The following is a 115,053-nucleotide window of genomic DNA, read 5'->3' as shown; positions in this document are numbered from 1 at the left end:
GAACCCCGACCCGGGGCTGCACCTGGAGCTGATCGCCCGCGGCGCCCTGCTCGGCTACGACGGCGCCGCCCGGCACGCCCGCGTGCCGGACTCGGTGCTCGTCGACTGCCTCGCCCGGGTCGTGGCGGACGGCGGCGCGCAAGGGGTGCTGCTCGGCGGCGACGTCGCCCGGCGCAGCCGGTACCTGGCGTACGGCGGGATGCCCGGGCTGCGCTACCTCTTCGTCCGCTTCCTGCCGCGGGTGCGGGCAGCGGTCGGTGCTGCCGCGGTGCGGCGGATGCTGGTCGGGAACCCGGCGCGCTGGCTGGCGTGGAGCCCGCGGGACACCGGTGCGGATGACGCCACAGACACCACGGATGACGCCGCGGCCGGCTGAACGGTCCTCTCGGGCCGGAAGGCCAACGGTCTTGGGCCAGAAGGGGAACGGTCGTTATTTGTTATCCTCTCATGACATGCAGACAGGTATCGACCGTTCCTCGCCGCTGCCCTTCTACCACCAGCTCAAGCAGATCCTGCTGGCGGAGATCCAGGGCCACGAGCTGGAGCCGGGTACCCGACTGCCGGGCGACCACGAGCTGTGCCAGCGCTACGAGGTCTCCCGCACGGTGGTCCGCCAGGCGCTCTCCGAGCTGGAGTCCGAGGGTGTCATCGAGCGCATCAAGGGCCGCGGGACCTTCGTCTCCCCGCCCAGGACGGCCGAGGGCCTGGTGCAGTCGCTCACCGGGCTCTACGAGGACGTGGCCCTGCGCGGCTCGACGCTGCGCAGCGACGTCCGCCGGCTGGAACTCGTCCCCGCGGACACCCAGGTGGCGGCCGAGCTGCACCTCGACCCCGGTCAGCCGGTGATCCTCATCGAGCGGCTGCGGTTCGTGGACGAGGAGCCGTGGGTGCTCACCGTCACCCATGTCCCGGAGCGCCTGGCGCCTGGCCTGCTGGACGAGGACCTGACCCACCGGTCCCTGTACGCCCTGCTGGAGGGGGAGTACGGGGTGCGGTTGGCGCGCGGGCACCGCTCCGTCGAGGCGACCACCGCGGGCCCCGCGCTCGCCCGCCACCTCGGCATCGCCGAGGGCGCGGCCGTCCTCGCGCTGCGCAGCACGAGCTTCGGTCCCGACGGCAGTCCCGTGGAGAGCTTCGTCGCCTACCACCGCGGCGACCGCAGCCGCTTCGAGGTCGACCTGGTGCGGCGTCCCCGGGCGGCGGCCCACCCGCTGATGATCGTCACGGGATGACGTCCGCTTTCCCGTCCGGTCCTCCTGTCCGGCGAGCGCGGACGCCCGGCGGACACCGGGGAATATAATTGCACGAGACGTATCGTCTCGTTAGGGTGCATCACATGATCCGTAGGAACCCCGCCGAGCGTGCCCACATCGCCATGTTCTCCATCGCGACCCCGGGGCATGTGAACCCGAGCCTCGAAGTGATCAGGGAGCTCGTCACCCGCGGGAACCGCGTCACCTACGCGATCCCCCCGGCCTTCGCCGACCAGGTCGCCGAGACCGGCGCCGAGCCGAAGCTCTGGAACTCCACGCTGCCCACCGAGGACGACCCGGAGGCCTGGGGCACCGAGCTGATCGACCACGTCGAGCCGTTCCTCACCGACGCGGTGCAGGCGCTGCCGCAGCTCATCGAGGCCTACCAGGGCGACCGCCCCGACCTGGTGCTGTACGACATCACCGCCTACCCCGCCCGCATCCTCGCGCACCGCTGGGGCGTCCCGATCATGCAGCTCTCCCCCTGCATGGTCGCCTGGGAGGGGTACGACGAGGAGGTCGGCAAGCCGCTGTTCGAGCCGCTCAAGCAGACCACGCGCGGCCGGTCCTTCTTCGACACCTTCGCCGGCTGGATCGCCGACAACGGCATGGACCTCGACGTCGAGAGCTTCATGGGCCGCCCGGACCGCTGCCTCGTCCTCATCCCCGAGGTCATGCAACCCAACGCCGACCGGGTCGACCGATCCGTGTACACCTTCGTCGGCGCCTGCCGCCCCCGCCCCGGCAAGCCGGACGAATGGCAGCGTCCACCGGGTGACGACAAGGTGCTGCTGGTGTCGCTCGGTTCGACGTTCACCAAACAGCCCGGCTTCTACCGGGAGTGCATCAAGGCCTTCGGCGACCTGCCCGGGTGGCACACGGTCATGTCCATCGGCCGGCACGTGGACCCGGCCGAACTCGGCGACATCCCGGACCGGGTGAAGGTCCACCCGTGGGTGCCGCAGCAGGCCATCCTCCAGCAGGCGGACGCGTTCATCACCCATGCGGGCGCCGGCGGCAGCCAGGAGGGACTCGGCACCGCCACCCCGATGGTGGCCGTGCCGCAGGCCGTCGACCAGTTCGACAACGCCCGGATGCTCGAGAACCTCGGCGTCGCGCGCCACATCCCGCTGGCCGACGCGACGGCCGAACGGCTGCGGGAAGCGGTGGTGTCCCTGGCCGGCGACCCCGTGGTCGCCCGGCGGCTGTGTGCCATCCAGGCCCAGATGGCGGCGGAGGGCGGCACCCGGCGCGCCGCCGACCTGATCGAGGCCCAGCTGCGCCCGGAGTGAGCCGGCCGCAGCTGGGCCGGGCGCCAGCGCGCCGACGGGAATTCGGGGGCGGGCGCCGTCCGGACCGTCCTAGGGTGCAGCCATGACGACGCACTACGCGGCGCTGCTGCGCGGCATCAACGTGGGCGGCAAGCGGGTACCGATGGCCGAGCTGCGCACCCTGATGGAAGGCCTCGGACTCGACGCTGTACGCACCCATCTACAGAGCGGCAACGCCGTCTTCACCAGCGACGAGGACGACGAGGAGAAGCTGGCCGCGCATCTGGAGCAGGCGCTGGAGAAGCACTTCGGCTTTCCCGTCGCCTGCCTGGTGCGCGACGGCGCCTACCTGAAGGCGGTCGCGGACGCCTGCCCGTTCCCCGCGGCCACGCTCACCGGCAAGCAGCTGCACGCCACCTACTTCTCCACACCCGTGGACCAGGCCCGCTTCGCCCACCTCGACCAGCCGGCGTTCCTGCCCGAGGAGTTCCGCCTCGGTGACCGGGTGCTCTACCTGTACGTACCGGACGGCCTCGGACGCTCCCGGCTCGCCGAGGCCCTCAGCAGACCGGCCGTGACCCGCGGCCTGGTCGCCACCAGCCGCAACTGGAACACGGTCACCAAACTCGTGGAGCTGACCCATGAGTGACAGCGGGACGCGCCCACCCGACACCCGCCCCGGGCGACCGGCGCAGGCCGAGCACGCCGAGCACGCCGAGCACGCCAGGGAGGCCGAGCACGCCGAGGAGGCCGATGCCGCAGCCGTGCAAGCCGTCATCGACGGCGAACTGCGCCTGCTCGACCCGGCGGTGCGCCGCTCGCCGGAGCTGGCCGGGCGGCTGTTCCACCCGGACTTCGTCGAGCACGGCGCCTCGGGGCGGATCTATGACCTCGCCTCGATCCTGACCCTGATGGCCGAGCCGCCCCCGCCGGGCGCCCGCCCCTCCGTCGCGTCCCGGATCCGCGGCGTCCGGCTCGCCCCGGACCTGGTGCACCTCACCTACGACAGCGACAACAACGGCCGGTGCGCCCATCGCAGCTCACTCTGGCGCCGTACCGCCGAGGGCTGGCAGCTCTACTTCCACCAGGGCACGCTCTTCATGCCGGAAAGCCCTACGCCCCCAGCGCCGTGACCGCCGGCGCGCACGCCGCGTCGTAGCGCCGGAGCAGCACCTGTGCCACCTCCGGCGCCGGGCCGAGCACCTCGGCCAGCACCTCGGCGCCGGCTTCGGCGGCGCCCCGCGCGATGCGGTCGGGCAGGAAACCGGGGGCGAGCACATAGCGGGCGACGGCGATCCGCCGAGCCCCTTCGGCGCGCAGCCGGCGCACGGCCGTCGCCGTGTCGGGGACGTCGGTGCGCCGTCCCGTGCCCGCCGCGAAGGCGGGCCGTACCGCGTACCACCCGTCGCGTTGCCACTGCCGGGCGAGGGCGCCGGTCACCTCGATGGCCTCCGGGTCCGTCGACCCGGCCGCCGCCAGCACCACCCCCGTCGAGGCACGCTGTCCGGGCCTGACCCCGGCCTCCCCGAGCCGCCGCTCCAAGGCGGTGACCAGCAGCGGGGACGGCCCCAGCACCGCTGCCTGGCGGACGTCGAGCCGCGCCGGGGCACGGCGGAGCACCGTAGGGATGTCCGACTTTGCGTGATAGGCCCGGTTCAGCAGCAGCGGCTGGGCCACGACCTCGCGCACCCCCTGCGCCGCGAGCGACTCCAGCGCGCACGTCACCGACGGCAGGTTGAACTCCAGGAACCCGGTCGCCACCGTCAGCCCCGGGCGCATCGCCCGCACCCGTGCGACCAGGGCATGCACGGTGGCGGCATGCCGCGGATCACGGCTGCCGTGGGCGATGACGAGCAGGGCGGGGGCGGAGTCAGGACGGTGCATGGGGGAGGAACGTTCCAAGGGGTTCGACGGGGCGGCAAGAGGTTCGACGGGACGGCAACGGGCTAGGCGGGGCGGACGGTGGGCGGGACGGCAACGGGCTAGGCGGGGCGGACGGTGGGCGGGGCGGCTCCCCGGCCGAGGCCGACGGCCGGGGCGACCGGGGAGCCGTCAGCGGCGGATCAGCCCCTGACGAGCAGCCCCCGGCTGCGCAGCACCCACCGCTCCAGCGGGCTGAAGATCAGCAGGTCGATGGCGATACCGACGATCAGGATGAGCAGGATCGCCAGGAAGACCTGCGACATGCTGCTGTTGGTCCGGCCGGCCTCCAGCAGCTGGCCGAGGCCCATACCGAGATCGGGCGACTGGGCGATGATCTCGGCGGCCATCAGCGAGCGCCAGGAGAACGCCCAGCCCTGCTTCAGACCGGCCAGGTATCCGGGCAACGCGGCGGGCATCACGATGTGCCGGGTACCGCGCAGCCCCGTGGCGCCCAGGGTACGACCCGCCCGCAGGAACAGCGGGGGCACCTGGTCGACGCCGGAGACCAGGCCGTTGGCGATCGAGGGGACCGCGCCCAGCAGGATCACCGCGTACATCATCGAGTCGTTCAGGCCCAGCCAGATCACCGCAGGTGGCACCCACGCCACCGACGGCAGCGACTGCAACCCCGACAGGACGGGCCCGATCGCGGCCCGGACGAACTTCACCCGGGCCACCAGCAGCCCCAGCGGGGTGCCGATCACCAGTGCCAGCAGGAAGCCCAGCAGGCCCCGCGAGACACTGGTCCAGATGTAGCCGAGCAGGGTGCCCTGGAGCCAGGCTTCGTGCACCTCGTCCCACACCGAGGACGGGGCCGGCAGCTTGTAGCTGTCCGTGACCTTCGCCCACACCAGCAGTTGCCACACCACCACCACCAGCACGACGGCGACGACCGGCGGCAGCACCTTCTGGGTGAGGGTGTGGCGCAACGGCAGCCGCCTGGTCTGCTGGGTCTCCAGCGCGTCGAGCCCGGCCTCCAGGCCCGCCAGGTCACCCGCGTCGGCTGCGGCGGGCCTGACGGTCGACGTCTGGGGCGTCTCGCTGCCGGTCTCCGTGTCAATGCTGGCCATGACGGCGGATCTCCCCACGCAGTTGTTCGGTGATCTCGATCGACAGCTCCGCCACGTCGGCATCCTCGATGCGGCGCGGTTGCTCGATGTCCACGACCCACTCGCGGGCCACCCGCCCGGGACGCGACGACAGCAGCACCACACGCTGGGCGAGCCGCACCGCCTCCCGGACGTTGTGCGTGACGAACAGCACCGACAGCCGGGTCTCGCGCCAGATCCGGGTCAGCTCGTCGTGCAGCACGTCCCGGGTGATCGCATCCAGCGCCGCGAACGGCTCGTCCATCAGCAGCAGCCTGCTGTCCTGGGCCAGCGCCCGCGCCATCGCCACCCGCTGGCGCATCCCGCCGGACAGCTCGTGCACCCGCTTGCGGTAGGCGCCCGTGAGCCGGACGAGCTCCAGCAGCTCCTCGGCCTGGGTGCGGCGCTGCGCCTTCGGCACGCCGCGCAGCTTCAGCGCCAGCTCGATGTTCTTGCCGGCGGTCAGCCACGGGAACAGGGCGTGTTCCTGGAACATCAGCGCCGGCCGGCCGTCGGTGCTGATCGTGCCGGAGGTCGGCTGGTCCAGGCCGGCGACCAGGTTGAGCAGGGTCGACTTGCCACACCCCGAGGCCCCCAGCAGGGTGACGAACTCGCCGGGGGCCACATCGAGAGTGATGTCGTCCAGGACGAGGTGGCGGCCGGCGGGTGAGGCGAAGGACTTGGAGACGTTGGTTATTCGTGCGGCGTGATCCCTCGCATCGACACCAACGGCGGCCTTGGCGACTGTGGTTGCCACGGTCGAGCTCCTCCCTGGAGCGGTGGGATCCTTCCCGGCCGCCGGGCCGGGAAGGGATGGTGTGGTGCTGGTACTGCGTTTTCCCGGGGGATGACCCCCGGACCCCCAGCCGGACTGCGTTTCCCCGGGGGATGACCCCCGGACCCCCAGCCGGACAAGCAGGCCGGCTGGGTGACCGCGCGGACATCGCGCGGCGAGCCTGAGTAACTGCGCCCTACTGTGCGCCGAGCCCCGCGGCGTCCACCGCGGGCCTGCCCTGAGCCTTGAGGATCTTGTTCAGCTGAGTGAGGTCGTAGATGCCCTTGAGCCGGGGCGCTTCGAGCAGACCGGCCTTGACGGCGTTGTCGGCCTCGGTGCTCAGCGTCCCGGCCAGCGGGTCGTCGGTGAACCGGATCGACTGCCAGGCCGGGTCGAGCACGTCGCCCGGCAGCTCCTTGCCGGACAGCGCCTTCAGCTTGGCGTTGGCGGCCTTCTTGGCCGCGTCGGGATGGTCGTTGATGAAGGCGTTGGACTTGACGGAGCCGCGCAGCACGGCGGCCACCACGTCCGGGTGCTGCTTGAGGAACGACTGCGAGACGACGACATTGGTGATCACGAACTTCTTGTCCGGCCACAGCGTCGACTCGTCGAGCAGCACCTTCGCACCCTCGGCCACCAGCTTGGACGCGGTCGGCTCCGGTACCCAGGCGCCGTCGACGGAGCCGGAGCGGTAGGCGTCCGGGGTGATCTTGTTGTCGGTGCGCACCACGGACACGTCGCCCTTGCCGCTCTGCGCGTCGACCTTCCAGCCCTGCTTGCCGATCCAGTCGAGGAACGCCACGTCCTGGGTGTTGCCGAGCTGCGGCGTGGCGATCTTCTTGCCCTTGACGTCCTTGAGGGACTTGATCTTCTCGGGGTTGACCACCAGCTTCACCCCGCCGGACGCGGAACCGGCGACGATGCGCAGGTCCTTGCCATGCGAGGCGGTGTAGCCGTTGATGGCGGGGGAGGGGCCGAGCCAGCCGATGTCGATGGCGCCCGAGTTCAGCGCCTCGATCTCCGAGGGACCGGCGTTGAACTGCGCGTAGCCGGCCTTGGTGCCGCCCAGCTCCTTCTGGAAGATGCCTTCCTGGTCGCCCACCAGGGCCGTGGCGTGGGTGAGGTTCGGGAAGTAGCCGATCCGGACGGTGTCGACGGACAGCTTCTTGCCGTGCGCCTTGGGCGCGTCGTCCTTGTCGGCTGCGGAGCCGTACCCGCAGCCGGTGGCGGCGACGGCGAGGACGATCAGCCCGGCGAGCGCGGCGGAGGTGCGACGCGCCGGGGTCGACGCTCTGCCGGTGATGCGGGCACGCGAGCGGCGGGACAGGGAGGCAGGCAGCACGGGAGGGGGTCCTCTCGTTGGCCCGGTCCGTTACGTCCCGCGCACGGCGGAATGGTCGCGGGACGCGACCGGGAGCTCATAGGGTTTTCGTCGCCTCTGGCGACACGGCAACACATCGTGGGGGGAGCGAAGAGCGCTCGAACGCGGCGCGTTTGTCGCGGTCAGCCCGCACATCGCGCCACCCCGCCCTGCCCGCTGCCGAGGGCGCCGCTACCGATGCGGCCGCCCTCTTTGGCGAACGTGGCGAATACGTCGATCGTGTTCATGGTCAGAAGTCCCACCCGGCGTCGTCGGCCGCCGGCTCGGCCACCACGGTGTGCTCGGCGGCGAAGGCGTTGCCGGCCATGCCGGCGGTGAGGGTGGTGCCGTCCGCCGGGTCGATCAGCAGGAACGAGCCGGTGCGGCGGGAGTCCTCGTAGGCGTCCAGCGCCAGCGGCTCGGCGGTGCGGATCCTGACCCGGCCGATGTCGTTGGCGACCAGCTGCCCGGGGTTCGGGTGCTGGGAGAGGTCGTCGAGGGTCAGCCGGGACGGGATCTCCTTGACGATCGCCTTCACGGTGCGGGTGGTGTGCTTCAGCAGCACCCGGTGGCCCACCTTCAGCGGCTGGTCGGCGACATGGCAGACGGTCGCCTCCACGTCCTGGGACGGGGTGGGGGCGTCACCGCTCGGCACGATCAGGTCGCCGCGCGAGATGTCCAGGTCGTCCTCGAGCAGCAGCGTCACCGACTGCGGTGTCCAGGCCACGTCGACCGGCGTGCCGAGCAGCTCGATGCCGGAGACCGTCGACGTGCGCCCGGACGGCAGCACCGTCACCTGCTCGCCGACGCGGAACGTGCCGGCCGCGATCTGGCCCGCGTAGCCCCGGTAGTCCGGGTGCTCCGGGGTCTGCGGCCGGATCACGTACTGCACCGGCAGCCGGGCGTGGCAGTGCGCCAGGTCATGGCTGACGGGCACCGTCTCCAGGTGCTCGAGCACCGTGGGCCCGCCGTACCAGTCCATGGTCGCGGAGGCCTCCACGACGTTGTCGCCGACCAGTGCGGAGATCGGGATCGCGGTGACCTCCGGCACGCCCAGCTCCCTGGCGTAGCCGGTGAACTCCTCGGCGATCCTCGCGAAGACCCGCTCGTCGTAGCCGACCAGGTCCATCTTGTTGACCGCGAGCACCACGTGCGGGACGCGCAGCAGCGCGGCGATGGCGGCGTGCCGGCGGGTCTGCTCGACGACTCCGTTGCGGGCGTCGACGAGGATCACGGTGAGCTCGGCGGTGGAGGCACCGGTGACCATGTTGCGGGTGTACTGCACATGGCCGGGGGTGTCGGCGAGGATGAAGCGCCGCTGCGGCGTGGCGAAGTAGCGGTAGGCCACGTCGATGGTGATGCCCTGCTCGCGCTCGGCGCGCAGCCCGTCGGTCAGCAGCGCCAGGTCGGGCGCCGCCTGTCCGCGGTCGTGCGAGGCGCGCTCGACGGCCTCCAACTGGTCGACGAGGACCGACTTGGAGTCGTGCAGCAGCCGTCCGACCAGGGTCGACTTGCCGTCGTCGACGGACCCCGCGGTGGCGAACCGCAGCAGGGTGGTGGCTTCCAGACCGGCGAGGTCGGTGGTGGTCATGGCTTAGAAATATCCCTCGCGCTTGCGGTCTTCCATGGCGGCCTCGGAGAGCTTGTCGTCGGCGCGGGTCGCGCCGCGCTCGGTCAAGCGGGAGGCGGCGATCTCGGTGATCACCGCTTCAAGGGTGTCAGCGGTGGAGTCGACCGCGCCGGTGCAGGACATGTCGCCGACGGTGCGGTAGCGCACCTGGCGCTTCTCGATGCGCTCGCCGTCCTTCGGGCCGCCCCAGTCGCCCGCGGTGAGCCACATGCCGTTGCGCTGGAACACCTCGCGCTCGTGGGCGAAGTAGATGGCCGGCAGCTCGATCTGCTCCCGGGCGATGTACTGCCAGACGTCCAGCTCTGTCCAGTTGGACAGCGGGAAGACGCGGACGTGCTCGCCGGGCGCGTGCCGGCCGTTGTAGAGCTGCCACAGTTCGGGGCGCTGGCGGCGCGGGTCCCACTGGGAGAACTCGTCACGCAGCGAGAACACCCGCTCCTTGGCGCGCGCCTTCTCCTCGTCGCGCCGCCCGCCGCCGAAGACCGCGTCGAAGCGGTGCTGCTGGATGGCCTCGGTGAGCGGCACGGTCTGCAACGGGTTGCGGGTGCCGTCCGGGCGCTCGCGCAGCTTGCCGGCGTCTATGTACTCCTGCACCGAGGCCACGTACAGCCGCAGGTTGTGCTGCTCGACGGTGCGGTCGCGGAAGTCGAGCACCTCGGGGAAGTTGTGCCCGGTGTCGACGTGCATCAGGGAGAACGGCACCGCGGCCGGCGCGAACGCCTTCAGGGCCAGGTGCAGCATCAGGATGGAGTCCTTGCCGCCGGAGAAGAGGATCACCGGCCGCTCGAACTCGCCCGCGACCTCGCGGAAGATGTGCACCGCCTCGGACTCCAGCGCGTCCAGATGGCTCAGTGCGTACGGGCTGTCCGTGCTCATGTCGATGACGCTGGTCACTTGGCACCCCTCTCGCTTCGTCCGGGGCGCTGCGTGACAGCGCCTGTTCTCTGGCCCACGCGTGATGGTGCGGCGTCGGTCGCGGCCGGCCGGGCGGCCACGGATGTGTCGCTCACAGCAGTCCCTTCCCTATGAGCAGGTCATGGAGCGCGGCCGCGGACTCCTGCACGGACTGGTGCTGCGACTCGATGCGCAGATCCGGCGACTCCGGCTCCTCGTAGGGGTCGTCGACACCGGTCAGACCGGAGATCTCGCCCGCCGCCTGCTTGGCGTAGAGGCCCTTGACGTCACGTACGGAGCACACGTCCACCGGGGTGGCGACGTGCACTTCCACGTACGGTGTGTCCTCGTCCGCGTGCCGCTTGCGCACGGCGGCGCGGCTGTCCGCGTACGGTGCGATCACCGGCACCAGCGTCAGGACGCCGTGCCGGGCGAGCAACTGGGCGACGAAGCCGATGCGTTGCACGTTGGTGTCGCGGTCCGCGCGGCTGAAGCCGAGGCCCGCGGAGAGGAACTCGCGGATCTCGTCGCCGTCCAGCACCTCCACGCGGTGGCCCGCTTCGCGCAGTCGCCCGGCGAACTCGTGGGCGATGGTGGTCTTGCCCGCGCTCGGCAGGCCAGTGAGCCAAACGGTGGCTCCCGTCACGTGCTTCCCCCTGCGATCAGAAATGGTCTGGCTCATCCGTGCAACCCGCATTCGGTCTTGGCGCGGCCTCCCCAACGGCCGGCCCTGGCGTCTTCCCCCTCGAGGAGTCGCCGTGTGCACGGGGCGCAACCGATGGAACCGTAACCGTCCATCAGCAGCGGGTTGGTGAGCATACCGTGCTCCTCGATGTAGGCATCCACGTCGCTCTGCGTCCAGCGGGCGATCGGGGAGATCTTGACCTTCTGGCGGGCGTCGTCCCAGCCCACGACCGGTGTGCCCGCGCGGGTCGGGGACTCGTCGCGGCGCAGTCCGGTCACCCAGGCGTCATAGCCCTTCAGGCCTTCGACGAGCGGCTCCACCTTGCGCAGCCGGCAGCACAGGTCGGGGTTGCGTTCGTACAGCCGGGGGCCGTACTCGGCGTCCTGCTGTGCCACGGTCTGGCGCGGGGTGAGCGTGACGACGTTGACATCAAGGACGACGTCCACCGCGTCGCGGGTTCCGATCGTCTCGGGGAAGTGGTAGCCGGTGTCGAGGAAGAGGACGTCCACGCCGGGCAGCGCGCGCGAGGCGAGGTGGGCGACCACCGCGTCCTCCATCGAGGACGTCACGCACAGGCGCTTGCCGAACGTTTCTGCGGCCCAGGAGAGGATCTCGGCGGCTGAGGCCTCTTCGAGGTCCCGTCCGGCCTGTTCGGCCAGCTCCTTGAGATCCGCCGCGCTCCGCTCCTGGGTGGAGACCGTGCTCATGATCCGTTCCCTCCGCTTCTGCCGCGGTTGTCGCGCTGAAGACCTCGGGCCAACAGCCCGAGGAACTTCAGTTGGAAGGCGCGGTTGCAGCTGCCGCATTCCCAGGCGCCGCCGTGTTCCTGATCACTGGGACGCAGATCCTCGTCTCCGCAGTAGGGGCAGTAGAACGGCGCGGCACGCTCGGTCATGCCGGGCCGCCCCTCATTGAAGCGGGGTCCGCCTGCGTGGCGCTGAAGTCCGGGTTGACCGGGGTGCGCAGCCGGGGCTCGCTCGCCGAGGTCACGACAGTGCCTCCTCGCTGGCGCGTGCCACCCAGGTGGCGAACCGCTCGCCCGTCTCGCGCTCGGCCTGGAAGCGGCGCAGTACCCGCTCGATGTAGTCGGCCAGTTCGGTGGCGGTGACCTTCAGGCCGCGCACCTTGCGGCCGAAGGACGCGTCCAGGCCGAGGGCACCGCCGAGGTGCACCTGGTAGCCCTCCACCTGGTTGCCGTCCTCGTCGAGCATCAACTGGCCCTTCAGGCCGATGTCGGCGGTCTGGATGCGGGCGCAGGCGTTCGGGCAGCCGTTCAGGTTGATGCTCAGCGGCTCGTCGAAGTCCGGCAGCCGCTGTTCGAGTTCGTCGATGAGCTGCGCGCCGCGCGCCTTGGTCTCGACGATCGCGAGCTTGCAGAACTCGATGCCGGTGCAGGCCATGGTGCCGCGCCGGAACGACGAGGGGGTGACGGTCAGGTCGAGCGCCTCGAGGCCCTCGACGAGCGAGTCGACCCGGTCCTCGGTGATGTCGAGCACCAGCATCTTCTGCTCGACGGTGGTGCGCACCCGGCCGGAGCCGTGTTCCCGGGCCAGCTCGGCGATCTTCGTCAGCAGGGTGCCGTCGACCCGGCCGACGCGCGGTGCGAAGCCGACGTAGTAGCGGCCGTCCTTCTGCCGGTGCACGCCCACGTGGTCGCGCCAGCCCGCCTTGGGCTGCTCCGGCGCCGGGCCGTCGATCATCGGCCGCTTGAGGTACTCGTCCTCCAGGACCTTCCGGAACTTCTCGGCGCCCCAGTCGGAGACCAGGAACTTCAACCGGGCCCGGTTGCGCAGGCGACGGTAGCCGTAGTCACGGAAGACCGACACGACGGCCTCGTGGACGTCGGCGACCTCCTCCACGGGGACCCAGGCGCCGAGACGCTGGCCGAACTTGGGGTTGGTGGAGAGACCGCCGCCGACCCAGACGTCGAAGCCGGGGCCGTGCTCGGGGTGCTCGACGCCGACGAAGGCGACGTCGTTGATCTCGTGGGCGACGTCCAGCAGCGGGGAGCCGGAGACCGCGGTCTTGAACTTGCGGGGCAGGTTCGAGAAGGCGGGGTTGCCGATGATCCGGCGGTTCATCTCCTCGACGGCCGGGGTGCCGTCGACGATCTCGTCCTCGGCGATGCCCGCGACGGGCGAGCCGAGGATGACCCGGGGGCTGTCGCCGCACGCCTCGGTGGTGGACAGGCCGACGGACTCCAGGCGCCGCCAGATCTCCGGCACGTTCTCGATCTGCACCCAGTGCAGCTGGATGTTCTGCCGGTCGGTGATGTCGGCGGTGCCGCGGGCGAACTCGGCGGAGATCTCGCCGATGGTGCGCAGCTGCTCGGTGGTGAGCTGACCGCCGTCGATGCGTACGCGCATCATGAAGTAGCGGTCGTCCAGCTCCTCGGGCTCCAGGATCGCGGTCTTGCCGCCCTCGATGCCGGGCCGGCGTTGGGTGTACAGGCCGTACCAGCGCATCCGGCCGCGCAGGTCGGCGCCGTCGATGGAGTCGAAGCCCGCCTTGGCGTAGATCGTCTCAATGCGTGTCCGCACATTGAGAGCGTCGTCGTCCTTCTTGGTCTGTTCGTTGCCGTTCAGCGGGGTGAAGTGGCCCATGGCCCACTGGCCCTCACCACGGTGTCGGCTCACCTTGCGGCGGGGCGCGGCGGCGGAAGGCTTGTTCTCGGTGGCAGCCATGGTGATGTACGTCCTTCGGGCCGGGCAGGCGGCTCTGACCTGCGCATATGGGCACGGTGCGGGAGGGGTGCCTCCCCACTGGGAGAGCCCTTGGGGAGGGCGCGGCGCTGCGCAGAGGTGTGAATGGGGATGGAGCAGGCCCACTCAGGGGCCGGGCGGAGCGGTGCAAGCAGCAGAAAGCGGCGGTGCTGTGACTGTCAGCCCGCCGGACAGATGGCGCTGGAAACGCGCCTGAGGTCGACGTGCCGTCGACTCACCAAGACAACCCCAGCTCCAGACATGAAGGAAGCGTGGCATGGAGATCTCGGGCCAGTCCACCAGTGTCCGTGATTCGGACATTCTCATCTCGAATCGTAATACGACGATCGGAGGTCCGGTGTCCGGCCGCCGGAGCCCGGTGCGGCGTACGGTCGGTGCTCGCGCATGGCCGTCCGGCCGCCCGGGACCGTGCCCGCCGGCGTATGAGATGGGTCTCATGCCGCCGAAGCAGGCCTCATGTCGCCCGTGTGTCGCGGCGTGCTCGTCTTGCTGGGAAGCATCTCACGGAGTTCGTTGTGTCCCTTTACCTGTGATCTCCGTTCCGGCCTCGCCGGATGGTCGGTGCCGTCGAGTGGGGCAGCAGGTCGCTCGGGCGGTCCGGCAGCAGCAGTCGTACGTCCGTTTCCTCCCTGAACCGGTAGGGACGGTGCTCGAGCAGGCTGCTGAGATAGCGGCGTATCCGGGACATCTCGGCGCGGACCGTGACGGTGCGCGCGGGGTCCCCGAACACGTCCACGGCCAGCTCGGCCGCGGTACGCCCGGACCGGTGCGCCGCCAGCAGGTACAGCAACTCGGCATGGCGCGGGCTCAACCGGTGCGTCCACTCACCGACGCTGCCGGAGACGGTCAGCGACCAGCACCGCGTGCTGCGCAGGTCCAGCACCACCCGGCCCGCACCGAGCGGCTCGGGCTCCGGCTCCGACTCCACCCTGAGCAGCCAGCCGCCCGGCAACGGCTCGGCGACACAGCCACCCAGCGCCGGCAGCCAGTGCCGCCCCGCGCCGAACGACTTCGGCAGCGGCAGCCGGTCCACCGGCGCCATGCCCGTCACCCCGGCCGTCCAGCCCTGGGTGTCGACCGCGAGCGCCCGGCCGCCGACCCGCGCGAGCAGCGGCGCCGACACCGCGCGCAGCCGATCCAACGCGGTGCTGTGCTGCTCCCGCAGCCGTGCCTCGGCGAGCTTCGCCACCGAGCCGACCAGCGCCAGCATCGCCGGATGGAGGCTGTCCAGCGGACCGCTGATGTCCACCACGCCCAGCAGCCGGCCGTCCCGCGGGTCGGTGATCGGGGCGCCGGCGCAGCTCAACGGGTGCAGGCTGCGCAGATAGTGCTCGGCCGAGAAGACCTGCACCGGGCGCCGCACCACCAGCGGGGTGCCGATGCCGTTCGTGCCGACCACGGCCTCACGCCAGTCGGCACCGACCTCCAACCCCATGCCGTCGGCCTTCTTCAGCACCGTGGCGCTGCCCTCGCGCCACAGCACCCGGCCCTCCGCGTCGGAGACGACCATGATGTGCCGGGCCGCGTCGGCCACCGACAGCAGTCCCTCGCGCAGCACCGGCAGCACCTCGGTCAGGGGGGAGCAGCGCCGGCGGCACTCGATGTCCGAAAGGCTCAGCAGATCCGGCTGCGGGCCACGGTCGGGGTCCACACCCCAGCGGATCGTGCGGTGCCAGGACTCGCCGATCACCGGGCGCGGCGCGAGCCGGGAGCGGTGCCCGGAGAGCGTGGCGGCCCGCACCTCCTGGAGGAGCCGGGCGGCTTGGTCGACGTCCGCACCTGCGACCCTGGCCGGGTCGATCTGCGCTGCCTGCTCCGGCGGTTCCGCCCCGAACGGTGCGGCGCTTTGCACGGCTCGCACGCCCTTTCCACTTTCCGTACCGAGAGCGCTGCGCGCTCGCTCCACCATGTTCCTCTGCTGAGAGAGGGCGTGCGCCGCGCGCACGAGTTGTCATGTGTTTGCAACCCTCTGCAACTCTGGCGAACAACCATGCGCTGAAACAAGCTGACGTCACGTCGCCCCGTGCGGCCATCAGTTCCCGAAGGGGCCTGATCGTGGGGGTGGTGCCGTGTCGGCGCAGCACCACCCCCGTGATGAGGCCCGGTACGGCCGATGCCGCCCGCGCAGCCGCAGGGCCTCGGCCCCTCAGGAGGCCGCGGGGCTCGCCCGCCGGACCACCGAGGCGAGATCGAGGGTGGCCGGCAGCGTGCCGAAGGCCGCCCCGTGGTCCCGGCCCAGCCGTGAGGCGCAGAACGCGTCCGCCACCTCCGCCGGCGCGTACTGCACCAGCAGCGCCCCCTGGAGCACCAGGGCCATCCGCTCCACCAGCCGGCGCGCCCGCGCCTCGATGCCCTCCAGGTCACCCAGCTCCGTCAGCAGGTCCTTGACCGCGCCGTCCAGACGGTGATCGGCGCCGCGGGCCCGGCCGACCTCCTCGAGGAAGGCGTTCAACGCCGCCGGCTCGCGCCCGAGCGCGCGCAGCACGTCCAGCGCCTGCACATTGCCCGAGCCCTCCCAGATGGAGTTCAGCGGCGACTCGCGCAGCAGCCGCGGCAGGCCCGACTCCTCCACGTAGCCGTTGCCGCCCAGGCACTCCAGCGCCTCCGCCACGTGCGGCGTGCAGCGCTTGGTCACCCAGTACTTGGCGGCCGGCACCGCAAGCCGCAGCAGGGCACGCTCCCGCTCGTCGCCGGCGGCCGCGGCGTCGTACGAGGCGGCCAGCCGCAGCGCCAGCGTCGTCGCCGCCTCCGACTCCAGGGCCAGGTCCGCCAGCACGTTGACCATCAACGGCTTGTCGATCAGCCGGCCGCCGAACGCCTCCCGGTACGTGCAGTGGTGCACGGCCTGCACCAGCGCCTGCCGCATCAGCGCCGCTGAGCCGAGCACGCAGTCGAGACGGGTGGCCGCGACCATCTCGATGATGGTGCGCACCCCGCGCCCCTCCGCGCCGACCCGGCGCGCCCACGTGCCGTCGAACTCAACCTCGGACGAGGCGTTCGAACGGTTGCCCAGCTTGTCCTTGAGCCGCTGGATCGCGAAGACGTTCCGGCTGCCGTCCTCCAGCACCCGCGGCACCAGGAAGCACGTCAGACCGCCCGCCCCGGCGGAAGAGTCCGCCTGGCCCAGTACCAGGAAACCGTCCGACATCGGCGCCGAGCAGAACCACTTGTGCCCCGTCAGCGCGTACTCGCCCTCGGCGGACAGCCGGGTCGCCCGGGTGCTGTTGGCCCGCACGTCGCTGCCGCCCTGCTTCTCCGTCATGCCCATCCCGAAGAGCACGCCGGCCTTCTGCGCCGCCGGCCGCAACTCGGCGTCGTAGACCTGCGAGGTCAGCAACGGCTCCCAGAACGCGGCCAACTCCGGGTCGGCCCGCAGCGCGGGCACCGCGGCGTGCGTCATCGACAGCGGGCAGCCGTGCCCCGCCTCGACCTGCGACCACACCAGGAACGCGGCCGACCTTCGGACATGCCCGCCGGGCCGCGACCAGGCGGCGGTCAGACCGGCCGAGACACCCTTGCCGAGCAGCCGGTGCCAGGAGGGGTGGAACTCGACCTCGTCGATGCGGTTGCCGTAGCGGTCGTGGGTGCGCAGCGTCGGCGGGTTCTCGTTCGCCAGCCGCCCCCACTCCTGTGCCTGTGCCGAGCCGGCCACCAGACCGAGCTGGGACAGCTCTTCGTGCGCCTGCTCGGCGAGCGGGGGCTCCAGATGCCGCGCCACGGCCTGCGCCAGGGCCCGGTCGGAGGAGAAGACGTCGTATCCGACCAGCGGCGGAGCCTGGTTGGTCACTGTGTGGGTAGGTGCTGCCATGCGGATACGGTAAGGAGGTGCACCAGGCAAAAGAAACACCCGCACGGCCGGCCGGCCGTCTTCGCCGGATCCGTGCGACGTATCGAAGCCGGAACGTGTCGGTACGCAGGACCGCCTGGCTGCTCCTGAAGGACGCGGTCCACTCCTGCATGGAGTACCGCATCCTCGGTCTGGCCGCCGAGGCCGCCTTCTTCACCCTCCTGTCGGTGCCCCCGCTGCTGTTGAGCATGATCGGACTCCTCGGCTACGTCGACGCCTGGACCGGTGCCGACACCATCGCGAGCCTGGAGAACAACATCCTGGAGGCGTCCCGCACGGTGCTGTCCGACCAGGGCGTCCGGGAGATCGCCCGGCCCCTGCTCGAAGACGTGGTGAAGGGCGGCCGGCCGGACGTCATCTCCCTCGGCTTCGTCTTCGCCCTGTGGTCCGGCTCCCGCGCGGTGAACGTCTTCGTGGACACCATCACCGTCATGTACGGCCTCGACGGCACCCGCGGCATCGTGAAGACCCGGATGCTGTCCTTCCTGCTCTTCGTCGTCGCGCTGCTGATCGGCTCCGTGGCGCTGCCGCTGATGGTGGCGGGCCCCGACGCGGTGGTGCAGCTGGTGCCCAGCTCGGAGACGATCGTGCGGGTCCTGTACTGGCCCGTGGTGATCCTGCTGTCCGTCGTCTTCCTGACCACGCTGTACCACGTGTCGGTCCCGGTGCGTTCCCCCTGGCCGGAGGACATACCGGGGGCACTGGTCGCGCTCGCCATGTGGGTGCTGGGCAGCTTCCTGCTGCGCATCTACCTGACGAACACCGTCGAGGGCCCCACCATCTACGGATCGCTCGCCGCGCCCGTCGCCGTCCTGCTGTGGATCGGCGTGTCGGCCTTCGCGGTCCTGGTCGGCGCCGCGGTGAACGCTGCGCTGGATCGGGTGTGGCCGTCGGTCGCGATGAGCCGGGCGCGGCGCGCCCTCGGGCGCGCCGCGGACGACGGTGCCGGTTCCGGGGCGGTCGACGGTGCCCCCGGTGGGGGTGAGGGTGCCCCTGGCGGGGCGGGGCGGTTGCGGCGGCATGCGCGGCGGGGGGTCGCCCTGCCCCCTGGGCCGGGGGCGCCCGGCGCCCACTAAGGGGCGCGGGGCTGTGACATGGTGCGGCTCCGCTGCGTGGGCGCGACCAGCCACGACGCGACCTTGCAGGTCGCCACCGGCCCGAAGGGGCTGTTTTCTGTCGTGTCCGGGCCACCGGCCGGTGGCCGGTTGCTCGCGCAGTTCCCCGCGCCCCTTTTGGTGCGCGCCGTAGGCCGCAAGGGTCGCCTCCTAGACTTCCCCGAACGTGAACGAGAACGTCGCTGGGCGCGCCGGCAGTTCGTGTTGCGGGAGGACCCCGGGGCCGCAGGACTCGGAGCCGATGCCCTGGTGGGCGTGGTCCAGGTTGACCCAGACGGTGTCGCCGGGGACCAGGTCGGTGCGGTGTCGGGCGGCGTCGAGCTGCTCGGACGTCCACCGGCGTGCGGTGAAGGAGCACGCCGGCTCGGCCTCGATGCGCAGCGCGTCACCTCCCGCCCCGTCCGGGGTCAGCGTCACCCATCGCACGTCCGTCCGGGCGCCGTTCTCCTGCGGGTGCACGTAGGGCGTCTGGAGGGCGTCGACGGTCGACGTGTGGCGGCCGAGGCGTGCGGCGGCTCGGGTGTCGCGGTACGCCTCGCCGGGCCCGCCGCCGAACCACGTCACCCGTCCGTATGCGGCGGGGATCCCGAAGCGCACCCCGAGCCGGGGCAGCGGCACCGTCCAGTCGCCCTCGGGGGTGACCGAGACGGTGAGGGTGAGCCGGCCGTCGCCCGCGGTCCACCGGTAGACCGTGGCGAGGCCGACCTGCGCGGCCGCCGGTGCCACCCGGGTGCGCACCACGAGGGCGCCGTTCCCGTCCCGGCCCGCCTCGAGGTGCACCGCGTCCAGCCGGTGCTGCATGCGGTGCAGGCCCAGCCGGCGCCAGCGCGGGCCGACGCGGTCGGTGGCCGGTCCGCCGGGTGCCTCGTCGTTGTCGGTGGGCGCCCGCCACACGTCCAGCCGGAACGCGTCGACCGGCACGGACCCGATGCGGCGCGGCGCCCCGGTGCGGGCGTCGAACACGGCCGGGCCGAGGGTGAGGACGTCGCCGTCGCGCACCGGCGCGTCCCCGCACGCCGCGGGCACGGCCACCCGGTCGGTGACCGGCACCTGCCCCCACGCCACCGGGTGCCCCCGCTCGGCCCAGGCGGTGTCACGGGCGAGTTCGGCCCGGACCGTCCACAGGCGCTCGCCCCCGGTGGCCGGCGCGGTGGCGGGCGTCGGAGGCAGCGCGCACACGGCGCTCTCGCCCGGCGCGAGCGCCGGCACGTCCAGCGCGCCGGTCGCCACGCTCTCGCCGTCGACCTCGTACGACCAGGTGAAGGCGAGGTCGGACAGGTCGGCGAAGTCATGGCCGTTGGTGACGCGGACACCGCGGCCGGCGCCGTCAGCGGCGATCCGGACCGGCTCGATGACCTTCTTGTACTCGACCAGGCCGGGGGACGGGGTGCGGTCGGGGAAGACCAGGCCGTCGCAGACGAAGGCGCCGTCGTGCAGTTCCTCGCCGAAGTCGCCGCCGTAGGCGTAGCCGAACCGCGGGTGCGCCAGGCCGTGGTCGATCCACTCCCAGACGAAGCCGCCCTGGCAGCGCTCGTGGGTCTCGAAGAGGCGCTGGTACTCGCTCAGACCGCCCGGCCCGTTGCCCATCGCGTGCGCGTACTCGCACAGCACGAACGGCAACGTGCCGCGCCGTTCGGGCCCGCCGTCGGCGCGCCGGCCGATGGTGTCGACCTCCGCGTGGCCCGCGTACATCCGCGAGTAGACGTCGGTGTCCTTGCTGGACGGGTCGCCCTCGTAGTGCAGCAGCCGGCTGGGGTCACGGTCGCGGATCCACTCGGCCATGGCGGTCAGACCGGCGCCGGTGCCGCACTCGTTGCCCAACGACCACATGATCACGCTCGGGTGGTTCTTGTCGCGTTCCACCATGCGGGCGGCGCGGTCCAGCAGGGCGGGTGTCCAACGGGCGTCGTCGACCGGGTTGCGCCGCCAGCCGTCCCGCCCGAAGCCGTGCGTCTCCAGATCGCACTCGTCGATCACCCACAGGCCCAGCTCGTCGCAGAGCGCCAGGAAGGCCGGGTGGGGCGGGTAGTGGGAGGTGCGCACGGCGTTGATGTTGTGCCGCTTCATCAGCAGCACGTCGTGGCGCATGGTGTCCGCGTCCACCGCACGGCCGGTCTCGGGGTGGAACTCGTGGCGGTTGACGCCGCGCAGCAGGATCCGGCGGCCGTTGACCTTGATCACGCCGTCCTCGACGACGACGGTGCGAAAGCCGATCCGCAACGGGATCCGTTCGCCCGCGGTGGCCAGGGTCCCGTCGTACAGGTGCGGGGTCTCCGCCGTCCAGGGCCGCACCGGCACGCTCACCCGCTCGCCGGTGGCGGCGTCGATGCCCAGGCCGGGGACGGTGACCCGGCCCGGCGTCGACGCGTCGACGCACAGGGTGCCCGTGCCGGTCGCGTGGTCGTACGACGCGTGGACGAAGAAGTCGGCGTCGGTGCCGTCCGGCCGGTGCAGCAGGGTCACGTCGCGGAAGATGCCGGGCAGCCACCACTGGTCCTGGTCCTCCAGGTAGGACCCCGACGACCACTGGTGGACCCGGACGGCGAGCACGTTGCCGGCCGGCTTCAGCAGGTGGTCGACCGCGAACTCGTGCGGCAGCCGCGAGCCCTTGAACTCGCCCAGCTCGGTGCCGTTGAGCCAGACCCGGGCACAGGACTCCACACCGTCGAACCTGAGCACCGCGTGGCCATCCGGCCAGTCGTCCGGCAGGTCGAAGGTGTGCAGGTGGTCCCCGGTGGGGTTGGCGGTGGGCACCCGCGGCGGGTCCACCGGGAAGGGGTATCCGGTGTTGGTGTACGCGGGCGAGCCGAAGGCACCGTCGCCTTGCAGCACCCAGTGGCCGGGCACCGTGACGGCGGCCCAGCCGGAGCTGTCATGGCCGGGTGCGGCGAACGCGGTGTCGGCGAGGACGGTGGCGTCGGCCGTGCCGGCCAGCCGCAGCCGCCAGGTGCCATTCAGCGAGAGCCGGGCGGCGTCGGAGCCGGCGTACCAGGCACGCGGCGGCAGGCAGCCGCGGCCCGGTGAGACGTCCTCGTGGTACGGGTGCGCCGCGGTGGCGCGGTGCGGGTCGTCGTCGTGGTGGGTCGGCGTGGGGTGGGCGGAGGCGGAGGCGGCGAGGGTGTCGTGCGGATGAGCCATCGGTCTCCCCATTCGGCGCGGTACTGCGTTTTCCCGGCGACGACGCCCGGACCTCCGGCCGGAAGAGCAGACCAGCCGGGGTGGCCGGCGCGGACATCGCGCGGGAAAGCTGCGTAATGCCTCCACCCCACCCGAGGCGGCGCCGCGGATCAAGACCCTCTTGCGGGGCGCGGTGCCTGTGGCGGTGTCCGCCGGGGGTGCGTCAGCGCAGGCGGGCCGCGCGGAGTTGGAGGTAGCGCTTCTCGGGGACGCTCAGGGTGTGGCCGGCCGCCAGGTGGTAGGCGTCCCGGGCCCCGGACAGGTCGCCGGCCCGCTCCAGGAGATGGGCGCGCACGGCGTGCAGCCGGTGGTGGACCGTCAGCCGTGGATCGCCCTCCAGCTCGCGCAGCACGGCGAGCCCCGCCGCAGGGCCGTGCACCATGGCGACGGCCACGGCGCGGTTGAGCTCGGCGACCGGATCCGGCCGGATGCGCAGCAGCACGTCGTACAGGGCGAGGATCTGCGGCCAGTCCGTGTCCTGCGTCCGGTCCGCCTCGTCGTGCACGGCGGCGATCGCCGCCTGGAGCTGGTACGGACCGGGCCGGGCACGGGTCAGTGCCGACGACACCAGCGCGACGCCCTCCTCGATCATCCCGTGGTCCCAGCGGCGGCGGTCCTGGTCGGCGAGCGGCACCAGGTTGCCCTCGTCGTCGGTGCGCGCCGCCCGGCGGGCGTGCACCAGCAGCATCAGGGCGAGCAGTCCGGTCACCTCGCCGTCGTCCGGCAGCAGCGCGTGCACCGTGCGGGTGAGCCGGATCGCCTCGGTGCCGAGTTCGACGCGCTGCAACGCGGCGCCGGACGTCGCCGTGTAGCCCTCGTTGAACACCAGGTACAACACCTGGAGGACGGCCGCGAGACGTGCGCCGCGCTCCGCCCCGGCGGGCTGCACGAAGCGGCCTCCCGCCGCCTTGACCGTCCGCTTCGCCCGGCTGATCCGCTGGCCCATCGTCGTTTCGGGAACGAGCAGCGCGCGGGCGATCTCCGCGGTGCTCAGGCCGCCCACGGCACGCAGTGTCAGGGCGATCTGCGAGGCGGCCGACAGCTGCGGGTGGCAGCACAGGAACAGCAGCGTGAGCGTGTCGTCCTGGGAAGGCGCCCGTGTGGTGCCGGGCGGTTCCAGGGCCACGGTGCGTTGCTCCCGGCGCCGCCTGGCCTCCTCCGCACGCAGCGCGTCGGTGAGCCGCCGGGAGGCCACCCTGATCAGCCAGCCGCGCGGGTTGTCCGGCGTGCCGCGCTCGGGCCACTGCCGGGCGGCCTCCAGCAGGGCCTCCTGAACGGCGTCCTCGGCCAGGTCGAAGTGCCCGTAGCGGCGCACCAGCGCGCCGAGGACCTGCGGCGCGTTGCCGCGCAGCAGGTCCTCGACGCGTTCCGGTGCCGTCACACCTCGCAACCGGCCTGGGACGGGTCGTCCAGCGGCCGGACGGTCAGCGGCGGATTGGCCGCAGAGCCCTCCGGCGTGGGGCACCGGTGGGCGCGCGCGGCGATCTCGTACGCACGCTCCGGACGGTCGACGTCCACGATCCAGTAGCCGGCCAGCACCTCCTTGGTCTCCCCGTACGGACCGTCCGAGACCACGGGGGAACCGTCCGCCGCCGCCGTGACGGACCTCGCCTGTCGCGGATCGGCCAGGCCCTGCCCGTCCACGAACTCACCGCTCTCGGCGAGGTCGTCGTTGAGCGTGCTCATGTGCTCGAACATGGCCTTGAGGTCGCCCTCGGACCAGGTGGGGTGGCCGTCGGACGGCTTGCCGCTCATGGCGTCGTACGCCGCCTGGTTGCCGTTCAGCATGATCATGAACTTCATGGCCCTCACTCCTTCTGCCGTTCGCCTTGCGCCTGGGACGTCGGAGTCAGGTCGTCGTTCTCGACACCGCCTGGGGGCGATTTTCAGACAGCTTTCAGATCGGAGAGTTCTGATCGGATCGGACGGGTTCCAAGGGGTCGGGGCGTGCTCCGACCTCGCCGGGACTTCGATGCTGCCACCCCGGCCCACCCCCGGCCAGCGGGCGCCGCCGTCGGGTCGCGTCGCGCCCCGGCGGAGCCGTGACCGGTGCGCACGGCGTCCGGCGTGGCTCAGGCCCCCAGCACCCGGTCCACGAACGGGTTGCGGAAGGTGTGGGACGGGTCGAGCGCCTCGGCGAGCGCCGCGAAGTCGGCGATCCGCGGGTAGCGGGCACGCAGCACGTCGGGGGCCGTCGTGAAGACCTTGCCCCAGTGCGGACGGGCCTCGAACGGGGCAAGACGGTCCTCCAGCAGCCGTACCACGGGCAGCACGGCGGCGGTGTCCTTCACCCAGGTGAAGTGCAGCGCCACCGTGTCGCGCCGGTAGGCGGGGCTGAGCCACTGGGCGTCCGCCGCAACGGTGCGCACCTCGCAGATCTGGAGTACCGGTGCCAGCGTCTCCCGGATCGTGTCGAGCACCTGGAGGGCCGCGCCCGCGTGCTCACGCGGCAGCAGGTACTCCGACTGCAACTCGGCGCCGCTGCTCGGCATGAACTGGGCACGGAAGTGCGGCAGCCGCTCGTGCCAGGGACCTTCCTCGCCCAGCTGCGGGGTGCAGTTGCCGGCGGGCATGCCGGGCACCGGGTGCAGGGGCTCGGTGGCGGGCGCGGCCCAGGGGAAGTCCGGCGCCGCCTCCCGGTCGGTGCGCTGCTTGACCCACACCTGGTTGAAGCGCGGGGCACGCCAGTCCGTGAACAGGCTCACGCTGTACGCCGCCCCGGTCACCGCCGCGAAGTCGAGATCGGCGAGCGGCAGCCCGGTGTACACGTGCTGGCGCATCGGGTACGCCGGCTCCAGGTCCAACGTCAGCGCGAGCACGACGCCCAGGGCCCCCAGCGAGACCACCGCGCCGTCGAACCGCTCCTCGCCGCGCCGCAGCGTGCGCATCGCGCCGTCGTGCGTGACCAGCTCCACCTCGCGCACGGCCGACGCCAGCGAACCGTTCGCCCTGCCCGAGCCGTGGGTGCCGGTCGCCACCGAGCCGGCCACGGAGATGTGCGGCAGGGAGGCCATGTTGTGCAGCGCCAAGCCGTGCGCATGGACCTCCTGGGCCAGCTGTGCGTACCGCACCCCGCCCGTCACCCGCACCGTGCGCGCCGCCGTGTCCACGTCGATCCCGGCCGGCAGGGCGGCCAGCGACAGCAGCACCCCTTCGGTGTCGGCGATCTCGTTGAAGGAGTGCCCGCTGCCCAACACCCGCACGCGTCTGCTCGCGGCCACCAGCTCCCGCAGTGCGCCGAGCGAACCGGGTGCGGTCACCTTCTGCGCTGCGAAAGTGACGTTGCCCGCCCAGTTCGTCACGGCCGGAATACCGTCGCTCATCGAAGCCCCTCACTCGCTGCTCTGGCCAGCACCCCGCCGTGCGGGGCCCGCGCGCCATTCTCCGTCACCACGGGCGGGGGAGGGCAGGCGGCCCCGGGCACCCCCGGACGCCCCTTCCCGCAGGCCGCCCCGAACGGACGGACACGCCGAGCGTGGGCTCCCGGTGGGTCGCTCACCGTGGGGGCATACCGTGAGAGCCGTGAGCGGACGACAGCAAGGACCGCTCACGCCGCAGGAAGGTAGCGAGGAGAAGCGATGAGCGTCACGGGCACAGGACCTCAGACACAGGCACCACACGGCACGCCGGAACGGCGCACTGCGGTGGTCGAAGGGCTGATGGACCGGTTCCCCGAGGTGCCGCGGGAAGCCGTCATCAAGGAGGACCTGCTGCGCGGCGGCGTCGCCTTCGACGACTCCGCACTCAGCGACAACGAGAGCGGCGAGGTCAAACCCAAGTCGTACTTCATCTTCTCCTTCGACCACGGCACCCTCCCCGAGCTGGGCGAGGCCGCCCTGCGCCGCCCGCCCGAGGAGATCGTCCTCACCGGCGGCCCCTACGAGCTGCGCCGCACGGTGGTGTCGGTGCGGGTGAACCCGACCTCCCCGTACCGGGTGGCCGCCGGGGACGACGGCATGCTGGGGCTCTACCTGGACGGCCGGCGGATCGCCGACGTCGGTGTGCCCCCGATGCCGGACTACTACCGGCACACCTTGGCGAACGGAAAGTCCGTCATGGAGGTCGCCCCCACCATCCAGTGGGGCTACCTCATCTACCTGACCGTCTTCCGGGTCTGCCAGTACTTCGGCGCCAAGGAGGAGTGCCAGTACTGCGACATCAACCACAACTGGCGCCAGCACAAGGCCGCAGGCCGCCCCTACACCGGGGTGAAGCCGGTGGAGGAGGTGCTGGAGGCCCTGGAGATCATCGACCGGTACGACACCGCGGGGGCCTCCACCGCGTACACGCTCACCGGCGGCGCCATCACCTCCCACATCGGAGGCAAGGACGAGGCCGAGTTCTACGGGCAGTACGCGCAGGCAATCGAGGAGCGCTTCCCGGGCCGTTGGATCGGCAAGGTCGTCGCCCAGGCGCTGCCCAAGGCCGACGTGCAGCGCTTCAAGGACTACGGGGTGCAGATCTACCACCCCAACTTCGAGGTGTGGGACCGCCGCCTGTTCGAGCTGTACTGCCCCGGCAAGGAGCGCTACATCGGCCGCGACGAGTGGCACCGCCGCATCCTCGACTCCGCCGAGGTCTTCGGGCCGCGCAACGTCATCCCCAACTTCGTGGCCGGAGTCGAGATGGCCGAGCCGTTCGGCTTCACCAGTGTCGACGAGGCGATCGACTCCACCACCGAGGGCCTGCGGTTCTTCATGTCACGGGGCATCACCCCACGCTTCACCACCTGGTGCCCCGAGCCCACCACCCCGCTCGGCAAGGCCAACCCGCAGGGTGCGCCGCTCGAGTACCACATCAGGCTGCTGAAGGCGTACCGCGCCACGATGGACGAGTACGGCCTGTCCTCCCCGCCCGGCTACGGCCCGCCCGGCGCGGGCAACGCGGTGTTCTCCGTGAGCTCGTTCATGGACAGCCTGCCGCCGGCCGAAGCGACGGCCACCAGCACCGGATGACCCCGGCCGGCGGGCCGCCCGTGACCTGGCGTGTCACGGGCGGCACACGGGGCGCCGGAAAAAACAATCGCGCGATCGGAATCGGCCGGGCTACAGTGCGGGCATTGCGCACGGTGGCCGGGCCGACCGGCACCGCGCACGGTCCACGGCCTGCCCGGACGCCGGTGCAGGCAGAGGTACGAGGCTCGCGCTCGACGCGTGCCGGAGAAGGGAGGTGTGACCGATGGCCGTCTTTGTGGCGGGCGCTGCCCGCTCCTTCGCCTTCATCTCGTCCACTCCCGTGGTCTCCGGCTGAAGCCTGACCTCTGAAATCCGCGGATCCCTCTTCGACATCCGCGTCATCGGATTTCTCTTCCAGGCATCTCCTACGGCGCTCCACCCATACCCGTACGCCGTCGCCTTGCGCGCCGGTGCGCGTGCGCCGCCGGGACCACCCTTCGAAGGGTCATCCTGTCTTGAACGAGCCGAACAACTCCTTCGCGGCCCTCGTCCCCTACGGCTGGGACACCACCTGGGCCGCGGCGTTCGCCCCGTACGCCGCGCGCGGCCTGGTGCCCGGTCGGGTCACCCGGGTCGACCGCGGCCGGTGCGATGTCATCACCGCCGACGGCACCGTCCACGCCGACACCGCCTTCGTCACCCCGAAGGACCCCCTGAGGGTGGTGTGCACCGGCGACTGGGCCGCCCTTGACGCGGACGGTGACCCCCGCTTCGTGCGGGAGTACCTGCCGCGCCGCACGGCGTTCCTGCGCTCCACCTCATCCAAGCGGTCCGAGGCGCAGATCCTCGCGGCCAACGTCGACCACGCCCTGATCACCGTGTCCCTCGCGGCCGAACTCGACCTGGACCGCGTCGAGCGGTTCATCGCGCTGGCCTGGGAGTCCGGGGCCCAGCCCGTCGTGGTCCTCACCAAAGCCGACCTGGTGCCGGATCCGGTGACCCGGGCGCACCTGGTGGAGGACGTCGAAGGGACGACGCCCGGCGTGCAGGTCCTGGCGGTCAGCGCGGCCACCGGTGAGGCGATCGACGTGCTGGCCGCCGGCGTCGCGGGCGGCACGAGCGTGTTGCTCGGGCAGTCCGGGGCGGGCAAGTCGACGCTCGCCAACGTGCTGGTCGGCGAGGACGTGATGCAGGTCCACGCGGTGCGGGACGTCGACGGCAAGGGCCGGCACACCACCACCACCCGCAACCTCCTGGTGCTGCCCGGCGGCGGCGTCCTCATCGACACGCCCGGCGTGCGCGGGGTCGGACTCTGGGACGCCGGTACGGGCGTCGGCCAGGTCTTCTCCGAGATCGAGGACCTCGCCGGGGACTGCCGTTTCCACGACTGCGCCCACCTGGCGGAGCCCGGCTGCGCGGTGCAGGCCGCCGTCGCCGACGGCACGCTGCCGCAGCGCCGTCTCGACAGCTATCGCAAGCTGGTCCGGGAGAACGAGCGGATCGTCGCCAAGACGGACGCCCGGGCCCGCGCCGAACTCCGCCGGCAGTGGAAGCAGCGCGGCGCGGAGGGCAAGGCGGCGATGCGGGCCAAACGGGGGTACGTCGACTGACCTGCCGGCTTCGCCGGCCCCACCGGGAGCACGTCGCGGGCGCATGGCCCATGCGGCGTGCTCCCGGCGCCGCCGGCCCGCCACCGCCGCACGTCCTGGTGACGTCCTGGCGACCTCGTCACCAGGCCAGCGCGCCCAACCAGGCCGCCGTGATCAGCAGGCACGCGAACAGTTCCGCGAGCACGCTCCAGCCGCCGGACCGCATCGCCGCCCTGGTCGCGGTCACCGCCTCGCCGCGGCCACCCAGCCGCACGCGCTCGGCCAGGTAGATCCCGCCGACGAACCCGGGGACGGCGCCGATCACCGGCAGCACGCAGAAGCCGATGAGCGCCCCCGCCCCGGCGCGCAGCGCGAGCCGGTGGGTGAGGCCGTCTCCCGCGCCCCGGCGCCGGGACGGCAACTGCCAGCGCACGGCCTGGGCGGCCAGCAGGATGCCGGTGGTTCCGGCCAGCACGATTCCGGCGAGCCGGCTGCGGTCCTGAAGCGCCCACCACAGAACGGCCGCCCACACCAGCCACGGGCCCGGCACGCCGGGCACCAGCACGCCTGCGAGGCCGAGCAGCATCACCAGGCCGACCAGCAGGAGCTCGGGCACTCCCATCTGCCCAGGGTGCCCAACACGGCGCCGAACCGCAGAGCAGGCGAGGCCGAGCGGTCGCCCCGCCCGACGCGTTCGGGCTCACGTCGGGATGCCTCGGGCCGTATATGGCGGAAAACAGTCGTGACCGCCCTTGCCTGACCTTGTTGGCCCCATCCGGGGAGTCCCCTCGCGTGGACGTGCCACGGTGCACTCGACGACAATGCAGGAGCATCAGCGCTCGGGTCGCGGGCGTCACCCGTACGGTGGAATTTGCGGACGCCTGCGGTGCTGCCGTGACCCTGATCCGGATCCGGACCTACCGGGCGCGATGGGCGGTAGGCCCAGGTCACACCGACGGCCGCCGGGCGGCTCTCCCGTGGGGGGTGGGGTCGCCCGGCGGTCTTATCCCCCGAGTGGCCCAGCGAGACGCGGATTTTCGTGTCGGCGCCGTTTTCCGGCCGTCAGGGCGGTGGACAATAACTGCATGAGCCAGCAGGGGGAGAGGTATTCGCGCCACGAGGACGACTGGTGGAGGCAGTTGTACGACGGTGCCGCCGAGGACACGGGACCCGCCCGTACCGACGACACCATCGACGACCGGTTCGCTTCCGCCCGCACCACGCTGGCGGACACCCCGCTCGTCCCACCTCGCACTCCGGAGCCGCCCCGCGCCCCCAGACCGGCGCGCACAGCGCCCGAGCCGCCCCGCGTCCCAGAACCGCCCGACCCCGACCGGAGCGCTGGATTCGCGTACCCGGAAGCCCCCGACGCCTCGGACGCCTTCGATCCTTCCGACGCTCCGCCGGAGCCACGGGGCCCGTTCGAGCCACCGAAGACGTCCCGCACGCCGCACGTCCCGCACCCTCCCCAGGCTCCCGACCAGCGGTCCGTATTCACCTATCCGGGGGCCTCGGAGCCGGCCGACGCTCCGTACGAGCCGACCGATGCCCCGCGCGGAACGACCGACGCCCCGCCCGGATCGGGCGAAACCCCTTCCAAGTCGGCCGACGAATTCGAGCCACCGCGTACGCCGGGGGCACGGACCCCAAAGCCACGCACCCCTTCGTCCTGGTTCACCCCCGCGCCACCCCGCGCAAAGAAACCCCCCGAAGCCCCCGCCCCACCCGCCGTCCCTGAAGCCCCTGACCTGCCCACGCCACCGGAAACTCCGGGGCCGCCGCGGGTGCCCGGGGTGCCGGATCTGGCTGGGCCTCCCGAGGTGCCGGGGGTGCCGGATGTTCGTGGTCCGTCGTTTGTGTCCGGTCCGTTCGATGATGCGGCGGATCCTGACGTGGCCGCTGGGCGCGATGTGCCGGGGTCCCGGGGCGTTTCCGTGCCGTCTGGTGTGCCCGGCCCGCCCTCCGTCCCCGAAGCCCCTGACCTGCCTGGGCCTCCCGAGGTGCCGGGGGTGCCGGATGTTCGTGGTCCGTCGTTTGTGTCCGGTCCGTTCGATGATGCGGCGAGTCGTGACGTGGCCGCCGGGCGCGATGTGCCGGGGTCCCGGGACGTTTCCGCGCCGTCTGGTGTGCCCGGCCCGCCCTCCGTCCCCGAAGCCCCTGACCTGCCTGGGCCTCCTGAGGTGCCCGGGGTGCCGGGTGTTCGTGGTCCGTCGTTTGTGTCCGGTCCGTTCGATGATGCGGCGAGTCGTGACGTGGCCGCCGGGCGCGATGTGCCGGAGTTCCCGGACGCTTCCGCGTCGCGGCGTGCGCCGGAGCCGCCCGCAACCCCCGGCACCGCATCCGTGCCCGCGCCCGCCACGGAGCCCGATCTCGACCTGTCCGTGCCGGACCCCGCCGACACGCTCTGGGAGCCGTTGCCCCCGGCCTGGGAGAGCCCCACTGAGCGGCCTGCTCCCGGCGCATCTTCTGACGCGCCCGCGCCCGACGCCTCCGCCGACTCCGCCGACTCCGACACGGCCGCACCGCGCGCCGCATCCGACGCGCCCGCACGGCCGGCGTCGTCCGATGCGTGGCAGCCGTCCGACACCTGGCAGCCGTCCGACTGGCAACCCTCTTCCTGGCAGCCGTCCTCCCCCTGGGAACCAGGGGAGTGGCACCCGACGGGCAACGCTCCCGGGGCGTGGACGTCCCCGGAGCCCGGGGCCGGGCCGGCCTCCGCTGCCGGCTCTGCGCCCGCACCGGCACCCGTACCCGCCCCTGAACCCGCGGACTCCCCGGACCAGCGGCGCGGACCGGTAGAAGACGCGCCTGGCCAGGGCTACGAGCCGGCTTCCGACTTCGAGACGCCGCCTGACTCCGAGCCGCCCTCCGAACCCGGGACGACGCCTGACTCCGGGACCACGTCCGGTTTCGGTGCGGTCTTCGACTCTGGTTTCGGTACGGCGGCCGGCGCGGGCTCGGACGTGGACTTCGCATCCGACCTCGGCACGGCATCCGGCCCTGGCCCCGACCTGCCCCCCGACTCCGCCCCCGGCTCCGACTTCGGCACCCCGTCCGGCCCCGAGGCGACCCGCGATCCCGACTCCGGCACTCTGCCGGACGCCTGGACGGCCGGTGGGCCGACGGGAACGGCGCCCGGCCCCGCGGCGGCGTTCCCGTCGCCCGCGGCAGAGCACGGCGCCGGCTCGGTCGGGCCCGCCTCCGGTACCGGCCCTGACGCCCCCGCGTCCGGCTTCCCATCGGCTCCCGACCGGGCCGGCCCGCCGCCCGCGTCCGACATGACCCGCAACTTCCGGACGGGGCACCGTCCGACCGGCACGACGCCGCCCGCCTGGGCACCCTCCGGCTTCGGGGCGACGCCCCCGGCATCGGCGCCGCCGCCCGGCAACGCCCTGGGCCCGGGTGTCGTCCACCACGTCGGCGACCGCCCGCCCACCTACGAGGCCGAACCGGTCGCGCTGCCGGAGGCCGACCCCGACGGCGTCGGCGAGGTCGTCGCGGACACCGTGCTGGACGGCGCGCGCTATGGCGCCTGCACGTTGCGTGCCGTCTCCGTGCGCGGCGACTCGGCCAGGTACCGCGGTGAGCCGCGCCGCGACGCCCTGCTCACGGCCCGTTTCGGCACCGGCGAGCAGGCCCTGGTGCTGGTCGCGATGGCCACCGGCGCACGGGCCGTGGCAGGTGCGCACCGGGCGGCCAGCGAGGCGTGTGCGGAGCTGGGCAGGGTGGTCGGCCGCCATCACGCCGGCCTGTCGGAGGACATCCGCGCCGGGCTCCGCGGTCCACTCAAGGCCGGTCTGCACCGGTTGACCGACCGCGCCCTGGGCCGGCTGCGTGCACGGGCCCGTGAGATGGGCGTCCCGCCGGAGGAGTACACGGCGACGTTGCGCTGCCTGCTGCTGCCCGCAGATCCCGACTGCCGGCTGCGGATCTTCTTCGGGTCCGGTCCCGGCGGCCTGTTCCGGATCCGTGGCGGTGCGTGGCAGGACCTCGAGCCGTCCTCGCCGGAGGCGGTGGCCGACGCCTCCGGCCGCGGTGGAACGCCGGCCGAGGACCCCGCGGGGGACCGGCTGACGATGGAACTGGGGATTCCCACGCCCCCGAGCCCTTGGGACCGTCGTCCGGACCCGCGGGTCACCGGGGGAGAGCCGGCAGCGGCGCCGCCCCCTGCCGCCTTCCGTTTCCACGCCGCCTCCGCAGCGAGCGGCGACGTCCTGCTGCTGTGCAGCCAGGGTCTCGCGGAACCGCTGCACGGTGAGCCGGCCCTGGCAGCCCATCTGGCGGGACGCTGGGGACGCGGCGAGCCGCCCGGCCTCGCCGAGTTCCTCGCCGACGCCCAGGTCCGCGTGAAGGGCTACGCGGACGACCGTACGGCCGCCGCCGTCTGGGAGGCCTGAGCACCCACGGGCGGCCGGGGGAGCCCGAGTCGTCACCGCCGGGGCGCGGAGGCCCCTCCGACCGGGGGGCCTCCGCGCGGCCACCGCCGCCCAGCCGCCGCCGGAGGCCACAAGGACCCTCCGGCGCGGTGCTCCTGATCCCGACCCGCGGCGGTGCGACAGGATTAGGAACCCGCGTCGTGCCTACATGGACGTCATCCGGTGCCACTCACCAGGGACGCACCAAGGGCTCGCCGAGGAGTTCGAGGAAGCCATGGCCAAGCAGAACGTCGCGGAGCAGTTTGTCGACACCCTCGTACGCGCCGGGGTCAAGCGGCTGTACGGGGTGGTCGGGGACAGTCTCAACCCCGTCGTGGACGCCGTGCGGCGGCATCCCGGCATGGACTGGATCCATGTGCGGCACGAGGAGACGGCCGCGTTCGCGGCCGGTGCCGAGGCCCAGATCACCGGGGACCTGTGCGCCTGCGCCGGGTCCTGCGGTCCGGGCAACCTGCACCTGATCAACGGCCTGTACGACGCGCACCGCTCCTCCGCCCCGGTGCTCGCCCTCGCCTCCCAGATCCCGTCCAGCGAGATCGGGTTGAGCTACTTCCAGGAGACCCATCCGGACCAGCTGTTCCGTGAGTGCAGCCACTACTGCGAACTGATCTCCAACGCCCGGCAGATGCCCCGGCTGCTCCAGACCGCCATCCAGCACGCCGTCGGCCGCTCCGGCGTCAGCGTGGTGGCGATGCCCGGCGACATCGCGGACGACCCCGCCCCCGAGCGCACCACCGAAAGCGCCCTCGTCACCACGCGCCCCACCGCGCGCCCCGGCGATGCGGAGATCGACCGGCTGGCCGCCATGATCGACGAGGCGGACCGGGTCACCCTCTTCTGCGGCCGGGGCACCGCGGGGGCGCACGCCGAGGTCATGCAGTTCGCGGAGAAGATCAAGGCACCCGTGGGTCACGCCCTGCGCGGCAAGGAGTTCATCCAGTACGACAACCCGTTCGACGTGGGCATGAGCGGTCTGCTCGGCTATGGCGCCGCTTACGAGGCCACCCACGAGTGCGATCTGCTGATCCTGCTGGGCACCGACTTCCCGTACAACCCGTTCCTGCCCGATGACGTGCGGATCGTCCAGGTGGACGTGCGCGCCGAGCACCTGGGCCGGCGCAGCAAGCTCGACCTGGCCGTCTGGGGCGATGTGCGCGAGACGCTGCGTTGCCTGATCCCGAAGGTGTCGCCCAAGACCGACCGCAGGTTCCTGGACCGGATGCTGAAGAAGCACGCGGACGCGCTGGAAGGCGTGGTGAAGGCCTATACCCGCAAGGTCGACACGCACATCCCGATCCACCCCGAGTACGTCGCCTCCGTGCTCGACGACCTCGCCACGGACGATGCCGTGTTCACCGTGGACACCGGAATGTGCAACGTCTGGGCGGCCCGCTATCTGACGCCGAACGGCCGGCGACGCATCATCGGCTCCTTCTCGCACGGTTCCATGGCCAACGCGCTGCCGCAGGCCATCGGGGTCCAGTTCATCGACCGTGGCCGGCAGGTGGTGGCCATGTCGGGCGACGGCGGATTCGCCATGCTGATGGGTGACTTCCTCACGTTGGTGCAGTACGACCTGCCGGTGAAGGTCGTCCTGTTCAACAACTCCTCCCTCAGCATGGTCGAGCTGGAGATGATGGTCGCCGGCCTGCCCGCGTACGGCACGGCCCTGCGCAACCCCGACTTCGCCGCGGTGGCCCGGGCGTGCGGGGCCCACGGGGTGCGGGTGGAGAAGCCCAAGCAGCTCGCGGGCGCGCTGCGGGACGCCTTCGCGCACAAGGGCCCCGCGCTCGTCGACGTCGTGACCGATCCGAACGCGCTCTCCATCCCGCCCCGGATCAGCGCCGACATGGTGACCGGGTTCGCGCTCTCCGCGTCGAAGATGGTGCTGGACGGCGGCGTGGGCCGGATGGTGCAGATGGCGCGTTCCAACCTGCGCAACGTGCCGCGACCATGAGGCGGGCCCGGCCGCTTCGACGGGCGGGTCGGTACCGGCGTCCCTTCGACGATATGACCGGCGGGTGCGACGGCAGGGCGCGACCGCGGGGTGCGACCACGCCCGCCGGGCGTTTCTTTCACCTGCCGTGCATCGGACTGTGACGGTCGCAAACTGACCCGCGCCGAGCCGTGACCTCGCAGGTCACGGCCGTGTGCGGGTCCCCGGCTCGGTTTCGAAGGCGGGCGGTGGTGGTCCCGGCTTATGACGTAGTCATGACCCTTTATGACCTCGTCATGACCTCGTCATGACGTCGCGGGTGTGCCATGAAAGGACATGAGTGCCGCAGAGCGGGCGGGGCATGCATCTCGTGTACCTGTTCGAGGGGGAATCCACGGGGAAGGAACGGTTGCATCGTGTGGACAGCGGGGGACATGACAAGGCAATCACGCGATACCGAGCGCACCCGATTCATGCGCAGGGTCTGCCGGGCGGATCTCCGCGCGGTTCCGGAGACCCGCCATGCGCTGCGCACACTGCTGGAGCACTGGGGGAAGCCGGGCCGTTCCGACACGGCCGAGCTGCTCACCACCGAGCTCGTCACCAACGCACTGGTGCACACGGACGGGGATGCCGTACTCACCGCTGTGGTGCGCCAGGACACCTTGTACGTGGAGGTCAGGGACTTCGCCGGGCGCATCCCCAGGCCGCGCACGCCGAGCCCTGACGAGGGCACCAACGGCCGGGGCCTGATGCTCGTGCAGTGCCTCGCGGACGCCTGGGGGGTACGCACCCAGGGCACCGGGCCCGGCGAGGAGGCCGGCAAGGTGGTGTGGTTCGAGCTGGAGGCGGGCGGCGAGTGAGCCTGCCCACGAGCCTTGGGACTGGGGCGCCGGTCGGGGGACCGCAGGGGGCGCGGGCGTGGTACGGGCGCTGGAACGCGCCGACGGCGTCGCCGCTCCGGAAGACGGCGACACCGTCGTCACGGAAGATGCGGCAACGCCGTCATTCGGCGATGCGTCGACCGGCACGAGGCCGAGCCGACCGGGCCGGCGGTCGGAGCGAGTCGAGCCGGCGGCTCACCCTCAGCCGAACTGCTGCTCCAGGTCCTTGAGCTTGCGCTCCAGCGAGTCCAGCCGGGGCAGCGTCTGGGTGTCGTCCTCGGCGGTGAGGTCGACGGTGACCGGCTCGCCGAACCTGACGGCCTCCAGGGAGGGCCGGCTGCGCAGCGGCGACAGGTCGGCGTGCGGGCGGGCGGAGTCGGCGGAGCTGTCGGTTGCCGGGGAAGGGAGCGACGTCGTGCCGGCCCCGGCGGGGAGCGCCGCGTTGCCTTCCGCCGCGGTGAGCGCCGGGGTGGAGCCGGAGGACGCGGGCGAGCCGGTGGTCACGGCCGGCACGTCGACCTGCCGCCCGCCGCGCGAGGGCCACCTGGAGCCGCTCAGCGCCTTCAGGTGGGCCCGCTCGTGCCGCTGCTGCGTACGGCGCAGCCGGCGGTTGTGCTCCTTCTGCCGGCGGTCCTCGCGCACCTCTTCGACGGCCTCGTCGAGCGTGCGGACGCCCTCCAGCAGCATCAGGGACCAGGCCGCGTAGGTCTCACGCGGTGCGCGCGCCCAGCGGACCATGCGGATCTGCGGCAGCGGGCGGGGCACCAGGCCCTGTTCGCGCAGGGCGGCGCGGCGCGTCTGCTTCAGCGCACGGTCGAACAGGATGGCCGCGGACAGCGACATCCCGGCGAAGAAGTGCGGGGCACCCGCATGCCCGAGCCCACGCGGTGCGTGCACCCAGTTGAACCACGCCGAGGCCCCTGCGAACAGCCACACCAGCAGCCGCGAGCCGAGCGCCGCGTCACCGTGGCTGGCCTCCCGCACCGCGAGCACCGAGCAGAACATCGCGGCACCGTCGAGACCGAACGGCACCAGGTACTCCCAGCCGCCGGACAGGCCCAGGTTCTGCTGCCCGAAGCCGACCAGACCGTGGAAGGAGAGCGCGGCGGCGACGGCCGCGCAGCAGAACAGCAGGGCGTACGACGCCGTGCCGTACAGGGTCTCCTTGCGCCGTCGACGCTCCTCGCTGCGCTCCCACGAGTCCTCGGCGGTGGCCTTCTCCCCGGCACGCCGTGTGCGTGCGAGTACCGCAATCGCCGTCCCCATGCCCAGCAACAGCACGGCGCCCACCAACAACCAGTCCGGCGATATATCGGTAAGTCTCATCTGGGTCCCTTGGTTCGGGTTCGGGCGTTTCGGGCGTCATGGTGGCGCGATGCACGTGCCTTGCCGGGGGTTTCGGGACAAGAGAACGCCAAAGAGGTGCCCGGTGGGGCGAGCGGCGGCATTCCTCCCGAACTCTCGTGTGGATCATGCCAGTTGCGTTCGACTGGCGCGAACGGGAGCCCCCTGCAAGAGGGTTGGAAGGATAGCGCTGTGGCGAGGGCTCAGTGACCGGCAGGGGCGGTCAGCCGGGCGACGCGGTCGGTGTCGCAGGTGCGCGGGCAGGTCGCGCAGGTGTCCTCGGGGCGCAGCGTGTAGTAGAGGCAGCAGCTCGCCCGGTTGCGGGTCGTCAGGGCCCGCCCGCCGGCGTCCGCCAGCTCGCGGAAGGCGGCACCCGAGGCGTACGGGGCGGTGCCGCCCGGGAGCAGCCTGGCCAGCTCCGCGCGCGACCGCTGTTCCTCGCCGAGCAGATGGCCGATGTACCAGAGTCCTTCGGTGATCTCGTCGGTCGCCATCCCCCACAGGGCCCGGCCGCGGCGCCGCATGCGCGGCCCGAAGGCCGCGAGCAGCGGCGTCAGGTGCTCGGCCACGGCCGCGCGCACCTCGGTGCGCAGCGCCTCCTCGTCCGGCACCACGCGCGCGGTGGGCAGCGTGGCCGCCGGGTCGTCCGGCAGGCAGGCGAACGTGCCGGTGCGGACCGCGATACGGCCCTCGGTGCGGTGGTACGCCACGGCTGACACGGGCAGCCGCGGCACCCGCCGGGCCAGGAACCACGGCACGGTGATCAACAGGCACGCGGACCAGGCGTACCGGTGCAGCGCGAAGGTGGCCACGACGTCGGGGCGTGCCCGCCGGCCGTAGTCGCGCTGCGACCGGGCGTCGACGAAGGCCAGGAAGGAGTCGAGCGCGGGGCCGCCCGAGGCGAGCTGCTCGACCGGGATCCAGTCCACGCCCGACGGGTCGGGCTCGCCGGGCGCCGGCTCGGTCACCCGCAGCCCGGGGTGGACCGCGGCGAGTCGGGCGTAGGCCTCCGCCATCGGCGAGCCGGCCGGCTCGGGCACGGTGCCCGGACGCGCGGTGGCGCGCGGTGCGGCGGGGCCGGCCAGGGCGGAAGCGGGCATACGGGGACCACCCGATCTCGTTCGGTTTCAGGTAAGCCTTACCTTACTCGAGAAGATCGAGGTTTCAACTGGGGCTTCGTCGCCCTATCGTGCTGCTCGGATCAGCACGCGGCCCGCCGGTGTGCGAGTGGCGCGATGGCGCGCCCGGCCGCTAGAAGGAGTGCAGCAGTGGAGCATCCCCGCACGCGGAACGCCGACCACGGCACCGCCGGGTTGCCCGCCGCGGGCGACTCCGCCCGCCCGGACCCGCCCCTCGCGCCGGACGCACCGAGCCGTACGGCGTCCCCACGACCTCCGGCATCCTCGGGACGTCCCACGCCGTCCCCGGGACCTGCTGCGCCCTCGGAGCGCGGGGCGCCTTCGGAGCGCGGGACCTCGCAGGGCCGTACGGCACCCTCCGGCACCGTGCCGCCCGCGGTACCGCCGGCCGTGGCGTCCGCCGGGGCGCCGGCCGCTCCGGTCACGGTGTCCGCCGCGGCGTCCGCCCCGCCCGTCACGGCGCACGCCCGGGTGCCGGAACCGTGCCCGCCGGTCGTGTCCGCGTACGGCCTGCAAGCCGGCTCCGGGCAGGGCCCGGAGGGCGAACCGGGGTGTGGCTCGGGCAGCGGGCCCGACCACGGACCCCGGATCGCGTCCGAGCACCGACCACAGACCGCGTCCGCGTACCACCCGCGGGCCACGCCCGAGTCGTACGCGCAGGCCACGCCCGAGTCGTACGCGCAGGTGCCGCATGCGTGGCGCGGGCCGGGCTCGTCCGAGGGCGGTGCGGGGATCGCACCGGAAACGGACCGCGATGTGCCGCCATCCGGCCCGGCGCCGTCGGAGCCGCCGCACGCGCCGCAGCCGCTGCGCGGCCAGGTCCGCCGGGTCTCCGTGCGCGGTCAGGTGCTGGACGCCCTGCGCACCGCCCTGCTGGAGGGCGAACTGGTGCCCGGCAAGGTCTATTCGGCGCCGGTGCTGGGGGAGCGCTTCGGGGTGTCGGCGACACCGGTGCGCGAGGCCATGCAGCAGCTCGCCTGCGAGGGCGCCGTGGAAGTGGTGCCCAACCGCGGCTTTCGCGTGGTGTGCAGGGACGCCCGCGAGCTGGCGGAGCTTGCCGAGGTCAGGGCCTTGATAGAGGTGCCCGTGATGCTGCGTCTGGCGCACGCGGTGCCGGCCCAGCGCTGGGCCGAGTTCGGGGCGCTCGCCGAGGCCGCCACGGGGCCGGCGGGATGCGCGGACCGTGCGGGGTACGTGCTCGCCGACCGCGCCTTCCATCGGGCCCTGCTCGGCCTCGCGGGCAACCAGCAGCTCGTCCAGACCGCGGATGACCTGCACCGGCGCGCCCAGTGGCCCCGGGTGGCCGGGTCGGGTTCCTGCCGTCGGGCGAGTCTGCTGGCCCACGCGGCGGAGCATGCTCAGCTCCTGGACGCCCTGGCCGCACATGACCTGGCGCGCGTCGAGTCCCTGGTACGGGACCACTTCCGCACGGAGTGCTGAGGCGGCCGGCGCCCTCCGCCGGTGCGGGGGTGCCGGCCGTGGCCGGACCGCGTCAGGCCGCTGACGGCTCCAGCTGGGCGCCCAGCCAGGTCGGTACGCCGCCCAGCAGCCGGAACAGGCGGGCGGCCTCGGCGCGCAGGCGGCTCGCCTCCGGCTCGGACTCCGCGTCGGCGAGCGACGCCAGTGCGGGCGCCGTGCCGACGAGGTAGCCCAGCTCCTCGCGGATCCGCAGGGACTCCGCAAAGCCGTGCCGGGCCTCGGCGAGGTCACCGTCGCGCAGGGCGAGCCCGCCCAGCTGGCGCCAGATGAAGGACAGCAGCAGCGGGTCGTCCTGGGTGAGCGCAGCGGCCTGCGCCCTGTGGTACGCGGCGCGCGCCGCCTGGGCCGACCCGGCGAGGTTCTCGGAGATCAGCCCACGCCGGAAGTCCAGCAGCGCGCGCGCCGGCGCGTCCGGTGCGATGAGCGCTGCCGCGCGCCCCAGCGCGGCGCGTGCCTCGTCCGCCCGGTCCCGCACCTTCAACAGGGTGGCGGCGTACGCGAGATGCCCCCGCTCACACGCGGCCGCGCCCCGCTCCTCGTCGTTCTGTGCCAGCGCCTCCGCCGTGCGCAGTGCGTCCTCCGCCTCGGCCCAGCCCTGCTCGGTGTACAGGCAGCGCTCGGCGAGCAGGGCGGCGCGTTGCAACGCCGCCGCGGCGTCGGATGTCGCCAGAGGCTCTAGAAGGGCGGCTGCGTCCCCCCAACAGGCACGCGAACGCAACCGCCATACCGCGGTCTGGAGTGGATCGTTTGCTGTGGTCGTTCCGGTACCAGACATGGCGGTACGCGCCACGTTCCCTCCCCTAGCACACCTTTGTGATGTTGAGTCGTGGCCGCATCTCAGCACGGAAGGACAGGCCGGGCCAAGAGGGCGTGAGTGAATGATTTCACAAAGTCGCGGCCCGTGTGCGCACCCCTGGGCGTGCCGCGGAGCGGTTGTGGCGGAGTGTCAGGTCATCCGCAGGGCCAGGAAGAAGTCCAGCTTGTCCTCGAGACGGGAGAGATCACGCCCGGTCAGCTGCTCGATCCGGCCGATCCGGTAGCGCAACGTGTTCACGTGCAGGTGCAGCTGCGTGGCGCACCGCGTCCAGGAACCGTCGCTGTCGAGGAACGCCTCCAGCGTGGCGACCAGTTCCGCACGGTGCCGCCGGTCGTAGTCCCGCAACGGATCCAGCAGCCGCGCCGTGAAGGCGCGCCGCACGTCGTCCGGCACGAACGGCAGCAGCAGCACGTGGGAGGCCAGCTCGTCGTGGCCGGCGGCGGACACCTGACCGGGGCGTGCCGCGGCCACCCGGCGGGCGTGCCTGGCTTCCTCCAGGGCGCCGCGCAACCCCTCGGCCGACTGCACGACGGCGCTGCATCCGAGGGTGAGCCGGTCGCCGTCGCCGAGGCCGGCCGAGAGCGGCTCGCGCACCGCCGCCAGCAGCGCCTCCGCGGTCAGCCCCGCCCCGGCGCCGTCCTGCCCGACGGCCGGGGGCAGCGGCACCAGCGCGACGGCCTCGCCGGCTATGTGGGCGACGGCGAGCCGGTCGGAGGGTTCGGTGCCGGTGGCACGGGGGTCGACGAGGATCTCCTCCAGCAGGGCCTGGGTGGCCGCCCCCACCTCCACCAGCGTGCCGCGCACCGGCCCCTGCCCGGCGGTCCCACCGCCGAGGCCCCCGGCCGGTTCCGCGGCCGGCTGCGCGGCTGCGCCGTCCCGGTCGGCGGGCTCGGCGGCGGGGGCCCGCCGGGCCTCCTGCCGGTTTCGCTCGTCCCGCGGGTCCGGCCGGTTCCGTACGTCGTGCCCGTGCTGCCCGGCCTGCGCGAGCCACGGGTCCTGCGGGTCCTGCCCGTACGGCACGTCCCGTGGCTGCCGTCCGCCGGGCCGTCCGCGCGCATCCTGCCGCTGGTGGCCCTCGTGCCCGCCCGCGGCGTCCCCCCGGGGCTGCACCTCCAGCCGGGCCACCACCAGCTGCCAGTGCGGCGCGGTGCCGAGGCCCGGCAGCAGGACGGGCGCCGCCACCCGGAGGCGGGCCGCGATCTCCGCCGCCGCCGCGCCCGTGCGGGCCAGCTCCAGGATCTCCTGGGCGAGTCGGCGGCGCACCGTGCGGGCCGCGTTGCGCCGGTCGCGTTCCACCGCGATCAGCTGGGTGACGCCGCGCAGGAGGTCGAGACGTTCCGCCGGCCAGTCCCCGGCGTCCGCTTCGACGGCCAGCAGCCAGTCGGACAGCGCCGCCGCGCCGCCCGCACCGTCGGTGTCCGCCACCGCCTCCGTGGCCGGCCGCCCCGAACCGTCCACCGCGAACAGTGAATACGTCGGCTGCCCGGTGCGGCCGGTCGGCACCCGGTGCGGCTCCGGGCGGCCGGTGCGCACCGCCGCGCGATGGGCGGTGGCCAGCCGCACGGCCACGTCGGCGGGCAGCGCCAGGGGGGCGCCCGTGTCGCCCTCGGGGTGGCCGGGGCCCGTCTGGCTGTGCTCGGTCTGCCGGGGTCCCGCCACGAGTCGCCCGGTCGCCGAGAGCACCCAGGCCCGCAGGTCCAGGTCGGAGCCGAGCAGGTCGAGGATGGTGTCGAGCCCGTCGCCCGCCGGTCCTGACGTCATCAGGCGCCGGTGCCGGTCCACCACCGCCGCCAGGTCACCGGCCCGCTCGGCGGAGACCTGACGCACGATGTGCTCGGTGACGGTGGCGAAGGCGACCGACTCGTGGACCGCGAAGAGCGGCAGCCGATGCCGGGCGCAGGCCTGCACCAGGTCCTCGGGGATGTCGCCCAGTTCGGCCTCACCGGCTGCGAGTGCCGCCACGTCCGCGGCGGTCAGCAGCCGCACGAAGCGTTCGGAGTCGGCGGGCGCGCGCCGCCAGGCCAGGCCGGTGAGGACCAGCTCGCCGCCGGAGAGGTAGCGGCTCGGATCCCGTAGGTCCGTCGTCATCACCCCGCGGACCACTCGGTCCAGCTCCTCCTCGCCGCCGAGCAGCTTGAGGCCCAGCACATCGGTCTCCAGCAGGGCGCGCAGCCGCATGTCGTCGCCGATCCGTTGTGGGTGCGGCCGGGCGAGTACCGCCCCGCCATTCATACGAATCTACAAGACAGGCCATCTGGCCAGCCAACTCCTTCAGAGTTTCGGTGACTGACCGCGGCCTGCGCCCCGCGGTGTACTGGTCAGTGGAAGAAACAGCAGGAAGAGAAGAACCGGAAGACGCACCGGCAGAAGAAAAGACGCACCGACAGAAGAAGCAGCAGAAACGGCAGAAGGCGACCACCGCTCATGGACTTCCTGAGGCCCACCCGCTGGGCGGACGCGCTCGCCGCCAAGGCCGCACACCCGGCGGCCGTGCCCCTGGCAGGTGGCACGGACGTGATGGTCGAGATCAACTTCGACCACCGGCGGCCCACCCACCTCCTGGACCTCACCCGCATCGGCGAGCTGTTCACCTGGGACGCCGACCAGCGCACCATACGGCTCGGCGCCTGCGTCCCGTACGCCGACATCATCCGCAACCTCCGCGGCGAACTCCCCGGGCTCGCCCTGGCCTCCCACACCGTGGCGTCCCCGCAGATCCGCAACCGCGGCTGTGTCGGCGGCAACCTGGGCACCGCCTCGCCGGCCGGTGACGCCCACCCGGCCCTGCTGGCCGCGGGCGCCGAGGTCGAGGTGGAGTCGGTGCGCGGCGTGCGGCGCATCCCGATCGACGCCTTCTACACCGGCGTCAAGCGCAACGCCCTGGCCCCCGACGAGCTGATCAAGGCGGTGCACATCGAGAAGGCCGACGGGCCGCAGCAGTTCTCCAAGGTCGGCACGCGCAACGCCATGGTCATCGCGGTGTGCGCCTTCGGCATCGCCCTGCACCCCAGAACGCGCACCGTACGGACCGGCATCGGCTCCGCCGCCCCCACCCCGATCCGGGCGCAGGCGGCCGAGGACTTCCTCAACGCGGCGCTGAAGGACGGCGGCCTGTGGGACAGCGGCGGTGCCATCGACCCGTCACTCGTCCGCCGGTTCGCCGACCTGTGCGCCGCCGCCTGCAACCCCATCGACGATGTGCGCGGCACCGCGGACTACCGCAGGCACGCCGTCGGCGTCATGGCCCGCCGCACCCTGACCTGGACCTGGGAGGCGTACCGGGGCGCGCCCCCCGGGACCCGTGACGAAAGGGGGGCCGCGTGATGCGCGTGCGGTTCATGGTCAACGGCCGCCAGCAGCAGGCCGACGACGTGTGGGAGGGCGAGAGCCTGCTGTACGTGTTGCGTGAGCGGCTCGGTCTTGCCGGCTCCAAGAACGCCTGCGAGCAGGGCGAATGCGGCTCGTGCACGGTGCGCCTCGACGGTGTGCCGGTGTGCGCCTGCCTGGTCGCCGCGGGGCAGGTGGAGGGTCGCGAGGTACTGACGGTCGAAGGGCTCGCCGAGCACGCCCGGCAGCGCGACGCGCTCGACGCCGCTGCCCACGGCGACGAGACGGGGCCGGCGGGCGGCGCCGCGCCGGGCGACGATGCCGTGCCGCTCTCGCCCGTTCAGCAGGCGTTCCTGGACGCGGGCGCCGTGCAGTGCGGCTTCTGCACCCCGGGGTTGCTGGTCGCCGTCGACGAACTGCTGGAGCGCACCAGGGGGCACCACCCCCACGCTTCGGGCAGCGGGGGACCGTCCGACGAGGACATCCGCGAGGCGCTCTCGGGCAACCTGTGCCGGTGTACCGGCTACGAGAAGATCATGGACGCGGTCCGGCTCGCGGCCGCCCGGCAGGGGGAGGCGGTCTGACATGAGCACCCCGCGAACCGGCACTCCGCGCGCGCCGGAGCGCGCGCCCCTGACCTCCGAGGGCGGCATCGGTGCGTCCGCGCCGCGGCCCGACGGCACCCTGAAGGTGACCGGCGAGTTCGCGTACTCCTCCGACATGTGGCACGAGGACATGGTGTGGGGCCACATCCTGCGTGCACCCCTCGCCCATGCGGAGATCGTCTCCATCGACACCTCCGAGGCCCTGGCGCTGCCCGGCGTCTACGCCGTCATGACCTACGACGACCTGCCGACCGACGTGCGCCACTACGGCCTGGAGCTGAAGGACACCCCGGTCCTGGCGCACCGGAAGGTCCGGCACCACGGCGAACCGGTCGCGATGCTGGCCGCCGACCATCCGGAGACCGCGCGCCGGGCCGCCGCCAAGATCAGGGTCGACTACCGCGAACTGCCCCTCGTCACCGACGAGACCACCGCCCTCGCCCCGGACGCACCCGTGCTGCACCCGGGCCGGACGGACGCCCACATCGCCCACGCCCCGCACCCGAACGTCGTGCACCGCCAGCCCGTGGTGCGCGGCGACGTCGAAGCGGCGGCCCGGCGCGCGGACGTCGTCGTCACCGGCGAGTACACCTTCGGCATGCAGGACCAGGCCTTCCTCGGACCCGAGTCGGGGCTCGCGGTGCCCGGTGAGGACGGCGGCGTCGACCTGTACATCGCCACCCAGTGGCTGCACTCCGACCTCCAGCAGATCGCGCCGGTGCTCGGCCTGCCGCCGGAGAAGGTCCGCATGACGCTCTCCGGGGTGGGCGGCGCCTTCGGCGGCCGTGAGGATCTGTCGATGCAGATCCACGCCTGCCTGCTGGCGCTGCGCACCGGGAAACCCGTCAAGATCGTCTACAACCGTTTCGAGTCCTTCTTCGGCCATGTGCACCGCCACCCCGCCACGCTCCGCTTCGAGCACGGGGCCACCAGGGACGGCCGGATCACCCATATGCGGGCCCGGATCGTGCTGGACGGCGGCGCCTACGCATCCTCGTCCCCGGCCGTCGTCGGCAACGCGGCCTCGCTGTGCGCCGGGCCGTACGACATCGAGAACGTCGACATCGAAGCCCTCGCCCTCTACACCAACAACCCGCCGTGCGGCGCCATGCGCGGCTTCGGCGCCGTCCAGGCCTGCTTCGCCTACGAGGCGCAGATGGACCGTCTTGCCGCCGCGCTCGACCTGGACCCGGTCGCGTTCCGGCAGCTCAACGCCATGGAACAGGGCTCGATCATGCCGACCGGACAGCGGGTCGACGCGCCGGCGCCGGTCGCCGAGCTGCTGCGCCGCGTCAAGGCACGGCCGCTGCCTCCGGAGCGCCACTGGGAGACCACCGAGGGCGTCGACGTGCGCCAGCTGCCCGGGGGCCTGTCCAACACCACCCACGGCGAGGGTGTGGTCCGCGGCGTCGGCTACGCGGTCGGCATAAAGAACGTCGGCTACTCGGAGGGCTTCGACGACTACTCGACGGCCAGGGTGCGTCTGGAGGTCATCGGCGGCGAGCCGGTCGCGACGGTGCACACCGCCATGGCGGAGGTCGGCCAGGGCGGTGTCACCGTGCACGCCCAGATCGCCCGCACCGAGCTGGGCGTCAGCCGCGTGACCATCCACCCCGCCGACACCCGGGTCGGGTCCGCCGGCTCCACCTCCGCGTCCCGGCAGACCTACGTCACCGGCGGCGCCGTCCGGCACGCGTGCGAGCAGGTCCGTACCCGGGTCCTCGAGCGGGGCCGCCGCAGGTTCGGCAGCCACCACCCGGCCTGGGCCACCGCCGAGCTGCTGCTGGAGGACGGCAAGGTGGTCACCGACGGCGGCGAGGTGCTGGCCGACCTGGCGGACGTCATCGGCGACGAGGTCGTGGAGCTGGAACGCGAGTGGCGGCACCGCCCCACCGAGCCCTTCGACCCGACGACCGGTCAGGGCAACGGCCACGTCCAGTACTCCTTCGCCGCGCACCGTGCGGTCGTCGACGTGGACACCGAACTCGGCCTGGTGAAGGTCGTCGAACTGGCCTGCGCCCAGGACGTCGGCAGGGCCATGAACCCGCTCGCCGTCATCGGACAGATCCAGGGCGGCAGCGTCCAGGGGCTCGGGATCGCGGTCATGGAGGAGATCGTCGTCGACCCGGCCACCGCCCAGGTGCGCAACCCGTCCTTCACGGACTACCTGATCCCCACCATCCTGGACACCCCGAGCATCCCCGTCGACCTCCTCGAACTCGCCGACACCCATGCGCCGTACGGGTTGCGGGGCGCCGGCGAGGCGCCGACGCTGTCGTCCACCCCGGCGATCCTGGCGGCCGTCCGCGCCGCCACGGGCCTTGCGCTCACCCATGCACCGGTGCGCCCGGAGCACCTGACGCAGGCGGCTCGGCCGTAGCGCTGGTGCCGATGGGCGTCCTGGCGGGGGCCGGTGTGGAGCCCGCGCGTCCGCTCCACCACCGGGCCACGCGCGGCGCGTAACGTCGGAAGATCCGCTCCCGTAGCACCATGGGAGGGACCGTGACCCCAGGAGGCCGACATGCTGGACATCGCCGAGGAACTGCACCGGTGGGTCGCGCAGGGCCGGGAGTTCGCGGTGGCCACGGTGGTGTCCGTGGGCGGCAGCGCGCCGCGCCAGCCCGGTGCCGCGCTGGCCGTGGACGCCGACGGCACGGCGATCGGCTCGGTCTCGGGCGGCTGCGTGGAGGGCGCGGTCTACGACCTGTGCCGGCAGGCCCTCGACGACGGCCGAACCGTCCTGGAGCGTTACGGCCACAGTGACGAGGACGCCTTTGCCGTGGGGCTGACCTGCGGCGGCGTCATCGATGTGCTGGTCACCCCGGTGCGTGCGGGCGATGCGGTGCGCGGTGTGCTCGGCGCCGCGCTTGCCGACGCCGCGGCCGGGCACACGCTGGCGCTCGCGCGGGTCGTCGCCGGACCGGCCCCGCTGCTCGGCCGGCCCCTGTACCTGCGGTCGGACGGCTCGTACGAGGGCGGGTGCGGGGCGGGCGACGCGGTGGACCGCCGCGCCGCGGCACGGCTCCGGATGCTGCTCGACGCGGGCCGCACCGCAGCGGTGGAGGTACGTGGCACGGCGGGCGGTGCCACGCTCACTCTCTTCGTCGAGTCGACGGCGCCGCCGCCACGCATGATCGTCTTCGGGGCGGTCGACTTCGCCACGGCGTTGGTGCAGGTCGGCGCCTTCCTCGGGTATCGCGTGACGGTCTGCGACGCGCGGCCGGTCTTCGCGACGCACGCCCGCTTCCCGCACGCCGACGAGGTCGTGGTGGAGTGGCCGCACGAGTACCTGGAGCGCACCGACGTGGACGGCCGCACCGTGCTGTGCGTCCTGACCCATGACGCCAAGTTCGACGTGCCGCTGCTGCGCCGGGCACTCGGGATGCCCGTCGCCTACGTCGGCGCGATGGGCTCCCGCCGCACCCACGAGGACCGTCTGCGGCGGCTGCGCGAGGTGGGTGTCGGCGAGCCGGAGCTGGCCCGGCTGCGCTCGCCGATCGGCCTGGACCTGGGCGCCCGCACTCCCGAGGAGACGGCCCTGTCGATCGCCGCGGAGATCGTCGCGCACCGCCGCGGCGGCAGTGGCACGCCGCTCACCGGCGGGCGGGTGCCGATCCACCGCGATGCGCCGGGCCGGGACGCCTTCTGCCCGCTCTGATCTGCTTGTCCGCTCTGATGTGCCGCTCCGCTCTGATTGGCTGAGGCGCGCCGGACCACGCGCCGGACCGCGCGCCCGACTCTCCCTCCCGTCTCGCACACACGTTCTATCGGCTCTATCGTGAACTCATGGCCTCAAGTACCCCGCGTACCTTCCATGAACTGCACCACGACCGTGCACCGCTGCTCCTCCCCAACGCCTGGGACGTGTCCTCCGCACTGACCTTCCTTGCCGCGGGGTTCGAGGCGATCGGCACCACGAGCCTCGGCGTCGCCGCGTCCCGCGGCCGGCCGGACGCCGGGCGTGCCACGAGGGACGCGAACCTCGCGCTGGCCCGCGCCCTGTCCGGCCTGCCGTGCCACATCAGCGTCGACATCGAGGACGGCTACGACGACGATCCCGAGCGGGTCGCCGACTACGTGGCCGGCCTCGACGCGGCGGGCGTCAACATCGAGGACAGCACGGCCGAGCGGCTGGTCTCGCCCCAGGTGCACGCAGCGAAGGTGGCGGCCGTCAAGGAGCGCCGACCCGAGCTGTTCGTCAACGCCCGGGTCGACACGTACTGGCTCGGCCAGGACGCGGAGGTGGGGACGACGCTGGAGCGTGCCACACGGTACGTCGAGGCCGGTGCAGACGGGGTCTTCGTGCCCGGCGCGACGGATCCGGCCGTGCTGCGCGAGCTGACGGGCAACCTGCCGGTGCCGGTGAACGTGCTGGTGATCCCCGGTCGGTCACTCGCCGACCTGGGCGAACTCGGCGTGCGCCGGGTCAGCACCGGCTCCCTGCCCTACCGCGCCGCGCTGCACGCGGCGGCGGAGGTGGCCTCCGCGCTCCGCGTGGGCGACCGCGCACTACCCGCCGCGGTCGCCTACGCCGACCTCCAGGAGCAGCTCCTGAAAACCTCATATTCGTAGAAATGAGCGATTCCTATCCCGCCCCGGGGTGAATGGGTTCATCATGGGCCTGCGACCGGACGACTGTTCGGAATTTTCCTGCACCCGGGGAGGGGACATGAAAGAGACAGCGAGGCAGGCGGCGGGACATGCGAGACGCGTGACGGTGTTACGCGGGAGACCCGCGGCGGTGTCACGCGCGAGACGTGCGACGGTGTTGCGCGCGAGACGCGCGGCGGTGTTGCGCGCGAGACGCGCGGCGGTGTTGGCGGTGGCGGCGGGCTCGCTCGTCGCCACCGCTCTGACCGCCGCGGGCCCGGCGCGGGCGGACGGTGCCGGCCACGCCGGTGCGACGTGCGATCCGGCGATCCGGGTGCTGGACTCGCTGCCCGGCGACGGCACCAGCCGGGTCGACGACTTCGGGGCCGGTGCGCTCAGCGTCGGGGTGTCGCAGGCCCGGCCGGTCTACTGGACGGGCCGGCACCTCCACCGGATCCCGCTCCCATCCGGATACACGCAGGGGACCGTCGAGGCCGTCAACCGCTCCGGGCTGATGGTGGGAAGCCTCGGCAACGCCACTCCGGGCGTCTCGGTCGCCTTCAGCTACCGTGCCGGCGCGCCGGCCGTGCACCTGTTGCCCCGCGGCAGCCGGGCGACCGGGGTCAACGACCACGGCCACATCGTCGGCGAAGGCCGTGACGGCGACACGCTGCTGGGCCTGGAATGGAGTGGTGGTCGACTGCGCCGGCAGCTCGCGCTCGCCCCCGGATTCACCGTCACCGCGGTCACCGCCATCAACAACGCGGGCCTGGTCACCGGTTCCGTGTACGGCGTCGAGGACGACCTGTGGTTCGACGGCGGAGTGGTCTGGCCGGCCGATCCCACCGCGCCGCCGACCCTGCTCGGCCCGTACTACCCCGGCGACACCTACGACTACTGGACCCCCACGGCCATCGACGACACCGGCCGGATCGTGGGCACGGACTACTACTCGCGCGCGGACCTCACCACGCCCGTGACCTGGGCCTCCCCGGATGTGGCGAGCACCTACGTGGGCCTGCTCGGGGACCGCACCAGCGGCACCCTCGATGACATCAGCCCGACGACCGGCGTGGCGGTCGGCACCGCCCTGGACAGCTACGTCGTGGGCCCCTGGCCGCCCGACACGGCGCCCCCGGTCCAGGCCGAGATCTGGCCGGGCTCGGGCCCGATGCGCGCCCTGCCACGCCTGGCGCCCGACGGCGCCTCCTCCGCCTACGCCATCACCGACGACGACCGCGTGGGCGGTTCGGCGGCCGACGCCGCGGGCGCCACGCGCGCCGTCGTGTGGACCTGCGCGCTGGAGCAGTCGTACCTGCCCGGGGAGGACGGCTCCGGGACCGGGGAGGACGGATCCGGAACGGCGTAGTGCGGGTCGCGCACCACGACACACCCCGCTCGACGGTTCCCACCCGCCGGCCGGCGCAGGGTGCCCCGCCCGGCCGGCGGACGAGGACCGTTCCGGCGCACCTCACGCCTCCGCCAGCAGCCGATCGACCGCCCGCCCGAAGACCCGCCGGGCGACGGCACCCAGGGCGGGATCCAGGAACCGTGGCATGCCGCGCACCCGCAACTCCTCGCGCCACACCACTCGGGACCCGGCGGCTTGTGGCCGTACGTCGATCTCGGCCCAGCCCAGGACCGTCCGGCCGCGCTTGTCCAACCGGCACATCGCGGCCGTGCAGGGCCTGCCGTCCGTGCCGTCCCGCGGTGGGCGCCACCGGGTGACCTCCATCGGGTCGTCGACCCGGAGCCGCCCCAGCCGGGGCCCCGCGGGTCCCGACCGCGCCACGAACACCGTGCCCACGCCGGTGGGCGGCGGCGTGGTGACGATCACGCGCGTCCACGGCACCGCGTCGGCGTGCCGCTCCCATGTGGTGAGGCGGCGCCAGGTCTCCGCCACCGGGTGCGGTACGTCGCGCGCGATCTCGAAGGTCACCATCGGACGATGGTAGGGAGCGACCCTGAGGGCGCACGGTGTGCCACGCCCCGCCGAGGGCCCTGCCAGGTCGCCGGCGCCCGCCCGGGGCGCGCGGGCTCACGGCTTGTAGACCGTCCCGGGGACCGGCTTCGCGGGTGCTAACAACTGGGGCACCGTCACGAACACGTAGCCCCGCTTCTTGAGGGCGTCGATGATCGACGGCACGGCCGGCACCGTGCCGTCGTAGATGTCGTGCAGCAGGATGATGCCGTCCCGCCCGGCCTGGTCCAGCACCCGCCGGCGGATGAGCGAGGAGTCCTTCGTCAGGTAGTCCTTCGCGGTCACGCTCCACAGCACTTCGGAGATGCCCAGGTCGTGGCAGATGTCGTTGACCGTCTTGTTGGTGCGGCCCTGCGGTGGCCGCATCAGCGTCGGCTTGTGACCGGTGAGCCTCGCTATCGCCGCGCTGGGACGGTTCAGCTCCGCCCGTATCTCGTCGGGCTGGATCTCGGTGAGGATCCGGTGGTCCCAGGTGTGGCTGGCCACCTCGTGGCCCTCCGCGGCCATCCGCTCGACGAGCTTCGGATACCGCTCGATGTGCCGCTTGCCGAGCAGGAAGAACGTCGCGTGGACGTGCTTCTCCTTGAGGATGTCGAGGAGCCGCGCACTGTGCTCGCTCGGGCCGGCGTCGAAGGTGAGCGCGATGCACTTCGCCTTGCGGCAGTCGACGGCGCCGGCGGGCAGCGACGCCTCTTCGGCGTGCGCACGGGCGGAGCTCGGGCTGGTGGTGTCGTAGCGGGTGCAGCCGGTGACGGTCAGCGCGAGGGCCAGCGCGGCCGTGACGGCCACCCCTGCGCGCGGCACGACCGGCACGCCGCGGAACCGGTTCTTGATCCTGGTCAGCATGGATCCGGACTATACACTCGCTGTATACACCGCACGTATAGAGGCAGTGTATACATCACATGCATAGCGGGGCTCGGTAAGGATGCAAACGGAAGGATCGCTTTGGGCGGGCAGACATCACACGTCGGATGTGATGCCGGTTCCCCCCTCGCTCCGACCCTCCTGCTACCAGGTCAGAGGGGCAACGGCGGGGCCACGCGGCGGCCTGACGATCAGTTCGGCTGCCAAGTCGTAACACGCAGCGGTGTTCTCTTCTCGTTCACCTTGTTGGTATTTCTGGTTCAGAAACTGCGCCCAGCCCGGGGCGCCGTACGTTTCACCGGAAGGACACCGCAGTCTTGACCACCGACGTGAAGCAGGACGGCAGCGCCGCCCCGCCGGGCCCGGCGCTCGCCGGTGAGGCAGGACGCCAGGCCCGCGCCCGGCGCCGGCGGCGCGACTATCTGTTGTTCGCCGCCTTCGCCGCCCCGAACTTCTTCTTCCTGCTGGTCTTCGCCTACTGGCCGGTGATCTACAACGCCTATCTGAGCTTCACCGACTGGGACATGGTCTCCTCGTCCTGGAACATGGTCGGCCTGGAGAACTACTCCTCGCTGTTCACCGATCCGGACTTCCTCGGCAGCCTGTGGACCACGGTGCTGTTCGTGGTCGGCGTCGTCGCCGGTGGTCTGGTGTTCGGCCTGGCCACCGCGCTGCTGCTCAACCAGCGACTGCGCGGCCGGGATGTCGTCAGGACCCTGACCTTCGCCCCCTACGTGCTCTCCGGGGCCGCGGTCGGCACCCTCTGGCTGTTCCTCTTCGACCCCAACTTCGGACTGATACGCCCGCTGCTGGCCCCGCTCGGCCTGACCGCGCCGGCGATGATGACCGACTCGAAGTGGGCGCTGTTCGGCCTGGTCATGGTCTACCTCTGGAAGAACACCGGCTTCGTCGCCGTGGTCTACCTGGCCGGCCTCCAGGGCCTGCCCAGGGACGTGTTCGAGGCCGCGGCGCTGGACGGCGCCGGCCCCTGGACCCGGCTGCGCAGGATCGTGCTGCCGCTGCTGTCGCCGGTCACCTTCTTCCTGCTGGTCACCTGCACCATCAGCACCTTCCAGGCATTCGACGTGATCGCCGTGATGACCGGCGGCGGGCCCGGTACCTCCACCTCGATCCTCAGCTGGTTCATCTACGACCAGGGCTTCCGCACCTTCGACGCGGGCCGGGCCTCGGCCGCCGCGATGGTCATGTTCGTGGTGCTGCTGCTGATCACCGGATTCCAGGCGCGCTTCCTCGAGCGAAAGGTGCACTACCAGTGACCGCCGTCGACTCCACGCCGGACGTCCGGCCGGCCCCCGCCGTCACCCCGGTGCGGCCCCGCACCGGCGCCCAACGCGCCCAGCGCTTCGGGCTGTACGCGCTGCTGGTCATCGTCGCCCTCATCGCCGGCGGTCCGCTGTACTGGCTGATCTCCTCAGCCCTCAAGACCAACCCGGAGATCTACGGGTATCCGCCGCACTGGATCCCCATCCACCTGCGCTGGTCCAACTTCTCCGACGCCTGGACCGCCGCACCCTTCGGCCGGTTCTTCCTCAACTCCCTCATCGTGTCGGTGGTCGGCACCGCGATCGAGCTGTGCGCCGCGCTGCTGTGCGCGTACGCCTTCGTGTTCCTGCCGTTCCCCGGCAAGCGGGTGCTCTTCATGTTCCTGCTCGGCGCGATGATGGTGCCCGGACACGTCACCCTGCTGCCGAACTTCCTGACGATCGCCCAACTCGGCTGGGTCAACAGCTACCAGGGCCTGATCGCACCCGGCCTCGGCTCGGTGTTCGGCACCTTCCTGCTGCGCCAGTACATGCTGACGCTGCCCAGCGAGATCACCGACGCCGCGAAGATCGACGGCGCGGGCCATCTGCGCACCCTGTTCCGGGTGGTGCTGCCGATGTCGCGGCCGATGGTCATCACCGTCGCCCTGGTCGTCATGGTCGGCAAGTGGAACGACTTCATCTGGCCGCTGATCATCACCAGCAGCTCCGACATGCGCACCCTCCCCATCGGGCTGCTCTTCCTCAAGAACACGGAGACCTTCGCCAACTGGGGAGCGATCCTGGCCGGTGCCGTCATGGTGATCGTGCCCGTCCTCGTCGTCTTCTTCTTCGCCCAGCGCTACATCATCGCCGGGCTGACCCAGGGAGCCGGAAAATGACGCGTCCTTCGCTGCGGGAGCAGGCGGCCTCTGCCCTCGGCAGGCGGCGGCTGCTCGGCGCGGGCGCGGGTCTTGGCCTCGCCGCGGCCCTGAGCGCCTGCGGCCAGACGTCGGGAACCGTCGCCCAGCCGGGCGGTTCGGTGCCGGACAAGTACCGCGGCCGGACCAGGGTCGTGATGTGGTCCACCTTCGCCGACCCGGTGGGCCCGGCCCTCCAGAAGCTCGTCGACGCCTTCAACGCCGAGCAGCGCGACGTCTACGTGGAGGTGCAGTTCCAGGGCAGCTACGACGAGTGCGCCCAGAAGGCCGTCATCAGCCTGCTCGGCGCGCAGGCGCCGGACCTGTGCGTGCTGTCCGACGTGAAGTGGTTCAAGTTCTACTTCGGTGACGCCCTGGAGCCCTGGGACGACTACTTCAAGCCGGGCGAACTGACTCGGACGTATCACCCGAAACTGCTCAGTGAGGGCGTTCTCAAGGGCCACACCTGGTGGCTGCCACTGGCCCGTTCCACGCCGCTCTTCTACTACAACAAGACCCTCTTCAAGAAGGCCGGCGTCCCGGTGCGCGCCCCGGAGAGCTACGACGAGCTGTACGACTGGTCACACCACATCACCAAGCAGCAGGTGGGTGGCAACAAGGTGGCCCTGGAGTCGTACCAGAAGATCGACGGGGACTGGCAGTTCCAGTGCAGCGCCTGGCAGTGGGGCGGCGCGTACTCCAAGGGCCTGGAGGTCACCATCGACCAGGGCGGCGCCGTCGAGGCGGGGGAGTGGCAGCGCAAGCTGATCTTCAAGGACAAGATCGCCCACATGGCGGACGACCCGGCCACCGAGCTGGGCAACCAGCTGACCGCCACCCTCGTCACCTCCACCGGCGGCATGCAGAAGATCAGCGGTCTGGCCCAGGCGAACGGCTGGGAGCTGGGCACCGGCTTCCTGCCGAAGAAGAAGAAGTTCGCGGTCAACACGGGCGGCGGCGGGCTCGGCATGTTCAAGCGGGTGCCGAGGGAGCGCAAGGAGGCCGCGGCCGAGTTCGTGCGCTTCCTGGCCCGCCCCGAGAACTCGGCGCAGTGGGCCGTCGAGACCGGCTACATGCCCGTCGTGCCCAGCGCGGTCAAGGAGCCCGTCCTCGCCAAGCTGATGAAGTCCAATCCGAACTACACCACGGCCGTCCGGCAGCTGGAGCTGACCCGCAAGGGTGACCAGGTCCGCATGATGATTCCCAACGCCAATGTCGATATCTATATCGCGCTGCAACGCATATGGTCGGGAAACACCCCCGCACAGGATGCCTTCTCTGCGGTGGCCGACCAGCTGCGAAAAGGGGTCGACCGTTACGGCCCCATGATCAAGGAGCATTTGTGAACCACCCCGTGCGTCGACCCCTGGTGTACGCACACCGCGGAGCCAGGGCCGACGAACCGGAGAACACGTTGCGTTCCTACCGCCGGGCCCTCGCCCAGGGCGCCGACGGTATCGAGCTCGACATCCGGGTCACCAGCGACGGCCACCTGGTGGTGATCCACGACAAGACCGTGGACCGCACGACGGATGGCACCGGCCCGGTCGCCGAGTTCACCCTCGCCGAGCTCCAGGCCCTGGACGCGGGGGAGGGAGAGCGCATTCCCACCTTCGACGAGGCCATGGCGGTCTGCGGCGACGTCGTCCAGATCGAGATCAAGGCCCTGGAGTCGGTGCAGGTGCTCGCCGAGCGTGAGCGGCACACTCCGCTGCCCGAGCCGGTGATGCTGACCTCCTTCAACCGCACCGCGGTGGAGGAGGCGGCGCGGCTGCTGCCGCACATTCCGCGCGGCCTGATCACGCACCACCCGGGACCCGACATGATCAAGGACGCCCTCGATCTGAAGGCCACCTGGGTCTGCCCCGAGCTGAAGCCCGAGCTCACCCGGGAGCTGGTGGACGCCTGCCACGAGGCCGGCATCCAGGTGGACGCCTGGCCCACCAAGGAACGCGACCACCTGCTCCGCTGGATCGAGATCGGCGCCGACGCGGTGACCACGGACTTCCCGGGCCGTATCGCCGAGTGGCTGACCCCGGACGCCGCCGTCTCACCAGAGGCCTGAGAGCCGGCGGCCGCGTACGTGTGCCCGGTCCCCTCCCCGCGCGGAGGGGGCCGGGCACACGTCGTGCGCGGGGCGCGCATCGCGCGCGGTGCCGGGTGACCGAGGTCACCGCGCGCCGATCAGGACGGCCGCCCGCCGAACTGCCACCGGTGGACCTCGACGTCCGCGTACCGGTCCGACGCCAGGACGGCGCGTGCCGTCTCCGGGTCCGGCGCCCGGACCAGTGCCGCCGTACCCAGCCACGCGCTTGCGTCGTCGGACAGCAGAGGGCCGTAGGCGATCAGCTCGTCCCGGTCGGGTGGCGCCTCGTCCCGGTCGGATGGCGCGGTGACGTCGGCGTCGGCGGCCTCACCCGAGCCCAGGCCGAGCACCAGGAACCGGTGGCCACCGGTCCGGCCCCCGGGGAACTCCCACATCGTGCGCCCCAGCAGGTTGCGCCACCGCCGCACCAGGACGTCCCGGTACACGCCCGCCTGGTAGCCCGGTTCGTCGAACGCGAACGCGCGGGCGGCAGCCGGGCCGGCCAGGTCGACGATGTGCACGCTGCCGGTGGGCTCGCCGTCGGTGCCCGAGAGCGTCGGCCCCCGGGCGATCAGCTCCGACGCGTAGCGATCCATGTAGGACCAGTGCTGTTCGGTCAGCGCCGTGCGGAGCGCGAGCGAGCCGGGCCGGTCGCGGTGGTAGCAGAAGAACTCCATGCCCGGCAGTCTTTCGTCGTCCCGGTCCCCGGTACAGCGGATATCGGTGGACGGAGCCGTCGGGCGACCGGCGCCCTGCGAGCCGCGGACCGGCGCGTTTCTGGTCGCGTGGCCCTATCCCTCGGGCACGTACGCCTGGCCCAGCGCGCACGTCCACACCACGGGTCGCACGTCGCCCGACGGGTTCACCGCGTCTCCGCCGACCGACCCGTTGTCGGAGGCGGCATACGCATGGGACGCGCCGTCGGCGGTCAGCCGGGGCAGTGCGAGGGCGGGGCCGCTGCCGGGCCAGACCTCCGCCTGGTCCGCGGGGCTCGTGGCGTCCCGCATGAGCGCGGTTCCCGCGGCGAGGTGCGTGCTGGGGCTGATCGCGGTGAAGTCCCCCGAGTTGAAGCCCGGCAGGCTCGCCACCTCGCCGGGGCCGCCGTATTCCGGCGGGTCCCAGTACACCGCCCTGTCCTCGATGCTGCTCTGGAGGGCACCGACGACCCGCCCGTGGTCGTCGAGCGCCGGGCGCCCCCAGCCCTGGAGGCTTCCGACCTCCGGCCCCAGGACCCTGGCGGGATCGCTGATGGACTCCCACAGGAGCACGACCTCCTGGTAGTCCTCCATCCCGTTGTTCCAGATCGTGCCGTTCGCGACGACCGAACCCCCCGCGTCGATCGCCGTGACGTCCGCGATCGACAGGCCGTCGGCGACCGGGAGGGGGGCCAGGAGCTGCCCGTCCTGCCAGACGGCGCCGCGGCCCGCGCCGTCGACCGTGCCCACGATCCGTCCGCTGTCGTCGACGTCGTCGGCCCAGCCGTCCGCCCCGCCCGTCGGCAGCAGGGTGGCGGCCGGCGCCCCCTCCTGGTAGCTGAACGGTGTGCGGTTCGACGGGCCCGTGCCGGCGGTGAACCAGCCGACCATCAGCCCGTCGCCGTTGACCGCGGCGACCCGACCGCCGTCGAAACCGTCCGGCACCGGGACCTGGTGCACCCGGGTCCCCTCCCAGTACACCGGCTGCTGTCCGGAGACACCCACCGCGAGGCCGCCGGCGTTGATGTCCGCAACGGTTCCGGTGCGATCGGACGCCTTCAGGGTGCCCAACACCATGACACTCGCCGTCCCGCAGCCGTCGTCCGCTGCCACGGCCGTTGCGACACCGGCCGTCGGCGTCAGCAAAGCCACCGGTAACAGCGCGGCCAGCGCGGCCCATCTCGTGCGTCTCACGTCATCTCCCCCTCCGCTGGCTGATGACCGTCCGATTGTCCCGTGTGACTGATGACCGTCCGATTGTCCCGTGCCGGACCGATGCTGACAGGGGTGAGGACCGGACAACGGCAGGTCCGGCCGAGCGGCGAAGTTCCGGTGGGGACAGATCCGGTTATGGCAGATTTGATGAGGACAGACCCGGTTGTGACAGACCCGGTCGTGACGGAAGTGAGGTCCAGGCATGCTGACGGCCACCGCCACCGCGGTCGACGAGCCGCTCACGCTGACCGAGCGCGAGGTGCCCGAGCCGGGTCAGAACGAGGTCCTGGTCAAGATCACCGCATGTGGAATCTGCTACACGGACCTGGACCTGCTCCAGGGGCACTGGCCCATCGCCCGCTTCCCGGTCGTCCCCGGACACGAGATCACCGGCGTGGTGGCCGCCACCGGGCCGGGCGTGTCCTGGCCGGAGGTCGGCACGGCCGTGGGCGCCCAGTTCCTCGGTGACTCCTGCCGGCACTGCGACTACTGCGTGCGCGGCGAGCAGATCCTCTGCCCGAACAAGCGCATCACGGGCATCGTCATGGACGGCGGTTACGCGGAGTACGCCGTGCTCAAGGCCGACTTCGTGACCCCGCTGCCGGAGGGGCTCGACCCGGTGGCCGCTGCGCCGTTGATGTGCGCGGGCCTGACCGCCTTCAACAGCCTGCGGCAGGCCGGGATCACCCCGACCTCGCGCGTCGCGGTCATCGGCTCCGGCGGCGTCGGCGCGCTGGCGATCCGTTACGCCGTCGCCATGGGGGCACGCGTGGCCGCCGTCGGAAGGTCGCACCGGGGCGAGGCGGCGGCGCGGGAGATGGGCGCCGAGCTGTTCGTCGCCACCCAGGACGCCGACCCGGCCGAGGCCCTGAAGGCCTGGGACGGCGGCGCGAGCCTGATCCTCAACGCCTCGCCGTCCACCAAGGCCGCCTCGGCGACGCTCACCGGCCTGGCGCCCGACGGCATGCTCGTGCTGTGCGGGTACGGCCCCGAACCGTTGGAACTGCCCACTCAGCCGATGGTCCTCAACCGGCTGCACGCCATGCTCAACCCGTCCGGCTCCCCGCACGACGCACGCGACACCCTCGCGTTCTCGGCGGCGCACGGGATCCTGCCCGAGGTCGCCCCGGTCGGCCTGCGCGACGCCAACTCGGTGCTCGACGCCATGGCCAAGGGGCAGGCCGGCAAGCGGTCGGTCATCACGTTCGACTGAGCGGGGTCGACGGACGGATCACGTTCGACTGAGCGGGGTCGGTGGGCGGATCACGTTCGACTGGGCGGGCGGCGGACCACGGACGGCCGCGGGGGCGGCGACGCCCCTCAGCGCACGCGCGGCCGTGCCGCCGGATGGTCGGGCCAGGCGACCGCGTAGGCCGGATCCCCTCCGCTGCCGGCACGGACGAAGCGGAGCAGCTCGCGAACGATGCCCGCGTTGCCCATCGCCCAGCCCGGCTCCGGTTCGAGCGTGCTCGGCGTGTTCCGGTGTTCGACGTTCGACCAGCGGGCGCCGTCCGCGTCCACCGTCGCCCGGGAGGCGAGGTCGGCGACGAGGACACGGGCGAAGTCGAGCCCGTCGCCGTTCTCGACGTGCCGGTCACAGGCCAGGGCCAGGACCCCCGCCGTCCCGCAGCACCGGCCGCTGTTGTCCCAGAAGCCGGGCCGGAGCCGCTGCGGCAGGCCGCAGTGGGTGACGGTGTGCCAGCACCGGTCGGTCAGCGTCGACCACGCGCCGTCGCCGACGACATCGCGGAGCAGCCGGAAGACCTGCGCGTCACCGGCCGGGCCGTGGCACCAGCCGTAGCTGTACCGTGCGATGCGCTCGTGCTGGACCTGGGGTTCGGAGTAGGGGACGAGGAAGCCGGTCGGGCCGGCTTCGTCGCGGGCCGCGACGTCCTTGGCGCCGGCCACGGCGAGCTCGACCAGGTCGGCCCGCCCGGTTGCCGCGCCCACCGCGGCCAGCGCGCACACGACGCCGAGCGTGCCGTGCGAGATGTGGTGCAGCCGGGCGGCCCGCCCGGCACGCGTCTCCCAGGTGACCCCGTTGGCGGTCGGCTCCGTCGTGTGCAGGTACGGCGTCACCGCCAGCAGGGCCAACTCGGTGTCGCCGGCGGCCAGCGCACCGAGCGCGATGCCGGCGTTGCCGCCGATCAGCTCGAACTGCTCGCCCCAGCGCATCCCGTCGAACCGGGCGCGCACCCGCTCGCAGGCGCCCTCCGCGGCGCGCCCCGCAGCCGCGTCGCCCAGCACCTCGTGGACGGCACGCAGGGCGACGGCCATCCCGGCCAGCCCGAGGTAGAGGGAGTCGAACTCCCAGGTCCCGACCGCGGCCGCGATGCTCCGGGCGGCGCGCAGGGCAGCGTCGCCGTACCGGTCGTCACGGAAGTGCCGTTGCGCCTCGATCAGCGCCAGCACGACGCCCGAAGTTCCGCTGTAGAGCGAGGGGTTGAGCTCGTCGTCGCTCGGGCGGGTCGTCCAGGCGAGCGCGCCGTCCTCGGTCTCCCGCGCCGTGCTGAGGAGCCAGTCGAGGGCTGCCGATGTCAGGTCTTCCGCGTCCACCGGTTGCGTCGTCACCACGCGGCCAAGCGTGCCATGCCGTCTCTCGAGATGTTGTTCCTTATCCCGGGCGGCGCCACCCGCGGTCATGGCGCACCGGCGCGCCGGTTCCGTGCAGGCGCGGACCGGCCCACGGTGAGGGCATGGACGGGACCACGTGCTCCTCGCGGTCCGGGCCGGCGCCCGCCCACCTGTCACCGCGACGCCAGAGCCGCCACCGACCTGGCCAAGCACCGCCAGGGCCCTGTCAACGGGTGAGGCGCCAGAGCTGGACGGTCATGTCGTCGTCGCTGGCGGTTGCCAGCATGGTGCCGTCGGGGCTGAACGCGAGGCGCTGCACGAGCGAGGAGGTGGGGATCGTGTGGATCCGGCGGCCGGTGTGCGCGTCCCACAGCACCACGTCCTGGTCGAGGAAGCTGCACGTCGCGATCATGTCCCCGTGAGGGCTGAACGCCACGTCCGGTGCACCCGAGGTGTCGCCGAACCGGAGGTCGCCGAACCGGAGGAGTTCTCGGCCCGTGCGGACGTCCACGAGGTAGGCGCCCAGATTGGAGCTCGCCGCCGCCAGCCTGGCCCCGTCCGGGCTGAAGGCCACGCTTTCGTACCCGAGGATGTCCTTGTCCTCGAGGACCACCGACAGGACTCTCCTGCCCGTGGTCACGTCCAGGAGGAACAGCTTCCTCGGCCCCGCGATCGCCAGCAGTGCGCCGTCCGGGGAGAAAGCCACGTCGTGGATGACGCCGTTGTCCCAGCTGAGGAGCAGCTGCGCGGTCCGGGCGTCCCACAACCGCATCCCGTCCCCGGCCGCGGTGGCGAGCCGGACGCCGTCAGGGCCGAACCGCACCTTGGACGCACTGCTGTCGAGATCGATCCGCAGCTGCTCGGCGCCGCCGGCCGCCTCCCACAGCCGCAGGGTCCTGTCGTCACACACCGTGGCCAGCCGCGTCCCGTCCGGGCTGAACGCCACACCGGCGGTGCCGGCCCCCCACCGGCGGCGGGTGCGATGTACCAACCGGAACTCCTCGTCGCCCGACAGGTCGGCGACGATGGCCGTCCCGTCGGTACGCGCGTACGCCAGGCGGTCGCCGTCGGGGCCGAAGACCACATCGGCGACCGGCTTCCGCACGTGGATCGTCGTCAGGAGGCTCGCACCGAGCCGTTCGCGCAGGGTCGGGGAGGACGGTCCGGGACGGGGCGGGACGGGGGTGGGGTCCACGACCGTCGGTGCCTCGGCTGCCTCGGGTGCCCCGGGGAGAGGGCCGGCGTCTTCGTCCAACCGCCGCAGCTCGGCGGCGAGCCGGGCCGCCGAACCGTACCGGTCGGCAGGCTCCTTCCGCAGCAGCGTCAGCACCACTTCGTCCCACGCGACCGGGACCCCCGCCGCCACGGAGCTGGGCGCGGGCGGAGCTTCGAGTAGATGCGCGGTGAGGTAGCCCACGGCCTCCGGCGCCTCGAACGGCAGGCGCCCGGTGACCATCTCGAACAGCACGCAGCCCAGCGCGTACAGGTCGCTGCGCTGCTCCGCGCGGCCCCGGGCGTGCTCCGGCGCCATGTACTGCGGCGTGCCGAGCATGAATCCGGTCTGCGTGATCCGATCGCGCGTCGCGGTGGTGTCGGCCGCCCGCGCGATGCCGAAGTCGAGGACCTTCACCGTTCCCGAGGCGGTGATGAGGATGTTGGCGGGCTTGATGTCCCGGTGCAGGATCCCGGCGGCGTGTGCCTCGCCGAGCGCCTCGCAGATCTGGGCGCCCCAGCGGCCGGCCTTCGTCAGCGCGACGGGCCCACGGCGCAACACCGCGTCGAGTCCCTCGCCCCGCAGCAGCTCCATGACGAGGAACGGCGTCGTGCCCTCCGCCGCCGCTGCCTCGCCGAGGTCGTGGACGGTGACGATGTTCGGGTGCTGAAGCCGGGCGGTGAGCCGCGCCTCGCGCAGGAACCGGGCGCGCGCGTCGTCGCCTCTGCTGCCTCCGCCGGCGAGCGACGAGACGAGCTTCACGGCGACGGGACGCTCCAGCTTCTGGTCGTACGCCTCCCACACCTGTCCCATGCCGCCCTCGCCGAGCTGACGCACCAGCCGGTACCGGCCGGCGAGAATGCGGTCCGCCACGGAGTCCCCTCCCCCTCGTGCGCGCAATCGACAACGCATCGTAGACCGCGACTTCAGCCGGGAAAGCGCAGGAACGCGGGCGCCATGACGGCCGTCCGCCGCAGCGGACGACGGCCACGAGATTGACGTGGCGGTGCCGGCCTCGCACGGGAGGTCCGCCATCCGGAGGTCCGCCGTCCGGAGGTCAGCTATCCGCCCAGCGTCCGGCGGACCGCGTCGCGGAGCCAGTGGGGGCTCCGCGACGCGGTCGCCGCCATCTCCACCTGACCCGCCCGAACCCCGCCCGGTGCAGGTGCAGTAGGGTCGACGCCGATCATTTGGTGCCCAACCACACATTGAGGGATCGGTGGACGCACTACACCCCCGGCTGCTCGTGACCCGGTTCGCCGACTGCTTCCGGTTCTACGACGCCGTGCTGCCCGAGTTGATCGGCGCTGAACTGGTCCGTGGCGACGAGCAGGGCCCGTATGCGCACTGGGACGTGGGCGGCGAGGGCGCCGTGATGCTCTTCGACCGGGCTGCGATGGCCGCGGCGGTGGGCACGGGTGACCTGCCCGCGTCCGGCGCCCCGTCGCAGGACACGGTGATGCTGGTCAGCAAGGTCGACGATGTCGACGCGGCCCATGCCCTGTGCCTGCGCCACGGCGCCCGGGACGTGGCCGGGCCGGCCGCCCGACCGGAGTGGGGCCCGACGATGCGGACCGCGCACGTCCGTGACCCCGAGGGCAACCTGCTGGAACTCCAGGCGTACTGACGCCGGCGGTCCGGATGCCGCGGTCGGCGCGCGCTTGACCTTGACGCCGGGTCAACCCTCCATCCTTCCGGCAGGAGCTTCCTCGCAGTCGCCTGGAACGGCTCCGCGAAGGAGGCACTGACCATGACAGCCCCATCGGTCGCCGGTCCGGCGATTCGCGTGCAGGGTCTCGAGAAGTCGTACGGGAAGCTCGACGTGCTGCGCGGCGTCGACTTCGACGTGGCGCGGGGTAGCGTCTTCGCCCTGCTCGGCTCCAACGGATCGGGCAAGACGACCACCGTGAAGATCCTCGCCACGCTCCTCAAGGCCGACGCGGGGACGGCGAGCGTCAACGGCTTCGACGTTGCAGCGCAACCGGAGAACGCGCGGGGGTCCATCAGCCTCACCGGGCAGTTCGCGGCCGTCGACGAGGTCCTCAGCGGTCGGGAGAACCTCGTACTCGTCGCCAAGTTGCGCCACCTCAAGCAGCCGGGCACGATCGCGGACGACCTGCTGGGGCGTTTCTCGCTGACCGAAGCCGGCGCGCGCAAAGTGTCCACGTACTCGGGCGGGATGCGCCGCCGGCTGGACATCGCCATGAGCCTCATCGGGAACTCGCCGGTGATCTTCCTGGACGAGCCGACGTCCGGGCTCGACCCCGAGGCGCGCATCGAGGTGTGGCAGGCCGTCAAGGAGCTCGCCGACCACGGCACGACGGTGCTGCTCACCACGCAGCACCTGGACGAGGCCGAGCAGCTGGCCGACCGGATCGCCATCCTCCACCAGGGCCGGATCATCGTGAACGGCACCCTCGCCGAGCTCAAGCGGCTCTTCCCGCCCGCCACGGTCGAGTACGTCGAGAAGCAGCCGACCCTGGAGGAGATCTTCCTCGCGATCATCGGCGGCGCCGGCAAGAGCGACGCCACGGGCCCGGACAACGCTGCCGACACCGACACGAACGCCGGCCACGCCACCGGCACGAACCGCTAGGGGACAGGGATGACCACGTATTTCCTCAGCGACACCGCTGTCCTCACGGGGCGGACCCTGCGCCACGTCACGCGCAGCGTGGACACCATCATCACGACCGTCCTCATGCCGGTCGCCATGATGCTGATGTTCGTCTACGTGTTCGGCGGCGCGATCGACACGGGGTCGGGCTCGTACGTGAACTACATGCTGCCCGGCATCCTGCTCATCACGGTCGCATCAGGGATCTCCTACACCGCGTACCGGCTGTTCGTCGACATGCAGAGCGGGATCTTCGAGCGGTTCCAGTCCATGCCGATCACACGGTCGGGCGTGCTGTGGGCCCATGTCGTCACTTCTCTGGTCGCCAACCTGCTCTCGCTCGTGATCGTCGTGGGCGTCGCCCTGCTCATGGGCTTCCGCTCCGCGGCCGGCGCACCGGCATGGCTCGCGGTCGCCGGCATCCTGCTGCTGTTCACCCTGGCGCTGACCTGGATCGCCGTGATCCCCGGGCTCTCCGCGACATCGGTCGAGGGCGCGGGTGCGTTCGCCTACCCGCTCATCTTCCTGCCGTTCCTCAGCTCGGCGTTCGTGCCCACGAAGACCATGCCGGGACCGGTGCGCTGGTTCGCCGAGCACCAGCCGGTGACGTCGATCGTCAACACGATCCGCGACCTGTTCGCCGGGCAGCCGGTCGGCGACGACATCTGGCTCGCACTCGCGTGGTGCGTCGGCATCGGCGTCGTGGCGTACGGCTTCGCGATGGTCGCCTATCGCCGGAAGATCGGCTGAGGCAGTCTGGGACCCATGCTCACCATCAGCCAGCTTGCGGCGTACGCCGGGGTGACGGTGCGGGCGGTACGCCACTACCACCACATCGGGCTGCTGCCGGAGCCCGAGCGCGACCGCTCCGGGTACCGGACCTACGACGCCGCCGCGGTCGTGCGACTGATCCGGATCCACACCCTGGCGGATGCCGGCGTGCCGCTGGCCAGGGTGCAGGAACTCCTCGACGCCGGCCCCGAGGAGTTCGCCGACGGCGTCCAGGAGATCGACAAGGATCTGCGTGCCGAGATCCGGCGGTTGCAGGCCACGCGCAGACGGCTCGCCCGGCTGGCCGCCGGAGAGCACCTGGCGCTTCCGCGGAGCGTCGTCGACTACCTGGACCGGCTGCGCGGTCTCGGTGTCGAGGAGTGGTACATCGAGCTGGAGCGGGACGCCTGGATCATGGTCGCCGCCCAGGTGCCGCAGTGGATCGACGCCGTGATCGCCAAGAAGCACGAGCAGCTGGACGACCCGGACATGGTGAAGCTCTACGGCTTTCTGCGCGGGGCGCTCGACTGGCCCGTCGACGATCCGCGGATCGTCGAGATCGCCGACATCCTGGAGCGCCTGAGGATTCGCGCCGTCAAGGCCGGCGAGGTGGGGGCCGACGGCTTCGACGACGGGTTCGTCGCTCTGCTGGACTCCGTCATGGTCGAGTCCGCACCGGGCGCCGAGCGGCTCCTGGCGATCCTGGAGGAGCGGGGCTGGAAGGGCTGGACCCGCATCGAGCGCGTGCCCGCCGACCGTCTCGACACCGGCACCGAGCTGCCGCCCGCTTGACGGCAGGTCAGGGCCCCGCACTCCCGGCCGCGCCCCTTGGTCTTGACGCCGGTCTTGACAGTGGTACAGACCAAGAATATTTTTCACGCCTTGGGAAAAGGTGTGCAGGAAGTGAGCGCACCCTCCCGAGCCTGAGACGGCCTGCCCCACCAGAATCCGCTCGCGCGCGACGCGGGGTTCACCGCCGGTGCCCCCGTGCCGCCGCCGCTCCCGATCGGAGTGCCCATGACCCCACCGCGCATCCGAAGACGGCTCGCCCCACCCGCGGCCCTCACCGCCGCCCTGGTCCTCGCCGCCGGCCTGACCGTCGCGGCCGACGGCGGCACCGCCCTGGCCGCCACCGCCAGCGCGATCACCAACACCGGCAACGGCAAGTGCCTGGACGTGACCGACGGTTCCACCGCGGACGGCACCCCCGCCCAGATGTGGAGCTGCTCGCCGGGGCCCAACCAGACCTGGACGCTGAACGACGACGGCAGCCTCACGGCCCTCGGCAAGTGTCTCGACGTGGTGGACGGCGGCACCGCCAACGGCTCCGCCGTCCACATGTGGACCTGCTACGCCAGCGTCGCCAGCCAGAAGTGGCAGTACACCGCCGGCGGCGACCTGGTGAACACCAGCTCCGGCAGGTGCCTCGACATCAAGGACAACAGCAACGCCGACGGGGCGCGCCTGCAACTGTGGGACTGCGCCGGCACCGCCAACCAGAAGTGGGACTACCCCGGCGCCGACGACACCCCGCCGCCCTCCGGCGACGACCCCGACCTCGGCTCGAACGTCTTCGTCTTCGACCCCTCGATGTCGGCGTCCACCATCCAGGCCAAACTGAACTCGGTCTTCAGCCAGCAGGAGACCAACCAGTTCGGCGCCCAGCGCTACGCGCTGCTGTTCAAGCCGGGCACGTACGACGTGGATGCCAACGTCGGCTTCTTCACCCAGGTCGCCGGCCTCGGCATGAGCCCCGACGACGTGCGGATCAACGGTGCCGTGCACGCCGAGGCCGACTGGTTCGACGGCAACGCGACGCAGAACTTCTGGCGTGAGGCGGAGAACCTCTCGGTCTCCCCGTCCTCCGGCACCGACCGGTGGGCCGTCTCCCAGGCCGCCCCGTACCGGCGCATGCACGTACGCGGCAACCTGGTCCTCGACGACGGGGGCTGGTCCAGCGGCGGCTTCATGTCCGACACGAAGGTCGACGGGCAGATCAACTCCGGCAGCCAGCAGCAGTGGCTGACCCGCAACTCGCAGATCGGCAGCTGGACCGGCTCGAACTGGAACCAGGTCTTCGTCGGCGTGCCGGGCGCCCCCGCGCAGAGCTTCCCCAGCCCGACGTACACCACCGTCGGTTCGGCGCCGAAGACCCGCGAGAAGCCGTTCCTGTACGTGGACGACGCCGGGGACTGGAAGGTCTTCGTCCCGGGCGTGCAGTCGAACTCGTCCGGGACGACGTGGGACGGCAAGGCCCCGGCCGGCAGCTCCCTCGGCATCGACCAGTTCTACATCGCCAAGCCGGGCGTCAGCGCCGCAACCCTCAACGAACAGCTGGCCGCCGGCAAGAACCTGCTGTTCACACCGGGTGTCTACCACCTCGGCCAGACCCTGAACGTGACCCGACCCGACACCGTCGTACTCGGCCTGGGCCTGGCCACCCTGGTTCCCGACAACGGCGTCACCGCGATCTCCACGGCCGACGTCGACGGCATCAAGCTCGCCGGCCTGCTCATCGACGCGGGCACCACCAGCTCGAACCTGCTGGTGCAGATCGGCCCCGACGGTTCCTCCGCGGACCACTCCGCGGACCCGACGACCCTGAGCGACTTCTTCGTCCGGATCGGCGGCGCCGGCGTCGGCAAGGCCACCCGCAGCGTCACCATCAACAGTGACGACGTCCTCGCCGACCATCTGTGGCTGTGGCGTGCCGACCACGGCAGCGGCGTCGGCTGGACCAGCAACACCGCCGACAACGGACTGATCGTCAACGGCGACGACGTCACCGCGTACGGTCTCTTCGTCGAGCACTACCAGAAGACCCAGGTCACCTGGAACGGCAACGGCGGGCGCACGTACTTCTTCCAGAACGAGTTGCCCTACGACCCACCGAACCAGTCGGCCTGGATGAACGGCAGCACCCAGGGCTATCCCGCCTACCAGGTGGCCTCGGGCGTGACCAGTCACGAGGCGTGGGGGCTCGGCAGCTACGCCTACTTCAGCACCAATCCCAGCGTCGTGGAGGCCCGCTCCTTCGAGTCGCCCACGGCCTCCGGGGTCAGGTTCCACGACCTGGTGACCGTCTCCCTCGGCGGCACCGGCACCATCAGCCACGTCATCAACAACACCGGTGACGCGGCGAACTCCTCCCACCAGGTGACCTACCTGGTGTCCGGGCCCTGACGGTCCCGGCCGTCCTGACAGACCAGGCGGACGGTGGCACCCTCTTCCTTCGCGACGGTGCCACCGTCCGCCCCCGTCCTGTTCAAAGTCCGGAGCAAAGGAGTGCCCATGCCGCACAGCGTGTCCCCATCCACTCGCCGTGGTCGCCGCCGCAGCACGCTCGCGGCACTCGCCCTCCTCTTCGCCGGCTGGCTGGTCGCTTTCGCCGCCACGCCCGCCGGGGCCTGGAGCTACGGCGTCAACCACGTGCAGAGCGCCGCCGAGGACAGCCACGCCCAGACCGGCATGGGACCCGGCTGGGTCATGGTCAGCTACAAGGCCAACGGTCCCATGGTCGGCTACCTGTTCGGCCAGGACTTCACCTTCGCCGACGGCAGCGTCAAGCCGGGCCCCGACCACATGGACATCCGCGACACGGGCGACGCCACCGCCGGCAACACCGAAGGCATCGACCGCTGGCCCTGGGGCTACGCGGGCGGCAGCTTCGACGGCTGCGCCTACGCGTACGGGACGAGCAAGTTCGCCTTCGACCACGACGGCTTCTCGTCGACCAGTTGCGCCGGCGGCCCGAACGTCATCGGCTCCAGCCACGACGACGGCACCCCGGACCAGTTGCGCTGGTGGCACTCCGAAGAGGTCTTCTGCACCGACACCGCCGCCGACCCGCTGTGCAGCCCGTACGGCGTGTGGAGCGAGAACAAGGGCGGCGGCCTGAAGGTCACCTCCACCACCGCGCCGTGCACCGGCTACGGCAACATCGGCGCCGCCGCGGCCTACGGCTCAGGCGCCGCCGTCCCCGTCCAGGCGCTCGGCACCGTGCCCGCCGGGCAGCAGATCGACATCCGCTACGTGGCCAAGAGCGACCAGTGGGTGATGGCGAAGTGGCACGGCCAGCGTCTCGCCGGCGGCATCGCCTGGGCCTTCTTCCCGCGCGGCTGCCTCGCCTGATCGTCCCCGCGTCCCCGCGTCGCCGCACGGTTCCTACCATGCGCCGTTGGAGGCGCTCCACTCCCACAGCAGCTCGTGCATCCGGAACTCGTAGATGTGGTTCATGCGGGTGAGGCCCCAGTTGACGACCACATAGCCGTCGTCGCCGTCCTTGCACACGGTCCGTCGGGTCAGGTTCATCGGCTGGGGCGTCTTGAAGGTGTGCGCATGGTGCCAGAGCGCCGCGAGTGCCTGCTCGCGCGTCCCCGTCACCTCGTCGATCTGCTGCGCGAAAGCGCCCGACGGCGACTTGACGATCAAGGCCCAGCGAGTCATGCGTCCCCCGAGTCAGCGTGCGATGTGCCGATGATGCCTGCCGGCAGGGGAGGAGACGCCGCTGGGCCGGTGATCGTTGCAGACCCGCGTCGTGCCCTGCCGCCTCACCCCTTTCCGGCGAGCAACGCGGCGGTCAGCAGACGCGCCGTCTGAAGGTTGCAACGCCCCAACTCGACCAGCGGCCGCGGCCACTCCTCGGCGTACGCGGCCGGATCGACCCGCAGCGACGGCAACACGACGCCGACCCCGTGCAGCGCCGCGTTCAGCTCGTTGCGCACCTCCTCGGCCTCCTGAAGCCGCTCCACCGCGGAACGCAGCCGCCCGGTCCTGTGGTTCATGGGTATCCCCTTCACGAGTGAACCTTGACTGTGTGTGCCCACAGCGTTGCGGAGTGCTGCTTAGCCTCGCCAGTACCGACACCGTGACGCGACGTTCGTCGCAAGGGGGTTGACGAGATGGGCAGTACCTACGGCGACTGGCTCAGGCAACAGCGGGAAGCCGCCGGCATGACCCAGCAGGAGCTGGCGGACGCGGCGATCATGACGCGGTCCCATATCTCGCACATCGAGACGGGGCGCCGGACCCCGTCGAAGGAGGACGCACGGAGGCTGGATCGGGCGCTGGGCACGGGGGATGTGTTGAGCAGTTTCCGGCCGCAAAACGATCTGGTGGTGGCCGAGCACTTCGAGGCAGCGCTGGAATTCGAGCAGCAGGCGACGGCCATTCGGGAGTTCGCCCTGTCGTATGTGCCCGGCATCCTGCAAACGAAGGCGTACGCACAGGCCGTGATGCGTTCCGGCTTCCCTCCTCTCAGTGAGGAGAAGCGTGACCAGCTGGTTGTCTCACGGCTGGAGCGGGCGAAGATCCTCGACGATCCAATGACGCCAGTAGTGTGGGCGCTGCTGGACGAGGCAGTGCTGCGGCGCGCGATCGGCGGACGCAAAGTCATGGCCGAACAGGTCCTGCACATCGTTCATCTGGCAGAGACTGGACGGGTGCGCGTGCACGTGCTGCCTCTCGAACTGGGGTTTCATCCGCTCCTTCAGGGCATGGTTTCGCTGATGTGGTTCGAGGATCAGCCACCTCTGGCCTATGTCGAGGGTGTGCGGATGGGCACGGTGCATGACGACCCGGCCACGGTCGAGCAGATCCAGGCCGCCTACGACCTTGGGCTCGGCGATGCTCAGCCGCAGAAGGAATCACTTGACTTGCTGAAAGCCACTGCGAAGGAATACGGAAACTATGACTGAGCACCACATACCGAATGCCGCCGTGCTGAGCGGTTGGCGCAAGTCGTCCTACAGTGGGCCTGACGGCGGCAGTTGCCTCGAAGTCCTGGACGGCTGGCGCAAGTCCTCTTACAGCGGCTCCGACGGCGGCGACTGCCTGGAAGTCCGCGACGACCACCCCACCGCCGTCCCCGTCCGCGACTCCAAGAACCCGAACGGGCCGGCCGTGGTCTTCCCGTCGGCCGGCTGGTCATCCTTCGTTACGGCCCTGAAGCGCGGCGAGTTCCCCGCCGCCTGATCCGCGAGGCGGCGCCCCGAGCCGTTGGACTGGCTTGCGGTGTCGGCACCGCACACCGCAAGCCAGACGACGACGTAGTCGCTCGACCAGCCGTTCCCCTGACCGTTCGACCGACCGGGTCAGGTCAGTCGAACATGGCCCCCATCGTCTCGTGGGTCACGTTCTTCGCGAGGTCGCGCTCGCTGGCGAACGTGGTGTTGAGGATGATGCGGGTCTTGTCCTCGGTGAGCGGGATCGTCCGGTGGAGGGTGGTGTCCGTGCGGAAGAAGTACAGGTCGCGGGTGATGTTGCCGTACGTGCGGATGGGGTTGGCGAGCAGGTAGTCCATGACGCGCGGGTTGGACTTGTCCCAGTCGGTGTGCGGGACGCACTGGAGTGCTCCGCCGTACTTGAGGTCGGGGGCCTCGATCAGCCAGACGATGGCGAAGCTGAAGTCACCCCAGTGCCAGCCGTGCGTGTCACCCTTCTTGTGCTGGTGGAGGATCGCGTACTTCTCGCCGTCCCAGGGGCAGTCGATGACGGTCTCGCCGGCGATGCGCGACAGCACGTCCCTGAGCGTCTTGGACTGGTAGACCGCCGGGATGAGCTTGCCCTCCTCGGCTATCGCGCCGGCGCTCACGGTACTCATGTAGCGGGGCGAGTCGCTGGTCTCCGGGAGGTGGACGTCGATCCGCTTCTCGTGTGCGGCGATGAGCTCGCGTACCTCTTTTTGCAGCCCCGCGAACACGGCATCGGGCACCATATCCCGAATCTTCAGATAGCCCTCGCGCCGAAACTGCTGAGAACCCTCCCTGACGCGCTCATCGTCGAAGGACTCGGGGATGTGCTGGCTGAGGATGGATTCAACATTTTCTGCGGTGATTTCCACGGCGCTCAATGCAGCTCCTTGTCGCGAGTTGTCGCGAATCACGCGAATAGATCGTCGCGTTCTTCACCGTGCAATGGAGCAGACGAAAAGATCAACCCCGCAGAATCGGAGTGTGATGTAGGTCACTAGTTGAAGGAGCTATTATCGGCCAATTGTCGACGCGCTCCGGCCAGCCGTATCGCCAACATCTGCATATGACGCGTGGCTGATTTTGATCGTATGCCGCTGGAAGCCCTTCGCAACGCTGGCCCCCTGGTTCCTCGTAACGTAGCGTCCTGCCTCGATGCTCCTGTCATGGGGTACCTGTTTCATCGCGTGGCCAGTGCGTCGGCATCACGCGAAAGTGATGTCAACATTGAGTGCTGATCCATCACGTACGGTGACCGTTCGCGGCGTGCGAGCGCTGTTCACCGTGGAGAGCCATGCCCGTGCACCGATTACTGTCAGCCATGCCCACGTTACTCGGAAGAAGGCCATCGGTGCGCCACTCAGTCGAATCTCCGCCGCCCTGCCGCCTGTAGTGCCGGCCTCCGGCACACGGTGAGCTCGCGGAATGCGTTGCCTCACATCGGGATTTTTCGAGGAGGTATCTGTATATGCTCAAGATCGGCCTAGTGCAGCAGAGCGCATGGGACCTGCCCATCGATTCCATGCCTCTGGCGGCCGGTTATCTGAAGGCGGTACTCGAATCCGACGAAGCCGTCTCGTCGGAAGTCGAGGTGCGCATTCACAACATGCGGGGCGGGTGGTCGGTCACCGAGATGACCCGAGCCATCTTCAGTGACGGGGCTCCTGACGTATTAGCTTTTTCGACCGTGGGTTGGAACTATCGGAACTTCTGCACCCTGGCCGAGTTCTACAAACAGGTGAAACCCGCGGGGATCACCGTGTTCGGCGGAACCCATGTGAGCCAGCAGGCCGAGCGGGTGTTCCGGGAATGTCCGTCGGCGGACATCATCGTGAACGGCGAGGGGGAGCTGACGTTCCGCGAGTTGGTCGCGGCCATCCTCACCGACCGCCAGGACCCCGCACTCGGCGACGTCGCCGGGATCTCCTTCCGTACGTCCGGAACGGGCCACCACACCACTGCGGATCGGCCCAGGATCGACGATCTCGACATCATCCCGTCTCCCTTCCTCACCGGCGCGATACCCCTGCTCGACCACGACGGGGTGTTCCCGTACGAGTTCGCGCTGATGGAGACGAACCGCGGATGCCCCTACCGCTGCTCCTTCTGCTACTGGGGCGGTGCCACCGGGCAGCGCGTCCGCTCCTTCTCGCGGGAACGCCTGGCCGCCGAACTCGATCTGCTCGGCTTCCACAAGGTGCCCACGATCTTCCTCTGCGACGCGAACTTCGGCATGCTCGAAGCCGACCAGGAGTTCACCGAGGACCTCCTCAAGACCAACGAGAAGTACGGCTTCCCGAAGTCGCTCGAGGCGAACTGGGCGAAGAACAAGTCCACCCGCTTCCACCACATCGTCCGTACCCTGCGCGACCGCGGCTTCAAGAGCTCGTTCACGCTCGCCCTCCAGACGCTCTCGGACGAGGCGCTCACGAACATGCAGCGCCGCAACATGAAGCTGAACCAGTGGGAGGAGCTGGCCGACTGGCTGGCCGACGAGCACATGGAGGCGTTCGTCGAGCTGATCTGGGGGGCTCCCGGGGAGACCGTCGAATCATTCCTCGCCGGCTACGACAAGATCGCCAAAAAGGTGCCGCGGATCGCGGTGTATCCGCTGCTGCTCCTGCCCAACACCGCGTACTCCGAACAGCGCGAGCTGCACGGCTTCGTCACCCTGCGCGGACAGAGCGACGACTTCGAGTACGTGCTGGCCAATCGCACCTCCACGCTGGACGAGAACTTCAGGATGCAGCACTTCATGTTCCTCGCGCGCATCCTCGGCGAGAACCAGTACTTCAAGCGCCTGTGGCACCCGGCCCGCGTCCTGGGCGGCATGACACAGTCTCAGGTGATCAATTCCCTGCTCGAATGGGTCGAGGCATCGAAGAACCCGTCCGTTCAGGAGTTCCGTGCCGCGTTCAGCGTGATCGCCGAATCACCCGCGATCGCGGGCGGCCACCGCATCCTGTACTCCGACCCCGAGATCGACCTGGATTTCGAGCGCTGGTGGAATCAGGTGGTCGTTCCCCGATTCCCCGCCGAATGGCGCGGGTTCGGCGCTGACCTGTACACGTTCGAACGCATGAGTCGCCCCGTCTACCAACCGCCCGGCGCCACCCTGCGGGACGGCTGGCGCGTGGAAGAGGACGAGTACGTGAGCGACCCCGTGTCCTTCCCGTTCGACGCGGCCAAGGCGCTGGAGAGTCTTGCCGCTGGCGACACCGAACCTCCGGTGTCGACGGAGGTCACATACGAATTCCGTTCGCAGCGTGGCTTCTACCATCACCTGGACAACCATGAGACAGGTGCCCACTACTTCGCCGACGCCGTCGCACTGTCCGTATCGGAGACACCGTAATTGTCCAATCCCTCTACCCCCCGAACCGTGACACGTGCCCAGCGGGGCGTGGTGCCCATCCTCGGATTCGGGGTTCTGACCGCGGCGATGGACGTCTACGGCGGCAATGTGGTGCAGTCCGTCGGGCCGGACGTCCTCGCAGCGGTCTCCTTCTCCCTGACGGCCGCGTTCTTCGTCGGCCTGGCGGCCGTCCGGCACGGCCTGGCCGCGACGTTTCGACCGCTGCGTGACCTCCGCCGCGATGTGGTCGGGGTCAATGTGACCACGGCGGTGACCTGGCTCTCGATGCTGTACGCCCTCAAGTACCTGGAACCGGCCGTGGTCAGCGTGGTGGTGGTCGCGCTCGGTCCGATCCTCACGATCGTCCTCGGACCGGTGTTGCGGCGGGGAAGTTCCGTGCTGCGGGCGGAGATCTGGGTGTCCGGCGGCGTTCTCGTCGTGCTGGGCCTGTTGATGTGGGAGTCGGTGACCGGCCGCAGCGGCGTGGGGGAGCTGGGGACCGGGCAGGTCGTCGCCGGCTTCGTGTGCACCGTCGCCTGCGGCGTCGGCTCGACCAGCAACATCATCTTCATGAAGCGGCTGAGCGAGGCCGGGCAGACCCCGCAGTCGGTCCTGGCCATCCGGTTCTTCCTGATGATCGGCGTCACCTGGGTGATGACCGCGTTCAACGACCACCCCCGGCTCGGCGCCGCGTTCTGGCCGGCGGTCTTCGTGGCCGTCATCGGGGTGGGGCTGCCCATCTACGTGCTACAGATCGGCATCAAGCACACCGAACCGATCACCACCTCGCTCCTGATCTCGGTCTCCCCGCTCATCACCCTGCTCTTGCAGCTCCTCGACGGCCGCCTGGTCCCGTCGCTGTCCAGTTTCGTGTGCACCTCGGCCATCATCGTGCTCGTCGCGTTGGGCATCATGAGGCGTGGTCAGAAGGAAGCCCAGGAAGCTCGGGAAGCCTGGGAGGCACGGACGCCCGTGCTGCACGGCCACACCCCGACCGTTACCCCCGAAGACATGGTGAAGGAGACACCGGATGACGCGTGAAGGCTCGGCTGGAGGCGTGAAGTGCGCTGTGGTGGATGCCTACGGCGCAGGACGCCTCTTCCCCGCGGCACTGCGCCGCCACGGAGTCGACTACCTCCACGTCCGTTCCCAGTTCCCGGACACCAACCTCAGCTATGTCCCGGAGGACTTCACGTGCGAGGTGCAGCACCTCGGCGATGTGGCGGAGACCGTCGCCGAGTTGCGCCGGCACGGCGTGACCATGGTGATGGCGGCGGCGGAATCCGGCGTCCTGCTGGCCAACGAGCTGTCCGCCGCGCTGGGCACGCCGGGCAACGGCATGAGCCGTCCCGAAGCACGCCGTGACAAGTACGCGATGCACCAGGCCGTCCGCGCGGCGGGACTCCCCCACGCCGACAGCATCCAGTCCTCCTCGGCCGACGAGATCGCGGACTGGGCAACGGCACGCGGCACCTGGCCGGTCGTCCTGAAGCCGGTGGCCAGCGCCGGCACCGACCACGTCATCTTCTGCGACTCGGCCGACGCGGTCGTCGCCGCCCACGCCAAGATCTCGGCCAGCACCGACCGCTACGGCCGCGCCAACCCCACCGTCCTCGCCCAGCAGTTCCTCGTCGGCGAGGAGCACTACGCGAACACCGTCAGCCGCGACGGAGTCCACCAGATCATCGAGGTCTGGCACTACTACAAGCGCACGGTGCCCGGCGGCCGGTCGATCAACGACTACGAGGACCTGCTGCCCCTGGACGACCCGGGCGGGCGACGCGTGGCCGACTACGTCCTGTCCGTGCTCGACGCGCTGGAAATCCGCAACGCCGCCGCACACACGGAAGTGATGCTGACGGCCGACGGGCCCGTACTGGTCGAGTGCGGCGCCCGGATCGGCGGCGGGCAGATGCCGGACGTGCTCTCGAAGTGCGTGGGCACGAACCAGGTCGACGCCCTGGCGCTGTCCGTCGCACGCCCCGAGGAATTCGTCAGCCGGGCCCGCGAGCCGTACCGCCTGCTGTCACGGCTGCGGTGCGTCAACCTGATCAGCGAAACGGACGGCGTCGTCCCGTCCGCCGAGAAGTGGTCGGCGGTGCGCGAACTCAGCTCGTTCGCCGGGCTCGTGCTGGGCCTGCCGGAGGGCAGCCCGGTGCCCCGGACCATCGACCTGGCCACCTGCCCCGGGGCGGTCTACCTCACCTCCGACGATCCCGCGGTCATCGAGGCGGACACCCGACGGCTCCGTGCCTTGGAGCGGGGCGGCCTGTACGCCGAGGCCTGAGCAGCGGCCTGGTCAGAGGCCTGGTCTCTGAGCAGCGGCCTGGTCAGAGGCTTGATCGTCGGCACCGGGCCGTAAGGCCGCGGTGACCGTCCAGCGAGTTCCGCACCGCACGCGAACTCGCCTCCCGACGTGTCCGCGTGACACCCGTTCCCACGAGGAGTACCCATGTCGACTGGCTCCGCGGACGCCGGTTTGGAAATCGACCACCCGCAAGCCCGGGGAGGCCTGCGGCGCCAGGTGGGATTCGTGGGGCTCATGTGGGCCTCCGTGGGGTCGATCATCGGCTCCGGATGGCTGTACGGAGCCAAGAACGCGGTGGTGACGGCCGGCCCGGCGGCCCTGGTGTCCTGGCTGGTCGGCGCGGTGGCCGTGCTCCTCCTGGCGCTCGTCCACGCGGAACTGGGCGGCATGCTCCCGGTGGCCGGCGGCACCGCCCGGTTCCCGCACTACGCCTTCGGGACGCTGGCGGGGGTCTCCTTCGGATGGTTCTCCTGGCTGCAAGCCGCCACCACGGCCGCCATCGAGGTGGAGGCCGTCATCGGGTACATGACCCACTGGTCATGGGCGCAGGGCTTCCAGCACGACAACGGAGTCCTGACATCCTCCGGCCTGCTCGTCGCCGTCCTGCTGATGGCGGTCTTCGTCGGGGTGAACTTCCTCGGCATACGGGTCCTCTCGCACACCAACAGCACCGCCACCTGGTGGAAGGTGTTCGTGCCGCTGGTGGCCATCTGGGTGCTGGCCGCGACCCACTTCGACGCCGGGAACTTCACCGCCCAGGGCTTCGCGCCGTTCGGAGTCAAGGGGATCCTGGCCGGCATCAGCAGCAGCGGTGTCATCTTCGCCCTGCTGGGCTTCGAGCAGGCCGTGCAACTGGCGGGCGAGAGCAAGAACCCCGCCCGTCACCTCCCCCGAGCGGTCATGGGCGCCGTCGGCATAGGTGCCGTGCTGTACATCGCCCTCCAGATCGTCTTCATAGCCGCGCTGCCCCGCAGCTCGTTCGCCCACGGCTGGGACCATCTCCAGTTCGCCGGCATCAACGGCCCCTTCGCGGGCCTGGCCACGCTGCTCGGCCTCGGCTGGCTCGCATGGGTCCTCTACTTCGACGCGATCGTCTCGCCCGGCGGCACCGGCCTCATCTACACGACGGCGGCTTCGCGCGTCTCGGTGGCACTGAGCCGCAACGGCTACGCGCCCCAGGTCTTCGACCGGCACGTCCGCGGTGGCGTGCCGTGGTTCGGACTGCTCGTCTCGTTCGTGACGGGCGTCATCTGCTTCCTCCCCTTCCCGAGCTGGCAGCAACTCGTCGGCTTCATCACCTCGGCGAGCGTGCTGATGTACGCCGGCGCCCCCCTGGCGTTCGGCGCGCTGCGCAAGCGGCTGCCCGACGTACGCAGGCCCTACCGGCTGCCGTTCGGCGGGGTCGTCTCCCCGCTGTCCTTCGTGGTGGCCAACCTGATCGTCTACTGGTCGGGCTGGACCACGGTCTGGCACCTGGGCCTTGCCACCGTCCTGGGCTACCTCCTCATGGGCGGATACGTGCTGCACAGGAACGGTGCCGCGGGCCTGGGGCGGTCCCACTGGAGGGCCGCCAGCTGGCTGCCGGCCTATCTGGCGGGGATGGGGGTGCTCTCCTGGCAGGGCGGATTCGACGGGACCGGGAACATCCCCCTGTGGTGGGACATCGCGCTCGTCGCAGTCTTCTCCGCCGCCATCTACTACTGGGCGGTGGCCGTCGCCCTCGGCGATCGGGAGATCGCGGCGCTCATAGCCGAGGCCGGAGACGCCGGAGACCTCTCGAAGTCCGACGCCGTCCGCCTGGAGAGGGCCGCCGAGGGGTGAATCGGGCCGGGAGAGGAGAAGGGATCGGGGGAGCAGACCGGGGCGGGGGATGAGACCGGGGGAGCAGTCCGGGGGAGCAGACCGGGGGATGAGACCGGGCCTCATGGAACGGCGCTGGCGGCCTACGCTGCTGTGTCATGCAGGAGACGCGCCTCGACACCGCTCGGATCCGGGCCGCCCGCCAGGTGATCGACCCGGTTTTCCTCGACACTCCGCTGTACCGCTGCGAGCCGTTGGAGCCCGTTCTCGGGTGCACGGTGAGCATCAAGCTCGAAACGGCGAACCCGGTCCGCAGCTTCAAGGCCCGTGGCACCGAGGTGGTCGCGAGCCTGCTGGCCGACCATGGCCCGCGCGCCGTGGTGTGCGCCAGCGCGGGCAACCTCGGCCAGGCCCTCGCCTGGTCGGGGCGCGGCCGGGGGCTCGACGTCACCGTCGTGGCATCCCGGTTCGCGACCGCGGCCAAGCTCGATCGCATCCGTGCGCTGGGCGCCCGGTTGGAACTGGTCGACGGTGACCACGAGACGGCGCGCGAGCGGGCCGCGGCCATCGCGCGCAGCGACGGCATCCGGCTGCTCGAGGACAGCCTGGACATCGAGACCTGCGAGGGCGCGGCGACCATCGGCCTGGAACTGGTGGACGGTGCACCGCCGTTCGACGCCGTCCTGATCGCGCTCGGCGGCGGGGCACTGGCCACCGGCGTGGGGCACGTGGTGAAGGCCCTGGCGCCCGGGGCCGAGGTGATCTGCGTCCAGCCGCTGGGCGCACCGGCGATGACACGGTCGTGGCGCCGGCGGCGCGTCGTCACCACCGAGTCGACCGACACCATCGCCGACGGCGTCGCCGGCCGGTGCCCCATCCCGGCCGTCCTGGACGACCTCCTGCTGGTCGCCGACGACGCCGTCCTGGTCCGGGAAGCGTCGATCGTCACCGGTATGCGGATGCTCCTCGAGCACGCCGGCCTCGTCGTCGAACCGTCGGCCGCGCTCGGCATCGCGGCGCTCCTCGAAGACCGCGACCGCTTCGCCGGCCGCCATGTGGTCACCATCGTGTGCGGCAGCAACGTCGACGTGGCGGCCTACCACCGCTGGGTCGGTGCGGCACCCGTCCACGGCCCGTGAGGACCCTGTCCGACGGTGCTCAGAGGCGAGCGGCGTTGCCGCGCACCCCCACGTAGGTCGCGAGCAGTCCGGCGGCCCCGAGCGCCGCGCACATGAGCCACACGAGTGCGTTGCCGTACTGGAAGAGCGTGGTACCGACACTCGGCCCCACGGCGATACCCGCGATCTGACCGGCCGACAGGGCCCCGATGTAGCGGCTGCGCAACCGGGGCGGGGCGATCAGGCCGGGGTAGGCGAGCACCGACGGCGCACAGATGATCTCCCCGGATGTCCAGATCAGGGCGCCGAGGAAGAACACCCACGCCCCGCCGGGGAGGCCGAAGAGCGCGATCCCGCCGCAGATCGCGAGGGTTCCCCCAGCGATCGGCCAGGTCATCCGCAGCCGCTGGGTGAAGCGGGTCAGCGGCAGCTCCAACGCGATGACCAGCGCACCGTTCAGCGCCACCACCACCCCGTAGACCGCGGTGGGCACGTCACGCGCCTGGATCTCCAGCGGGAGCACGGCCTGGACCTGCACTTCGACGATCGAGGTGAGGAAGATCGCCGCCACGACCAGCAGGTAGCGCCGGTCGTGCAGCAGGGCGGCGTACCCGCGGTCGCGGCCCTTCCCCTGCTTCTTCCCCGGCTTCTTCCCGTGCCTCTTCGCGGTGGCCTGGGCTCCGGCGGTCCTCCCGGGCAGCGCGAGGAGCGCCACGACACCGAAGACCACGCTCGTGGCCGCGTCGACCAGGAACAGGGTGGGGTAGCCGTAGCCGGCGAGCCAGACGCCGAGGAGCGGAGCGGCGGTCGCTCCGATGTTCAGACTCAGCCGGCTGACGGCCGTGGTCATCACCAGGCGTTCGCGCGGCGTCAACTCGGCCAGCATCGCCGACGCGGCCGGGACGTAGACCTGGGTGACCGCTCCGGCCAGACAGCTGATGAGGAGCAGGGCGCCGTACTGCGTCACGAACGCGAAGGAGCCTATACACAGGCCGGAGAGGACCATGGAGACCGCGATGGTGCTCCGATACCCCAGGCGTTCCGCGGCCGACCCGCCCGCGACGACCCCGGCGATCGAACCCACGCCGAACGCGGTGAGCACGATGCCGGCCTGTGCGGGGCGGTATCCGAGACCGGTGAGGTAGAGGACCAGGAACAGGGTGATGAAGCTGCCCATGCGGTTGATCGCCACGCCGCAGAGCAGCACGACGACGGACCTGGGCAGTTCCCGCAACGTGCGCAGCACCCCTGCGGGCGCCGCGTCGCTCTCGCTACGGACCTCTAGTGTGTCCTGTGACAATCAGTGATCTCCTTGGTGTCGCCGGTCCTGACGCGCAGTGCCGCCTGTGCGGCGTCGAGCGCGGCCGTGCATGTCTCCGGTGAGGCCGCCACCACGGTGGCGAAGGCCATGCGGCCCTCGACGATCCCCTTCGGCGGCGGGGACACCACCGCGCCGTGCCCCACCAGGGGCACCAGCAGATCGGTCTCGGCTGGCGCCGCCGACCGGTCGAAGTCCACCGAGTCGATCAGGGTTCCGTCGTGTTCCGGGTAGAAGAAACGGACTCCGGCGATCAGCGCGTCCGAGGCGGTGGTCACCGGTTTCTCGCCGCAGGCGACTGCCGCCGCGGCGAGCCCGGGGTCGATTCCGGAGGCCCGCATGCCGAGGTAGGGAATCAGGTCGCCGCCCAGTCTCCCGTTGACCTCGATCAGTTTCGGGCCCTGCTCGGTCAGCTTGAACTCCGCGTGCGTCCAGCCGTCCGTATAGCCCAGCGCCTCGTGGACGGCGGTGAGGATCCGGAGGAATCCGGGGTCGGTCAGCAGCGGGTCGCAGTTGCTGACGTGGTGCCCGATCTCCTCGAAGTACGGGGCGAAGCCGATCTCCTTGCGTCCCACGAAGAGCCCGGTCACGGTGCCGCCGTGGATCACCGAGTCGACGCTGATCTCCGGGGCGTCGAGGAACTCCTCGACCAGGCAGGCCTGCTCGTACACCGGGCCGTGCGGCACCGTGACGTCGTGGGCGAAGCGGAAGCGTTCGGTGAGGCTCTCGGCGTTCTCGGCGAGTACGACGCCTTCGCTGCCACCGGCGCCGCGTGGCTTCAGCACCACCGGGTAGCCCAGTTGGTCGGCGGCGGCCAGGGCTTCCTTGACGCCGGCCACCAGGGCGAAGGCCGGCTGCGGCAGCCCGTGTTCGGCCAGGGCGGTGCGGGTGGCGAACTTGTCGCGGCAGCGTCGCACCGCCGCCGGGCTGCTGCCGGGCAGCCCGAGGTCCTCGGCGACCAGGGCCGCCTGGACGATGTGCTCCTCGTGCCAGCTCATCACCCCGTGGACCGGTTCGGCGTCCGCGACCTGCCGGGCGGCCCTGAGGACGGCCTCCGCGCCGGTGTCGGCGCTGACGGTCGCGCCGGCCAGGTAGGGGAGTTCCCACGTCGGCTCGTCGGCGGTGATCAGGTGGACGCGGTAGCGGGTGCTGATCGATCGCAGCAAGTACTCGCGGTACAGCTGGGGGCCGGTCGCGATGACCAGCAGCAGCGGCTTGTGTTCGGTGCCCACCGCGTGTTTCTCCTGTTCCGTCTGCCCGTGGTGCGTGTCGTACGTCAGGCCGTCGCCGGAGGGGTCCGTCCCGTGCGGCAGCGGCCCGTTCCGCCCTGTGCCGGCCCGATGGCCTGCGACTGCCTGCCTCAGTTACCGGGCGCCCAGGAGATTTCCACATCCGTGGCCGGATCGAAGTCATACAGGGCGACGGAGTCGGCGTGCGGTGCCACCAGGTTCGCCAACTCCTGCTGGGCCTTTGACAGGACCTCCGGCGGGATGGCGGGGGCGATGCCTTCCAGGAGCAGCACGGCACTTCGGGTGTCGGGCGTGACCTTGGTGTTGTCCGCGTCCCGGTGGTTCCAGTGGCGGGTCAGGACGTTGTGGCCGTCCGCGTAGATCACTTCGCCCGGCTGGGGGTGCTCCCGTTCCTCGGGCTTTCCCAACGGGATGTGCACGTCGCCCGGGCCCGCGTAGCGGAGCGCGAAGCCATGGGTGATGCCGCTCAGGTCATAGCCGCCCGTGGGCAACGTATAGCGCAGGGACACCAGGTTGCAGGTGTCCACGAGCGGTGAGATACGGGGCAGCCGACCGCTCTTGACCAGGCGCCTGCTGAGCGCGTCGACGCTGGGGCGCATTCTGCGTGGATTGGTTCCGAAACTGCGCAGCAATTCATGCCAGGCGGAGATACGCGGCGCGCTCTCGTCGGGCAGCTCACGCTTTCCGTCGCGCACTTCGGACTCGAAGAGGCTCAGCGCATCCTCGGTTTCCTGCCAGGGTTCCGAGTTCCGCAGGCCGAGCACGACGATGGCCGCGGTCCGGCAGTCGGGGTAACGGGCCGCGATGTCGGGAGCCAGGGTCAGGCGCAGTTGCCGCGCGTCCTCATCGGCGACGAGTGCGGTTTCGGATGGCTGGGGCATTGAATGCTTTCTGTCCGATAAGCGCGAATTCTTGCTTGATGTATGCGACTTCACGCTTTTCATTCGTTATCTGTGCTGCGGGCGACGTTACACGACGCGCAGATGAATCTGTCACATCCCACTTGGTCCCGGAGAGTGGAGCGATCAATTTCGGCCAGCGAGGGGAGCGTACTGGTCAATTGCGCGACGGCTCTGCCGTGTTGGCATGGCTGGTTTGCCCCGCCTGGGGTGCTTCTGCCGGTTCGAGTCCCGTTCAGGTGGAGTCGTCGACCGCGGCAATTGACCGGCGGGTCAATAGGGTACTGTTGACCGCATGGTCAATAGCTCTCGTACGGGTGAGCCGGAGTCGACTGAGCCGGAGTCGACGTCGTCGGCCGCCGGGGCGACGCGCACTGCGGGCGCGCTCGCGCAGGTGAAGTGGTTGGTGGGGCTCTATGCGGTCGTGGTGCTCGGCACCGTGGCGGCGCTGGCCGTCATGGGTCTGGCGGCCCCGTCCCTGGCCACGTCGGAAGCCTGGGGACACGCCGTGATCGTGGCCGTGTTCGCGGTCGTGCTGCCCCTGCGGGCCCGGGCCGCACTCCGGGGAAGCGCCGCCGCGCTGCGCGCGCTCACGATCATCGGGTCCGTCCTGGCGATCGTGAACCTCGTCGAGGGGGCGATTCCCGGCGCCTTCCCGGCGTGGATGCGCGTGGAGATGTTGGTCATCGCCGTGATGATGCTCGCCCTCGTGGTCCTGTCGGTCCGAGCCCGCCGGGACGCCGCCCCGTTCGGCGGTGACCGGACCGGCACGGCACAGTGAGGCCATGAGCCCTTCGTCGTCGCCCCTCTCGCCCGCCTCGCGCGCGTCGCAGTCACGCCCCCGCCGGCAACGGCTCGACGAGCAGCAGCGGAGGGCGCAGATCATGTCCGCGGCCGTCGAGGAGCTGGCCGAACGCGGTTACGCCGGCCTCTCCCTGACGCGTGTCGCCGAGCGGGCCGCCGTGTCCAAGGGGCTCATCTGGCACTACTTCGCCGACAAGGACGACCTGATGGAGGCCACGGCCAAGGAGACCATCGCGGCCATCCGCGACCGCATCGCGGACTCGCTCGATCTGGCCGAGCCCGTGCCGGACGTCATTCGCGCGGCCGTGCGCCGGGCCGCGGCGCTGACCGTCACCCACCGGGCAGAGCTGACCGCCGTCAACCACATCGTCTTCAACCTGCGGCGCCCCGACGGCACACCACGTCTGACCACGGATGTCTACGAGGAGACCTACCTGTTGCAGGAGTCGCTGTTCAGGCGCGGCCAGGAAGAGGGCTCGCTGCGCGACTTCGACACCCGCGTCATGGCCGTCACCTACCAGGGCGCCATCGACATGATGCTCGGCTACCTCGGCGCCCGCCCCGACGCCGATCCCGGCGACTACGCCGACAAGCTCGCGGACATCCTGCTCTCCGGCATGCAGCGAAGCTGACGGCACCGCTCCGGCGGGGTCGTCGCGTCGGCGGTGGCAGGACTCCCTTGTCGCTCCTAGATTGCTAGCATGCTAGGGTCCGACCGTGGCCGACAAGGACGTCAAGCAGTTCAACGTGTATCTGCCGATCGAGCTGATCAAGCAGGTCAAACACCACGCCATCGAGTCGGGCCTGTCACTGTCGGCACTGGTCGCCGAGGCGCTGCGTGCCTATCTCGACGACGCCCGACCGCAGGACCCCCACCCGTCCGGCGGGCACCCGTCCGGAGAGAAGGAGAGCTGACATGGCCGACGGCACCACCAGTCGTACCGAGGGGATCGAGGCCGTCTTCCTGACGACGCACAACTGGGGCAAGGCGGCCGGGTTCTTCCGTGCGCTCGGCTTCGACCTGGAATTCGAGACGGATCACAACTCGGGCCGGCTGCGCAACGGCGACGGTCCGTACGTCTTCATCGCCGAGGTCCCCGAGGACCAGGAGACCCAGGCGCAACTCCTGCTGAAGGTGTCCGACGCGGACGCGTTCCGTCCCGATCCGGCGGTCGAGGTGGTCACCCCGTTCGAGGACACCCACTACGGAACCAGGGAGATGACCGTGCGCGACCCGGACGGGCGGCTCTGGAGCCTTCAGGCACCGGCGGGGAAGAAGTGAGCGCGCGAGACGTGGGGATGTGCGAGGGGCGAGGGGTGCGCCATGGCTGACGAGCAGGGCACGCGGGGCGAGCGGGGCAGCGGGCCGGACAGTACGGCGGAGCGGGTCGCCCTGTGGCGCGCCCTGCACCTCGAGGTTGACCCGCCGCCGCACGTCCTCCGGGACGAGGTCGGCCTGCGGTTGGCGAACCCGGCCGAGGACTGGCGGCAGCGTCCGGACATGGACCCGCACTTCACCAGGATGTTCCGGGCGTCCATGGTGGCCCGCGCCCGCTTCGTCGAGGACCTGGTCGTCGAGGAGTCCAGCCGGGGCGTGGACCAGTACGTCATCCTCGGTGCAGGGCTGGACACGTTCGCCCAGCGCAGGCCGGAGATCGCCGGCCGGCTGCGGATCTTCGAGGTGGACCAGCCGGCTCCCCAGGCCTTCAAGCGCCGTCGCCTCACCGAGCTGGGCTTCGGCGTCCCCGACCGGTTGCGTCTCGTCCCGGTCGACTTCGAGGCGGACGGGGCGTGGTGGGAGCGGTTGCCGGCCGCCGGGTTCGACGCGGACCGGCCGGCGGTGGTGGCCTCCACGGGGGTGTCGATGTACCTCACCAGGGAGGCGAACGCGGCCACCCTGCACCGCATCGCGTCGCTCGCCCCCGGCTCCACGTTGGTGATGTCGTTCCTGCTGCCGATCGATCTCCTCGGGACGGAGGAGGCCCCCGGCCTGCGCGCGTCGAAGGACGGCGCCAGCGCATCCGGTACGCCGTTCATCAGCTTCTTCGCTCCGGAGGAGATGCTGGCCCTGGCGCGCGAAGCCGGCTTCGGCGACGTCCGGCACGTGTCGGCGGAGACGCTGAACGAGCGGTACTTCGCCGACCGTACGGACGGCCTGCGGACCACGCGCGGGGAAGAGCTGCTGGTGGCGACGGTCTGACGTACAGACGTGCGATGATGGGCCGAGCTCGGACGGTAGTCATGCCGGCGCCGGGGACCGGCAGCCCGCCGAGCGGAGGAAGAGCGCGATGCTGTTTTCCATTCCCGACTCCGACTGGTGGTCGATCGCGGTCGCGGCGACCGGCTTCTTCATGATCGGGATACGCGGGCTGCCCGTCGGGGTCAAGCTCCCGGACGACGTGCGCGACGCGACGGAGGCGGACCTCAACCGGGGTTGGTGGAAGCTGTACGTGCTGACGCCCGTGGTCGCCGCCGCCGTCCTGGTGGTGAGCCGGCTCCGTCCCGAGCCGGCGCCGGTGATCCTGTTCCTCTACAGCGCCATGTTCGTCGCGATCCCCGTGGCGCTGTTCCCGGTACGGGGGCGCATGCTCCGGGACTACGTCCTCCAGCGGCAGAACCCCGGCGTCCCGATCAAGCCCGACCGGCTGGCCGTGGCCTGGATCATCGGCGTGCTGTCCGTGGCGTGCCTGGGTGCCGTGGCCGCGTTGATGACGACACCGTACGGGCGGCGGGGCTAGGGACGGGCGGCGCGGCTGGAGACGGGCGGCGCGGCTGGAGACGGGCGGCGCGGCTGGAGACGGGCGGCGCGGCTGGAGACGGGCGGCTGGGCTGGAGACGGGCGTCGAGCGTTCGACTCCTGTTCGGGAGGGTGCAGCAGCGCCCTCGCCCGTGCGCGCGCCGACGGACCGACCGGACCAGCGGCACGTCGACGTTCGCCCAGCCGGCCGCTGCGCGAAGTCCTCGTCCGACGGCGCGCACACCCGCACCTCAGCGCGCCACGGCCGCGAGTTCCGCCTTCTCGCGCCGATGCCGCGCCACCGCCTCGTTGTTGGCGCAGCGAACCGAGCAGTAGGACCGACGGCCGTTGCGGGACGTGTCGACGAACACCCGCTGGCACGCCCCGCGCGCGCAGCGGCCAAGGCGCTCGGCGGAGGCGAAACAGATGACGTAAGCGAGCCCGGCTACCGTCACCGCGCAGATGTGCGTGACCGGATCCGCGTCCGGGGCGCTGTAGTGCAGATGCGGGGCGTGCCCGTCATGCAGGGAGACATGGGGCCGGCTCGCGGTGTCGGCCAGCAGCCGGTTCACGGTCCTGCATCGCTCGTCCAGCGGCTGGGGACCGAAGCAGGGGGCGAGCCGCCGGCGCCAGGCCTGGAGCATGGCGGTCTGCTGCTCGGTGAGATTGTTCCGGACAATACCGTGCTTAATCAGGATGGACCTGGTCTCAGTAACGGGTAAGGGATCCGGTGCGTTGCGGGCGAACGCTTTCTGCCCTATGCCTACCGGGTTCTGGAGTCCGTTGACGAAGCGGTCGCCGGGGCCCGTGGCGATCATGTTCCCTTACGCATCGGCTATTCCTGGAACGCTTTGGCGGAGGAGATCGGCCCGCTCGTCATGAGTTTCCATGAGAAGTACTCCGTCGCCGTCGAGTTGCAGAAGTCCGGCGATGACCCGGTAGCCGATCTGGACAGTAGAAGGGCACATCTCGTTCTCCTGCGAGGAAGGCGGGAGGATTCTCTGGAAGCTACCTGCCTGCGAGAGGAGCAGCGTATGGTCGTGCTCTCCGCCGGCCACCGGCTGGCCCACCGCACCGCCGTGTGCATGGCTGATATCCATGATGAACTCTCCATCGTCGACCCGGCCTTCAGCGGCGATCTGCTGAGTTCCACGACAGCGGCGGGACGGCCACTGCGTTCCGTCAAGACCGGTCCTCTCGGCCAGTGGGTCAAGGTCATCGCCGCCGGGCAGGCGGTCGGGATATCCACGGCTCCCGCGGCACCACTTCTCAAAGCCAGCGGGTTGGTCTGCCTTCCTTTGGAAGGCGTGGAGCCGTCCTGCATAGTGATGGCCTGGCGGCAGCTGAACACGCACCCCTTCGCGGCGCGTTTTGTCGCAGCCGTCACGCGATGGCGACGGCTGAGCAGCGACATCGATCGGGTGGGGAGCCTGTCGGCGACCGTGCGTTCTCCGGGCTATGTCGTGCAGAGGTGCTCGGACAGAACCTTTTCGAATGCGGTTCGATTACCTGCGAACACGCCTTCCGACCGTGGATAGCCCACGATCGCGTCGGTGAAGCCGAGGTCGGCACAGCGTCCGACGAGATCCGCGAACCGTTCACGCGACGCGTAGGGAGTCGCCGCGATCCGGCTGAGATGCACGACGCGCTGGAGCTCCGCGGGATCGCGTCCGACGTCCAGGCACGCCCGCTCCAGCGTCGCGACCTGTGCGCGGAGCGCGTCGAACTGGGCCCGCTCGTCGTGCTCGCCCGGAGTGGGCAGGCCGATGGTGGCCCACGCCTGCCCGTAGCGGGCCGCGAGGCGCATGCCCCGCGGCCCTGCGGCGGCGATGACGAAGGGCACCCGCGGTCGCTGCACGCAGCCCGGGACCATGCGGGCGTCGCACGCGGCGAAGTGCCGCCCCCGCCAGGTGGTCACCGGGCTGCTCAGGAGCGCGTCGGTGAGCTCGACGAACTCCTCGAAACGCGCGGTGCGGACCGTGCGCGCGATGTCGGTGCCGCCGGTGGCGGTGGCATCGGGCCCTCCGGCTCCCGCTCCGAGGCCGAGCAGGAAACGACCGCCACTCACCGCGTCCAGGGTCATGACCTGTTTCGCGGCAGTCACCGGGTGTCTGAAATCGGGTGACATCACGAGTGTCCCCAGCCGGATGCGCCGGGTGACGGCGGCCGCGGCGGACAGGGTCGTCATCGAGTCGTACCAGGGGCTGTCGCGCAGGGTGCGCCAGGACAGGTGGTCGTATGTCCAGGCGTGTGGGAACCCCAGGTCCTCGACGTGCCGCCAGATGTCCCCCGCGTCGGGCCAGGGGTGTTCCGGCAGGATGATCACGCCCATGCGCATGGTGTCGGTCCTCGTCAACAGGGGTGGGGAACTCTTACCAGCCGACCGCAGCGGCCACGTCATCGGCGGAGCTCACCACGCGCGCCTGGGAGCGGTCGGGTGTCTGGTCGGCGTCGGAAAGGTACATGCCCGACGCATGCAGGACGACCTGATCGATCTCGTGGATCAGATCGCGGTCCAGGGCGTTGAGGATTCCGGTCACGCCCATGACGAGGGACCACTCGTCGAGCCGCCGTGGATCCGCCGGCACCTGGCACCCGGCCTGTCCCAGGAGATGACGCACTTCCCCGTAGCGTTGCAGGCACTCCTGTAGGGAGACGACGATGCCCGTCCCGCCGTGCCGCGCGATGAGCGAGGTCATCTGCGGAGCGGTCGGGGGAGCCTGCGTGTAGAAGGTCGGCTCCAGGTTCTCGCCCGGGTCCCACGTCGACTGCGGGAAGTGCGGGGAGTCGTGCTGGCTGAAGGACTCCTGGTGCGGCGTCAGCTTCCAGGACACCGACGGCGGCTCACCGAGCTGCTCGCTCAGGCAGTGCCGGACCATGTCGCTGGTGGCCAGGTGCTGGACCAGCAGGAAGCCGGGCTGCGGATGCGGGATACCGAACGCCGCCATGGTGTCCAGGCCGTGCTGGTAGCCCAGGAGGCCGTAGGCGCTCGAGACGGCATGCGCGTGAAGCCGCCGGTGGCGGTCCGACAGATCGGTGAACTCGTGCTCGTAGAAGGCGCGGCAGGAGTCGGCGATCTTGTAGTTCCCGATGTCGAGCGAATACCACACTCTCACCGGACGACCGGCGGCGGCGTCGGTGAACGACCTGCCGATCTCCTTGACGGCACCCGCCTCGGGCCCCGAATAGACCAGTATCGGATTGAGGGCGCGTAACTCCTCGTCCTCGGTGAGGATGTTGCGGCGGAACTTGTACAGCGTCGACGCGGGCGTCAGGGTCACCACGCGCAGCTTGTCCGGAGTGGCGAGCCCCAGGCGCAGCGCTCTTGCCACCGCATCGCGCAGGGCGATGGCCTTGTTCCCCGAGGACGGGGTGAAGATGAGCACCGGGTCCCCGGTCTCCTCGATATGGTGGACCGCGCGGGCCACCATCAGAAGTGAGGCCGTCGTCTTCGTGGTGCGTGTGGCCGTATTGCGCATGAGGTCGAGCAGGTTCAGACGCATTCCGGCATGGCTTCCCATGGCGGCCCAGCGGGCCTGCGCCACATCGAAGAATTCCTCCCAGCAATCGTTCAGTTTGGGAAAGGAGAACGCCGGTGCGAAGCCGGCGGACGCGCTCGGCGGGAGCCGCCTGGCCGCTTCTTCGATTCCCGCGTAATACCTGCTGATGAGGCTCTGTGCATCCGTCGTCCTGATCTTTTCTGCGAAGACCTTGTCCTGGGTGTTCATGGCGCGTCCTCTCTGACGGCGGTGTGGGGGCGTCGTCGGCGGTGGCCGAGAGCAGCAGGATCCTCAGACGGCGACGGCACCGGCGAAGCGCCGGGCGTGGTCCGGCAGGGGCTGGGACACCCGGCCGGGGGGCTTCTCCTCGTCGCTGTCCACCCGGCAGTGCACGAACCGAGGCGCACGCGGCTCCTCTCCGGGCGCGGGGATGGCACGGGTCAGGGCGGCGCGATCGGCGGCGGAGACGACGGACTCGATCCCGGCACCCCGTGCCCAGCCGCAGAAGTCCGCGACGTGGGCCTGGGTGGGCTGGCCCCCGGTGGAGGCGTACTGGCCGTCGTCCAGGACGACATGGATCAGGGGGAGGTCCTTGTGCAGGCCCAGCGACGTCAGGCCGACGGGGTTCATCAGCAGGCTTCCGTCACCGTCGATGACGATGGTGGTGCGCCGCGTCGCATACGCCACGCCGATGCCCACGGACAGGGCGAGCCCCATGGAGCCCGTCATGTAGAAGTCCAGGGGGCGGTCGCCGAGGGACGCGCCGATGCGGGCGGAATAGCCCGTCGTGAAGATGACGGGCCGGCCCGTCGCGAGGCCCAGTACGTCCTGGATCGCCTGTGTCTTGGTCAGGGCGCTCATGCGGACCACCCGAACAGGTCAGGCCGGACCAGCAGCGCGCTGACGTCCCCGCCCTCGACCGTGGCGAAGGCCTCGGCGACCTGGTGCTCGATCTTCTCCTCGTGCAGCGTCCGGTGGCTGATCCCGAGGCCGTCGAGTATGGGCTCCGTGAGGTCTCCCATCCCCTTGTTCTCGGGCGTCGGGTCCGGGTGCACACCACGCATGCTGACGATCAGGAGCATGGGAATCCGGTACGGCGCGATGAGGGAGGCCAGTGCGTTCACCGAGTTCCCGAAACCGGAGTTCTGCATGAGCACGACGGGCAACATTCCGCCCAGCGCGGCTCCCGATGCCTCCCCGACCGCATTGTCCTCGCGGGAGACCGTGAAATAGTCCGGTCGTTCCTGAAGTTGCTTCAAAAGCGGCGCCAGAATGCCGCACGGCGTTGCAAAATAGGGTCCTAAGGGGCGGTTTGCCAGCGCATCGTGCACCAGGCTGGCCGCTGTCTTCTCACGTGTTTCTGAAAACACTTCGCCTCCGGCTCTTCGCGGCTCCGGGTGAGTTTCGGGGCTATCGGGAGCACTGTGTACGCGGCAGTCGGGAACAATGCGTACGCGGCTGTCGGGAACGCTGTGTACCCATCCGTGTGACGGTGCATCTCGTGTCGCTCGAATGAGGCTAGCAGTCAGAATTCTGCGGTCCATTCACTCGCCATGCGTAACCTGCATAACTGATGTTCCCCGCGAATAAGGCCAGCTGACGGCGTGTGCGCTCCCGATATCACGTGCAGTGCGGTGCGCCTCGCCGCCCACGGTCCCGGCCCGTCCGGAAAGCCCCGCACCGCGGCATGCGCGACGCCTGCATGGCGCAGAATCCGGTCATGGTTGATCTCTATCCTCCGACCGGTCCCTACGACAGCGGATTCCTCGACGCGGGAGACGGCAACCGCATCTACTACGAGCAGATCGGCAACCCCGAAGGCAAGCCCGCCGTGCACGTCCACGGCGGCCCGGGCGGGGGCGCACCGCGGCGGCCGACGCGGGCCTGGGACCCGCAGTGCTACCGCCTCGTCCGCTTCGACCAGCGCAACTGCGGTCGTAGCACGCCGCACGCCAGTGACCCGGCGGCGAACATGGCCCTGAACACCACGCAGCACCTGATCGACGACATGGAACGGCTGCGTGAACACCTCGGCATCGAGAAGTGGTTGGTGAACGGCGTCTCCTGGGGCACGACGCTCGCCGTCGCCTATGCGCAGCAGCACCCCGAACGCGTCAGCGAGGTCGTCATCCAGGCGGTGACCACGAGCAGTCGCGCCGAGCAGGACTGGCTCTACCGGGGCGCCGGGCGCTTCCATCCCGAGGCATGGGACCGGTTCCGCGCCGGCGTCCCCGAGGGGGAGCGGGACGGCGACCTGACCGCGGCCTACGCACGGTTGATGGAGCACCCGGACCGTTCGATCCGGCAGCAGGCCGCCGCCGACTGGCTGGCCTGGGAGGACGCGGTCGTCTCGAACGAGCCCAACACCGTGCCCGGCATGTACAGCGCCCGCGAGGTCGACGATCAGATCGCGTTCGTCAGGATCTGCGCCCACTTCTCCGGCAACGCCGCCTGGCTGGAGGAGGACCAACTGCTGTGCAACGCCCACAAGCTGGCCGGGATACCCGGAGTGCTGGTGCACGGCCGGCACGACATGGGCTGCCCGGTGCAGACGGCGTGGGAGCTGGCGAAGGCGTGGCCCGGCGCGCGGCTGCACATCATCGAGGACTCGGGACACGCGGGCAGCGACCTGGCGAACGAGACGATGCGGGCGGCCATCGAGGAGTTCAAGAACCGCTGACCGCCTGACCGCCTGACCACTGAGCGTTTTCAGAGTGGCCACTGATCGGGTGACGGGGCGGTGTGGGATCGGAGCGCACGACGGACAGGGCTGCCGTGCCGTTGAGGGAGGTGTTCGACGTCTCAACCCAGCAGCACGGGAGCCCTGTTGGTTCCCTATCCTGCCGCACTCGACCTGCCTCACGCCCTGGTCGAGTGGGTCACGATGCTCATCGGCACCCGTGACGGTGACCGCCGGTGCAAGCTTCCGCCGCACCGGCGGGCGCTGATCGCACTGGTGTACCTGCGTCGCCACGACACCCTGTCCCGTATCGCCGCGGCCTTCGGGATATCCGTCGGCACCGCCCATGCCTACGTCACCGCGGTCACCAGCCTGCTCGCCGAGCAGGCACCGGGTCTGCTGAAGACGCTGCGCGCACACGATCCGGAGTTCGTTCTCCTGGACGGCACGCTCGCCGAGTGCGACCGCGTCGGTGACGGCAGCGCCGACTACTCCTCGAAACACAAGCGGCACGGGGTGAACGTGCAGGTCGTCACAGATCCCAGCGGGGAGATCCTCTGGCTGTCGCCGGCGCTGCCGGGCCGAACCCACGACCTGACAGCCGCCCGCACCCACAAGATCCTTCGGATCTGCGCACGACAGGGCATCCCCATCCTCGCCGAGACATGGCCCATATCGGTGCCGGCGACTGGGTCACCACCGCCAAGCGCCGCCCGCCAGGCGGCGAACTCACCACCACCGAGCAGACCGCGAACCGGGCCCTGTCCGCAGCCCGTGCACCCGTCGAACGCGGCATGGCACGACTGAAGTCCTGGCAGATCTTCCTCAGATCCCGCATCAGCCCCAACCGCATGAGCGTCATCGCCAGAGCCGTCCTCACCCTGGAGAGGCAACGCTGAAAGCGCTCACTGTGCAGTATACCGCCGTATACCGCCCTGTGGAGCGGTGAGGAGATACGCCACCCGCGGCTGGTGAAGAGGCACGGTAGAGAAGGACCGTTTCTCGGTTACGCGGACGAGGGCGCCCTACTGCCGGGACCACGACGGTGCTTTGTGGGCGCACTGTTGGCTGACACCGGGAAAGGGGCGGGTGCGGTCCGGGAAGGTTCATCCGCCGAGGCGGAGAAATGCCATGATCCGATCTCTGTGCCGGATATGCGGAAGCCGCGTTTTGCGTGCCGGACGCGAGCGCGTGCTTAATGCGGTCGTGTCCGGCGGGCGCACCAATGCCGAGGGGCGGCCGACGAATTCACCGCGGTCTGCGATTCCTGCGCGCCGAGGGCTGTGCAGGAACGTCCTCATATGCATGAGGATCCACTGATTGGTTGCCGTGTCGGGAACGGGTGCCGTCCTACTTCTTGATCTTGGCAACGACCTGGCGCGCCAACTGGACCCCCACGTCGCACTTCTTGCCGGTGAGCGCCTTGTTATCCCTGCCAGAGTTGGCGGTGTCGACCCGGAACTGGTCGAGGCCGATATTGACGTCGACGAAGCACTCGGAGTTGATCTCGTCGTACTGCGTCGCGCCCTCGAAGCCCGAGAAGTCCTGCCTCTCCCCCTTGTTCAAGTCGTGGACCTGGGTGCCCAGGGTGACGGTGAGGCTGACGAGGGTATCGCCCTGCGCCCACCAGCAGCCGAGGACGTACGGGGAGTCGGCCGGGAGCTGCCCCTTTGTGTTGTGGATTCCGGCCGAGGCCAGGGCTGCCGGATCCAGCAGGCTGCAGTAGTCGAGTCCCTTCAACGTTGCCGTGGTCGAATCGCTTTCGTCCGCGGAAACCGCGGGGGAAGTGGAGCGGCTTCCGGGAAGACCTGATGATTTGGACGAGGAGCCCGAACTCCCGCCACACGCTGCAGCCCCCGCCAACACCATCACCATCGCCGCGGTCGCGGCCACTCTTCGTTTGTGTGTCTGCACGGGCCAAGAGTGACACTAATTCCGGTCGTTTCGTGCTCGAACTCTGATACTGAGCCTTTCAGCGTTGCCACCGGGCGGGTGACGAAACCGGTGCCGGCAACGCACGAGGCTCCCGTGCTGTGGAGAGAGGTGTTCGACGCCTCAACACATCAGCACGGGAGCCTCGTTGGTCTCCTGTCCTGCCGCACCCGACCTGCCTCACGCCCTGGTCGAGCGGGTAACCATGCCCATCGTCACGTCGGCACCACCCATGCCTACATCACCACCGTCGTCCGGCACCTCGCGGACAAGGCGCCAGGACTACTGAAAACGCTGAGGGAGACGGACCCCGACTACGTCCCCCCGGACGGCACCCTCGCAGAGTGCGACCGCCTCGGAGACGGACGGGCCGACTACTCCTCGAAGCACCAAGGGAACAGCATGAACGTGCAGGTCGCCACCATTCCGCCGGAGAGATCCTCTGCCGGGTCGGACCCACGAACCCGACAGCCGCCCACACCCACAAGATCATCCGAATCCGCGAACGCCAGGGTGCCCGCATTCTCGCGAACACGGCCTACACCGGCGCAGGACTGGGTCACCACCGAGAAGCGCCGCCCGCCCAACGGCGAACTCACACCCACGGGCAGACGGTCAACCGAGCCCTGCCCACCGCCCGAACACCCACCGAACGCTAAGTCGCCCACCTGAAGCACCGGCGGACCTTCCGACGCGCCCACCGCAGCCCAACACACCTCCCCATAATCGCCGCTGCCGTCCTCACCTGGAGGGGCAACGCTGAAAAGGCTCACTGATCGCCGGGGGCATGGGGCCGGCCCGCCGGTCCGCGGCCGCGTGGCGGCAGGGGCGCCCGGCGGCGGCTACGCGGCGGCTACGCGGCGCAGAACTCGTTGCCCTCCGGGTCCCGCATGACCCACCAGTGTCCGGCGGGGCCCTTGTTCACCTCGCGCACGCGGGTGGCGCCCAGGTCGGTCAGCCGTGCCACCAGCGCGTCGAGACCGCCGGGGGCGCCCTCGCTGTGCACGTCGAGGTGCAGACGGTTCTTGCCGGTCTTTGCCTCGGGGACGTCCTGGAACAGCAGCCGCCGTCCGCGGCCGATGCCGCTGGTCTCGTCGAACGGGTCGTCCGGGTGGCGGATCGCGGCATAGCCGCGGAAGATCTTGCGGCCGTGGTGCTCGGCGACGGCCGCCTGACCGACCTGGCCGGCGGCCAGCAGGCGTTCGATGAGGGCGCTGGGATCCTCCACCTCGTAACCCAGGGCCGCCGCCCAGAAGTCGGCGAGCGCGGGCGCGTCCGTGCTGTCGATGACCAGTTTCCAGTTCAGAGCCATGTACCGGTTATAGCGCGTGCCACGATCACGCCGGGTATCCGAGTACCGATTCGGCAAGGCGGGCCGCGGTCGCGTCGTCCAGCGGTGCGTGCCCGAGCAGGAACCGGTACCAGAACACCCCGTACACCTGGTCCACCAGCAGGTCCCGGTCGCGCTCGGGGGGCAGCTCGCCCCGTTCGGCGCCGCGCTCCAGCACCGCGCGCAGCGCGACCCGGCGGGCGTCCACGAACGTGCGCATCAGCTCGGCGAGGTGCGGGTCCCGGGCCGACTCGCGCACCAGGGTGCGCAACGCGGGCCCGGTGGGACTGCTCTGGGCGCCCTGGAACGTGGCGGCGATGATCTCGCGCAGGTCGTCCCGGAGTCGTCCGGTGTCGGGGGTGGGCACGTCCTGGTCGGCGCGGTCGAGGAGCGCGTCCAGCAGGACCGCGCCCTTGGACGGCCACCATCGGTACAGCGTCTGCTTGCCCACCCCGGCCTCGCGGGCGATGGTCTCCACGGTCACCCGCGTGCCGTCGGACGCCGCCAGCAACCGCAGTGCCGCATCGAGGATCGCCTGACGGGCGGCCTCGTTCCGGCGCCGCCCGGTGTGCCGGCGCCCGCTCGCGGGGCAGCCGTCACCCCCTTCGCCCGTGGTGCCGGCCACGGCCGGCTGCCCCGTGGCGCGCTCAACTCGCCCGGCATCCATGCTTCGTCCCCTCTCGGGTCGGCCTCAATCCACTTGACGAGAACACCAGTCTCGACAAAAGTTGTCGAGACCGCAAGTCTCGACAAGCGAATCGAGGACCGCATCATGACTTCATCCACCACGACCCCCGCGCGTGTCGTCGTGATGGGAGGCAGCTCCGGCATCGGCGAGGCCACCGCGGCGCGTTTCGTCGCGGACGGTGCCGAGGTCGTCATCACCGGACGCAGCCAGGACCGGCTGGACCAGGCCGCCAAGCGGATCGGCGGCGGCGTGCTGACGCACCGTATGGACGGCGCCGACCCCACGGACATCGACGCGTTCTTCGCCGAGGGCGGCGCCGGCCTCGGCGCGGCTCCCGTGGACCACCTCGTGCTGGCGCTCAGCGGCTCGGCGGGGAGCGGACCGTTCCTCGAACTGGACCCGGCGGAGCTCGCGGCCGGCTTCGACGGAAAGTTCTGGCCCTACGTGCGCATCCTCCAGGCGGCCGTGCCGAGACTCGCCGCGGACGGCTCGGTCACCCTCGTCACCGCGGCCTCCGCACGTGCCGCGTTCCCGGGCACCGCCGGGCTCGCCGCGATCAACGGCGCCTTGGAGGCGATGGTCCCGCCACTCGCCGTCGAGCTGGCCCCGCGCCGGATCAACGCGGTCTCGCCGGGCGTGATCGACACCGCGTGGTGGTCCCGCCTGCCGGAGGAGCAGCGCACGGCGCTCTTCGAGGGGCTGGCGGCGACGACACCCGTGGGCCGGGTCGGCAGGCCCGACGAGATAGCCCGGGCCGTGCACCTGATGGCCACCAACGGCTTCGTCAGCGGTGTGGTGCTGGACTGCACGGGCGGCGCGAACCTGCCCACCGGACGCTGAGGGGTGGCTGACGGTCCGGCCGGGCGCCGGCTGTCGACGACTGCTCGCGCGGCCGGCCGGTTCGGTCACCCCGAGACGGCCACGGCGGACCCGTGCATCGCACGCCGGCCGCGGTCCGATGCCCGATCGATTCAGCCCGCCCAGCCGCTCCGCGCCGCCTCCAGCGCCGTGCGGTAGGCCGCGTACCCGTCCTCGTACACGCCCCGTGCTTCGGGGCGCGGGTCCACCACCCGGAAGCGGGACGGATCCGGGTCGCCGGACAGCGGCGCGGTGCCGGAGCCGGACGCCGCGCCGGCGAGCGCGCTGCGCGCGACCTGCACCGCACCGAAGGCCCCGACCTCCGCCTCCACGGGGATGCGGACCGGCCGGCCGAGCACGTCGGCGAACAACTGGGCCCAGGTGCCGGAGCGCAGGCCCCCGCCGCAGGCCGCGAGGGTGCCGGTCAGGCCGGCGGTCTCGAAGCAGTGCCGGGCCGCGTAGCCGATGGACTCGCAGACCGCGCGCACCGCGTCGGCGCGGGTGTGCGCCAGCGTGAGACCGTCGAGCCGGCCGCGCGCCGCGGGCTCGACGAACGGGGCGCGCTCGCCGGCGTCGGAGAGGAACGGCAGGGCGGTGGCGCCACGTGCCCCGGGCGGGCTGTCCGCGAGCAGGCCGTCCAGGTCGGCGGTGGTGCTGCCGGTGAGCGCCAGAACCCATTCGAGCGCGGCGGTGCCGACCATCGCGGGCATCGCCCGCAGCCAGCGGTCCGGTTGGGGCAGGCAGATCCACATGCCCGCCGGCTCGGCCGCCGGGTCGATGTCGGCGCGGTCGGTGAGCACCTGGCAGGCGAGCGTGGTGCCCACGATGAGCAGCCCGTCGCCCACCTCGCGCACCCCGCTGCCGATGGCGCAGGCCGGCAGGTCGTACGGGCCGGCGGTCAGCGGCAGACCTTCGGGCAGGCCGAGCAGCTCGGCGCCCGCCGCGTCCAGGGCGAGTACGGTGCCGGGCGGCGCCGGCGGCCGCAGCAGCCGGGCCTGCTCGGTGATCCCGCAGGCCGCAAGGGCCTCGGGCGCGTAGCTGCGGCGCGCCGGGTCGAGGAAGGGCAGCGTGGCGTCCGAAGCGTCCACGCAGACCTGTCCGGTCAGCCGCTCGGCCATCGCGTCGACGCAGTACCCCGCGGTGGCCGCGCGCGCCAGGGTGTCCGGCTCGTGCTCCTGGAGCCAGGCCAGCAGCGGGGCGTGGCAGCCGGGGAACATGCCGGAGCCGGTGTGCCCGTACACCTTCTGCACGGTGCCGTCGGCCAGCCAGCCGGCGACCAGGTCCGAGGCGCGCCCGTCCATCCAGGAGACGGCCGGCCGCACCGGACGGCCCCCGGCGTCGCGCAGCCACAGCCCGTCACCCTGCCCGGTGAGCGCCACGGCGGCGGGCGCGACCGGCAGCTGCGCCGCCGTCTCGCGCACCACCTCGGCGACGGTGCGCAACACGTCGTCGATGTCCTGCTCGACGCGGCCCCCGGACAGCCGGTCGAGACGGCTCGACCGGGACGCCGACGCGAGCGGGGTGTCATCGGGACCGTACGCCACCGCCTTGGTGACCGAGGTGCCGATGTCCACACCGATGTACGGGGCGCCGTCGGCGCTCATACGGGACTCCTCAGGCCTCGGGGACGGTGGGCGTGACCTCGGGGTTGGCCGGGTGCGCGAGCGGGCGGCCACGCAGGAAGCGGCCGACCTCGGCCGCGGTGATCGCGGCCGCGCGGTGCGCCGTCTGCCGGGTGGCGCCCCCCAGGTGCGGGGCGGTGACGACGTTCGGCGCGTCGTGCAGCGGCCAGTCGGCCGGCGGCGGCTCGACGTCGTACACGTCGAGCGCCAGCGCCCGCAGCCGGCCGCTCTTGAGCAGGTCGGGCAGCGGGGCGTGGTCGAGCAGGGCGCCGCGCGCCGAGTTCACCAGCACCGCACCCTCCGGAAGCAGCGCAAGGCGCTCCGCGTCGATCAGATGGTGGGTCTCGGGCGTGAGCCGGGCGTGCAGGCTGACGACGCTGCTGCGGCGCATCAACTCGTCGAGCTCGACCGGCTCCACCCCGTCGGCCCGCACCGCGTCCGGGTCCGCGTACGGGTCGGCGGTCAGCACCCGGGCGCCGAACGCGGTCAACACCCGTGCGACCCGGCTGCCGATGGCGCCGTAGCCGACCAGGCCGACGGTGGCGCCGTCGAGTTCGCCGCCGCACTCGTCGTAGGCGTAGAAGTCGCCGCGCCAGCGGCCCTGCTTCAGCTCGGCGTCCGCGGTGGGGATGCGACGCAGCGCGGCGAGCATCAGGCCGACGGCGAACTCGGCCGCCGCGGGGGCGTTGCGACCCGGCGCGAAGCTGACGGCGACGCCGTGCCGGGTGGCCGCGGCGAGGTCCACGTTCACCGGGCCGCCCCGGCACACCGCGACCATCCGCAGCTCGGGCCGGGCGTCGAAGACCTTGGCGGTGAACGGCCCCATCTGGGTCACGCAGACGGCGGCGCCCTGAAGCGCCTCGATCAGCCGGTCCTCGGAGCCGCTGGCCTCCTGCACCCCGCCGACCGGGCCGAACGGCTCGTGCGGCCACGGCAGCACCAGCTCGGTGACCTGGGGCTGCGCTGCGCCGGCCGGGCCGGCGGGCGGGTCCTCGGAGAGCTCCCGCCGGAGCGCGGCACGGATCAGGTCCGGGCTGACGAAGTGGTCGCCGGCGGCGAGAATGCGCATGGACGGAAAGGCCCTTCGTACGGTCGGGAGCGGTGACGCGGACGGCCTCGCACCTTCTCCAACACCGCCCTTGGTAGATTTAACAGCCGTCACGTGAAGAATCAATGTACCGGGACGGTGTTCTCCCGGTCCGCCGGTCCGTCCGTCCGGTGCGACCCCGGCAGACCGGCACCGGATCCCGATCGCCAAGAGGAGGCGCCCTGATGCCGACACCGCAGGTGAGCCCGGCCCGGCTGCTGCTGGTGCGGCACGGCGAAACCGTGTGGCACGCGGAGAACCGCTACGCGGGCATCTCCGACGTCGCCCTGACCGAGCGTGGCCTGCGGCAGGCCGACGACCTGGCCGGGTGGGCGGCGCAGCGCGGCGTCGACGCCGTCGCCTGCTCCCCGCTCAGCCGCGCCCGGCGCACCGCACAACCCACCGCCGACCTGCTGGGGCACCCCCTCGAGGTGATCCCCGAGCTGTGCGAGGTGGACTTCGGCTGGGGCGAGGGCCGCACCATCGACGAGATGATCGCCGAGGACCCCGAGGCGGTGCGCCGCTTCCGCGCGGACGCCGAGACCGGCGCGTTCCCCGGCGCGGAGCCGCCCTCGGCCGCCGCCGCGCGCGCATCGGCCGCGTTGCGCGCCCTCGCGGCCCGCCATCCCGGCCGTACCGTCCTGGTCGTGGCGCACAACACGCTGGTGCGCATCACGCTGTGCGGCATGCTCGGCATCCCGCTGGGCCGCTACCGCCAGGTGCTGCCGCGGCTCGACAACGCCGCCGTCACCGAGATCGAGGTGGCCGGCGAGCGGACCGCCCTGCGCTCGCTCAACGTGCCCACCGGCAGACCGGATCCAGCGGGTGGCACGGATCCGGCAGCCGGGGGCGCGAAGGAGACGAACCGGCCGCAGCGGGCGCACCAGTCGCGTGAGACACACTCGACCACATGACGACGACCGGTATGGCAGGAGGCGCCGCCCGCCCCCAGGACGCCCGCAGGCAGCTGATCACCGAGTACGTGCTCGCGCACGGCACGTCGACGGTCGCGGAACTCTCCGAACTCACCGCCGTGAGCGTCATGACCGTCCACCGCGACCTGGACGAGCTGGCCCGGCGCGGCGTGCTGCGGCGCTTCCGCGGCGGCGTGTCCGCCCTGCCGTCCACCGTCTTCGAGAGCAACCTGGACTACCGGCTCGGGGTGAACGTCGCCGAGAAGGACGCCATCGCCGCCGCGGCCTGCGAACTCGTCGAACCCGGCATGTCCGTGATGATCGACGACTCCACGACGGCCCTCGCGCTGGCCCGGCTGCTGGTCGACCAGACCCCGCTGACGGTGGTGACCAACGCCCGCCGGGTGGTCGACGTCTTCGCGGGCCGCGACGGCATCCGGCTCATCGCGCTCGGCGGCGAGTACTCGCAGACCCATGACTCGTTCCTCGGCGTGCCGTGCGTGGAGGCCGTCGACGCGCTCTCGGTCGACATGGTCCTGGTCTCCACCTCGGCCATGGACGCCCGCATGACGTACCACCAGGAGCAGGACGTGGTGCTGGTCAAGCGGGCCATGCTGGCGTCCGGCTCCAGGAAGGTGCTGCTCATGGACCGCACCAAGCTGGCCCGGACGGCACTGCACCGGCTCGCCCCGGTCGGCGACTTCGACCACCTGGTGGTGGACGCCGGCGTGGACCGCCAACTCCTCACGGAGCTGCGCGAGCGGACGGACGTACGGGTGGCGGACGCGGGGTGACCGTGGACGCCTGGGGGAGCCCGGGTGCCCGGGTGCCGGGAGTGCCCAAGTCCCCTTCCGTGGCAGGTCGGTGACCGGTGACGGGAGCCGTGTGCCGGCCGGTCCGCACCCCTGCCCTGGTCCCTTTTCACGTTTCGCGTGTTAATTTCACAGGCATGATGTTTCATGCGGCGGTGGGCCATGCGCCGGCGGCGCGCCCCCAGGAAGCGCGGGGGACGGGAGACACCTGTGGGGGCGCCCCCACGCCCTCAAGGCCACGGGGGAGCCTTGAGGGCGGTGGGGGAAGCCGCGCCGCATCGGCGAGACCGGCCGCGCCGGCATCAGCCGCGACAGGACCGGCCGCGCCGGCATCAGCCGCGACGAGACCGGCCACGTACGCATCAGCCGCGACGATTCCGGCCAAAATGAGCCCGGCAGGTCGTCACCGACGTGACAGGGGCGGCTCTGGGACGTCCGGTCACGTACCTGCGCAGGTGTCCCACGGGACCGCCGCGGTCGGGACCGCCGTGGTGCGCGCCGGCGGAAGGCGCTCCGGGTGAGCGCCGCACGCCCCGGCCCGCGGCGCCCCGTGCCCGTCGTCGCCGGGATCGACGTCGCCACCGCCGCGGTGCGCGTGCTGTGCACCGACGCGCACGGCCGGGTGGCCGCGGAGGGCCGGGCCGAGCTGCCGCAGCCGGTGCGCGGTCCCGGCGGGCGCAGCGAGCAGGACGCCGGCGCCTGGTGGCCGGCGACTGCAGCGGCGCTGCGGCAGGCCACCTCGGCGCTGCCGGGCCGCGGACGCGAGGTGGTCGCCGTCGCGGTGTCCGCCACCTCCGGCACGCTCGTGCCGGCCGACGCCGACGGAGTGCTGCTCGCCCCGGCCCTGATGTACGACGACCGGCGCGCCGCCGACCTGAACGCCCGCGCGCAGGAACTGGGCGCCGCCCGCTGGCGCTCGCTCGGCCTGACCGTCGGCCCGACGGCCGCGCTCGGCCGCCTCGTGTGGTGCGTGCGCACCCACCCCGCGGCCCGTCATGTCCTGCACACCCCCGAGGTGCTGGGCCGCTGGCTCACCGGCGGGCCCGTCGCGGCCGACTGGAGCCACACCCTGAAGACCGGCTACGACCCGCGTGAGGGCGGCTGGGCGACCGAGGTGTTCGACGCGTTCGACGTGCCGGAACACCTGCTGCCCCGGGTGCAGCCGCCCGGCACGCAGGCCGGCACCGTGTGCGCGATGGCGGCAGCGGAGACCGGGCTGCCGGTGGGCTGCCGCGTCCGGCTCGGCATGACCGACGGCTGCGCCGGACAGCTGGCCACCGGGGCGGTGCGGCCCGGCGAGTTCGTGGGGGTGCTCGGCACGACGTACGTCCTCAAGGGCGTCGCACGGGAGCTGATCACCGACCCCGCCGGGGCGGTCTACAGCCATCGGCACCCGGACGGCTGGTGGTTGCCGGGCGGCGCGTCGAACACCGGCGGCGAGGCGCTGGCGCCGCCCGCCGAGGAAGCCGCCGGGGCGGGGGACACCTCCGCCGACCGGAGCGGGCACGCCGCGACCGGGGGCGGCACCGGCACCGCCGTGCGGGATCCGGCCGTGGCGGCCGTGCCCGCGGCGAGCGCCGGTGCCGCCGGCCCTGATCGGCTGCGCGCGCTGGACGCCGCGGCCGAGGCGCGCGGGCCCGCCTCGCACGTCTGCTATCCGTTGCGCCGCGAGGGCGAGCGGTTCCCGTTCGTGGCCGGGGCCGCCCGCGGCTTCGTGTCGGCCGAACCGGAGGACGAGGCGGACCGGCACCGCGGTGTGCTGGAGGGCGTGGCCTTCGTCGAACGACTCGCGCTGGACCGGGTGGCGGCCCTCGGCGCCGAGGTGACGGGTCCGTTGCACGCGGCGGGCGGCGGCAGCCGCAGTGACCTGTGGAACCGCATCCGCGCCACCGTGCTCGGCCGGCCGCTGCGGATCGCCGAACACGCGGAGACCGCGTTCGGCGCCGCGCTCCTGGCCGCCTCCGGGACCCTCCATCCGGACCTGTCCGCGAGCGCGCGCGAGATGACCGGAGCGGGTCGCCTCGTCGATCCGGTGGCATCCGAACGGGCGGCGCTCGACGACGCGTACGGCCGGTTCTGCGAACAGCTCTCGCAACGAGGGTGGTTGCCGCCGGCCACCTGATCGGTCCACGGCGCACCCCGGAAGAGGGGGTGGGGACGGGTGCACGGGCGCGGGGTGCGCCGAGTGCCCCGTGCCCTTGACGGGACATGCCCCCGGCGCCGGGTAGTCTCGCAGGCGCCGCCACGTGAAGGAGCGGGCAGCCCATGGACCTCACGCGTGTCCACCCGTATCGGACCGACTGGATCGCGAGCTTCGTCGCCGTGGCCCGGCACGGCGGCTTCTCGGCCGCGGCCAAAGCCCTCTACCGCTCGCAGCCCCGCGTCAGCAGCCATGTGGCGGAGCTGGAGCACCAGCTGGGGGTGCGGCTGCTGGACCGATCCGTGCAGCCGGCCCGGCTCACCCCGGAGGGGCGCGGGCTGCTGCCGCACGCCGAGGAGATCCTGCGCCGGCTGAACGTGCTCGCCGACGTGGCCGATGGCACGGCGCACGGCGAGGTGCGGCTCGGCGCTCACCCGAGCGCCGCCGGGTACCTCTACCCGCTCGCCGTGCGCGCCCTGCGCACCGTGCACCCGCACGTCCGCCTCGTGCTGCGGGAAGGCCCGAGCGTCGGTCTGGACGCGGACCTGGCGGACGGCTCCGTCGATCTCGCCGTCCGGCCGCTGCTGCCGCTGGCCACCACGGAAGGGATCACCCACCGCCTGCTGTGGCGGGAGCCGCTGGTCGCGGTCTTCCGCGCCGACCACCCGCTGGCCCGCGCCCGGTCGGTCTCCCTCGCGCAGACGGCCGAGCTGCCGCTGGTCGCGATCGGCGAGAACGGCGAGGCCGACGGCCGCCAGTACGAGACCGACCTCGCCTTCGCCGACGCCGGCCTGACCCCCGTCGTGGCCGCCCGGACCAGCCAGCCGCAGACCCTCGTCTCGCTGGTGCGGCACGGCCTCGGCGTCGGCGTGACCAACTGCCTGGCGATGACGACCGCGAACCTCGAAGGGGTGAGCCTGGTGCCCCTCGACGATCCGCGCTGCGAACGGGCGGTCGCCGTCTGGTGGCGCTCCGACGGCGCCGGCTCACCGGCCGTCGAGGCCACCCGCGAGGTCATCGGGTCCGTGCCCGCCCCTCGCTGGCCCTGGGCCGACCGCACGGCCCGACCGGCGCCGCATCCGGAGCGGAACCCGGAGCGCGACCCGGAGCCGACCCGGACGACCGACGGGCCGGCCGGGCCCTGAGCCCTGCCCGGCCGCCGATTCTTCTGCGCGAAAGTCACATCAGCCCCACTCGCCCCGCATTTATTAGTAATACTGGGCGCCGAACCACCACTGCACGGTCATGTTCTGTTCACGTTCACGCTCCTGCGGCTGCCCGCTGCCCGACGGTCATGCAAGAACGTCCTCGCCGGTTGGTGTGGTGGTGTGTGCCTTCTGGAGCGGCATCCCTGAAGGGAGCACCCAGGTGCGAAGAACCACCTTCTGGCGTCTCGGGATCGCCTCGGCCCTCGTCCCCGCCGCCCTGCTGGCGGCACCCGCGTCCGCGGGAGCCGCGACGACGCCGCTGTCCCCCGCGGTCTTCAACGATCCGTCGGGCACGGTCGACGACCAGAGCCGGATACGCGACTACTTACTCGGCCTGGTCAACGACACCGCGCCGGGTGCCGAGATCCGGGTGTCGATGTACGGGTGGACCGACGACCCGGTCGCCGACGCGCTGGTGGCCGCCGCGCAGCGCGGTGTGGTCGTCAAGGTGATCGTCGACGACCACACCGTCGGCCTGGACGGCACCGAGTACCCCAGGCTGGCGAACGGCGAGAACGGCACGGCCGGGGACGACGGCCTCGGCACCGACCGCACCAAGCCCTCCTGGGTGCTGGCCTGCCCGCCGGCCCGTGGCTGCATAGCCGACCGCGAAGCCGGTATCAACCACAACAAGTTCTTCCTGTTCTCCCAGGTCAACGGCGTGAGCAACGTCCTCGTCCAGACGTCGGCCAACCTGACCACGGTCCAGCGCAACGCCCTGTTCAACAACGCGGTGACGCTGACCGACGCGGGCATCTACAACAGCTACAAGTCCTACTTCGCCGACCTGGAGAAGTACGGCGTCATGGCCAACGGCATCACCGACTACTACCGGACGCTCGTCAGCGGCACGTACAAGACCTACTTCTTCCCGCGGCACGAGAAGTCCGGCACCACGGCCACCACGGACCCGAGCACGGACACCATCAAGCTGGTTTTGGACAACGTCAGTTGCTCCGGTGGAACCCAGATACGGGTGGCCATGTACGCCTGGACCCGCACGCAGGTCGCCTCGAAGCTCGTCTCCCTGCAGAAGGCGGGCTGCCAGGTGACGCTCGCCTTCGACGGCAACGACGACCCGGACGGCTCCCCGCATCTGTCGGCCAAGGTCGAAGACATCATCTCCGGCCAGTTCGCCAAGCGCGTCGAGTGCAAGGAGGACCCCGGCGGCATCGGCGTGCACTCCAAGTACCTGCTGATCGAGGGCACCTACGACGGCAAGGCCGACAGCAAGTTCGTCTGGACCGGAAGCCACAACTACACGTACGGCGCGCTGCGAAAGAACGACGAGGCGCTGCTGAAGATCAACGACCCGCAGATCTACGCCGCCTTCAAGGCGAACCACGACCGGCTGATGGAGTACTGCGAGGGCTCCTGACGCGCGGGTGCTCGGCGCCCGGGCCGGACACCGCCCTCCGCCCCGGCGCCGTCAACCTCGCCTCGCATGAGGTGAGTTGGCCCCACCCGTCCCGCCTGTATCAGTGATACTGGCACCGAACCTCCACTGCACTGTCATGTTCTGTTCACGCTCCTGTGGCTGCCTGCTGCCCGACCGTTGCGCGAGAACGTCCCTGCCGGTCCGGGCCGTGTGCCTTCAGGAGTCGACATTCCTGAAGGGAGCACCTAGGTGCGCCGAACCACCATCTGGCGTCTCGGGCTCGCGGCGGGCATCATCCCCGTCGCCCTGCTGGCGGCACCCACCTCCGCCGGAGCAGCGACGACCCCCCTGACCCCCACGGTCTTCAACGATCCGTCGGGCACCACCGACGAGCAGAGCCGCATACGCGACTACGTGGTGGGCCTGGTCAACGACACCGCGGCGGGCGCCGAGATACGCATATCCATGTACACGTTCACCGATGACGCCCTCGGTGACGCGCTGGTCGCCGCCGCGCAGCGCGGCGTCTCCGTCAAGCTGCTGCTCGACGGCCACACCACCACCGTGGACGGCACCGAGTGGCCCAAGCTCGAGGCGGGCCTCGGCACGGACCGTTCGGCGGCCTCCTGGGTGATGCCGTGCCCCACCGGCCGTGGCTGCCTGGCCGACCGCGGTGGCATCAACCACAACAAGTTCTTCCTGTTCTCGCAGGTGAACGGCCAGAGCAACGTCACCGTGCAGACGTCGGCCAACATGACCACCACCCAGCGCGTCGATCTCTTCAACAACGCGGTGACGCTGACCGACGCGACCATCTACAACAGCTACGTGTCCTACTTCGCCGACCTGGAGAAGTACGGCGCCGCGTCGAGCGGCCTCACGAACTACTACAAGACGACCACCAGCGGCCCGTTCAAGGACTACTTCTTCCCGCGCCACGAGGCGTCCGGCACCACCGCCACCACGGACCCCAGCACGGACACCATCAAGCTGATCCTGGACAACGTCAGCTGCTCCGGCGGTACCGAGATCCGGGTGGCCATGTTCGCCTTCACCCGCACCCAGGTCGCCTCGAAGCTGGTCTCGTTGCAGAAGGCGGGCTGCGCGGTGCGGTTCGCGTTCGACGGCAACGTGGACGAGAACGGCGACCCGCACCTGTCGGACAAGGTCGAGAGCATCATCACCGGCCAGTTCACCAAGCGCGTCGAGTGCAAGGAGGGCCCCACCGGCATCGGCCTGCACTCCAAGTACCTGCTCATCAAGGGCACCTACGACGGCAAGGCCGACCGCACCCTCGTCTTCACCGGCAGCCACAACTACACCTACGGCGCCCTGCGCTACAACGACGAGGCGTTGCTGAAGATCGACGACGCCACGATCTACGCCGGCTACGAGGCCAACCACGACCGGCTGATGGAGTACTGCGAGGGCTCCTGACCCCGGAGCCGGCCGTCCGACCGGCCACCATGCCGACCCCTGTGCCGCGGGCCCGTTCCGGGTCCCCGGCACCGGGGCCGCGGTCGTTCTTGACGCTGCCCACCTGCCCTCGTACATTGACTCCGTTCGCGCAACTTCCACATTACAAAATAAAGCTTCCGCAATACGGAAATGGTGGGGGCTGGTCGGATGGCGCGACGACGACCCGGACGACCGGGTCGGCCCATGACGAGACGAACCGACACGCATGCTCACCGCGGGGCGCGACGGGAGCGGCGGAGCGGACGGCCGAGGGAGGAGCACCCATGGCTCGTATGACCGCTGCCCGCGCGGCAGTCGAGATCCTCAAGCGAGAGGGCGTCACCGACGCGTTCGGCGTACCGGGCGCCGCGATCAACCCCTTCTACGCGCAGCTGAAGGCGGCCGGCGGGATCCGGCACGTGCTGGCCCGCCATGTGGAGGGCGCCTCGCACATGGCGGAGGGCTACACGCGTACGCGGCCCGGCAACATCGGGGTGTGCATCGGGACATCGGGTCCCGCCGGCACCGACATGATCACCGGGATGTACTCGGCCGGCGGCGACTCCGTCCCGATCCTGTGCATCACCGGCCAGGCACCCACCGCGGTGCTGCACAAGGAGGACTTCCAGGCCGTCGACATCGCCGCGATCGCCGCACCGGTGACCAAGATGGCCGTCACGGTGCGGGAGGCCGCGCAGGTCCCCGGCGTGTTCCAGCAGGCGTTCCACCTGATGCGCTCCGGCCGCCCGGGGCCCGTCCTGATCGACCTGCCGCTCGACGTGCAGATGGGCGAGATCGAGTTCGACCCGGAGACGTACCAACCGCTACCGGTGTACCGGCCGGCCGCGACCCGCGCCCAGATCGACCGCGCGCTCGCCCTGCTGAACGCCGCCGAGCGGCCGCTGATCGTCGCAGGCGGCGGTGTCGTGGGCGCCGACGCCTGCGCGCTGCTGGTGGAGTTCGCCGAGCTGACCGGGGTGCCGGTGGTGCCGACCCTGATGGGCTGGGGCGCCATCCCCGACGACCACGAGCTGAACGCGGGCATGGTCGGCCTCCAGACCTCGCACCGGCACGGCAACGAGACCTTCCTGGCCGCCGACTTCGTCCTCGGCATCGGCAACCGCTGGGCCAACCGCCACACGGGCCGGCTTGACGTCTACACCGCGGGCCGCACGTTCGTGCACGTCGACGTCGAGCCCACCCAGATCGGCCGGGTCTTCGCCCCCGACTACGGCATCGCCTCCGATGCGAAGGCCGCGCTGGAGCTGTTCGTCGCGGCGGCGAGGGAACTCGGCGCCGCAGGCACCCTGCCGGACCGTGCCGACTGGGCGGCCGCAGCGCAGGAGCGCAGGGCACGGTTGCAGCGCCGTACCCACTTCGACGACGTCCCCATCAAGCCGCAGCGGGTCTACGAGGAGATGAACAAGGCCTTCGGGCCCGAGACCCGGTACGTGTCCACCATCGGCCTCTCGCAGATCGCCGGCGCCCAGCTGCTGCACGTCTACCGGCCGCGGCACTGGATCAACTGCGGGCAGGCCGGGCCACTGGGCTGGACGGTGCCGGCCGCGCTGGGGGTCGCGGTGGCCGACCCCGAGACGCCGGTCGTGGCGCTCTCCGGCGACTACGACTTCCAGTTCCTGCTGGAGGAGCTGGCCGTCGGCGCGCAGCACCGCATCCCGTACGTCCACGTCCTGGTGAACAACGCGTACCTGGGGCTGATCCGCCAGGCCCAGCGCGCCTTCGACATGGACTTCCAGGTCACCCTCGAATTCGCCAACCTCAACGCCCCGGAGCTGGGCGTCTACGGCGTCGACCACGTCAAGGTCGCCGAGGGCCTCGGCTGCAAGGCCATCCGGGTCACCGACCCGGCCGAGCTGGGCGCCGCGTTCGAACGGGCCGGCAAGCTCGCCACCGAGTACCGGGTGCCGGTCGTCGTCGAGGTGATCCTGGAACGCGTCACCAACATCTCGATGAGCGGGACGAACGACATCAGCGATGTCGTCGAGTTCGAGGAGATCGCCACGGAGCCCTGGCACGCGCCGACGTCCATCAGGCCGCTGAAGGTCTGAGGGCGCCGGCACCGCCGGTCAGCCGCCCGGCCACCGCATGCCCGTCAGGAGTCGACACGACTCCGACGACCATGCGGTGGCCTTGCCCGGGTTCGGGCGGGTCAGACGGTGAAGCCGCCGTCGACGTGGATCGACGCGCCGGTGATGTACCCGGCGTCCGCACCCGCCAGGTGGGCGACGGTGGCCGCGATCTCGGTCGCTTCGGCGAAGCGGCCCAGGGCGGTGAGACCGGCGACGAACTCGGCGTTCGGCCCGTCGGCCGGGTTGGCGTCCGTGTCGGTGGGGCCGGGGTGCACCAGGTTGACGGTGATGCCCTGCGGGCCGAGGTCGCGTGCCAGGCCCTTCGTCATCCCGATGAGGGCCGTCTTGCTCATCGAGTACAGCGCCAGGCCCGGAAACGGCGCACGATCGGCGACGTTGCTGCCGATGCTGATGATGCGCCCACCCCGCCCCATGTGACGCACCGCCGCCTGGGACGCCACCAACGGCGCCCGCACGTTGACGGCCAAGGTGCGATCGATGTCCGCCGCCCGCAGGTCCTGCACGGGGCCGACGAGGAAGAGTGCGGCATTGTTGACCAGGACGTCCAGCCTGCCGAACGTGGCGGCGGCCTCGTCGACCGCGGCGGTCAGCGCCTCGGGCACCGCGCTGTCGGCCTGGACGGCCAGCCCCCGGCGCCCGCGTGCCTTGATCTGGTCCACGACGTCGGCGGCACGCTCCGCACTGCTTTCGTAGGTGACGACGACGTCGGCGCCCTCGTCCGCCAGACGGAGCGCCACGGCCGCACCGATGCCCCGGCTGCCACCCGTGACCAGGGCTACGTTTCCTTCGAGTTGGTTCATGCCTTAAGCGTCACGCGTCCCGGCGCGGCGTGCTGGCGGGAATCGGACGTGAAGTTCGACCTGCCGGCGATCCATGGCGGTGGCTGACTGCGTGACCTGAAGTGTGATGTGAAGTCGCGAAGATTCCCGAGAGGATGGGGGAGTCGACTTCCATCGTTCCCGGACTCCACCGGTCCGGGGTGGTCGTGATAGGGGGACACATGCGCAGGACCGTCACTGCCGCTGCTCTGGCCTTGACCGCCCTCTCGCTGGTGGCCTGCGGGGGCAAGGGCGACGAGGTCGTCACGCACAAGGTCACCCTCGAAGTCCTCGGCAAGGGCACCACGGAGATCTACTACACCCTCGACACCAACCGGTCGGCGAAGGTGACACTGCCCTGGAAGAAGACGGCGACCATCACACTGACCACGGCAGCCGAGAAGAGGATCGGGCGGGCCGTGGGTGTCGTTCCGGGGTCGGTGTACCGCACGGACGGCACGCTCAAGGCGGCGTCCTGCGCCATCATCGTCGATGGGAAGAAGGTCATGGACAATCAGGGGGGTAAGGCCGACGGCTCGTGCAAGTACACGGTGAAGTGAACGCACCAGGAGTGCACAGGCCGGTACACGTCATCTCCTGAGCGTGCATTTCCTTCGGACGCAGCTGCGTGGCCGCACCGATCCGACCCAGGTCTGACCGCACCTACGGCGAGAAAAAGGGGAGAACTTGTGCTCGTACGGCTACCGTTGGAGGGTGGCGGAGCGATCCTGCTGGAGGATTCCGAAGGGGACACTCGATCAGGTGGGCCGGTGAAGGCCGGACGGACTGCGGATGCCGTACGTGATCTCCCCCGGACCTTGCAGGAAGCATTCACTCCGGTGCGAGAGACCGCGAGGGCGGTGCTGGAGCAGTTGCGGGAGGCGGGTTCGCGCTCGGCAGAGGTGGAATTCGGGGTGAATCTGTCGGCGAAGGCAGGAGCGGTCATCACCAGCGGCGAGATGGCCGTGCACCTCAAAGTGCGGGTGGTGTGGGAGAGCACGCGTGCCGGGCAGGACGCGAACGAGGTCCCGGTCAGCGGGGCCCATGGGTGAGCGGGCACGAGGGTGCGGACGGCCTGACGACGACCGGCCCGTCGTCGGCGGGAGGCGAGGGCGGCGGCACGACGCCTGCCGGGGCCGTCTTCCAGGTGTTGGCGACGGACGGTCAGGTGGCGGGTGCCGGATTCCTGGTCGGTGAGGCCACCGCGTTCACCTGTGCGCATGTGGTGCGTGCCGCCGGTCAGCAGCCCGGCGGTCGACTCGAATTATCCTTTCCGGAACTGCCCGGCGCGCCACGGGCATGGGGCCGGGTGGTGGCCGAACGGTGGCGCTCCCCAGCGGCGCAGGACATCGCCGTACTGCACGTGGCGGACGTGCCGCCGCAGGCGGTCGCGCTCCGGGTGGGGGTCGCGACCGGGTGCCGGGGGCACCGGGTGTCCTCGTTCGGATTTCCCGCCCAGGCCCCGAGCGGTGGCCATTTCGGGTACGGCACGGCTGCGGGACTGCTGGCAGGCGAGCGCGGCGCGGGCCGGTTGTTGCAGCTGACCGAGGCCAACGATCTGACCACCGGGTTCAGTGGGGCACCGGTCATCGACACGCTGACGGACCTGGTGATCGGCATGGTCACCGCCATCGCTTCCCCCGACGCCCATCTCAAGGGCCTGAACATCGCTTACGCCACACCCGCCGAGACACTGCGCGAGCTCCTTCCGGAGCTGGCCGAGCACCACACCTGCCCGTATCTCGGCCTTGAACCGTTCACCGCTCAGCACACCGAGTGGTTCCACGGCCGCGAGACGGCGGTGGAGAAGGTCCTGGCCGCGTTCGGGAGCAATCGGCGACTGCTGATGTTGCTGGGCCCGTCGGGGGCGGGAAAGACGTCCCTGGTCCACGCGGGCGTGCTGCCCGCCCTGGCCGCAGGTGCCGTGCCGGGCAGCGACCGGTGGCTGCCGGTCACTGCCCGCCCGGGCCGGGACCTGCTGGCCCAACTGGCGGCGGCAGGCCTGCCCGGTGCCGAGAACGGCGATCTGCCGGCCTGCGTCGGCGCCCGCCTGGCGGCGGAGCCCGATCACGACCGGGTCCTGCTGGTCATCGACCGGTTCGAGGAACTCCTCACCCAGACATCGACCACCCCCGGTCCCCACACCGATGGCGGGCCCGCCGATGATGCCCGGCTGCGGGCCGTGGCACACCTGATGGCGCTGGCCGACTCGACCGCTGCCGTCACGGTGCTCCTGGTCATGAGGAACGACTTCTTCGCCCCGCTGGAAGCCCTCGCGCCGGACCTGGTGGAGAAGGTCTTCCCGGGGACGTGCAACATCCCCGCCGTGCTGGGCCGCCGGGAACTGGCAGCGATCATCACCCGGCCTGCCGAGGCCGTGGGCCTCGCGCTGGAAGCCGGTCTCGCGGACCGCATCGTCGCCGACATCCTGGCAACCGATCCATCGGCCCGGCAGGTACCGGCCGTCTGGCTCCCGGCCCTGGAACTCGCCCTGCGCCAGCTGTGGCTCCGCCGCGGCGACGACGGCCGCCTCACGCACGCCGCCTACGAGAAGATCGGCGGCGTCACCGGCAGCATGACCGCCTGGTGCAACCAGGCCCTCGGCCAACTGCCCCCCGCCCACCGCCCCGTGGCGCGGCGCATACTGACGTCGCTGGTCCGGCCCGCGGACCAGGAGCGTGCCATCCCCGCGACCCGGCAGCTCGTCCCGCTCGCCCGGCTGCGGGCCCTGGCCGCCGACCCCCAGCCCGCCGGCCCGGACGCCGACGACGTGTGCACCGCCGTGCTGGCGGCCCTGACCCGCTACCGCATCATCACCACCGGCACTTCTGCGCACACCGGCACGGCCCCCGGCGAAGCGACCGCGGAACTCATCCATGACGCGCTCCTACGCGAGTGGGCCGATCTGCGCGACTGGGTCGCCCAGGACCAGCAGTTCCAGTTGTGGCTCCAGCGCGCCGCCGAGCAGCAGGCCCGCCACGCCCGCAGTGGCCTGCACGGTGATCTGCTGGACGGGACCCTGCTCGCCGAGGGGATCGAATGGGAGGGCCGCCGTTCCCTCCCGCCGGAGATCACCGCCATCCTGCACACCAGCACAGCGCACCAGCAGGCGGCCCTGCGCCGCACCCGACGCATCAACATGGTCCTCGCCGTACTGCTGTCCATCGCCCTGGTCGCGACGGGCATCGCCTTCTACCAGCGACACACCGCCACCACCGCGGAACGCGCGGCCGTCGAAGCACAGCACCAGGCGCAGTCCCGCCAGCTCGCCGCGCTCTCCTCCGATCTGGCGGCCAGCGATCCGGACCTGGCCTCACTGCTGGCCGTGAAGGCATGGCAGACCAGCCCGACCGCCGAAGCCACCGCAGCCGTCTACACGGCACCTGCGGCTCCCCTCCTCAGGCTGTTTCAGGGCCATACCGACTCCGTGCAGCCGGTGGCGTTGGGCCCGGACGGGCAGACGAGCGTCACGGCCGGCGAGGACGGCGACATGAACCTGTGGGACGTGCGGACCGGCAAGATCCGCTCGGCCCTCAAGGACTACGACAACGCTCTGTGGGATGCAGCAGCGCACGGTTCGGTCGCGGTCCCGGTGGCATTGAGCCCGGACGGCACGACACTCGCCACGGCCCGCCCCTTCGACGACATACGTCTTTGGGACGTTCAGCTCGGCAAACTCCGCACCACCCTGAAAAGTGGCAGCGTGATGTCGATGGCCTTCAGCCCGGACGGCAGCACACTCGCCACCGGCGACGACTTCGACGACGCCACACGCCTCTGGGACGTGCAGACCGGAAAGCTCCGCAGGGTGCTCCATGGTGACCACATCGGCGATGTGCGGTCGGTGGCATTCAGCCCGGACGGCACAACGGTCGCCAGCGTCACAGGAGACAGCACCGTACGCCTGTGGAACGTGCGGACCGGCACACCCCGAACCGCTCTCAAAGGACGTCCCGGGCCCGTGATCGCGCTGGCA

At 71.3% G+C, this 115,053-nt stretch carries 100 protein-coding genes and 2 pseudogenes (1 of these 102 only partly in view); 57 read left to right on the top strand and 45 right to left on the bottom strand.

Annotated features, from left to right (window positions below; genetic code table 11):
* The 5 genes from NQO67_RS31185 to NQO67_RS31165 all read left to right on the top strand — a co-directional run.
* On the top strand, positions 1-376 hold the 3' end of the coding sequence (locus tag NQO67_RS31185) for a phosphotriesterase family protein (RefSeq protein ID WP_255953685.1). 632 nt of this gene lie to the left of the window's left edge; only the last 376 of its 1,008 coding nucleotides appear in the window; its start codon lies off the left edge, out of view; it ends in the stop codon at positions 374-376.
* Positions 377-452: 76 nt separating this feature from the next.
* Entirely contained in the window at positions 453-1,232 is a 780-nt protein-coding gene (locus NQO67_RS31180; RefSeq protein WP_255953684.1) for a GntR family transcriptional regulator, read from the top strand.
* Between the two features lie 104 nt (positions 1,233-1,336).
* The gene (gene mgt / locus NQO67_RS31175) at positions 1,337-2,545 is read left to right on the top strand and encodes a macrolide-inactivating glycosyltransferase (RefSeq protein WP_255953683.1); all 1,209 of its coding nucleotides are present in this window, start codon (positions 1,337-1,339) and stop codon (positions 2,543-2,545) included.
* Positions 2,546-2,627: 82 nt separating this feature from the next.
* A complete protein-coding gene (locus NQO67_RS31170) occupies positions 2,628-3,173 on the top strand; it encodes a DUF1697 domain-containing protein (protein ID WP_255953682.1) in 546 nt (181 codons plus the stop codon).
* Positions 3,166-3,657, top strand: coding sequence for a nuclear transport factor 2 family protein (locus NQO67_RS31165; protein WP_308295718.1), 492 nt, complete (start codon positions 3,166-3,168; stop codon positions 3,655-3,657). The genes NQO67_RS31170 and NQO67_RS31165 overlap by 8 nt, the downstream gene beginning before the upstream one ends.
* Here NQO67_RS31165 and NQO67_RS31160 read toward each other — a convergent pair.
* The 13 genes from NQO67_RS31160 to NQO67_RS31105 all read right to left on the bottom strand — a co-directional run bounded on the left by NQO67_RS31160 (position 3,638) and on the right by NQO67_RS31105 (position 17,410).
* Positions 3,638-4,408 (bottom strand): sirohydrochlorin chelatase, encoded by a 771-nt coding sequence (locus tag NQO67_RS31160; RefSeq protein WP_255953681.1) that lies wholly within the window; start codon positions 4,406-4,408, stop codon positions 3,638-3,640. The two genes, NQO67_RS31165 and NQO67_RS31160, sit on opposite strands and share 20 nt — an antisense overlap.
* A 179-nt stretch (positions 4,409-4,587) precedes the next feature.
* A complete protein-coding gene (locus NQO67_RS31155) occupies positions 4,588-5,517 on the bottom strand; it encodes an ABC transporter permease (protein ID WP_255953680.1) in 930 nt (309 codons plus the stop codon).
* Positions 5,504-6,292: an ABC transporter ATP-binding protein gene (locus tag NQO67_RS31150; protein WP_255953679.1), complete on the bottom strand. Its 789-nt coding sequence runs from the start codon at positions 6,290-6,292 to the stop codon at positions 5,504-5,506. Before NQO67_RS31150 ends, NQO67_RS31155 begins: the two co-directional genes overlap by 14 nt.
* 214 nt (positions 6,293-6,506) lie before the next feature.
* Positions 6,507-7,649: an ABC transporter substrate-binding protein gene (locus tag NQO67_RS31145; protein WP_374119208.1), complete on the bottom strand. Its 1,143-nt coding sequence runs from the start codon at positions 7,647-7,649 to the stop codon at positions 6,507-6,509.
* A gap of 271 nt (positions 7,650-7,920) precedes the next feature.
* Positions 7,921-9,261, bottom strand: a complete 1,341-nt coding sequence (locus NQO67_RS31140; RefSeq protein WP_255953678.1) for a sulfate adenylyltransferase subunit 1 — start codon at positions 9,259-9,261, stop codon at positions 7,921-7,923.
* A gap of 3 nt (positions 9,262-9,264) precedes the next feature.
* The gene (gene cysD, locus NQO67_RS31135) at positions 9,265-10,176 is read right to left on the bottom strand and encodes a sulfate adenylyltransferase subunit CysD (RefSeq protein WP_255953772.1); all 912 of its coding nucleotides are present in this window, start codon (positions 10,174-10,176) and stop codon (positions 9,265-9,267) included.
* 130 nt (positions 10,177-10,306) lie between these two features.
* A complete protein-coding gene (gene cysC / locus NQO67_RS31130; RefSeq protein ID WP_374119203.1) occupies positions 10,307-10,891 on the bottom strand; it encodes an adenylyl-sulfate kinase in 585 nt (194 codons plus the stop codon).
* Positions 10,873-11,586, bottom strand: coding sequence for a phosphoadenylyl-sulfate reductase (locus tag NQO67_RS31125; RefSeq protein ID WP_255953676.1), 714 nt, complete (start codon positions 11,584-11,586; stop codon positions 10,873-10,875). Before NQO67_RS31125 ends, cysC begins: the two co-directional genes overlap by 19 nt.
* Entirely contained in the window at positions 11,583-11,774 is a 192-nt protein-coding gene (locus tag NQO67_RS31120; protein WP_255953675.1) for a PDDEXK family nuclease, read from the bottom strand. The genes NQO67_RS31125 and NQO67_RS31120 overlap by 4 nt, the downstream gene beginning before the upstream one ends.
* Before the next feature lie 91 nt (positions 11,775-11,865).
* Positions 11,866-13,563, bottom strand: coding sequence for a nitrite/sulfite reductase (locus NQO67_RS31115; RefSeq protein WP_255953674.1), 1,698 nt, complete (start codon positions 13,561-13,563; stop codon positions 11,866-11,868).
* A gap of 197 nt (positions 13,564-13,760) precedes the next feature.
* On the bottom strand, positions 13,761-13,844 hold the full coding sequence (locus NQO67_RS44650) for a putative leader peptide (RefSeq protein ID WP_374119207.1): 84 nt from the start codon (positions 13,842-13,844) through the stop codon (positions 13,761-13,763).
* 281 nt (positions 13,845-14,125) lie between these two features.
* A complete protein-coding gene (locus NQO67_RS31110) occupies positions 14,126-15,403 on the bottom strand; it encodes a GAF domain-containing protein (RefSeq protein WP_255953771.1) in 1,278 nt (425 codons plus the stop codon).
* Positions 15,404-15,748: 345 nt separating this feature from the next.
* Entirely contained in the window at positions 15,749-17,410 is a 1,662-nt protein-coding gene (locus tag NQO67_RS31105; RefSeq protein WP_255953673.1) for an acyl-CoA dehydrogenase family protein, read from the bottom strand.
* 17 nt (positions 17,411-17,427) lie between these two features.
* On the opposite strand from NQO67_RS31105, the gene NQO67_RS31100 reads away from it, so the two are divergent.
* Positions 17,428-18,525, top strand: coding sequence for a YihY/virulence factor BrkB family protein (locus tag NQO67_RS31100; RefSeq protein WP_255953672.1), 1,098 nt, complete (start codon positions 17,428-17,430; stop codon positions 18,523-18,525).
* 189 nt (positions 18,526-18,714) lie between these two features.
* Here the strand turns inward: NQO67_RS31100 and NQO67_RS31095 are convergent, their stop codons facing one another.
* The 4 genes from NQO67_RS31095 to NQO67_RS31080 all read right to left on the bottom strand — a co-directional run bounded on the left by NQO67_RS31095 (position 18,715) and on the right by NQO67_RS31080 (position 25,064).
* Positions 18,715-21,702 carry a glycoside hydrolase family 2 TIM barrel-domain containing protein gene (locus NQO67_RS31095; protein ID WP_255953671.1) on the bottom strand — a complete coding sequence of 996 codons (2,988 nt, stop codon included), beginning with the start codon at positions 21,700-21,702 and terminating at the stop codon, positions 18,715-18,717.
* A gap of 202 nt (positions 21,703-21,904) precedes the next feature.
* Positions 21,905-23,122, bottom strand: coding sequence for an RNA polymerase sigma factor (locus NQO67_RS31090; RefSeq protein WP_255953670.1), 1,218 nt, complete (start codon positions 23,120-23,122; stop codon positions 21,905-21,907).
* The gene (locus tag NQO67_RS31085) at positions 23,119-23,544 is read right to left on the bottom strand and encodes a YciI family protein (protein ID WP_255953669.1); all 426 of its coding nucleotides are present in this window, start codon (positions 23,542-23,544) and stop codon (positions 23,119-23,121) included. Before NQO67_RS31085 ends, NQO67_RS31090 begins: the two co-directional genes overlap by 4 nt.
* 269 nt (positions 23,545-23,813) lie before the next feature.
* Entirely contained in the window at positions 23,814-25,064 is a 1,251-nt protein-coding gene (locus NQO67_RS31080; RefSeq protein ID WP_255953668.1) for an FAD-binding protein, read from the bottom strand.
* 255 nt (positions 25,065-25,319) lie between these two features.
* Here NQO67_RS31080 and NQO67_RS31075 point away from each other — a divergent pair, with 255 nt between their 5' ends.
* Positions 25,320-26,696 carry a radical SAM protein gene (locus NQO67_RS31075; protein WP_255953667.1) on the top strand — a complete coding sequence of 459 codons (1,377 nt, stop codon included), beginning with the start codon at positions 25,320-25,322 and terminating at the stop codon, positions 26,694-26,696.
* Positions 26,697-27,151: 455 nt separating this feature from the next.
* Positions 27,152-28,246: a ribosome small subunit-dependent GTPase A gene (gene rsgA / locus NQO67_RS31070; protein ID WP_255953666.1), complete on the top strand. Its 1,095-nt coding sequence runs from the start codon at positions 27,152-27,154 to the stop codon at positions 28,244-28,246.
* Positions 28,247-28,364: 118 nt separating this feature from the next.
* On the opposite strand, the gene NQO67_RS31065 is transcribed toward rsgA, so the two are convergent.
* The gene (locus tag NQO67_RS31065; RefSeq protein WP_255953665.1) at positions 28,365-28,847 is read right to left on the bottom strand and encodes a DUF456 domain-containing protein; all 483 of its coding nucleotides are present in this window, start codon (positions 28,845-28,847) and stop codon (positions 28,365-28,367) included.
* 1,630 nt (positions 28,848-30,477) lie between these two features.
* On the opposite strand from NQO67_RS31065, the gene NQO67_RS44405 reads away from it, so the two are divergent.
* From NQO67_RS44405 to NQO67_RS31050, 3 genes are all read left to right on the top strand, one after another.
* Positions 30,478-32,622 (top strand): protein phosphatase 2C domain-containing protein, encoded by a 2,145-nt coding sequence (locus NQO67_RS44405; RefSeq protein WP_255953664.1) that lies wholly within the window; start codon positions 30,478-30,480, stop codon positions 32,620-32,622.
* Between the two features lie 253 nt (positions 32,623-32,875).
* Positions 32,876-34,618 carry a pyruvate dehydrogenase gene (locus tag NQO67_RS31055; RefSeq protein WP_255953770.1) on the top strand — a complete coding sequence of 581 codons (1,743 nt, stop codon included), beginning with the start codon at positions 32,876-32,878 and terminating at the stop codon, positions 34,616-34,618.
* A 413-nt stretch (positions 34,619-35,031) separates the two neighbouring features.
* Positions 35,032-35,460 (top strand): ATP-binding protein, encoded by a 429-nt coding sequence (locus NQO67_RS31050; RefSeq protein ID WP_255953663.1) that lies wholly within the window; start codon positions 35,032-35,034, stop codon positions 35,458-35,460.
* Between the two features lie 222 nt (positions 35,461-35,682).
* Here the strand turns inward: NQO67_RS31050 and NQO67_RS31045 are convergent, their stop codons facing one another.
* A complete protein-coding gene (locus NQO67_RS31045) occupies positions 35,683-36,807 on the bottom strand; it encodes a DUF2637 domain-containing protein (protein ID WP_255953662.1) in 1,125 nt (374 codons plus the stop codon).
* 221 nt (positions 36,808-37,028) lie between these two features.
* The gene (locus NQO67_RS31040; RefSeq protein ID WP_255953769.1) at positions 37,029-37,841 is read right to left on the bottom strand and encodes a (2Fe-2S)-binding protein; all 813 of its coding nucleotides are present in this window, start codon (positions 37,839-37,841) and stop codon (positions 37,029-37,031) included.
* An 807-nt stretch (positions 37,842-38,648) separates the two neighbouring features.
* Here NQO67_RS31040 and NQO67_RS31035 point away from each other — a divergent pair.
* On the top strand, positions 38,649-39,404 hold the full coding sequence (locus NQO67_RS31035; protein ID WP_374119206.1) for a GntR family transcriptional regulator: 756 nt from the start codon (positions 38,649-38,651) through the stop codon (positions 39,402-39,404).
* Between the two features lie 52 nt (positions 39,405-39,456).
* Here the strand turns inward: NQO67_RS31035 and NQO67_RS31030 are convergent, their stop codons facing one another.
* Together NQO67_RS31030 and NQO67_RS31025 are read right to left on the bottom strand one after the other, a co-directional pair.
* Entirely contained in the window at positions 39,457-40,233 is a 777-nt protein-coding gene (locus tag NQO67_RS31030) for a hypothetical protein (RefSeq protein ID WP_255953661.1), read from the bottom strand.
* Positions 40,234-40,389: 156 nt separating this feature from the next.
* Positions 40,390-42,438 (bottom strand): PucR family transcriptional regulator, encoded by a 2,049-nt coding sequence (locus NQO67_RS31025; RefSeq protein WP_255953767.1) that lies wholly within the window; start codon positions 42,436-42,438, stop codon positions 40,390-40,392.
* 246 nt (positions 42,439-42,684) lie between these two features.
* Between NQO67_RS31025 and NQO67_RS31020 the strand changes: the two genes are divergently transcribed.
* The 6 genes from NQO67_RS31020 (at position 42,685) to NQO67_RS30995 (ending at position 50,151) form a co-directional block, all read left to right on the top strand.
* On the top strand, positions 42,685-43,584 hold the full coding sequence (locus NQO67_RS31020) for an FAD binding domain-containing protein (RefSeq protein WP_255953660.1): 900 nt from the start codon (positions 42,685-42,687) through the stop codon (positions 43,582-43,584).
* Positions 43,584-44,171, top strand: a complete 588-nt coding sequence (locus NQO67_RS31015; RefSeq protein ID WP_255953659.1) for a (2Fe-2S)-binding protein — start codon at positions 43,584-43,586, stop codon at positions 44,169-44,171. Before NQO67_RS31020 ends, NQO67_RS31015 begins: the two co-directional genes overlap by 1 nt.
* 1 nt (position 44,172) lies before the next feature.
* A complete protein-coding gene (locus tag NQO67_RS31010) occupies positions 44,173-46,572 on the top strand; it encodes a xanthine dehydrogenase family protein molybdopterin-binding subunit (RefSeq protein WP_255953658.1) in 2,400 nt (799 codons plus the stop codon).
* A 141-nt stretch (positions 46,573-46,713) separates the two neighbouring features.
* Entirely contained in the window at positions 46,714-47,850 is a 1,137-nt protein-coding gene (locus tag NQO67_RS31005) for an XdhC family protein (RefSeq protein WP_255953657.1), read from the top strand.
* A 128-nt stretch (positions 47,851-47,978) separates the two neighbouring features.
* Positions 47,979-48,764: an isocitrate lyase/PEP mutase family protein gene (locus NQO67_RS31000; protein ID WP_255953656.1), complete on the top strand. Its 786-nt coding sequence runs from the start codon at positions 47,979-47,981 to the stop codon at positions 48,762-48,764.
* A gap of 217 nt (positions 48,765-48,981) precedes the next feature.
* Positions 48,982-50,151 (top strand): hypothetical protein, encoded by a 1,170-nt coding sequence (locus NQO67_RS30995; RefSeq protein ID WP_255953655.1) that lies wholly within the window; start codon positions 48,982-48,984, stop codon positions 50,149-50,151.
* 102 nt (positions 50,152-50,253) lie between these two features.
* Here the strand turns inward: NQO67_RS30995 and NQO67_RS30990 are convergent, their stop codons facing one another.
* Together NQO67_RS30990 and NQO67_RS30985 are read right to left on the bottom strand one after the other, a co-directional pair.
* Entirely contained in the window at positions 50,254-50,724 is a 471-nt protein-coding gene (locus NQO67_RS30990) for an SRPBCC family protein (RefSeq protein ID WP_255953654.1), read from the bottom strand.
* A gap of 96 nt (positions 50,725-50,820) precedes the next feature.
* Positions 50,821-51,609, bottom strand: a complete 789-nt coding sequence (locus tag NQO67_RS30985; protein ID WP_255953653.1) for a polysaccharide deacetylase family protein — start codon at positions 51,607-51,609, stop codon at positions 50,821-50,823.
* A gap of 338 nt (positions 51,610-51,947) precedes the next feature.
* On the opposite strand from NQO67_RS30985, the gene NQO67_RS30980 reads away from it, so the two are divergent.
* The 4 genes from NQO67_RS30980 to NQO67_RS30965 are packed head-to-tail and all read left to right on the top strand — an operon-like array spanning position 51,948 to position 55,877.
* Positions 51,948-52,907: a carbohydrate ABC transporter permease gene (locus tag NQO67_RS30980; protein ID WP_255953652.1), complete on the top strand. Its 960-nt coding sequence runs from the start codon at positions 51,948-51,950 to the stop codon at positions 52,905-52,907.
* Positions 52,904-53,794, top strand: a complete 891-nt coding sequence (locus NQO67_RS44400) for a carbohydrate ABC transporter permease (protein ID WP_255953651.1) — start codon at positions 52,904-52,906, stop codon at positions 53,792-53,794. The genes NQO67_RS30980 and NQO67_RS44400 overlap by 4 nt, the downstream gene beginning before the upstream one ends.
* On the top strand, positions 53,791-55,158 hold the full coding sequence (locus NQO67_RS30970; protein WP_255953650.1) for an ABC transporter substrate-binding protein: 1,368 nt from the start codon (positions 53,791-53,793) through the stop codon (positions 55,156-55,158). Before NQO67_RS44400 ends, NQO67_RS30970 begins: the two co-directional genes overlap by 4 nt.
* Entirely contained in the window at positions 55,155-55,877 is a 723-nt protein-coding gene (locus tag NQO67_RS30965; RefSeq protein WP_255953649.1) for a glycerophosphodiester phosphodiesterase, read from the top strand. Before NQO67_RS30970 ends, NQO67_RS30965 begins: the two co-directional genes overlap by 4 nt.
* A 119-nt stretch (positions 55,878-55,996) precedes the next feature.
* Here NQO67_RS30965 and NQO67_RS30960 read toward each other — a convergent pair whose 3' ends face one another.
* The gene (locus NQO67_RS30960) at positions 55,997-56,575 is read right to left on the bottom strand and encodes a YciI family protein (protein WP_255953648.1); all 579 of its coding nucleotides are present in this window, start codon (positions 56,573-56,575) and stop codon (positions 55,997-55,999) included.
* A gap of 114 nt (positions 56,576-56,689) precedes the next feature.
* Positions 56,690-57,787, bottom strand: coding sequence for a hypothetical protein (locus NQO67_RS30955; protein ID WP_255953647.1), 1,098 nt, complete (start codon positions 57,785-57,787; stop codon positions 56,690-56,692).
* A gap of 223 nt (positions 57,788-58,010) precedes the next feature.
* On the opposite strand from NQO67_RS30955, the gene NQO67_RS30950 reads away from it, so the two are divergent.
* The gene (locus NQO67_RS30950) at positions 58,011-59,021 is read left to right on the top strand and encodes an alcohol dehydrogenase catalytic domain-containing protein (RefSeq protein ID WP_255953646.1); all 1,011 of its coding nucleotides are present in this window, start codon (positions 58,011-58,013) and stop codon (positions 59,019-59,021) included.
* Positions 59,022-59,128: 107 nt separating this feature from the next.
* Here NQO67_RS30950 and NQO67_RS30945 read toward each other — a convergent pair whose 3' ends face one another.
* Both NQO67_RS30945 and NQO67_RS30940 read right to left on the bottom strand, forming a co-directional pair.
* Entirely contained in the window at positions 59,129-60,382 is a 1,254-nt protein-coding gene (locus tag NQO67_RS30945; RefSeq protein ID WP_255953645.1) for a lanthionine synthetase LanC family protein, read from the bottom strand.
* A 226-nt stretch (positions 60,383-60,608) separates the two neighbouring features.
* Positions 60,609-62,468, bottom strand: coding sequence for a WD40 repeat domain-containing serine/threonine protein kinase (locus NQO67_RS30940; RefSeq protein ID WP_255953644.1), 1,860 nt, complete (start codon positions 62,466-62,468; stop codon positions 60,609-60,611).
* Between the two features lie 346 nt (positions 62,469-62,814).
* Here NQO67_RS30940 and NQO67_RS30935 point away from each other — a divergent pair, with 346 nt between their 5' ends.
* The 6 genes from NQO67_RS30935 (at position 62,815) to NQO67_RS30910 (ending at position 69,114) form a co-directional block, all read left to right on the top strand.
* Entirely contained in the window at positions 62,815-63,222 is a 408-nt protein-coding gene (locus tag NQO67_RS30935; RefSeq protein WP_255953643.1) for a VOC family protein, read from the top strand.
* A gap of 123 nt (positions 63,223-63,345) precedes the next feature.
* Positions 63,346-64,191 (top strand): ABC transporter ATP-binding protein, encoded by an 846-nt coding sequence (locus NQO67_RS30930; RefSeq protein WP_255953642.1) that lies wholly within the window; start codon positions 63,346-63,348, stop codon positions 64,189-64,191.
* A gap of 9 nt (positions 64,192-64,200) precedes the next feature.
* Positions 64,201-64,962 carry an ABC transporter permease gene (locus tag NQO67_RS30925; RefSeq protein WP_255953641.1) on the top strand — a complete coding sequence of 254 codons (762 nt, stop codon included), beginning with the start codon at positions 64,201-64,203 and terminating at the stop codon, positions 64,960-64,962.
* A 15-nt stretch (positions 64,963-64,977) separates the two neighbouring features.
* Positions 64,978-65,775 carry a MerR family transcriptional regulator gene (locus NQO67_RS30920; protein WP_255953640.1) on the top strand — a complete coding sequence of 266 codons (798 nt, stop codon included), beginning with the start codon at positions 64,978-64,980 and terminating at the stop codon, positions 65,773-65,775.
* 225 nt (positions 65,776-66,000) lie between these two features.
* The gene (locus tag NQO67_RS30915; protein WP_255953639.1) at positions 66,001-68,166 is read left to right on the top strand and encodes a pectate lyase-like domain-containing protein; all 2,166 of its coding nucleotides are present in this window, start codon (positions 66,001-66,003) and stop codon (positions 68,164-68,166) included.
* A gap of 108 nt (positions 68,167-68,274) precedes the next feature.
* Complete coding sequence (locus tag NQO67_RS30910) at positions 68,275-69,114, top strand: hypothetical protein (protein WP_255953638.1); 840 nt, start codon at positions 68,275-68,277, stop codon at positions 69,112-69,114.
* Positions 69,115-69,147: 33 nt separating this feature from the next.
* On the opposite strand, the gene NQO67_RS30905 is transcribed toward NQO67_RS30910, so the two are convergent.
* Together NQO67_RS30905 and NQO67_RS30900 are read right to left on the bottom strand one after the other, a co-directional pair.
* Complete coding sequence (locus NQO67_RS30905; RefSeq protein WP_255953637.1) at positions 69,148-69,429, bottom strand: hypothetical protein; 282 nt, start codon at positions 69,427-69,429, stop codon at positions 69,148-69,150.
* 104 nt (positions 69,430-69,533) lie between these two features.
* The gene (locus NQO67_RS30900; RefSeq protein WP_255953636.1) at positions 69,534-69,767 is read right to left on the bottom strand and encodes a hypothetical protein; all 234 of its coding nucleotides are present in this window, start codon (positions 69,765-69,767) and stop codon (positions 69,534-69,536) included.
* A gap of 117 nt (positions 69,768-69,884) precedes the next feature.
* Here NQO67_RS30900 and NQO67_RS30895 point away from each other — a divergent pair, with 117 nt between their 5' ends.
* Both NQO67_RS30895 and NQO67_RS30890 read left to right on the top strand, forming a co-directional pair.
* Positions 69,885-70,679 carry a helix-turn-helix domain-containing protein gene (locus NQO67_RS30895; RefSeq protein ID WP_255953635.1) on the top strand — a complete coding sequence of 265 codons (795 nt, stop codon included), beginning with the start codon at positions 69,885-69,887 and terminating at the stop codon, positions 70,677-70,679.
* Complete coding sequence (locus tag NQO67_RS30890; protein ID WP_255953634.1) at positions 70,672-70,956, top strand: DUF397 domain-containing protein; 285 nt, start codon at positions 70,672-70,674, stop codon at positions 70,954-70,956. The genes NQO67_RS30895 and NQO67_RS30890 overlap by 8 nt, the downstream gene beginning before the upstream one ends.
* Positions 70,957-71,080: 124 nt before the next feature.
* Here the strand turns inward: NQO67_RS30890 and NQO67_RS30885 are convergent, their stop codons facing one another.
* Positions 71,081-71,833, bottom strand: a complete 753-nt coding sequence (locus NQO67_RS30885) for a HalD/BesD family halogenase (protein WP_305126480.1) — start codon at positions 71,831-71,833, stop codon at positions 71,081-71,083.
* Positions 71,834-72,420: 587 nt separating this feature from the next.
* Between NQO67_RS30885 and NQO67_RS30880 the strand changes: the two genes are divergently transcribed.
* The 5 genes from NQO67_RS30880 to NQO67_RS30860 all read left to right on the top strand — a co-directional run bounded on the left by NQO67_RS30880 (position 72,421) and on the right by NQO67_RS30860 (position 79,554).
* Entirely contained in the window at positions 72,421-74,307 is a 1,887-nt protein-coding gene (locus NQO67_RS30880; RefSeq protein WP_255953633.1) for a KedN5 family methylcobalamin-dependent radical SAM C-methyltransferase, read from the top strand.
* Between the two features lie 27 nt (positions 74,308-74,334).
* Positions 74,335-75,348, top strand: coding sequence for an EamA family transporter (locus tag NQO67_RS30875; RefSeq protein WP_255953632.1), 1,014 nt, complete (start codon positions 74,335-74,337; stop codon positions 75,346-75,348).
* Entirely contained in the window at positions 75,338-76,594 is a 1,257-nt protein-coding gene (locus NQO67_RS30870) for a hypothetical protein (protein WP_255953631.1), read from the top strand. The genes NQO67_RS30875 and NQO67_RS30870 overlap by 11 nt, the downstream gene beginning before the upstream one ends.
* Positions 76,595-76,759: 165 nt before the next feature.
* Positions 76,760-78,436, top strand: a complete 1,677-nt coding sequence (locus NQO67_RS30865) for an APC family permease (RefSeq protein WP_255953630.1) — start codon at positions 76,760-76,762, stop codon at positions 78,434-78,436.
* Positions 78,437-78,573: 137 nt separating this feature from the next.
* Complete coding sequence (locus NQO67_RS30860; protein ID WP_255953629.1) at positions 78,574-79,554, top strand: threonine ammonia-lyase; 981 nt, start codon at positions 78,574-78,576, stop codon at positions 79,552-79,554.
* 19 nt (positions 79,555-79,573) lie between these two features.
* Here the strand turns inward: NQO67_RS30860 and NQO67_RS30855 are convergent, their stop codons facing one another.
* The 3 genes from NQO67_RS30855 to NQO67_RS30845 all read right to left on the bottom strand — a co-directional run bounded on the left by NQO67_RS30855 (position 79,574) and on the right by NQO67_RS30845 (position 82,982).
* Positions 79,574-80,833, bottom strand: coding sequence for an MFS transporter (locus NQO67_RS30855; protein ID WP_255953628.1), 1,260 nt, complete (start codon positions 80,831-80,833; stop codon positions 79,574-79,576).
* On the bottom strand, positions 80,815-82,083 hold the full coding sequence (locus NQO67_RS30850; RefSeq protein WP_255953627.1) for an ATP-grasp domain-containing protein: 1,269 nt from the start codon (positions 82,081-82,083) through the stop codon (positions 80,815-80,817). The genes NQO67_RS30855 and NQO67_RS30850 overlap by 19 nt, the downstream gene beginning before the upstream one ends.
* A gap of 128 nt (positions 82,084-82,211) precedes the next feature.
* Positions 82,212-82,982, bottom strand: a complete 771-nt coding sequence (locus tag NQO67_RS30845; protein WP_255953626.1) for a B3/B4 domain-containing protein — start codon at positions 82,980-82,982, stop codon at positions 82,212-82,214.
* A gap of 313 nt (positions 82,983-83,295) precedes the next feature.
* On the opposite strand from NQO67_RS30845, the gene NQO67_RS30840 reads away from it, so the two are divergent.
* From NQO67_RS30840 to NQO67_RS30815, 6 genes are all read left to right on the top strand, one after another.
* On the top strand, positions 83,296-83,781 hold the full coding sequence (locus NQO67_RS30840) for a hypothetical protein (protein ID WP_255953625.1): 486 nt from the start codon (positions 83,296-83,298) through the stop codon (positions 83,779-83,781).
* A 4-nt stretch (positions 83,782-83,785) separates the two neighbouring features.
* Positions 83,786-84,436 carry a TetR/AcrR family transcriptional regulator gene (locus NQO67_RS30835; RefSeq protein WP_255953624.1) on the top strand — a complete coding sequence of 217 codons (651 nt, stop codon included), beginning with the start codon at positions 83,786-83,788 and terminating at the stop codon, positions 84,434-84,436.
* An 85-nt stretch (positions 84,437-84,521) separates the two neighbouring features.
* The gene (locus NQO67_RS30830) at positions 84,522-84,719 is read left to right on the top strand and encodes a ribbon-helix-helix domain-containing protein (RefSeq protein WP_255953623.1); all 198 of its coding nucleotides are present in this window, start codon (positions 84,522-84,524) and stop codon (positions 84,717-84,719) included.
* A gap of 1 nt (position 84,720) precedes the next feature.
* A complete protein-coding gene (locus tag NQO67_RS30825; RefSeq protein ID WP_255953622.1) occupies positions 84,721-85,086 on the top strand; it encodes a VOC family protein in 366 nt (121 codons plus the stop codon).
* Positions 85,087-85,128: 42 nt separating this feature from the next.
* Positions 85,129-86,004: a class I SAM-dependent methyltransferase gene (locus tag NQO67_RS30820; RefSeq protein ID WP_255953621.1), complete on the top strand. Its 876-nt coding sequence runs from the start codon at positions 85,129-85,131 to the stop codon at positions 86,002-86,004.
* Positions 86,005-86,092: 88 nt separating this feature from the next.
* The gene (locus tag NQO67_RS30815) at positions 86,093-86,542 is read left to right on the top strand and encodes a hypothetical protein (RefSeq protein ID WP_255953620.1); all 450 of its coding nucleotides are present in this window, start codon (positions 86,093-86,095) and stop codon (positions 86,540-86,542) included.
* A 250-nt stretch (positions 86,543-86,792) separates the two neighbouring features.
* Here the strand turns inward: NQO67_RS30815 and NQO67_RS30810 are convergent, their stop codons facing one another.
* A complete protein-coding gene (locus NQO67_RS30810; protein ID WP_255953619.1) occupies positions 86,793-87,359 on the bottom strand; it encodes a CGNR zinc finger domain-containing protein in 567 nt (188 codons plus the stop codon).
* On the opposite strand from NQO67_RS30810, the gene NQO67_RS30805 reads away from it, so the two are divergent.
* Entirely contained in the window at positions 87,267-88,079 is an 813-nt protein-coding gene (locus tag NQO67_RS30805) for a LysR substrate-binding domain-containing protein (RefSeq protein WP_308295720.1), read from the top strand. The genes NQO67_RS30810 and NQO67_RS30805 overlap by 93 nt on opposite strands.
* On the opposite strand, the gene NQO67_RS30800 is transcribed toward NQO67_RS30805, so the two are convergent.
* From NQO67_RS30800 to NQO67_RS30785, 4 genes are all read right to left on the bottom strand, one after another.
* On the bottom strand, positions 87,998-88,897 hold the full coding sequence (locus tag NQO67_RS30800) for an LLM class flavin-dependent oxidoreductase (RefSeq protein ID WP_255953618.1): 900 nt from the start codon (positions 88,895-88,897) through the stop codon (positions 87,998-88,000). The two genes, NQO67_RS30805 and NQO67_RS30800, sit on opposite strands and share 82 nt — an antisense overlap.
* A 16-nt stretch (positions 88,898-88,913) precedes the next feature.
* Entirely contained in the window at positions 88,914-90,269 is a 1,356-nt protein-coding gene (locus NQO67_RS30795; protein ID WP_255953617.1) for a DUF6002 family protein, read from the bottom strand.
* 63 nt (positions 90,270-90,332) lie between these two features.
* Positions 90,333-90,902 (bottom strand): thiamine pyrophosphate-dependent enzyme, encoded by a 570-nt coding sequence (locus NQO67_RS30790; protein ID WP_255953616.1) that lies wholly within the window; start codon positions 90,900-90,902, stop codon positions 90,333-90,335.
* The gene (locus tag NQO67_RS30785) at positions 90,899-91,585 is read right to left on the bottom strand and encodes a thiamine pyrophosphate-binding protein (RefSeq protein WP_255953615.1); all 687 of its coding nucleotides are present in this window, start codon (positions 91,583-91,585) and stop codon (positions 90,899-90,901) included. The genes NQO67_RS30790 and NQO67_RS30785 overlap by 4 nt, the downstream gene beginning before the upstream one ends.
* Positions 91,586-91,761: 176 nt before the next feature.
* Here NQO67_RS30785 and pip point away from each other — a divergent pair, with 176 nt between their 5' ends.
* Together pip and NQO67_RS30775 are read left to right on the top strand one after the other, a co-directional pair.
* The gene (pip, locus tag NQO67_RS30780; RefSeq protein ID WP_255953614.1) at positions 91,762-92,721 is read left to right on the top strand and encodes a prolyl aminopeptidase; all 960 of its coding nucleotides are present in this window, start codon (positions 91,762-91,764) and stop codon (positions 92,719-92,721) included.
* 147 nt (positions 92,722-92,868) lie between these two features.
* Positions 92,869-93,620, top strand: a pseudogene (locus NQO67_RS30775) (transposase).
* A gap of 451 nt (positions 93,621-94,071) precedes the next feature.
* Here the strand turns inward: NQO67_RS30775 and NQO67_RS30770 are convergent.
* Positions 94,072-94,614 carry a DUF3558 family protein gene (locus tag NQO67_RS30770; RefSeq protein WP_255953613.1) on the bottom strand — a complete coding sequence of 181 codons (543 nt, stop codon included), beginning with the start codon at positions 94,612-94,614 and terminating at the stop codon, positions 94,072-94,074.
* A 187-nt stretch (positions 94,615-94,801) separates the two neighbouring features.
* Here NQO67_RS30770 and NQO67_RS30765 point away from each other — a divergent pair.
* Positions 94,802-95,429, top strand: a pseudogene (locus tag NQO67_RS30765) (transposase family protein).
* A 77-nt stretch (positions 95,430-95,506) separates the two neighbouring features.
* Here the strand turns inward: NQO67_RS30765 and NQO67_RS30760 are convergent.
* Positions 95,507-95,965 carry a VOC family protein gene (locus NQO67_RS30760; RefSeq protein ID WP_255953612.1) on the bottom strand — a complete coding sequence of 153 codons (459 nt, stop codon included), beginning with the start codon at positions 95,963-95,965 and terminating at the stop codon, positions 95,507-95,509.
* A gap of 25 nt (positions 95,966-95,990) precedes the next feature.
* Positions 95,991-96,650: a TetR/AcrR family transcriptional regulator gene (locus tag NQO67_RS30755; RefSeq protein WP_255953611.1), complete on the bottom strand. Its 660-nt coding sequence runs from the start codon at positions 96,648-96,650 to the stop codon at positions 95,991-95,993.
* A 105-nt stretch (positions 96,651-96,755) separates the two neighbouring features.
* Here NQO67_RS30755 and NQO67_RS30750 point away from each other — a divergent pair, with 105 nt between their 5' ends.
* On the top strand, positions 96,756-97,511 hold the full coding sequence (locus tag NQO67_RS30750) for an SDR family oxidoreductase (protein WP_255953610.1): 756 nt from the start codon (positions 96,756-96,758) through the stop codon (positions 97,509-97,511).
* Between the two features lie 131 nt (positions 97,512-97,642).
* Here NQO67_RS30750 and NQO67_RS30745 read toward each other — a convergent pair whose 3' ends face one another.
* Positions 97,643-99,133 (bottom strand): FGGY-family carbohydrate kinase, encoded by a 1,491-nt coding sequence (locus NQO67_RS30745; protein WP_255953609.1) that lies wholly within the window; start codon positions 99,131-99,133, stop codon positions 97,643-97,645.
* A gap of 10 nt (positions 99,134-99,143) precedes the next feature.
* Entirely contained in the window at positions 99,144-100,220 is a 1,077-nt protein-coding gene (locus tag NQO67_RS30740) for a 2-hydroxyacid dehydrogenase (protein WP_255953608.1), read from the bottom strand.
* A gap of 203 nt (positions 100,221-100,423) precedes the next feature.
* On the opposite strand from NQO67_RS30740, the gene NQO67_RS30735 reads away from it, so the two are divergent.
* The 7 genes from NQO67_RS30735 (at position 100,424) to gcl (ending at position 110,217) form a co-directional block, all read left to right on the top strand.
* Positions 100,424-101,152: a histidine phosphatase family protein gene (locus NQO67_RS30735; protein ID WP_255953607.1), complete on the top strand. Its 729-nt coding sequence runs from the start codon at positions 100,424-100,426 to the stop codon at positions 101,150-101,152.
* On the top strand, positions 101,149-101,946 hold the full coding sequence (locus tag NQO67_RS30730; protein WP_255953606.1) for a DeoR/GlpR family DNA-binding transcription regulator: 798 nt from the start codon (positions 101,149-101,151) through the stop codon (positions 101,944-101,946). Before NQO67_RS30735 ends, NQO67_RS30730 begins: the two co-directional genes overlap by 4 nt.
* 535 nt (positions 101,947-102,481) lie before the next feature.
* Positions 102,482-104,086 carry an FGGY-family carbohydrate kinase gene (locus NQO67_RS30725; RefSeq protein WP_255953605.1) on the top strand — a complete coding sequence of 535 codons (1,605 nt, stop codon included), beginning with the start codon at positions 102,482-102,484 and terminating at the stop codon, positions 104,084-104,086.
* 143 nt (positions 104,087-104,229) lie between these two features.
* The gene (locus NQO67_RS30720) at positions 104,230-105,249 is read left to right on the top strand and encodes a LysR family transcriptional regulator (protein WP_255953604.1); all 1,020 of its coding nucleotides are present in this window, start codon (positions 104,230-104,232) and stop codon (positions 105,247-105,249) included.
* 223 nt (positions 105,250-105,472) lie between these two features.
* The gene (locus tag NQO67_RS30715; RefSeq protein WP_255953603.1) at positions 105,473-106,690 is read left to right on the top strand and encodes a phospholipase D-like domain-containing protein; all 1,218 of its coding nucleotides are present in this window, start codon (positions 105,473-105,475) and stop codon (positions 106,688-106,690) included.
* A gap of 249 nt (positions 106,691-106,939) precedes the next feature.
* Positions 106,940-108,127, top strand: a complete 1,188-nt coding sequence (locus NQO67_RS30710) for a phospholipase D-like domain-containing protein (protein WP_255953602.1) — start codon at positions 106,940-106,942, stop codon at positions 108,125-108,127.
* Between the two features lie 305 nt (positions 108,128-108,432).
* Positions 108,433-110,217: a glyoxylate carboligase gene (gene gcl, locus NQO67_RS30705; RefSeq protein WP_255953601.1), complete on the top strand. Its 1,785-nt coding sequence runs from the start codon at positions 108,433-108,435 to the stop codon at positions 110,215-110,217.
* A gap of 101 nt (positions 110,218-110,318) precedes the next feature.
* Here gcl and NQO67_RS30700 read toward each other — a convergent pair whose 3' ends face one another.
* The gene (locus NQO67_RS30700; protein ID WP_255953600.1) at positions 110,319-111,059 is read right to left on the bottom strand and encodes a 3-oxoacyl-ACP reductase family protein; all 741 of its coding nucleotides are present in this window, start codon (positions 111,057-111,059) and stop codon (positions 110,319-110,321) included.
* A 200-nt stretch (positions 111,060-111,259) separates the two neighbouring features.
* On the opposite strand from NQO67_RS30700, the gene NQO67_RS30695 reads away from it, so the two are divergent.
* The 3 genes from NQO67_RS30695 to NQO67_RS44395 all read left to right on the top strand — a co-directional run.
* A complete protein-coding gene (locus NQO67_RS30695; RefSeq protein ID WP_255953599.1) occupies positions 111,260-111,637 on the top strand; it encodes a hypothetical protein in 378 nt (125 codons plus the stop codon).
* 129 nt (positions 111,638-111,766) lie between these two features.
* The gene (locus tag NQO67_RS30690) at positions 111,767-112,129 is read left to right on the top strand and encodes a CU044_2847 family protein (protein ID WP_255953598.1); all 363 of its coding nucleotides are present in this window, start codon (positions 111,767-111,769) and stop codon (positions 112,127-112,129) included.
* The coding region (locus NQO67_RS44395; protein ID WP_255953597.1) for an nSTAND1 domain-containing NTPase at positions 112,126-115,053 on the top strand (2,928 nt) is incomplete at its 3' end. The genes NQO67_RS30690 and NQO67_RS44395, both read left to right, overlap by 4 nt.

The organism is Streptomyces odontomachi (assembly GCF_024435355.1).
GTDB lineage: Bacteria > Actinomycetota > Actinomycetes > Streptomycetales > Streptomycetaceae > Streptomyces > Streptomyces odontomachi.
Note: the sequence above shows the minus strand (reverse complement) of the source record. Positions and strands in the feature narration are given on the sequence as shown.

Coding starts and splice junctions, on each gene's coding strand:
- NQO67_RS31180 (WP_255953684.1), top strand. CDS start 453: ATGCAGACAGGTATCGACCGTTCCTCGCCGCTGCCCTTCTACCACCAG.
- mgt (WP_255953683.1), top strand. CDS start 1,337: ATGATCCGTAGGAACCCCGCCGAGCGTGCCCACATCGCCATGTTCTCC.
- NQO67_RS31170 (WP_255953682.1), top strand. CDS start 2,628: ATGACGACGCACTACGCGGCGCTGCTGCGCGGCATCAACGTGGGCGGC.
- NQO67_RS31165 (WP_308295718.1), top strand. CDS start 3,166: ATGAGTGACAGCGGGACGCGCCCACCCGACACCCGCCCCGGGCGACCG.
- NQO67_RS31160 (WP_255953681.1), bottom strand. CDS start 4,408: ATGCACCGTCCTGACTCCGCCCCCGCCCTGCTCGTCATCGCCCACGGC.
- NQO67_RS31155 (WP_255953680.1), bottom strand. CDS start 5,517: ATGGCCAGCATTGACACGGAGACCGGCAGCGAGACGCCCCAGACGTCG.
- NQO67_RS31140 (WP_255953678.1), bottom strand. CDS start 9,261: ATGACCACCACCGACCTCGCCGGTCTGGAAGCCACCACCCTGCTGCGG.
- cysD (WP_255953772.1), bottom strand. CDS start 10,176: ATGAGCACGGACAGCCCGTACGCACTGAGCCATCTGGACGCGCTGGAG.
- cysC (WP_374119203.1), bottom strand. CDS start 10,891: ATGCGGGTTGCACGGATGAGCCAGACCATTTCTGATCGCAGGGGGAAG.
- NQO67_RS31125 (WP_255953676.1), bottom strand. CDS start 11,586: ATGAGCACGGTCTCCACCCAGGAGCGGAGCGCGGCGGATCTCAAGGAG.
- NQO67_RS31120 (WP_255953675.1), bottom strand. CDS start 11,774: ATGACCGAGCGTGCCGCGCCGTTCTACTGCCCCTACTGCGGAGACGAG.
- NQO67_RS31115 (WP_255953674.1), bottom strand. CDS start 13,563: ATGGCTGCCACCGAGAACAAGCCTTCCGCCGCCGCGCCCCGCCGCAAG.
- NQO67_RS44650 (WP_374119207.1), bottom strand. CDS start 13,844: ATGTCTGGAGCTGGGGTTGTCTTGGTGAGTCGACGGCACGTCGACCTC.
- NQO67_RS31105 (WP_255953673.1), bottom strand. CDS start 17,410: ATGGCAGCACCTACCCACACAGTGACCAACCAGGCTCCGCCGCTGGTC.
- NQO67_RS31095 (WP_255953671.1), bottom strand. CDS start 21,702: ATGGCTCATCCGCACGACACCCTCGCCGCCTCCGCCTCCGCCCACCCC.
- NQO67_RS31085 (WP_255953669.1), bottom strand. CDS start 23,544: ATGAAGTTCATGATCATGCTGAACGGCAACCAGGCGGCGTACGACGCC.
- NQO67_RS31080 (WP_255953668.1), bottom strand. CDS start 25,064: ATGAGCGACGGTATTCCGGCCGTGACGAACTGGGCGGGCAACGTCACT.
- NQO67_RS31075 (WP_255953667.1), top strand. CDS start 25,320: ATGAGCGTCACGGGCACAGGACCTCAGACACAGGCACCACACGGCACG.
- NQO67_RS31065 (WP_255953665.1), bottom strand. CDS start 28,847: ATGGGAGTGCCCGAGCTCCTGCTGGTCGGCCTGGTGATGCTGCTCGGC.
- NQO67_RS31055 (WP_255953770.1), top strand. CDS start 32,876: ATGGCCAAGCAGAACGTCGCGGAGCAGTTTGTCGACACCCTCGTACGC.
- NQO67_RS31050 (WP_255953663.1), top strand. CDS start 35,032: ATGACAAGGCAATCACGCGATACCGAGCGCACCCGATTCATGCGCAGG.
- NQO67_RS31045 (WP_255953662.1), bottom strand. CDS start 36,807: ATGAGACTTACCGATATATCGCCGGACTGGTTGTTGGTGGGCGCCGTG.
- NQO67_RS31040 (WP_255953769.1), bottom strand. CDS start 37,841: ATGGCGGAGGCCTACGCCCGACTCGCCGCGGTCCACCCCGGGCTGCGG.
- NQO67_RS31025 (WP_255953767.1), bottom strand. CDS start 42,438: ATGCGGCTGCGCGCCCTGCTGGAGACCGATGTGCTGGGCCTCAAGCTG.
- NQO67_RS31020 (WP_255953660.1), top strand. CDS start 42,685: ATGGACTTCCTGAGGCCCACCCGCTGGGCGGACGCGCTCGCCGCCAAG.
- NQO67_RS31015 (WP_255953659.1), top strand. CDS start 43,584: ATGCGCGTGCGGTTCATGGTCAACGGCCGCCAGCAGCAGGCCGACGAC.
- NQO67_RS31010 (WP_255953658.1), top strand. CDS start 44,173: ATGAGCACCCCGCGAACCGGCACTCCGCGCGCGCCGGAGCGCGCGCCC.
- NQO67_RS31005 (WP_255953657.1), top strand. CDS start 46,714: ATGCTGGACATCGCCGAGGAACTGCACCGGTGGGTCGCGCAGGGCCGG.
- NQO67_RS31000 (WP_255953656.1), top strand. CDS start 47,979: ATGGCCTCAAGTACCCCGCGTACCTTCCATGAACTGCACCACGACCGT.
- NQO67_RS30990 (WP_255953654.1), bottom strand. CDS start 50,724: ATGGTGACCTTCGAGATCGCGCGCGACGTACCGCACCCGGTGGCGGAG.
- NQO67_RS30985 (WP_255953653.1), bottom strand. CDS start 51,609: ATGCTGACCAGGATCAAGAACCGGTTCCGCGGCGTGCCGGTCGTGCCG.
- NQO67_RS30970 (WP_255953650.1), top strand. CDS start 53,791: ATGACGCGTCCTTCGCTGCGGGAGCAGGCGGCCTCTGCCCTCGGCAGG.
- NQO67_RS30960 (WP_255953648.1), bottom strand. CDS start 56,575: ATGGAGTTCTTCTGCTACCACCGCGACCGGCCCGGCTCGCTCGCGCTC.
- NQO67_RS30950 (WP_255953646.1), top strand. CDS start 58,011: ATGCTGACGGCCACCGCCACCGCGGTCGACGAGCCGCTCACGCTGACC.
- NQO67_RS30930 (WP_255953642.1), top strand. CDS start 63,346: ATGACAGCCCCATCGGTCGCCGGTCCGGCGATTCGCGTGCAGGGTCTC.
- NQO67_RS30925 (WP_255953641.1), top strand. CDS start 64,201: ATGACCACGTATTTCCTCAGCGACACCGCTGTCCTCACGGGGCGGACC.
- NQO67_RS30920 (WP_255953640.1), top strand. CDS start 64,978: ATGCTCACCATCAGCCAGCTTGCGGCGTACGCCGGGGTGACGGTGCGG.
- NQO67_RS30915 (WP_255953639.1), top strand. CDS start 66,001: ATGACCCCACCGCGCATCCGAAGACGGCTCGCCCCACCCGCGGCCCTC.
- NQO67_RS30910 (WP_255953638.1), top strand. CDS start 68,275: ATGCCGCACAGCGTGTCCCCATCCACTCGCCGTGGTCGCCGCCGCAGC.
- NQO67_RS30905 (WP_255953637.1), bottom strand. CDS start 69,429: ATGACTCGCTGGGCCTTGATCGTCAAGTCGCCGTCGGGCGCTTTCGCG.
- NQO67_RS30900 (WP_255953636.1), bottom strand. CDS start 69,767: ATGAACCACAGGACCGGGCGGCTGCGTTCCGCGGTGGAGCGGCTTCAG.
- NQO67_RS30895 (WP_255953635.1), top strand. CDS start 69,885: ATGGGCAGTACCTACGGCGACTGGCTCAGGCAACAGCGGGAAGCCGCC.
- NQO67_RS30890 (WP_255953634.1), top strand. CDS start 70,672: ATGACTGAGCACCACATACCGAATGCCGCCGTGCTGAGCGGTTGGCGC.
- NQO67_RS30880 (WP_255953633.1), top strand. CDS start 72,421: ATGCTCAAGATCGGCCTAGTGCAGCAGAGCGCATGGGACCTGCCCATC.
- NQO67_RS30870 (WP_255953631.1), top strand. CDS start 75,338: ATGACGCGTGAAGGCTCGGCTGGAGGCGTGAAGTGCGCTGTGGTGGAT.
- NQO67_RS30865 (WP_255953630.1), top strand. CDS start 76,760: ATGTCGACTGGCTCCGCGGACGCCGGTTTGGAAATCGACCACCCGCAA.
- NQO67_RS30860 (WP_255953629.1), top strand. CDS start 78,574: ATGCAGGAGACGCGCCTCGACACCGCTCGGATCCGGGCCGCCCGCCAG.
- NQO67_RS30845 (WP_255953626.1), bottom strand. CDS start 82,982: ATGCCCCAGCCATCCGAAACCGCACTCGTCGCCGATGAGGACGCGCGG.
- NQO67_RS30840 (WP_255953625.1), top strand. CDS start 83,296: ATGGTCAATAGCTCTCGTACGGGTGAGCCGGAGTCGACTGAGCCGGAG.
- NQO67_RS30835 (WP_255953624.1), top strand. CDS start 83,786: ATGAGCCCTTCGTCGTCGCCCCTCTCGCCCGCCTCGCGCGCGTCGCAG.
- NQO67_RS30825 (WP_255953622.1), top strand. CDS start 84,721: ATGGCCGACGGCACCACCAGTCGTACCGAGGGGATCGAGGCCGTCTTC.
- NQO67_RS30820 (WP_255953621.1), top strand. CDS start 85,129: ATGGCTGACGAGCAGGGCACGCGGGGCGAGCGGGGCAGCGGGCCGGAC.
- NQO67_RS30815 (WP_255953620.1), top strand. CDS start 86,093: ATGCTGTTTTCCATTCCCGACTCCGACTGGTGGTCGATCGCGGTCGCG.
- NQO67_RS30810 (WP_255953619.1), bottom strand. CDS start 87,359: ATGATCGCCACGGGCCCCGGCGACCGCTTCGTCAACGGACTCCAGAAC.
- NQO67_RS30795 (WP_255953617.1), bottom strand. CDS start 90,269: ATGAACACCCAGGACAAGGTCTTCGCAGAAAAGATCAGGACGACGGAT.
- NQO67_RS30790 (WP_255953616.1), bottom strand. CDS start 90,902: ATGAGCGCCCTGACCAAGACACAGGCGATCCAGGACGTACTGGGCCTC.
- NQO67_RS30785 (WP_255953615.1), bottom strand. CDS start 91,585: ATGGACCGCAGAATTCTGACTGCTAGCCTCATTCGAGCGACACGAGAT.
- pip (WP_255953614.1), top strand. CDS start 91,762: ATGGTTGATCTCTATCCTCCGACCGGTCCCTACGACAGCGGATTCCTC.
- NQO67_RS30760 (WP_255953612.1), bottom strand. CDS start 95,965: ATGGCTCTGAACTGGAAACTGGTCATCGACAGCACGGACGCGCCCGCG.
- NQO67_RS30755 (WP_255953611.1), bottom strand. CDS start 96,650: ATGGATGCCGGGCGAGTTGAGCGCGCCACGGGGCAGCCGGCCGTGGCC.
- NQO67_RS30750 (WP_255953610.1), top strand. CDS start 96,756: ATGACTTCATCCACCACGACCCCCGCGCGTGTCGTCGTGATGGGAGGC.
- NQO67_RS30745 (WP_255953609.1), bottom strand. CDS start 99,133: ATGAGCGCCGACGGCGCCCCGTACATCGGTGTGGACATCGGCACCTCG.
- NQO67_RS30740 (WP_255953608.1), bottom strand. CDS start 100,220: ATGCGCATTCTCGCCGCCGGCGACCACTTCGTCAGCCCGGACCTGATC.
- NQO67_RS30735 (WP_255953607.1), top strand. CDS start 100,424: ATGCCGACACCGCAGGTGAGCCCGGCCCGGCTGCTGCTGGTGCGGCAC.
- NQO67_RS30730 (WP_255953606.1), top strand. CDS start 101,149: ATGACGACGACCGGTATGGCAGGAGGCGCCGCCCGCCCCCAGGACGCC.
- NQO67_RS30720 (WP_255953604.1), top strand. CDS start 104,230: ATGGACCTCACGCGTGTCCACCCGTATCGGACCGACTGGATCGCGAGC.
- gcl (WP_255953601.1), top strand. CDS start 108,433: ATGGCTCGTATGACCGCTGCCCGCGCGGCAGTCGAGATCCTCAAGCGA.
- NQO67_RS30700 (WP_255953600.1), bottom strand. CDS start 111,059: ATGAACCAACTCGAAGGAAACGTAGCCCTGGTCACGGGTGGCAGCCGG.
- NQO67_RS30695 (WP_255953599.1), top strand. CDS start 111,260: ATGCGCAGGACCGTCACTGCCGCTGCTCTGGCCTTGACCGCCCTCTCG.